An 86,342-nucleotide genomic window follows, 5' to 3' on the forward strand; every position below is an offset into this window, starting at 1 on the left:
CGAACTCAGTAGTGAAACGGTTCCTCGCCGATGGTAGTGTGGGGTCTCCCCATGTGAGAGTAGGTCACCGTCAGGCTTTAAATAGAAAACCCCAGTAGGCTTTGCCTCCTGGGGTTTTTGCTATTAAGTTTTTGTTGTTTCTAAAACAGTGTCTAGAATTCATTCCTATCAATAATTTCCTTTCTTTCTGCTTGGCTACCTAGCTCGATTTGCAAGTAAAGCATGAGTGATAACTGTATTTCAAAAAGATCAGGCGTGAGTGCGTGTTCTAATTCCAGAGCAGCCAGTAATACTGAACATGATTTTTGTGTATTACGCTCACAACCGCACCAAAATCTATTTCTGATTTTTTCAAGCTGGGTAACAGGCGTTAATAGTCTTGATCAAGAGCTTGGGTCTGACTTTGAGAAAGAGCTAATCGCTAAACATGGCTACAGTGTAATTAATAAGACACTGACTGAGTTTTCGGAGTTGGATAATAGTTCAAACAACACGGACTCCAGTTTTGATCAGTTTGCAGTTAATAATCTGGAAGTAATCAAGTCAGTGCTGTTCATTTGGTTAACAGGCGAATTTCAGTATTCAACCCCATCAGAAGATATTAGAGCAAAGGCCTTTTGCAGAGGGGGGCAGTGGTCTGTAAGCGGTACCAGTGCGCCAACTCTGCCAGACCCTGACTGGGACAAAATTCCTGATAGTCAGGGGCAGAAGCAATGAAGGTACTGGATACAGAAGTTTTGATCGTTGGTTCCGGGGTAGCGGGAGCGCTAATTGCAAACAAGCTGGCGGCATTCGGAAAAAATGTAATTATCCTTGAAGCGGGAGACTATGTCCGGGATAGAGCTGAGTATCGTCAACGACTCCAGGCTGCAGGCAGGCAAAGGATATCTTCAGCAGTTTATCCGGTTAATCCTCTGATAGCCGGGCCAGACCCTCAGGATGGTTCAGCATATTATATTCAAAAGGGGCCAGTTCCCTTTACCACGTTATATGACAAGCTGGTTGGAGGTACCACCTGGCGTTGGCTTGGCAGTACTCCGCGATTTCTACCTGAGGATTTTCAGCTTTATTCAAGGTACGGTCAGGCTTGTGACTGGCCAATAGGATATCGGGATATTGAATCGTATTATGTTGAAGCAGAAAGGGAGATGCATGTTGCTGGAGCTAGCAATTTTGGCTCACCCCGTTCTCTGCCTTTTCCTCATTTACCTATTAAACAAAGTTATCTCGACAAAGTACTGAGCAAAGCTGTCAACGGTCTGGTATTTGATGGAATGGAGATCATTATAGAGCCCATTCCCCAGTCCAGGCACCACTGGTGTCAGGGAAGTCACAGCTGTATTCCATTCTGTCCTGTCGGTGCCAAATACGAGGCGGCTTCTCATGTAGAGTTGGCAAAGAATAATGGTGCCATCGTGATTGAAAAGGCCGTTGCCCATCATATCGAAACTTCCGGGACAGGAAAGATCGAAGCCATTCGATACCTTGACTGGAGTGGTAAAGATCACAGAGTGACGGCCAAAGCATTTGTCATTGCTGCCAACGGAATAGAAACACCAAAGCTGTTGTTAATGTCCAAGAATCACAAGTATAGAAACGGGATTGCCAACGGAAGTGGTATGGTGGGACGCAACCTGATGGATCATCCGGTTGTGTTGTCATGGGCCCTGTCACCCGAGCCCGTATATCCTTTCAGGGGTCCGCTTTGCACTTCTACTATTGAAACCACACGACGAGGTGAATTCAGAAAAGACAGGGGCGCATTCAGAATTGATGTTGGCAACTATGGCTGGAGCTGGCCCACAGGTGCTCCTTTTTCAACAGTGTCTGATATCCTGGAGAATACCGTAGAGCCTGAAGCTGTGAAGGCAAAATTGGCCGATCAGGTAAACAGACAATTGGCTTTTGCCAGCTTGATCGAGCAGCTACCTCACTGGAAAAACAACATTACTCCTAGCCCGAAAAAATTTGATGCTCTGGGTCTGCCTTTCCCGGAAGTCTATTTTCACTATACCGATTACGAAGAGAGAGGCTTTGAAAAAGCCCGGGAATGCCATCAAAAGATTTTTGATTATATTGGTGCTACTGAAATACAGCACCATAGCCGGATTTTTTCGGCAGGCCATATCATGGGAACCTGCAGGATGGGGGCTGATCATGCCAGTTCTGTTGTTGATGCCAACTGCAGGGCTCATGAGCACTCTAATTTATATATCGCTGGTTCCAGTGTTTTTTCTACGGCTGGAACAGCAAACCCCACACTTACTCTGGCGGCACTATCCCTAAGAGTTGCTGACACAATTCAGGCAGAGCTCTAAGGCCGACTGAAAATCAGTTGTCATTACACCTCAGGCATTCGGCTTGGTTTCTGAAATATACCGCTATTGTTATATACCTATTGTTGAATTAGTTAAATCCATTTAATAGATTTAATTTGCAGAATATTTTGTTAAAAATAGTTGAAAATCAAGTTGTTACCTCTGGTGGGTAGTGTTACCCAAAAGAGTGCACAGGTAACACGATACGGCACAAATAAGTGCAGATGTGAACGGATAAAAACAGGTCTTTTTATTTGACCCCTTGTAGAACAAGGGCTGCAGCGGTTTTTCCAAAAACTGGCACGGCGCTTGTATATAGATAAGCAAGAAGTAAAAACAAACTGCCACAACAAAAATAACAATTAGGCAGAATGTCGACCAACAATAAAAATAATAGTGGTCGGTGTCCGTACAAGCGGATTGGTTTACAGGGTGTTTAGTGCTAAGGCGACCAACAGGGATGCCGGAAAGCTGAGAAGAATTGCAAAAGCAACGCCAGCTGAAGGTTAGTAGGGAAGCATAATAAAGCCAATGATCACCCAGCCTGTAAACCAATCCGCTTTTTCTTTATCTGTCTTCCGGATATGACTTCAGTCAGGGCAGAAATGCCTGCGCTATACCTTCATCTTAACAGTTTCAAAAGTTCTTCAGGCCGCATGATCTGTACCTGCTCGTGGCAAGCCCAGACCATGCAACAAGACCGCTGATTAAGCGCGAGCAGGTTCCAGTTCTGGTTGCTGCTCAATTACAGGACGCTGTTGCTTCGGCGTAGCGTACCAGTAACCCAGACCCATCAGTACTACACCACTGAAGGTGTTACCTAGAGTGACCCACAACAGGTTGTTGCCAATACCTGCCATCGTCAGGTCCGGGCTGTGCTGACCAAACCAGCTCAAGGCGAAGATGGTCATGTTGGCAATGCTGTGCTCGTAACCGGAGGCGATAAAGGCCAGCAGACACCACCAGATAGCGATAAATTTAGCGGCACCTTCAGTACGTACAGCCATCCAGATTGCCAGACAAACCAGCCAGTTACACAGTACACCTTTCATAAACAGAATCAGTGGTGCACCGGATGCCTTGGCCAGAGCTGCCTTGTGAATCAGACTGCCATCCAGACCCAGCAGCTTGCCACCGCCGGCCAGTGCGAAGATACCGGCTACAAAGATAGAGCCAATCAGATTGCCAACCCAGGTCTGGGGCAGTACGGCCAGCATATCACCAGCTTTGATCGTACGGCTTTTGACACCCAGGGTCAGAAACATGGTGTGACCAGTAAACAGTTCGGCACCGGCAATAATAACCAGGGTCAGGGCGATACCGAAGGTAGCACCCATCAGCAGACCGCGCAGCGGGCTCGCGATCATGGCATTACCAAGGGTAAAGATCAGGATAATCCCCAGACCGACATAGGCACCAGCCATTGCTGAGCTCAGCATAAAGCCGCCACGGTCAGAGTTGGAGAAGTCCACAATACGGCGGGCATTGGCCGCACACTTTTTGATGGTATCGGAATACATCAGGTTATTTCCGTCTAAAGGGCAAAAAAAACCTCCTGCGAATGCAGGAGGCCTGAATCAAAAACGGTAATCAGCCCGCGATCTGAACCTGACCGTTCAGTGTGCGGATCTGGTAGCAGGGCAGGGTAACGCTGTCGTCATCCAGACACTGTCCGGTAGCCAGATTAAAGCGCTGTTTCAGCAATGGCGAGGCAACGTAAAACTCACCATCCTTCTCGCCCAGAAGACCGCGGGACATCACACTGGCCTCGGCAAACGGGTCGATATTGGACAGGGCAAACAGCTGCTCATTATTCAGCGGGCGAAAGATGGCTACGTGTGCGTCGTTTACTTTGGCGCAGACACCGGTACCCGGAATAATGTCGTCGATATGACAGATTGTGTTCCAGTTCATAACGCTATCCTCAGGCTTCTACCGGGGTAATGGCGATGCGCTCGGCGACGGTTGCCGGGCGGTGCTGGTCGCGAACATTGACAAACTGGACGTTGTCATCACTGTCGTCGCTGTTGATAAAGTGTCTAAAGCGCTTCAGCTGGGCAGAACGGGAGAGGGTAGTCTTCCATTCGCACTGGTAGCTCTCGATCAGGGATGCCATATCGCGATCCATGGTTTCACACAGGTTCATGCTGTCGTCCATGATCACTTCACGTACGTAATCAACGCCGCCTTCCAGACTTTCCATCCAGACTGAAGTCCGCTGCAGCTTGTCAGCGGTTCTGATATAGAACATCAGGAAGCGGTCAATCGTGCGGATCAGGGTTTCTTTATCCAGATCGCTGGCCAGCAGATCACCGTGACGAGGACGCATACCACCGTTACCGGCTACGTACAGGTTCCAGCCCTTGTCGGTGGCAATAATACCGATGTCCTTGCCCTGGGCTTCGGCACATTCACGGGTACAGCCGGAAACACCAAACTTCATTTTGTGCGGGGTACGGAAACCCTTGTAACGGTTCTCCAGCTCAACACCCAGACCAACACTGTCACCCACGCCAAAACGACACCAGGTAGAACCGACACAGGTCTTGGCCATCCGCAGCGCCTTGGCATAGGCCTGACCGGTTTCGAAACCGGCAGCAATCAGGTGCTCCCAGATTTCCGGCAGGTGTTCCTTGCGGGCACCAAACAGACCAATACGCTGGGCACCGGTCACCTTGGTATACAGGTTGTATTCCTTTGCGACGTGAGCAACGGCAGCCAGACCTTCCGGTGTGACTTCACCGCCTGGCATCCGCGGAATAACGGAATAGGTGCCGTCTTTCTGCATATTGCCGAGGAAGATATCGTTGGTGTCCTGCAGTCCGGTGTGGCTGTCTTCCAGCACGTAGTCGTTCCAGCAGCTGGACAGAATGGAACCGACGGTCGGTTTGCAGACTTCACAGCCGTGACCCTTGCCGTGCTTGGCAATCAGTTCGTCAAAGGAACGGATATTCTCAACACGGATAATATGGAACAGTTCCTGACGGCTGTACTCAAAGTGGTCACACAGGTGATTTTTAACTTCAACACCCAGTGCCAGCAGTTCGGCGTTCAGTACCTGACCAACCAGCTGGACACAACCGCCACAACCGGTACCGGCTTTGGTGGTTGCCTTGATGGAAGCCAGATCGGTATTGCCATCCTGAACTGCTTTGGCAATATCTTCCTTGCTGATATCGAAGCAGGAGCAGATGGTTGCAGTGGCCGGCAGGGCATCGACACCTATAGCTGGCGCACCATCGTTACCGGTATTGGGCAGAATCAGCGCTTCCGGATTTTCCGGCAGGGCGATGTCGTTCAGTTTGAGTTGCAACAGGTTGTCATAGTCGCTGGTATCGCCAACCAGAACGGCACCCAGCAGGGTTTTGCCATCGGCAGAAACGACCAGTTTCTTGTAAACTTCTTCCGGCTGATTCTGATAAACGTAGGACTGGGCGCCTTCAGTACGACCATGAGCGTCACCAATACTGCCGACATCGACACCCAACAGTTTCAGCTTGGCACTCATATCGGAACCGGCGAAAAGGCTGGTTTCAGCGCTCTGGCCTTCGGTAAAGATGTGGTCAGCCACTACACGGGCCATTTTGTAGCCTGGTGCAACCAGACCAAATACCTGTTTCTGCCACAGGGCACATTCACCGACAGCATAGATATCCGGGTGAGAAGTCTGGCACAGGTCGTCAACCAGAATACCGCCACGTTCACCGATATCGATACCACTCAGGCGAGCCAGGCGATCGCGGGGACGAATACCGGTGGAGAATACAATAAAGTCCACTTCCAGTACTTCACCGTCATCGAATACCAGCTTCTTGCGGGCATTGTCGCCTTCAGTGATTTCCAGCGTATTCTTGCCGGCGTGAACATGAACACCCAGATTTTCAATCTTGCGGGACAGCATGGCACCGCCATCCTGATCCAGCTGCTCGGCCATCAGCATCGGTGCACGTTCCAGAACGTGGGTATCGACACCCAGAGCCTTCAGGGCACCCGCTGCTTCCAGACCCAGCAGACCACCACCGATAACAATGCCGCTCTTGCTGTTGCGGGCACACTTCTCAATGGCTTCCAGGTCTTCAATAGTGCGGTATACAAAAATATCAGTGCCTTCATAACCCTTGATAGGTGGCACAAAGGGGAAAGAACCGGTAGCAAAAACAAGCTTGTCGTATGGCACCATACGACCATTTTTGGAGGAGACGATCTTTTCAGCCGGGTTTACGATGCTGGCGGCTTCGCCCAGCAGCAGCTTGATATTGCTGGCTTCATAGAAGCCCGGCTTGACCAGTGACAGCTCTTCAGCAGTATGGTGGGAGAAGTAAGAGCTCAGATGGACCCGGTCATAAGCAACACGTGGCTCTTCACAGAATACGGTAATGTCATAATGATCGTTGCCGGCGTGAGCAATAATTTCCTCAAGGAAACGATGCCCTACCATGCCGTTACCAATAACGACAATGCGTTGTTTTTGCATGCAGGAATAAGTCCGGATAATTTGTTTTGAGCGGATACTAGTAATTAAGCTGGTAGGCAACAATGGAGGCTTTTTGGTAATAATGTGCCTATAACGAAAACAAGATTCGGACTATATGCATCTTTATGGGAATAACCTGAGTCGGGTACATTTAAAGTGCGGATCGCCGCTTTTAGCGTCATGTTGGTAGCGGCTAATGCGATATCGTTGCGGATAAATTCGTATGGTGATTTTTTCTTGTTATATTAGATGTTTCTAATTAATATCGGCACTGATCATTAACGGGCATATAGCTGAGTTGATAGCTGGGGCGCTGAGTCATGGAAGAAGTAAAAAATAATCAAATGACAAAAGCAGATGATAACCGTCTGGAACATTTTCCTGTTTCATTCTTTGCCATCGTTATGGGTCTGTCCGGCCTGACACTGGCATGGCGATCTGCGGCTTCGATAGGGGGATTACCTGACATAAGCTGGCTGTTACCGGCAGGTCTGGCATCTCTGGTCATGATTGCTGTGCTGCTGGTTTATGCTAACAAGGCCAGACTTTATCCTGCTGCCATTATGCGGGAGTTGAACCATCCTATAAGGCTGAATTTCTTTCCGGCAATCTCTATCAGTCTGATCCTGCTAGGTACCATCTGGCAGTTGCTGGATCCGATCGCCTATGTATTATGGATTGCAGGTGCAGGGCTGCAGCTTGGCTTTACCCTGTATGTGATCAATAGCTGGATGCATCGGGATACGCTGTTGCCGGTACATGCCAACCCGGGCTGGTTTATTCCGGTCGTGGGTAACATTATTGTTCCGATTGCCGGCGTGCCCTTTGGCCATATTGAGCTGTCATGGTTTTTCTTCAGTCTGGGGATGTTGTTCTGGTTGCCTCTGTTAACCATTATCCTGTACAGGTTGTTCTTTCATGAGCCGCTGCCACAGAAACTGATGCCGACCTGGTTTATTTTGCTGGCGCCGCCTTCTATCGGGTTTATTTCCTATACATCTCTGGTTGGCGATATTGATGGCTTTGCCAGAGTGCTGATATACAGCGCTGTTTTTCTGGGGCTGCTGTTGTTAAGTAATGGTATCCGCTTTGTCAGATTACCGTTTTTTATTTCATCCTGGGCTTTTTCGTTTCCTCTGGCAGCTTTCACCATCGCCTGTTTTAAATATGCCGTGATGGCGGAATTACCGCAGTTTTACTGGCTGGCAACGCTGTTGTTAGGGTTGTTGACCATGGTTATTTTATGGCTGACCTGGCAAACACTGAGAGCCATAGCCAGAAGGCAGATATGCAAACCGGAGTAATCCGGTATGGCATTACTCATGCCTGTTCACCGCACTGATAATAATTAACGGCGGGCGACTGATCAGTATATTCCAGTAGCCGGGGGACATGGCTTTTATGCCTGCCGGAGATGGCCCGAGCGCGTGCATGCAGATATTGCAGAACCCGCAGTTTTCCAGTGTCTCCTGAACAAACTCGGGTGAGTAATAGTTTAACTGCAGGGTGAAGCTAACACTATCGATTTGATATTCAATCACCAGCGGATCTCCCTCGTTTAATTGATGCTGATGCCGGAATGAAAACCCGTAGCGAGAATAATCGCTGTTACCTATTCGATCCGGCATATGCATCAGGGTGACCAGTCGTCCCCGGGGTTTAATATTTTGATGGAGTGAAATACAAAACTGTCTTAATTGCTCCGGCGATAACGCTTCATTAAATAAATAATTACTGATGGCCAGATCATGTAGTGCAGCAGCTTGATAATCTTCAATGGCCTGCTGCATGTAATGCACATTTTTTTCAGATGTTGCCTCACGTGCTTGATCCAGCATTTCCGATGAAAGGTCGATGGCGGTGACATGTGCTGCTCCGGCGTGAACCATCAGTCTACTGATAATGCCTGTGCCACAGGCGATATCCAGAACATGCAGACTTTTCACCGGGCCTGTTGCGTTCAGCAAACTCCATGGCTCGGCCCAGATGCGCCAGTCCATGGTGACACCAGAGGTTTTATAGATATCAACTAGCTTCTGATCGTAAATGCTCATTGCGGTATATCAGTGTTCGTAATCAGAATACGACAAATCTAGTTCAATCAGGGGGTAAGGCAATAATCAGAATTGACTACCATTATTTCTTCCAGGCCAATTAATTCCGGGTATTAACCGCACTGATGATAATAAGGGGAGGGCGGCAAATCATGGTATTCCAGTAACCGGAAGGCATGGCTTTCAAACCTTCCGGTGACGGACCCAGCGGATGCATACACACATCCCGAAAGCCACAGTTTTCCAGTGTTTGTTGCACAAATTCCGGCGAATAGTAATTCAATTGCAAGGTAAAGCAGTCGCTGCCAATGTGATAGTCGATTTCAAACGGATCGCCTTCATTCATCTGCCGGTTCTGGCGAAAACTGAATCCATAGTGGGAGTAATCAACATCAATCACCCGATCCGGCATATCCATTAATGTGACAATACGTCCTCCTGGCTTCAGGTTGCGGTGCAGCGAAAGGCAGAACTGTCTCAATTGTTCGATAGTCAGGGCTTCATTGAACAGGAAACTGCTAACCGCAAGGTCATGTAGCTCGGTTGCCCGGTAATCTTCGATCCCCATTTCAAAGTAATGAATGGAAGGCTCGGATGTATCTTCCTGTGCCTCACTCAGCATTTCCGGAGAAATATCGATCCCCGTGACGCTGGCAGCCCCTGAGCGAGCCATCAGTCGGGTAATGATACCGGTGCCACAAGCTGCATCGAGAACATTTAACCCGGTAACCGGGCCAGTGGCATTAAGCAAACTCCAGGGCTCGGCCCAGACTCGCCAGTCAATAGCACTGCCGGTGGTTTTATAAAGATCAGCAAGGTTGTGGTCATAAAAGCTCATGACAGGATATCTTTATACAAATAACTCAATCGAATACGACTAATCTAGTTCAGCTACAGAGACAGGCAATAATGAATGAAATAATACTAAGCGGTTCACCTCGGCAGATCGGGTTTCGTCACGGGAAACAACTCAAGTCTGAAATACATCGGGCACTTGACTATTATCTAGATCACTTTCATTTCACCTCGGGTGAATTAAAAAGGACTGCATATTATTTTGCCGGTGTTATTCGGGATTTTAATCCTGATTATATTGTTGAAATGGATGCGATTGCTGAGGGAGCGGGTGTTGAACCGTATCTTGTTTATGCTCTTAACAGCCGCAGTGAATTGATGTGCAGTCCCCATGGCAGCTTTGAGCCGGAATGTTCCAGTATTGGTTTTTCCGGAACCGGGCTGGCCGGGCAGAACTGGGACTGGGCCAAAGAGCTTTATCCTCTGATTGCTGTGGCAGATATCAGGCCGGACAAGGGACCCAATTTCATTACGATGCTTGAGCCTGGTATGTTGGCAAAGATTGGTATGAACAGTCAGGGCATCGGTGTCATGCTGAATATTTTGCCGGCAGATAAACCCTTAAAAGGTCTGCCTGTTCATATTTTGCTGCGGGCACTATTGGAATGTCGTGATATCACTCAGGCCAGGCAGCTGCTGACGGATCATGGAGGAGGTAAGGCCAGCCATATTATGGTTGCAAGTGAAGACGAGCTGCTATCCGTTGAATGCTCGCCAGTTCAGCCATTATGGCCGGACATTAATGGCAGTTTCTATGCGCATACCAATCATTATTTATGCCCGGGACAGGCTCACTCGAAAGAAACTTTTACCGGCAGCAGTTACAGAATTGATACCCTGAACAAGTTCCTGAAAGACAAGCCTGTCTCAGCAGATGTGCTTGAGCAGGCGCTGAATATCAATGACGGTGAATATCCGGTTCTGAGAGATTATACACCGCATTCACTTTTCGGGGAGACAGGGACTCTGGTGACCATGTTGCTTGATTGCCGGCAGAGAAAAATTAAAATCAGGCATGGGCATGATTCTTCAGAGCCGTTTAATAAGTACAGAGTTAAAGAATAAAAAAACAACTTCCGGTCATCATTCAACTACAGTTTTATTTCTGGTTGCTGAAGTGAAGATGACCGGATATGAATCAAAAACTACAAAAAAAGTTTTGGCTTTTGATCGTTTTATTTTCTTTGGCGCTTTTAAATGAAGCTTTTGCAAGGGAAATGACGATTGGTAGTTTACGTCATTTAAATCCTGATTTATGGCGAGATTTGGAGCTTGAAGCTCTTGGTGGTGATTCCGCTCGCCTGACAATGGTAACTGGTGATGAGTGGGCGATAAAACTTCGTAATATCATGTCAAACATTCACACTTCTCAAATTGGCTCCGGCAGTGAGGATAGGGAGTCAGGTTCTGTAACAGACCAAAGGGAGCAACCTGCAACAGGGATATTGGCCTCAATGAAAGGAGGGTGGACACTACTAAATAGTAAACTAACCAGCCTTATGATTGATCCTTACGGAACTATCATGGGTAAATCCTCGGTTGATATTGCCAGTTTTCCTGTGATTTGGTTGGCTTTTCCTGATATTTTGTCGGCTTGTCGACTGTTCACACAGACACCAGAATTTGAATCGAAACTGCGTAATTTCAGTAATGTTGTGTTTCCCCGTTCAGCTAACTGGATTTGGGGAGATATGGAATTTAAGAATATTAATTTGTCAGGGTGTGAGCTGAATCAACATATTTTTACACGCTGTAATCTGAGAAAAGTTAATTTTTCCGGTGCTGTGCTGAAGTCCTGTCAGTTCGTGAGCTGTTCCTTACCTGAAGAGATGCCAGCAGTTATTGCAACAATAGAGTCTACGACCATTACGGATTGTCCTGATGCTGTTTCTCTGGCGTGCGCAAAGAGCTTTTTTCATCAACAGTTAAGGCATATGCCGCCGGGGGATGATAGGAACAGGCTCGAGCTAGCCTATGCCAGATGTCTGGCGACATCAGGTGATCAACGGATGGCTCATAACAAATTATCAGAACTTCCGATTACAAGAGAACTATTTGCTGAGTATGTGCAGGCTCTGCTTGAAAGTGGCTTCACCGCAGGTCTTGACCAGTTGGCTGATGATCCGGCCGTACTGCAACTGATTCAACCTGAAACATACTGGGAATATCCATCCTTGACTTTGCTTAATGCTGAAACGCTTTACATCATTTTGCTACGAGAGAGTTTGTTTGATTCTCATCAAGAGTTGAGACGAGCGTTATGGAATATGCAAATGACATGTTCTGTTGGTTATACGCCTTATCAAGGTGAAAAAATGCTTGATGATGATACCGTGCATTCGAGCATACGATTGTTGGGTTTGAACACCAGGGAACAAGTTCCAACAAAGTCAGAAAGGCAATATCAAGTTCATCTTTTGAGGTTCATGAATGAAAAATCCATGAAAGCCGTGTGGGTTGACCAGAATGAAAACTGCTTTTACAGCGCTATTTCCTATCATTTTATGCCACCAACATCCCGACTTAATGTTGAATGGCTCTGGATGAAACAGCTGCTGGCATATCTGTTTTATGATTTTCTACAACAAAACTGTATGGAAAAAACTTTTAAGCCCAGCCGTTTTCCCTGCACAAAACATTCTGCTATCAATTCTGAAATATTAACGCTCAAACCTCTTACTTCTGAGCAGTGTCAGTGGGTTCAAGAGCAGTTGTTACGAGAGGTAACTTCAGCTGAAGATATATATGAGGATTTGCTTGGTAATAATATCTGGGGAGCTACTGATTTCGTTCCTCTGGCAGCGATTATGCTTCGTCGACCAATTTATCTGTATCACCCCTATTTTTCCAGTGAGGACTTGAAGGCGAAAACCCTCGCAACATCTGTTGTAGGAATACAGGGGAAGGGAGATGAAATGCAGCTACATTCTTCAGGGGCAGGGCAACCTCACCCGCTTTTATTGATTTACAGTGGGCACGGTCACTGGCTGACTGCGTTTTTACCCGAGAACTGATTTGCACATTCACCCGCGTCCCAAAACAGCATAGAATGAATCTTTTAGACTAAGACACTTTTGAGCGCGCGTGACAACAACCAGTCCGAAGAAAAAGGGGAGTGACCCCCTGACGCTGGGAGACCAGCTCGCCATCCGTCTGCGGGAAGCAGTGACCATTGTTGTTCTCGCGGTTGCCGCCTACCTGCTGCTGGCACTTGTGACCTACCACCCGGCTGACCCGGGCTGGTCATATGCCGCCGGCTCCCCCCAGACATTACATAACAGTTCGGGACGAATGGGCGCCTGGATTGCTGATGTACTGCTGTCCCTGTTTGGTTGGCTCAGTTATCTGTTGCCCTTGCTGATGGCCCAGTTTGGCATCCAGTTGTTTCAGCAGCGGCTGGGCGGTATCGGCTTTCATCCCTTAATGACCATGTTACGGATTGCCGGGCTGCTGTCGGTGCTGATGAGTGGTACCACCCTGCTGGCTATTCATTTACCCCAGCAGGAGTTACTGCCATTCGGTAATGGTGGTCTGCTTGGACAAGCGGTCAGTGAAGAAGCGGTGCCGGTGCTGGGAGTCCCCGGCTGTACCTTATTGCTGTTGGCAATATTTCTTGTTGCTTTCACTCTGATCAGCAATCTGTCGTGGTTTCATCTGGCCATGCAGTCCTTCAAACTGGTACGCGATTTTGGTGTATTTGTTGCCTATGGCTGCAGTGTACTGGCCAGTAAACTGCGTGCCCGTTATGTCACCTGGAAACTGTCCCGGCCTGTTGCCGATTACAAGCAAACTGAAGTCAAAGTGATCGAAAGGCCCAAACCGCAGCCCAAGGCTCGACAGCGAAAAGAACCCGTTGTCGCTGATACTGCTCCGGTTATTGCACCGCCACCGCCGCCATCACCGGTAAGCAAAAGGGCGCTGGAGGAGAATCAGGGCCAACTGTTTGATGGTGAGGTGATTGATCCATTGCCTGCAGTCAATTTGCTGGACGATGCCAAACATGGCGAGGCACCGGGTTTCAGCAAGGAATCACTCGAAGGCATGTCGCGGATTCTGGAAGCCAAGCTGAAAGACTTTGGTGTCGATGCCGAAGTTGTAGCGGTGCTGCCGGGGCCGGTGATTACCCGGTTTGAAATTCAGCCGGCGGCCGGGGTGAAAGTCAGCAAAATCTCCAACCTGGCCAAAGACCTTGCTCGCTCGCTGGCGGTGATCAGCGTCCGGGTAGTGGAAGTTATTCCCGGCAAGTCTGTTGTGGGTATCGAAATTCCCAATGAAAACCGGCAAACCGTATTTTTCAGCGAAGTTGTTTCCTCTGCCCGGTTTGATGAATCAAAATCGCCGCTAAGTTTGGCGTTGGGCCATGATATCAGCGGGCTGCCGATGGTGGTTGATCTGGCTAAAATGCCGCACTTGCTGGTGGCAGGTACCACCGGCTCTGGTAAGTCAGTCGGTGTGAATAGCATGTTGCTAAGTATGCTGTTCAAGTCCAGTCCTGAAGAAGTTCGATTGATTATGATCGATCCGAAAATGCTGGAGCTTTCGGTTTATGAAGGTATTCCCCACCTGCTGGCACCGGTTGTAACCGATATGAAAGAAGCGGCCAATGCCCTGCGTTGGTGTGTGGCTGAAATGGAACGTCGTTACAAGCTGATGGCCGCGCTGGGTGTCCGTAATATCGGTGGCTTTAACAAGAAAGTTCGGGATGCCCAGAAAGCCGGCCAGCCGATCACCGACCCGTTGTTTAAAGTGGGTGAAGATGGTGCAGAACCACCATTACTCGAACCGCTTCCGTTTATCGTAGTGGTCATCGATGAATTTGCCGACATGATGATGATTGTGGGCAAAAAGGTGGAAGAGCTGATTGCACGTATTGCCCAGAAGGCGCGGGCAGCGGGTATTCATCTGATTCTGGCAACTCAGCGCCCCTCGGTGGATGTGATTACTGGTCTGATCAAGGCCAATATTCCGACCCGGATCGGCTTCCAGGTTTCTTCCAAGATTGACTCCCGGACTATTCTCGACCAGGGCGGTGCCGAACAGCTGCTGGGTCTGGGTGATATGCTCTATCTGCCTCCGGGAACCAGTGTGCCGATTCGAGTGCATGGTGCATTTGTCAGTGATGATGAAGTCCACCGGGTTGTAGCAGACTGGAAAAAACGCGGTGCTCCGGCTTATGATGATGCCATTCTCAATGGCATAGAGGCTGACGCTGAACCCAGTGCCTTCAGTGCCGGGCTGGATGATAACGAGCAGGATGCGCTTTACGATGAAGGCGTGGCCTTTGTCACTGAAAGCCGGCGGGCGTCCATCTCTGCAGTGCAGCGCAAGCTGAAGATTGGTTATAACCGCGCCGCCAATATGATTGAGGCGATGGAGCAGGCCGGAGTTATCAGTCCGCCAGGACATAATGGCAACCGGGAAGTGCTGGCGCCACCGCCGCCAAAAGCGTGAAGCCAAAAGTTTAGAACGAGTGAATTCAGGGAAATCTATGAAGTTAATCAAGGCCCGACTGCTGAAACCGTTAAGCTTGTGTTTAATGCTGGGGTTGAATGCGGGCTTGTCGTTGTCTGTCTCTGCCGGTGAAACAACCGCTCCGGTCAGTGAGGCAGCAAAGCAACAGCAGGAGGCTACGGCACAATTGTCTCAGCGCCTGCAGAGTATTCAGTCCATGGCTGCAGACTTTATTCAGGAAACAGTACAAACTCCTGGCAAAGCACCGCAGGTAACCCGTGGTCATATGACTGTAGAGCGCCCGGACCGTTTCCGCTGGGATGTAAAGGAGCCTTATCCGCAGCTGGTTATTGCCGGGCAGGGCAAGGTCACTGTGTACGACCCGGATCTGGAACAGGCGGTTATCCGCAAGCTGGATCAGAGTCTGCACGATACCCCCGCATTGCTATTAAGCGGTGATACTTCCGGCCTGAGCCAGAGTTATCAGATCAGCTTGTCAGCCAAAGATGGTATTGAGTCTTATCAGTTGCAGCCACGCAGTGGTGATCGCCTGTTTGAGGCTCTGGTCGTCAATTTTAAAGGCAAGCAGCTTGAGAGTATGGTGCTGAAGGATGGTCTGGGTGCAGAAACCCGGATTCGTTTCAGTGCCCTGCAGGAAAACAATAAACCTGACCCTTCACTGTTTCAGTTTGTGCCGCCAAAAGGTACTGATCTGATTGACGAAACCGCACTCAAATCCAAACTGTGAAAACACCATCCCTGTTTGATACCCCGCCTGTGGCTCAGCCACTGGCGGCGGCCATGCGTCCCAGAAATCTTGACGAATACTGTGGTCAGGAACATTTGCTGGGTCCATCCCGACCTCTGCGTCAGGCGATTGAAGCCGGGCAGTTGCACTCCATGGTGTTCTGGGGACCTCCCGGTGTAGGAAAAACAACACTGGCCCGGTTGCTGGCGGATGCCTCGGATGCCCAGTTTCTGTCTATTTCTGCAGTATTATCCGGGGTAAAGGATATTCGTGCCGCTGTTGAGCAGGCCAAAGAAGCACGACTGCAGTTTGGCAAGCGAACCATTCTGTTTATTGATGAAATTCATCGCTTTAACAAAAGCCAGCAGGATGCATTTCTGCCTTATGTTGAAGATGGCACGGTGACGCTGGTGGGTGCGACAACAGAAAACCCTTCGTTCTCATTGAATAATGCTTTGCTGTCGCGGGTCAGGGTCTATGTTCTGCGCTCTCTCGGTGTTGAAGCTTTACAAAATCTGCTGCAGCAGGCATTGGCTGATAAAGAGCGAGGTCTGGGTGACCGGCAGATTATTATCGACAGTGAGCAATTACTTGTACTGTCCAAGGCTGCAGACGGGGATGCCCGGCGTGCACTGAACCTGTTACAGATTGCTGCGGATCTGGCTGTTCCCGGTGAACAGGGTGCGGTTATTGATGACGATATTCTGGATGAAGTACTTCAAGGGCAGTTAAAGCGCTTCGACCAGCAGGGTGATATTTTCTACGACCAGATTTCCGCGTTTCATAAGTCGGTACGGGGCTCGGATCCCAATGCCGCCATGTACTGGTTTGCCAGAATGGTTGATGGTGGTGCTGACCCGCTTTACGTTGTTCGTCGTTTATTGGCGATCGCCAGCGAAGATATCGGCAATGCGGATCCGCGCGCGCTGGAGCTGGCATTGAATGCCTGGCAGACCTTTGAGAGGCTCGGTTCTCCCGAAGGTTTGTTGGCGATTGCTCATGCGGTTACCTACTGTGCCAGTGCACCCAAAAGTAATGCGGTGTATATGGCAATGAAAGCGGCCTTTGACGATGTAAGAAATACCCCGTCGTATGATGTGCCGATGCATATTCGCAATGCCCCGACCAAACTGATGAAAGAATTGGGTTATAACGAAGGCTATCGCTATGCCCATGATGAACCCAATGCCTATGCTGCCGGGGAATGTTATTTCCCGGAAGAGATGGAACCCAGAGAGTACTATCAACCCTCTGATCGAGGTCTCGAAATCAAAATTCGGGAAAAACTGGAACGGCTGCGACAGCTGGATCAGCAGTCAGAGCGTAAGCGCAGAAAATAAAAGGCGTACATAAGTATGGCTCAGTGCATACACTGAATCGTGCGAGTGTAAACGAGTCATGTGAGTATTTACTCCGGGCTTGAATTTGTCACAGTTTGCCCCCATCAAACTGTGACGTTGTAAATGAATAATCTCCCCGAAAGTGGGAGAAGGGCGAATTGATGAAAAAGTGGTTAGTTCTGTTCACCGTATTTCTGTCACTGATCTCGACGGTTCAGTTGGCAGAAGCCAAGAAGCTTGGCGGTGGCAAATCGTTTGGTAAAAGCTACAGCACGGCTCCGGCCAAGCCTGCAGCAGCACCGGCGACACCTTCACAGGCGGGCAAGAGTAACAGTGCAGCTCAGCAGCAACCCAAGAAAAAGAGCGGGTTCCTTGGTGGTATGCTGGGTGGTCTGTTAGCCGGTGGTCTGCTGGCCTCACTGTTCGGTGGTTTTGGTGGTGGTATCGGTGGACTGTTCAGTCTGCTGATTATGGTGGTGCTGGCAGTGGTTGCCTTCAAGTTCTTCAAGTCAATGAAGCGCATGAAAGACAATGGTGCGTCGGGTAACTCGAGACCGCATTATGCGGCGGGTCAGGGGCACGGAAATAGCCAAAGCAATAACTTTGAACCGGCAAGAACTTCCTCTGACAATGCTTTCGGTGCAACCGAACAGCTGCGTGACATGCCTCGTGGTGACTCACTGCAGCGCAACAGCGATATGCTGCCGGGTGATGGTCCACTGCCGGGCAATTCACCTTTGCCAGGCAATGCACCCCTGTCAGGAAATGAGCCGCTATCCGGTGGCATGAATCAGACAGCTGGAGGATTCTCCCAGCCGGCTCAAGTACCGTTTAATCTGCCAGAAGGTTTTGATATGAACGGCTTCCTGCAGGTTGCGCGGGATCACTACCGCACCTTGCAACAGGCATGGAACCTGAACCAGCTTGAGACAATTCAGGACTATGTGAGCCCGGAACTATTCAATATGCTGCGTCAGGAGCGTGCTTCACTGCAGGGCGATCAGCATACTGAAGTCATGTATGTTGATGCCGAGCTGATACGTGCTGACTACGACAGTCGTCAGGCTCAGGTGAGCATCCGCTTCAACGGTCGTTACTGCGATCGGGTTGAGGGTGTAGAAGAAGATATCAATGATATCTGGCACCTGGAGCGTGACCTGACGGCTGCCAATGCACCCTGGTATATTGTGGGTATTGAAGGCTGATAATATCAGCCTGCTAACCGGCCTGATATTTGTACCAGGCTGGTTAGTGCGCTTGGTGAAGCTCTGCAGGTTGATATTGCTGAGAGTGTAAAATACCGGGTGAATGAAAAGGCGGAAGGAATATCCCTGTGTCAAATAGACTGCCTGAGAATGGATATTCAGATGTAGAGGAAGGAATGTTAAATATATAGCCGTTGGTTGTAGCTTCAGAACAGGCAGCGGTTGACGAATGAGGCGCTACAGTTGTAATTGGCTGCTCGGTTACATGGTGAAGCTCTTCTAACTCTTCTGCTGAGACTGTATTTTCTGACACACTAGCTTCTGCACTTGCATAAAAGCTATCCAGCCAGAGCCATATATCATTTGCAAGTCTGAATTGATCTTCTTGTCCAGGGTAGAGTGCTAAAACGTAGCCGACTATTTCACTGGTGATTTGCTGTCTATTTGATGCTATATCCCAAGAACTTTTCGGAGGTGCCATTTCTTGTACATACTCTTTGATAGTTTCCGGAATCATTTTCTCGGGGAATGGCCATAGCTGTTGAAAGAAGTCGTAATCAATAGACTCCCGATGTATCGCATTAAGTACCTGACTGATCAAGCTCTGGTGGGTGGATGAATCAACTCCGGGATACAGCTCAGTTAGACCTTGCTTTAATACTTCTGTTTTATCTTCCTCCGTTCTACAAGCCGCTGCCATGAATCTGATGTAATCTTGCGGGCAATCTGGAATATTCCCTCCAAAGCGCCATAGGTAATTGCCTTCTGGTAAAGGTGCAATTTGTTGTTTGACGGGTTGTTTGTGGGGTCGCTTTTTAGCAGCGGCTGCAAATGTGTTGGGCTTTATGGTTGATTCTGTACTTGTAGGTGGCGGCCTGAATGGCGCAGTGCGCAGATTGGTTGAGGCCTGCGAAACAGTTTGCTGAATATTAGTAGATGCAGGGAGTGGACTGTTATCCTCATCAATGGCAATGGACTGACCAGCAAGCAACGGCATGTTGCTGGTATCTTGCGGCAACAACATAAGCATGGATGTCAGGCTGATGATGGAATGCAAAGCATCAGGATGACAATCTTCAACCCGGGTTACTGATTTAGACACTCGTAAAAGAACGTGTTTTCGGTCTGCAATTTTATAGAGACTGCAGATCGAGGGCTGAGGGGCTCTATCATAAGTAGCAACAAATATTGTTTTCCTTTGCCATAGGTCTCGTGCTTTGGTGCCCTGTACGCGTGCAGCACCTGGCCTTAACTTGACTCTAGAGCATGCATTCAGCACAGTGCCTGGTTCATAGAGAGTAATTTTCAGGCAGCCTGATAATTGATCTTCTTGGGCCCAGGTTGCCAGTTGGCTTCTGACTGTATAAATCCCAAGTTCTTTTGATTTAAATCTAAAACCAGATTCAGAGCAGCCCTGAAAAAAGACGCGCTGGCCTGAAACCGAAGTATTCAAGGTGCAGTGACCTTGAATATACATACGGTGAAAAAGGTGTTCCGGCGAGGAAGGGCCTGTAACAGGTGATTGGTGTGTTGCAGGAGGACCGTTAAATGTGAGGCTGAAACTTTCATTACCAACCGAGCCTGTTTGTGTACTTTGGCCCTCAAATGTATAAAGCATTATCAGGGAGGGCTCTGCCGTGCTTTTCCCCAGATAGATTTCTGCGCGTATATCTGTTTTTCTGGCTATGAGTGTCAGTGCCCCCTGAGTCTTGAAGCCTTTACCTGTTCCAAGCTTTTTCTGAATTAAATATTTTGCACTTTGTGCCTTGGCTTCAGAGGTATTAGTCACAGGTAAACATATTAGAGTCAAAGCAAGGAGGTATCTGAGTGCTGACAAGCTGGAATTACACAAAAGCAGTTTTAAATTCAATGTCAGAAATATCCATTTCAGATAAAGAAAAAACAAAACAGAAGGCTTTGATGCTCAGGTCGCACACGCCAGATGATGTGAAATTAAAGTACAGTTTGATCCAGCCTGCAGACTGATGAAGAATATTTTGATCAACATCCCTACCAAGAAAGAAATATGGCAGAGTTTCAGACAGATTGCCGAGAACCTTCGCTGAGTATTCTTATCTGAATAGGTGCAGTGATGGTGGGCTCGGTATCGGACTAGGGGCCAGACTGGGTTGAACAGTCTGCAATATAAGGGACAACATGATATTGCTGTTTCTAACTTTCAGGTATCAGAACGGATCATAGTTCTGCTGTTTCAGATTGATTACTGGTAAAAACAACGGATCCGGTAACGCATTCCAGTCATGCCATAACCATTCGAGACATTTCTCCGGCTCTTTTATTTCCGGCTCGCCTGTCACCGAGTCTGCCACCATAAACAGCGTAATATAGTGTTTGTGCTCGACTTCAAAAATATCGTTGGTATAAGGACCGGGCTGAAGATTCTCCAGAGTGAGACCTGTTTCTTCCATAACTTCCCGGTGAGCACATTGCTCAGGGGTTTCACCAAATTCAAGATGTCCGCCTGGAAAAGCCCAGTGTCCTTCGCCATGACTGTTCTTGCGCCGGCCCAGCAGTATCTTTCCATTGCGACGAACAATAATGCCGACACCTATACGGGGATGACTTTTGGGCTGAGAAGTTGGCTGCATGGAAATGTCCGCCAGTTGTTATGACAAATGCAGACTTATATTACCAGAGCCTGTCGGGAATGATGGGAGAGGCAAAATAAAAAAATCCGGGTACAGCATTAGCTGAACCCGGATTATGAAAGAAAAATCGGAATCAGGCTGCGCTAAAACGCTTGCCACGATACTGAGGGTTTTTAAGGTTTTCTACCGAGAAAATCTCATTCAGCTCGGCTTCATCCAGCAAGCCTCGCTCCAGCACGACTTCTCGCACACTGCGGCCGGTTTCGGCACAGATACGACCTACGATATCGCCTTCATGATGGCCGATATGCGGGTTCAGGAAAGTGATGATACCGATAGAGTTCATCACTTGCTGCTCACACACCTCTTTGTTGGCGGTGATACCGGTGACACATTTCTCTTTCAGGGTATCGCAAGCACGTCCCAGCAGATTGATGGATTCAAACAGGCTTTGGGAGATCACCGGCTCCATGACATTCAGCTGCAGCTGACCAGCCTCGGCCGCCATGGTAACAGTCATATCATTACCGACGACCTTGAAGCAGATCTGGTTAACCACTTCAGGAATAACCGGGTTTACCTTGGCCGGCATAATAGAGGAACCCGCCTGCATTTGGGGCAGGTTGATTTCATTCAGGCCAGTACGCGGGCCGGAAGACAGCAGGCGCAGGTCGTTACAAATTTTGGAAACCTTCACCGCCATCCGCTTCAGGGCGCCGGACAGCATCACATAAGCACCACAGTCAGACGTGGCTTCTACCAGATCGGCCGCCTGTACAAACGGTTTGCCAGTCACATCTGCCAGCTTCTGGACAGCAACACTGGAGTAACCGGAAGGGGTATTCAGACCGGTGCCGATAGCGGTGGCCCCCAGGTTGACTTCCAGCAGCAGCTCCTGGCTACGACGAATGCTTTTGACTTCTTCTTTCAGGGTGACAGCCCAGGCCCGGAATTCCTGTCCCAGAGTCATTGGAACCGCATCCTGCAGCTGGGTGCGACCCATCTTCAGGATATCGTCAAACTCTGCAGATTTGTCATCAAAGGCTTCGATCAGATACTCAAGTCGTGCTAGCAGTGAATCAATACTGTTATACAGGGCAACCCGAAAGCCTGTCGGGTAAGCGTCGTTGGTTGACTGACTTTTGTTGACATGGTCGTTAGGGTTGATGATGTGGTAGCCGCCCTTGTCATGTCCCATCAATTCGAGGGCCAGGTTGGCAACCACTTCATTAGTATTCATATTGACCGAGGTGCCGGCTCCGCCTTGAAAGGCATCAATCGGGAACTGGTCCATGCACCGATCCTCTTTCAGAATCAGGTTGCAGGCGCGGATAATATATTCCGCCAGCATAGGCTCCAGAGTGCCCAGTTCACGGTTGGCCATCGCGGCTGCTTTCTTGGTAAATACCATGCCGCGAACAAATTCGGGATTGTCGCCGATCTTTTCTGCACTGATCTTGAAGTTGTTAAGTGCGCGAAGGGTATGAATGCCATAGTAAGCATCGGCCGGGACTTCCATCGTACCCAGAAGGTCTTCTTCCGTGCGATACTGCATGTTCTCTGTCACCTGATAACTTGTTATCTGAATACTGTTTATTCGGCTCGGGACAACTATTTCTGAGTGTTTTTGAGCCATTCAAGCCGGCTTCAGCCCGTTATCGGTGAAAGTAAACTTTCACAGTGTCAAAAACAGCCGGCGATGTAACGATACTCGCCGGTGCCAATGTCTGTCGATGGGATCAGGGTGCTAGTCGCTGAATCCTTGATGCAGGTCGGTTTTTCTGAGCTTTTGTGATTTTTTGATTTTATCAGGCGTATATTTCTTACTATCTCTTGCTAAGTTTCTGCAAGACTGCTTTTTGTTAGATAAAAATCCTGCCAGATGAATAGTGAGTCGCTTTGCCGGAAATTTTGACCCGTTTTTTTTCCATATCACAGTGAAGAATACCTCCCCGAGGTGATGCCTGAAATGCTGTCAGGGTTTGTTTTCCCAGCTTTTCTGACCAAAAGGGTACAAGTCCGGCATGAACTGAACCGGTTGCCGGGTCTTCAATATCATCCAGTCGCAGCCGGAAATAGCGTGATACAAAATCAAAAGACTCAGAGCTGGAAGGCGCAGTAATTACCAGATTGCCAGGCTTCAGACCGATTAGGACTGGCATATTCAGCTGGATATCATGGATATGGGTTTCATCGTTATAAACGGCAAACCAAGCCTGCCGGTTGCGAAGAATAGCAGCCGGGGGAATTGATAAACCCTGCAACACTGCTTCTGGTATATCCGCAACTGCTTCGGGCTGCTGCACCGGAAAACTCATGCTAATGAAGCCGTCGTTTTCTTTAGTGATAAACAGGTCACCGGCAGATACGGTACTGAAAGTAATATGTTCCAGTTCAGGGTTACGTGAGAAAAGAATAAAAGCTGCAGCTAATGTGGCATGACCACACACATCTTTTTCTCCAGTTGGAGCAAACCAGCGAATAGCATATTGATTATCTTTCTGCTCACAGACAAAAGCAGTGGCTGCCAGATTATTCTCTGCCGCGATCGACTGCATCAGATCATCCGCAAGCCATTCGGAAGTAATAACAACGGCTGCAGGATTGCCGCTGAAAAGCTTATCTGTAAAGGCATCGACAATATCAATTTCTAGCGGCATGGTTGATTCCGTGTTGAATAAGAAAGCCGGCACAAAAGCCGGCTATAAGTACCTGGGCCTTTAACTTAGCTGGCGCTGGCAGCCAGAGCCTGATCAATATCGGCAATAATATCGTCAATATGCTCAATACCGATGGAGAGACGAACCATCTCCGATGAAACACCGGCGGATTCCAGTTCCTGCGGGTTTAGCTGACGATGGGTGGTGGACGCCGGATGACAGGCCAGTGATTTTGCGTCGCCAATATTGACCAGTCGCAGGATCATTTGCAGCGCATCAATAAATTTGGCCCCAGCTTCAGCACCACCCTTGATACCAAAACTCAGAATACCGGAAGCCTTGCCGCTGGTGATACGGTGAGCAGTATCATGGTGAGGGCTGTCTTCCAGAGCGGCATAGTTAACCCAGCTAACACGGGGATGATCTTTCAGATAACGGGCGACCTTTTCTGTGTTCTCACAGTGACGTTCCATCCGCAATGCCAGGGTTTCCAGTCCCTGCATCAGCTGGAATGCACTTTGTGCCGGCAAGGCTGCACCGGTATTGCGAAGCGGAACGACCCTGGCACGGCCAATAAAGGCTGCGTCGCCCAGTGCTTCGGTATAAACAACACCGTGATAAGATGGGTCAGGTTCATTCAGCAGTGAAAAGCGTTCCTTGTTGGCTTTCCAGTCAAACTTGCCACTATCGATAATGGCACCACCCAGGGTTGTACCATGACCACCGATATATTTAGTCAGTGAGGTCACTACAATATCGGCACCATGATCAATGGGGCGGCAGATAATCGGCGCAACGGTGTTATCAACAATCAGTGGCACGCCATGACGATGTGCCAGCTCTGCCAGTTTTTCGATATCGACAATATTACCGGCAGGGTTACCAATGGATTCGCAGAATACGGCACGGGTGTTTTCATCAATCAGTGCTTCCAGCCCGTCGAAGTCATTATGGGAAGCAAACCGGACATCAATTCCCTGGCGTGGGAAGGTGTGGGCGAACAGGTTATAGGTACCGCCATATAACTGGCTGGTGGACACAATATTGCAACCCGCCTCGGCAATAGTCTGAATTGCATAGGTGATGGCAACCATCCCGGATGCCAGCGACAGTGCAGCAATGCCGCCTTCAAGTGCAGCGAGCCGCGCTTCAAGTACTGCATTGGTGGGATTCATGATGCGGGAGTAGATGTTGCCTGCAACCTTCAGATCAAACAGATCTGCGCCGTGCTGGGTATCATCAAAGGTGTAGGATACGGTCTGGTAAATCGGTGCAGTGGCGGCACGGGTGGTCGGGTCGCCCTCATATCCGGCATGCAGGGCAATGGTTTCCGGCTTCATGATACGTCTCTTTCTAGTTATTTTTGATCCGAAATCGCATCATACAAGACAGTGTTTATGAACTGAAGGTACAAAAAAATAAAGGATAAAAGGGGCATTCAAAGTTTTTTGATTTTTAAAACTAATCGAACCACTCTTCTCTTAATACGCCCAGTTTTACAGAGTCATAGTACTCGCCGTTGTAATAGCGTACTTTCCTCAACCGGGCTTCCAGTTTCATACCAATAGACTCGGCACAGGCAATCATTCTCGGATTACCTGACCAGGTTGTAAGTCCGACCCGGGCAATTTCCAGCGTATTGAATAAATGTGTGATCCATGGAATCAGTGCCTTGCGACCAAGCCCCTGATTCCAGCGACTGCTGTCATATATGATCACCCCGACTTCCAGCCAGCGGGTGCGTTCGTCTTCCCAGTAGTAGCTGACCGAGCCGACTGACTCACCCTCGACATCGATGATGAGCCCGGTGTCACCCGCTGACAGCCGGGAAAACAATCCGGTTTCAAACTCCTCCAGGGTCGGTGTGGAATACGGAAAATAGGGACCATTAAACTCGGTCCAGGCTTCGTCTGAAGTCAGCAGTTTATAAAGCGGTATTTTGTCAGCCGGGGTGGCCTTTCTCAGAGTGACTTCCCTGTAAGTCAAAGTCATAACTTGATGCTCTTTTCCGGGTTTTTTATTGAGAGGAATTCTGGAGATTTACCGAATAGGGGTAAAGTGACTGCATCAATAAAAAGACAAGAAATGAGGGAGATTTTTACAGGTTACTGTTGTAGTTATTTTAAAGGGTAATAACTGAACCAATGGATATAAATATGTGCCATCTTAACATTTTCAAACTCAACGGTGGCATCAGGCGGTGGACAGATCATTCTGTAAAGTCTGTATGATTGTAGCGCTGGAAAAAGAGGCGGCTCCCCTGATCAACCGGTTTGGCCTGAAGCCTTATGAAATGCCTGATCCAAAACTCCCTTGTCGTGCCTATATCGGACGCTACAAAGGGTTGGAGCTGTCGCTGGTACTGTGTGGAAAAGATCCTGAATACAAGGTCAGTTGTATAGGCACAGTGCCGGCTGCACTGGCCACTCTTGAAGCAATTCGCTGTTTCCAGCCTGAGTTGATTATTAACCCCGGTACCAGTGGAGCCTTTGAGGCTAAAGGTAGCCATATTGGCCAAGTCTATATTTCCCAGAAAATCAGATTCTATGATCGCCGCATTAATGCCGGCACTGCGATTCAGGCCTGGGGAGAAGGTAACTTCAGTTGTAGTCTGACCAGTGTGCTGGCAAGGGAAACCGGGTTGCCTCTGACGGTAGTTTGTACTGGTGACTCCGTTGATATGAGCCCGGTTGATCGAGATATTCTTGAGAGTGAGCCGGTTGTTGCCAAGGAGATGGAAGCTGCTGCTGTTGCTAGAGTTGCCTCTCTTTATGGTATTCCGATGTTTGCGGTAAAAGTTGTCACAGACCTGCTGGATAGCTCTGAAAATATCGGGAGCCAGTTCCGGCGCAATTTTAATCTTGCTGCAGATAACCTGTGTACCGGAATGGAGAAGATCCTGTTTCGGATTGCCAGAAGCTGAGATACAAGCCTGCCATTTTTCATGTTCAAATCAGGGAATCTGGCATTCACCGGATAATATGCTGGATTACCCTGCCTGATAATTGTAAATTGTCTGGGTTCAGTTATTATGGGACGGCTCATGAGTCCCGTGTTCTGCGGAACTCGCTTGTTCTCAAACGGAAGTATTGCAGAAATCCCATGCTAGACCCCAAACTCGTTCGTTCAGATCTGGAAGCGGTAGCCGAAGCACTGCGCAAGAAGCACTTTGAACTGGATGTTGACCGGATTCGCTCGCTGGAGTCCGAACGCCGTGAAGTGCAGATTCGCACGGAACAGTTGCAGGCGGAGCGCAAGTCCGGCTCGAAGCAGTTTGGCATGCTGAAAAAGCAGGGCGAAGACACCACAGCCCTGAAAGCACGCATGGATGAAATCAATGCTGAACTGGCCGATTTCGAGCAGAAGCTGAAGACCATTCAGACCGATCTGGATGCCATTCTGATGGGCGTGCCGAATCTGCCCCATGAATCTGTACCGGAAGGCAAGGACGAAGACGACAACCTCGAAGTCCGCACCTGGGGTGAGCCCAAGTCTTTCGACTTTGAAGTCAAGGATCACGTTGATCTGGGTGAAAAGTACGGTCTCGATTTTGATACCGGTGCCAAACTGTCTGGTTCCCGTTTCACCGTAATGCGTGGCAAGATTGCCCGCCTGCACCGTGCTATCGCCCAGTTTATGCTGGACCTGCAGACCAGTGAACACGGTTATGAAGAGGTTTACACCCCTTATCTGGTACACGGCAATGCCCTGCGCGGTACTGGCCAGTTGCCGAAGTTTGAGGAAGATCTGTTCAAGACCACCTGCGAAGGTAAGGATCAGCCTCATTACCTGATTCCGACCTCTGAAGTGACCCTGACCAATATTGTCGCTGACGAGATTGTTGATGCAGATGCCCTGCCGCTGAAATTTACTGCACACAGCCCCTGCTTCCGCAGTGAAGCTGGTAGCTACGGTCGTGATACCCGTGGTCTGATTCGTCAGCACCAGTTCGACAAGGTTGAAATGGTGCAGATTGTTCATCCGGAGAAATCTTTCGACGCGCTGGAAGAGATGATCGGTAATGCGGAAGCCGTGCTGCAGAAGCTGAACCTGCCGTATCGTGTAGTTTCCCTGTGTGGCGGCGACCTGGGCTTTGGTGCAACCAAGACTTACGATATTGAAGTCTGGCTGCCGGGACAGAACAAGTTCCGTGAAATTTCTTCCTGCTCCAACTGCCTCGACTTCCAGGCACGCCGCATGAAAGCCCGTTTCCGTGATGCCGAAACCGGCAAGCCGGGTCTGGTGCACACTCTGAACGGTTCCGGTTTGGCAGTAGGTCGTACGCTGGTGGCTGTGATTGAAAACTACCAGGATGCTGAAGGCCGTATCCATGTACCGGAAGCGCTGCGTCCCTACATGAACGGACTGGAAGTTATCGATTAAGGCTGATATAAGCTCAGTTATGATCTTCAGGCGCATGATATGGGCCTGAAGCAGGGACGCCGGCATTGGAATCCAATGCCGGCGTTTTTGTATCACAAGCCGACAGATTGCTTCACGTAGCTCTGTCTCAGACAAAAATGTGTCTCAGGCAAGGGTGTGTCCAGCAGTATTTTGCGGCAGTCGTTATTGCAGTTAAAAGTCGGGTGTCAGTTATTGCCCGGCAGGAATATGTTGCAGAGTATTCGGGAGTAACAGGCAGAATGGATTATTTTCCGCTGTTTCATGATATCCGTCAGTCGCGCTGCCTGATTGTGGGTGGTGGTTCAGTGGCAACCCGCAAGGCACGACAGTTACATCAGGCCGGTGCGTATCTGACAGTAGTCGCGCCGGAAATTGATGCTGATATGGAAGCTCTCGCTGCAGAATCTCCTCATCATCAACTGGTTAATCGTCGCTGGCAGACGGGTGATATGACAGGTAAAACACTGGTCATTGCAGCAACTGAAAACCGTGAAGTTAACCGCCAGGTTTCTGAAACAGCCCGACAGCAGCTGACTCCGGTGAATGTGGTTGATGATCCCGAGTTAAGCAGTGTTATCTTTCCGGCTATTGTTGATCGCTCACCGTTACAGATTGCGTTTTCTACCGGAGGAGAAGCGCCTGTACTGGCACGTCAACTGCGAACACAATTGGAAACACTGATTCCTGCCAACTATGGTCGACTGACCCGTTTTGCCGGTCGTTTGCGTGAGCGGGTGAAGCAGAGGTTTGATACGCTGGCTCAGCGACGCTATTTCTGGGAGTCCATTTTTGAAGGCCCGGTAGGGGAGCAGGTATTGGCCGGAAATGAGCAAACGGCCGAGCAAATGTTCGATGAACAGCTGAATGCTACCGATAATAAACCGGCGACCGGTGAAGTCTGGCTGGTGGGTGGCGGTCCGGGTGATCCTGACCTGCTTACCTTTAAAGCACTGAGACTGATGCAGAAAGCGGATGTGATTCTGTACGACAGACTGGTGTCGGAAGATGTACTGGCCCTGTGTCGCCGAGATGCGGATTATGTCTATGTAGGCAAAGCCCGCTCCAATCATACCTTGCCACAGGAAGAGATTAACCACCGGCTGGTTCGACTGGCAAAAGAAGGCAAGCGGGTGTTGCGCTTGAAAGGTGGTGATCCGTTTATCTTTGGTCGAGGTGGAGAGGAAATCGATCGGCTGGCAGAAGAGGGGATTCCATTTCAGGTAGTGCCGGGCATTACTGCAGCGTCCGGTTGTGCCAGCTATGCCGGTATACCGCTGACCCATCGCGATCATGCCCAGTCGGTGCGGTTTGTGACAGGGCATCTGAAAGATAACAGTTGTGACCTGCCATGGACCGAACTGGTCAATCCAGCACAGACTGTTGTTTTCTACATGGGGCTACATGCTTTACCGGAAATTATTTGCCAGTTGCTGGCTCATGGCCGTGCCGAAGATACGCCCATAGCATTGATTGAGAAAGGCGGCTCACGACAGCAGCGGGTTATCACCGGAACATTTGAAACCATTGTCGATCAATGTCAGCAGGCCGGATTTAAAACACCGACGCTGGTGATTGTAGGTAGCGTGGTGACATTACATAAGTCACTGAAATGGTATCAGGGGGCGGAGTAAGTCTATGAAACAGTTGTTGCTATGGGTAACTGTCATCCTCTGGCTTAGCCCAGCTATTGCCAGTGCGGATAATATTGACCAAAGCCAGCACAACAATATAGTGGTTACCCCTGGCACGCTGCATGACTATTACCACCTTAAGCTGCGACTGCAGGCGGGGGATTACGAACTCAGTATTCCCAACCGCCTGCGGTCACCGAAATACAGTGAAGATAACAGCTACCGGTTTGAAGACGGTGGACAGTTCGAGATCTTTATCAGAAAAGAAATATTTCCAGCATCGCTGGATACTTCGGTCGCTAGCGAATTTATTATTCTGCGTATGCCATGGACCCGGTCTGATATGTCTGAATCTGAACGTTCGGTACAGCAGAAAAGAAAGCTTTTTGATCGACTGAAGCAGTTGAAGCAGGAGCCTGAAGCATCCGAAGATATTGTGGTAGAGTTTAATCCTTATATTGCGGTACTGTCAGGCGATCCTCTGAAGTTGAAACTGACAGCGCCCAATATCTTTTTCCGTCAGGCCTGGGGGCAATATATTAACTATATCGGCCCCTTAAAGCAGGAAGACCATCGGCGCTGAGGTTGAAGTCAGCTGCCAGCGCCAGAACGGATAAGTCTTCAAAATACCAGATGGCCAACCAGTACAATAATTGGCAGGGTAACCAGAGTTCTCAGCAAAAAGATGGCCAGCAGTTCCAGCAGGTTCAGAGGAATCTTGCTGCCCAGAATGACTGCTCCGGTTTCGGACATGAATATCAGCTGGGTTACAGACAGTGCCGCAATAACAAACCGGGTGATTTCGCTGTTGATTGATGCAGCAAGAATTGACGGTACAAACATATCGGTAAATCCGACCAGCACCGCTTCAGACGCAGCCTTGGCTTCCGGCAGCTGAAGCAGTTTAAGCAGAGGTATAAAAGGAGCACCAAGAAGGCTGAACAAGGACGTATATTCAGCAACAATAAGGCCCACAGTACCAATAGCCATTACAACCGGCAGTACACCGAAAACCATTCCCAGACCACTTTTGACTCCCTGTGCAGCAACAGATTTGAGGCTGTCGACTTTGGCTGCACGTTCAAGTGCAAGTTCATAACCATAACTTAAAGCTGAACGTCCTTCAGGAATAAGTTCGTCGTCGTGCTCTCGGGCAGTCCCATCAATGAACAAATCTTTTTTATTGCTAAGCGGTGGAATCCGTTGCAGCAAAATTGCGGCAATGACACCGGAAAGACAGATAGCAAAGTAGAACGGTAAAAAATGATCCTGCAGGCCAACCTGAGTCAGTACCACCAGAGAAAAAGAAATACCGACGATAGAAAACATGGTGGCGACAACAGCTGCTTCCCGTGTCGTATATTTCTTGTTCTCGTACTGGGAGCTGGTCAGCATAATACCTACGGTGCCATCACCCAGCCAAGAAGAAATACAGTCAATGGCCGCCCGTCCGGGAAGACGGAATACGGGACGCATTACCTTGCTCATCAATGTGCCCAGTAGCTCCAGCAGACCAAAATCAAGCAGCAGGGGTAGTAACAATCCGGCAAGGAAAAAAGTAACCAGCAGCGAAGGCAGCAAGTCGAAAAATACCAGTCCACCGGTATTGCTGCTCCAGACCATTTCCGAGCCCAACTTGTATTGCGCCATTACCGCAAATCCGGCACCGGCTATTCGAACCATCAGCCAGACAGGTGTTGTCTGAAACAGAGCGCTCAGCAGGGAAGATCCTGTGATCCAGTCTGGGCGGAACAGGGTTGTCAGCAGGGAAAATACCGCAGAAATGCACATCACACCGGTAGCCAGTGAAAAGATATGGTCACCGAGCAGGCTTTTGGCAGTTTTTGCCATTAATGCCAGAGGAAAGGTCATGCCTGATTCTGTTATCACCGGCATCATAAAAAACATGATGCCCAGTAATGATGGAATGGCAAATAGCATCGTTGTTCTGGAAAGGGAGGGTTTTATAGTCAAAGTCTGCATTTGTATATTTATGCTTTAAAAATTAATAATAATTCATTTTGATTGATTTTATGAGCTTATATGTATGGCTTGAATCGGTATATATACTGATTAGATGAATTTATATTCGAAGGTGTTCGGGCGAAGAGCTCGAAAAAAGTGAGGCATTAGAGCAGGTTCACCAGACATGCTACGAGGAAATCTGGTGGCAGGGGAAGAAAACTCCAGGTTTATTTTGTCAGGCTGTCATAGGCCTCCTGAATTTTCCTGAATGCTTCTGCTCGGGACCCATCAGGATCCGGGCCCTTATCGGGATGGTGCTTTAGGGCTCCTTGTCGGTAGGCCCTTGATATATCTGATAATGATGCAGATGGAGGGAGGCCCAGAGTCTCTAGAGCTGCTTCACGGACTTTATCCGATATTTGAGATCCGGGTGCCTGTGCTCCCCTCAGGTCTCTTATACCGGAGAACATCATATGCAGGTCGCCACGTTCAGGGCCGCCTGAGTTGGCTATCAGTGTTCGGGTAGTACTGATAACTTCTTCCGGAGGGTAACCCAAGCCTCTAAAGGCATCTTCCATCCATGGGGTAACGGTCGTTGTTACAAACTGTTTTTGCAGATCGGGGCGAGGCTTTATGCTGTCAGGTGCTGCTACCGGTGCTTTTTTTAAGCGTTTATGAATACTGCTGAAATCTCCCTTGCATTCATGCATTGCCTGAAGCACAGCGTATTTGGCATCGTTGGGGGTATAACCTTTTTTGCTCAGTAAACTCATGAATTTCTTGAATTGATGGATCTGGTCATCAAACTGCAAAACCCTTTCAGGCAGTTGGCTGATATAAGTACGTATATCTCCGCCGGTCTGCTTTGCCCAGGCTAAAACCATGTGGCCGGTTTCCCTGGCGGCGGCCGGTGAGTAGCCTTTGGTTCTCAAATTGGAAATAGCCCACTGGAAATCTTCTTGTCGGCCGTCCTTGTATGCTTCATCGTTTATATATTGGTGAAATTTGGATAAAGAACCATCGGAGCGTTCGGCTATATGATTGGCCATTTTCTCCGCTGCCTGGCTTGAATACCCTCGTGCCATCAGAGTTTCGGCACCCCATTGCAGACGGGCATCAGTTGGTTGGGATATATCACTTGATTGCAATTTAACTGAGGCTGATGGGGTGATCGGGACCGGGTTTTGTCGATCGGACAAGCGCTTGGATTCAGGTCTGACGAGATTTTTCAAAAAGGACAGAATGGACTTCAGGCCTTTGACCAGAGTCTGCCGCACACTGCGACCTCTGGCTGTACGGCCTGTAGCACTCTCTTTTGAGTGCGTGCGATTGTTATTCGGGTCTTGTTCCGGGGGCGGTACCCGAGGACTGAGAGAGTTAACTTCGCCCATGCCATCTATCCGTTATGAGGCTATGAAGCAAATATCGGCCGCAAGGTAGCGATTGTTGAGTGTTTTAATGGGGTTATTTGTTGATTTGAGTCAATATTTTTCAGTGAGATATTTGTAAGTATTAACCGCAGGCAGCTTAACCGGTTGCAATCGCCGTACCATTTCATGCCATCACCCCGGTATTGAAATGACTTTAGATACCCCGGATCAGGGATTACGGCATCAGGCACATTCTGTTTTTCTCGCGTTTTTTGCATCTGGAGTATTTATGCAACGGGAACAATGGGCCTCACGCACCGGGTTTATTCTCGCCGCTGTGGGCTCTGCTATCGGTCTTGGTAATATCTGGCGTTTCCCCTATATGGCCTATGAAAATGGCGGGGGCGCTTTCTTGATTCCTTATTTCTTCGCCATGCTGACCGCCGGTATTCCATTTATGATTATGGAGTTCGGACTGGGACAGAAACTGCGCAGTGCGGCTCCCAGAGCATTCTCTCTGCTCAGTTCAAAGGCTGAATCTCTGGGCTGGTTTCAGGTCTCGATCGCGGCTGTGATTGCCTGCTACTACGTAGCTGTTATCGGTTGGGCAATTTCCTATTTTGGTTTCTCGTTCACCCAAAGCTGGGGTGCTGATGCCAACGGATTCTTCTTTAATAATTACTTGCAGCTGGGTAGCGATAACGGGCCTTCGGCGCTGGGGTCATTGCAATGGCATATTGTCGGCCCGGTATTGCTGGCCTGGGCAGTAAGCTTCTATGCCACCTATACCGGCGTACGAACCGGTATCGAGCGGCTTGGCAAGATCCTGATGCCGGTATTGTTCCTGATGGTACTGGTGCTGACATTGCGCGTGCTGATGCTGCCAGGTGCTGTGGATGGTGTGAACTGGTTGTTCAAGCCTGACTTTGGAGCGCTGACCAATCCTGATGTATGGTCTGCGGCGTATGGTCAGATCTTCTTCACCCTGAGTGTGGGCTTCGCAATTATGATTGCCTACTCCAGCTATCTGCCGAAGAAATCGGACATTAACAACAACGCCATGATGACCGTGTTTATCAACTGTGGTTTTTCATTGCTGGCTGGTGTGATGATCTTTGCCGTACTGGGCTATATGGCGGCAGAGCAGGGTGTAGCGATTACTGAAGTAGTGAGTGCCGGGGTTGGTCTGGCATTTGTCACTATTCCAACAGCAATCAACCTGCTGCCACTGCCCTGGTTGTTAGGGCCTATGTTCTTCCTGGCGCTGGTTGTGGCTGGATTCAGCTCCCATGTATCGATTATGGAAGCGATTGTTTCCTCGGCGATGGACAAGACTGGTTGGAGCCGTCGCAAGGCTGCGAGTGTAATTTGTGGTGGCGGTGCAATCGTATCGCTGGCATTTGCAACCAACGGTGGTCTGCTGTTACTCGATTTGGTGGATTACTACATTAACAATGTTGCGCTGCTGACCAGCTGCCTGATTGAACTGCTGGTTGTGGGCTGGGTGTTGTTCAAAATGCCGGAACTCCGCAGCCACGTAAACAGCGTTTCTGAAATTACGGTAGGTCGCTGGTGGGAGTTCACCCTGCGCTACCTGTGTGTTGCCATGCTGTTGGTGATTATTGGCAATAACCTGCTGACAGCTATCAGTGAAAACTATGGCGGTTATGCCACAGCTGACCAGCTGGTGTTTGGCTGGGGCTTGCTGGCCGCAATGGTCGTGGGCAGTGTACTGCTGTCCAGACAAACTTCTTACCCTGTCGCCGCGGAGGCATGAAATATGACAACAGCAGCTATTGGTATGATGTTTATGGGTTTTGCTATCACCTGGGGTGGAGCTGCGCTCTGTATCCGTAAAGCAATGAAAAGCTGAGATCTGTTTTGACCAATATAAAAAGCCGGGATATTTCCCGGCTTTTTATATAAGAGTCACAGCGACATAGGATCTGTTTTTGTTGGTTTTCACTTAGTGTGTATATTTACCTTGGCCTGACCAGAGTTGAATGGTGTTCCATTGAGGTGATGTGCGTTTTTATCTACTGCTACCTGGATGTTTTTCAGCCGATTCCTGACTGTGTGAGCACAGGGCCTGTCTGCTGGGTGGCAGCTTAATAATTCAGTACACAGATATAAGAACTGTATTCCTATAGGTGAAGATAAGAACGGAGAGGGATCAAACCCTCCGCCTTCCAGTATTTTGAGCGGGATCTCCTCGGCATTGGCAAACAGGCCATAAAGAGCCAGGCCAAGCAGCCACATATCAATCGATGTACCCTCAGAACAGCCGCCCAGTAGAAGCTCCGGGGCGAACATATGCGGCAGATCGTCATAGGGCATGCAGGTAATCGGAGCAAAGGCTGCAGGGAATCCAAAACCGGGGTTTGTCAGGTAGATACGTGATAAATCATGATTGTAAAATATATGCGAAAGCTGCAGGTTCAGGTGTGTCAGGTTTTTGCTGTGAAAATAATCTATTGCCTGTATTAATAATAATCCGATTAGAATCTTTTTAGTCAGCGCCATATTTGTTGGGTCAGTCATAGGTTGTAATAGTGGCTGACCTTTATGATTCAACGAAAACGCAATACACCACTCAGTTGTACTACAGCTCGACCATGAAAGTGGCAGTAAACAGTTTTCAACTCCTTTTCTAAAAAGGTGATATCCGGTCATGTGTAGCTTTTTGGCGCAATAGGGCTCAATCGCGTCGAAACAATCCGCGCACTGAAAATATGCCGGACTTTGTTTATGCTCGGTGCAATCTACTCCAAGCATACTCTTCCCAAAAAAATAACGAGACTTGCACTCAGTACAATCAATCACTTTAAACTGAAAACCACAGTTTTCGGGGACAGTAATATTATTTTGACAGGAGTTTAGAGCACTTCTGCAGCACTGCTTTATATCTTCAAGAGTGAAATTAAGGCTTTCATAATCAGTATCTTCTTCCATGAACTGAAGAAATGGCTGAGGCTTGAGAGTAAATGAAGGCAAAGAGATTGTTGCAGTGTCATCAAATTGTGACTGACGTTTAATGACGACTCCGGAGGGTGGGAGAGAGCTGATACAAAATTTGCCGTTGGAACGGTGACAGTCGAGCAACCATGAAGTCTCATCTTTGGAGCTCAGGGTCACACATGACAGCTGATAAAGAGGAGGGATTAAGTCATCATGCTGTAGCCAGTCGATCAACCTTGAGCGTAAAATCTTGATGGGGGCATACCAAGGCTCTCTGGCTTTATACCATATGGGAATTGCAGCCTTTAGACCGGGTTGTTGTAGTTGAGGTGAGCCATCATACAGGTCTGGAAAAATAATTAGATTCTGTTCTTCGGTTTGAATACCGATATTTAAGCCTGGGCGAGGTGTAACAATTATCAGCTGGTTGTGTAAGCCCGGAGTCTCCAGTACATATTGTTCCCGGCTATTAGGGCTTAGACAAAAAGAAGATTGGGAGTAAAAGCTTTTAGGCGCTTTTCGGGAAGAAGCCCGAATCATATTTCTGATGTGTTTTAGTCCATGATCACTCAGCTTGACCGGCTCGACTCTGATTTCATTGAGGTATTCGTGATTTTTGGCAAGTTCTGCCAATTCAATCTCTACAATTCCTCTGTGAGTGTAGGTGCAATAGACTTCCTTGATTTCAATTGAAGTCCATTCAAGAGACTGGATTGTTCTTGCCAAAACAGAGGTTATGAGAGGGACTGTACAGGTCTCGCGCTCAGGAAATATGAGACTGGAATTCGAGGAAAAACTGATAATAAAGGCGGTAGCTGTGTACGAGCCTTCGGTAGGGAAGCCTGCCTTTCCAAACCGGGCAGATATCAATAATAAAACTAACAGGAAAATTTTTTTTTAGGAGGCATATCCAACTTGCACAACTTCTTATATCAAACCAATAACACATTAGTATTGATTGATTATTTTACAAGCTGGAATAGCAGCCCCCTGTGCAATGACTACTTTAGTTTATCTGGCGCAGGGGGAGAGAGGTCAGGCAGCTACTGAATGGTTCTTGTTTTCTGCACGGATAATTTCCTGAATTTGTGCAGCTACTGCCCGCTCACAACCAAAGTTGTCCCAGCTGGTGGTCAGCAGTGGCGTGCCCATCATTTCACAAATCTGTGGCAGCATCGCTTCGTGATAGTTATGGATATCACGAATATAGGAAAGCGGCGTTCCATCTTCTGCCTGGCGTGCACGCTGTTGCAGTCGCTTGTGAGCGATTTCAGGCGTAGTACGCAGGTAAACCACAGCACTGATGCGCGGATAGTCCTTCAGCCGACGCTGTATTTCACAGTAATGCAGCATCAGGTTTTCGTCCGGCTGAGGCATGGACAGAAAGTTGGCCTGGGTGAAAATCAGATCTGAGTAGAGTGAACGCTCAATCAGATAGTTTTTATCTGTTGGCAGGCTCTCAACCAGTGCAGCGCGACGCTCGGTAATGTACTGCTGGAAACGAATCCTGCAGCCGGAGTCAGCTGGATGACGGGTAAAGTCTTCCAGCAAAGCAGTAAATTTCGGATCGTCGACCGGCTCCTTTAGGTGTTCCCAGCCCAGTTCAGCCGCCAGCTTTGGCAGCAGTGTTGTTTTTCCGGCAGCAATATTGGCTTCAACAGCAACAAAGTGATTCTTTTGCATCATATATCCGTCAGGTCAGTCTTTGTTGCTCAGGCAGGTTCCAGAAAACAGCGGGTGCAAACCGGGAAGTAACTCTGGTCGTGTCCGACAATGATTGTGCGTCCCTGGGTATCGCCGGTAAATTTGGTAAACTGTGCCGGTTCACCGCACTCGCAGTCGGCAAACAGGGGCTCCAGTTTCTGGGCAAAGCGGGTAATGGTTTCCGCTGCGCTGAAGGTATTGCCCTTGTAGTCTGTCATCAGGCCATAAAAGCGAATCTGGCAGCCGGTATCCAGTGACAGCCGAACCAGATCAAGCACAGTCTGGGACGCCAGGAACTGAGCTTCATCAATCAGCAATACATCACACTGACTTTTGTCGATGTGAGCCATCAGCTCGGCATTGTTGCGGAATACGTAGCAGTTCAGTTCGCTACCGTTACGGCTCTTGACCCGTCCATCCGGAGAGCGGGTGTCCAGTGCCGGACGGACGACGGCGACTGTATGGTTGTCAGACAGGGCATAGTAGTCACCGATAAGACGAGCGGTCTTGCCGGATTTCATCGGGCCGTAAATGAAAGTAACTGCTGTCATTGTCTCTCCACCGGTCAGGTTCTCTGTAATAATCCCTGAAAACAGGTCATTTGGCTGACCGGGTACTCATGCTGGGTTGGATGCGGAACTATAGGGAGAGGCTACCAGCCTCGCAATAGGTATATCAACGTTTTGACTAAATGAGAAAACAGCGTCATATAGCACGAGACGCTGTCCAGTCTCTGTCGTCCGCTACTTTAGCGATTATTTTTACCTGCTTTTTAACTGGCTAGAAGCAGTTATCCGGTCTTGGCAGACCGGCAATACGTGCCGCTACCCGTGCCGGACTTTCAGGAAAAAGCTGCATCAGATAGATACCGCTGCTTTTCTCTTTGCCCAGTTTGGATGCGATGTATTTGGCAAAGGGGCGCATGGAGGGCGCGTGCTCAAAAGTCTGGTAGAAATCCTGTAGTACCTGAATGATTTCCCAATGTGCTGCTGACAGGGTAATACTGTCCATAGCGGCCAGCTGCTCGGCAACTTCCGGGCTCCAGTCAGTGATATCCAGCAGATAACCGTCTTTATCCAGGTTCAGTGTGTCAGTCATTCAATACCAGCTCAGCGTTTTGTGGTGAGTTTCTGTCAGGGTGACGAACTCGGCATAGGAAACCAGGGTGACATGCCCGGGAACACGAGCCTGCAAGCCTCTGGCTTCAATATCCGGTGCCAGAGCATACAGTTTGAAGTCCGACAGGTCATTTTCGGTTTTCAGCAGTGAATACACGCCATCTTCAATAAACAGCAGTGCCTGGCCCTTCTGAGCGACCCGCAGGCAGTTTTTCAGGCCGAGGTGGCTGTTATCCGGGTGAGGAATAAGGTGCAATACACTCATCAAAAGGTCACCACGCTGGTATGACTGTCGATCAGGTCGGACAAGGCGCCTGCTTTCAGGACTTCAACTTCTGAAACAAGATCTTCCGCTGTCAGGTTGTGTTGTTTTAATGCCTGGGCATCGACTACCAGTCGCTCAATACCGTAAAGAGGCAATGAGGCATGCAGGGCGTTGAGGTTTTTCTGCTGGATTTCAGCCGGGTTTTGATTGCCGAGTAGCTGCAGTACACCGTCACCCAGGAACAACAGGGTCACATTCAGATCATAGGTGGCTGCAACCAATGCTGAATCGAGCGCTTCCCGTGCTGTCAGGCTGCCATAAGGAGGTTTGGTCATAATGACGCAGAGAGAGTGATCCATGATATGCCTCCTAGCTGCCAAAGCTGATAAAACGGTCAGATTCGACCATGGCGTCAATAAGCTGACCAAGCCCACTCAGCTCATGGCCGTCGGCCATATTAGCGGCACTGCGTTGGTAGCGTTCGGCTTCTTCACTGTTGATGACGCCACGCTTGAGCGCAGCAGCAATACACACAACAGAATCGATGCTGTGATCCGTGCAGAACTGCTGCCAGTTCTGAGGCAATGCCAGCTCATCCTGGCCTGCTACCGCAAGCGATGATCCACTATGAACGCCATCCTGATAGAAAAATATTCGATGGATTGAATGCCCGGCTTCAATCAGTGCCTGAGCGAATGACAGGGCTGTCTGATTGGCCTGGGAAGAGTAGGGCGCTGCACGTACCGCCAGACTATATTTCATGATCGGTTAACTACTTTTGACCGGTTAATGACTTTGTTTAATTGCAGCAGAAATAAAACAGGCCCGGATATCCGGGCCTGTTTTACTGTTTTTTAGCGATGCCAGTCGCTAAACAGTGTACTGGAAAAAGTGCTTTTGCACTCCTTGCCAGTATCAGTCGTCACTCATACCCAGCAGGTGCAGCAGGGCGGTGAACAGGTTCAGTACGTCCAGGTACAGCGCAACAGTGGCACGGATATAGTTGGTTTCACCACCGTGCAGGATGCGGCTGGTATCAAACAGAATCAGGCCGGACATCAGCAGTACGATACCTGCGGACAGGGCCATATGACCAGTCTGGGACGGGAAGAAAATCAGTACGATGCTGGCAATCAGCATGACGATCAGACCCACAAACAGGAAGCCTCCCATAAAGGAGAAATCTTTCTTGGTGGTCAGAACGTATGCAGACAGCGAGAAGAATACCAGAGCTGTACCGGCCAGAGCCTGCATGATGATGCTGGCGCCGTTAGCCATACCCAGATAGTGGTTCAGCATGGGGCCAAGCGAAGCACCCATGACGCCGGTAAAGGCAAATACTGCTACCAGACCTTTGCCGGAATCAGCAGTTTTATGAACAACGAACAGCAGGCCTAGGCCTACCAGAGTCAGAACAAAGGCAGTACCACGACCAATGTCGGCAGCCATTGCAACACCGGCTGTTACGGCGCTGAACAGCAGAGTCATTGCCAGCAGCATGTAAGTATTGCGCAGAACCTTGTGCATCGGCTCTACGGCGGTACTGTGGGCCGAGGCCGGCATACCGAATCGTGACATATTGTGGTCCCTCTTATAACAGGAAGTAATACCAGAACTGCGTGTCCGGGCTGATCCGCGAAAAGCGCGAATATTTCCTTAATATTTGACTTAATTCAATTATATACCGTGAATACTACCGGCGAGAGAGCTTAAATCAAGAGTACCCTAGCAAAATGCTCGGTTTTGAACGCTCTCTTGCTTATTACATACCAGCCTGACTCAGGTTATCGACTGCCAGTCTACATCCTGTGGATGCAGGCGGTGAGCTGACATCAGATAAACAATATCGCCTGCGGCAACCAGATGATCCAGGCCCGGGTTGAGCTGAAGCTCGGCCCCGGAGTGATCTTTTGCCAGCGCAATAATCAGGGCATCATGCCTCTGCTTGAAGTGCATCAGCAGACTTTCGACCTTGCAGCCACCAAAATGTTCGGGAACGACCAGACTGAACTGGGTTTGACCTTCCAGAGTACTCAGCATCTGTTGCTGAACCCGAGATGAGCCCGGATCTTGAGCTGCCCGCACAATCATATCTGTGCTCATGCTGATATAGGTTTCTACCTGGGGCTCATGCGCTTTGAGGAGTTCCGCCCGGGAGTTGTCATGAAAATGGCAGACAATATGCGCGGTCTTGTTAATGGCGGTAACAGCCAGAGCGGCAGCCAAGGTGTTATCATCATTGTCACCCTGAATAATGATCCGTTCTGCACTGGCAACAGCACCACGATGTAGCACATCCTGAGAGGTCAGACTGTCACCCTGAACAAACTCGATGCGTTTCGGGTCAGGGTTTTCCATTGGCCGGGCGGAGCACAACAATACCTTGCGTGGGGTACGTTTGCGATCGCCAAAAATAAGATCAATCATCCGGGGGGTCCGATCCGGATGCCAGCCCATAATAACCAGATGATCCTTCAGGAATTCACTCATATCTGCTTCACCTCTCAGGGTACGCCTCCACTCCTGGGTAATGCCGGTTGCCAACTTGCCAAGAAACGCTGCGAATAACATCAGACTGCCGGGAATCAGCCAGAAACTGGTAACCAGTCGTCCAGGCAGACTCTCCGGGCTGAAATCACCGTAACCGACAGTTGAGGCGGTTACGATATAGAAATGAGGAAAAATATGTGCTGATGCCAGCTCTTCACCAGCCAGTGCCAGCGAAATCCAGCTCAACAGAAAATGAAATGCCAGCAGCAGAGCTAATGAAGCCCATTCCAGCTTGACCAGATGATAATTAAGAAATCGCAGGTATCTATACAACATGGTTAAGGATGGCATGTAACCAATACGAGCGTACTAACCTATCAAGTATTGGCGTTAAAGGCGAGTGTCGTTCACTTGCGCCAGAAGCCGGGAGTAAAAAGCACCAGTACAGTGATAACTTCGAGCCGGCCCATTAACATTCCCAGACTGAGTAACCATTTCGCCGTATCAGGTAATGGCTCGAAATTACCTGCCGGCCCGATAATCTCACCTAACCCCGGGCCTACATTGGCAACCGCTGTTGCGGCGCCGGTCATACTGGTCATCATATCGACTCCCGTCAGTGTCAGCGCCAGTGTCAGCATGGCAATCAAAAGCGCAAAGAAAAAGCAGAAGGCGATAAGTGAGCGAAGAATCTCATGGTTGATTTCCTGCCTGTTATACATTTGTACAAAGCAAGCCCGGGGGTGTGTCAGTTTTCGCAGGTGAAGTGACAATAATCCTGCGCCGATCTCGAATCTGAAAATCTTGATGCCTCCAGCAGTCGATCCGGAGCAACCACCAACAAACAGCAAATGGAAGAATACGGCACTGGCAAAGGGACCCCAGAGAGAATAATCCGTCAGGGCAAAGCCGGTGGTAGAAACAACCGATGTTGTATTGAATGCGACCAGTGTCAGCGCTTCAAACCAGCCATATTCAGAATGCATCCAGAGCCAGAAACCAAGAATCATCCATACAATAAACATAAAGAGCAGAAAATGACGCACCTGGGAGTCTTGAAAGAGTGCTCCACAATGGTAGTTGTCCCGCATCACCCGGACAAAAAGCACAAAAGGAAGGCTGCCCAATAACATGAAGATAGTGCCATTCCAGTGAATTAATGGGTTGGTAAAATGCCCCATGGAGCTGTCGGACGTTGAAAAGCCGCCGGTAGATAAGGTGGTCATGGCATGATTAACGGCTTCAAAGAGTGACATGCCAGCCAGCCAGTAAATAAGCATGCAGATTACAGACATTCCGAAGTAAACCGCAGTAACACGGCGAGCAATGCAGCCGGAGCGGGGCAGGGCTTTGTCAGACCAGTCGGATGACTCGCTCTGGAACAGACGCATACCGCCAACTTTAAGGAAGGGGAGGATGCCTACGGCAAGCACAATAAAGCCGATACCTCCGGCCCATTGCAAAATAGAGCGCCACAGCAAAATACTGGCTGGTTTGTCACTCAGGTTTGAGTAAATGGTCGAACCGGTAGTTGTGATACCAGACATAGCTTCAAAGAAGGCATCGGTATAACTCAGGCCATGGAAGAAAAAAGGAAGAGCCCCAAAAGCAGCAGCGATGAGCCAGCAGAGGTTGGTCATTAAAAATATCTGCCGGGGTAAAAGCTCGAACTTATCGGGGCGGCATGTGAATATAACAAGAAGACTTAAAGAAAAAGTTACTATCAAGGAGTAACTGAAGTACCCGGCGCTGCCGTCGTCTAAATATAGAGCCGTAAAGTATGGAAAACATAGTACGACTGAATCCTGAAGTAAGAATAAGCCAAGGACGTATAAAACGGGTTTGTAACTCATTGTTTGCAAGGCTTTGGTATTTACATAGTGTAAAGACAGCGTAGGTTGCCCGCTAAAATATGCGAATCGAGACATAAATGAATTTTATTGAACTTTTATATTTTGTTTATGTACAGGTGTTCTATTTTTTTATTTTTGTGGCTTGAGTGGGGTATATGAAATTAAAACATAATCAAAATATTCCTATATGAAAAAATAAATTACAGATGTTTTAAATTTGTTTGACTGTATAAGCTGTTGAGCTATTTTCAAACTCTCTATACATGTTTTGAATAATTAAAATTATGTTGAGCGGTTGCTGCGGAGTTTTTTCTCTGAGTGGCCTCACTCTATATCAAATAAATAGCTTTATATTGTCGGACATTACGTGGGTTTTTTATGTTTGGTTTCATTGATAAACTAAAGTTCTGTTTTTTGTTGATGCTCTCTGTTTTCGTTTTTGAGGCAAAAAGTGGCAACGTATTTGAAGACTCTGATCTTTCTGATTTGAAAAAAGATATGGCGAGGTGGGTCAGTGAAAATGAGTCTGATCTTGAGGAAGTTTTGCAAGGGTTCCCTAATTTAGAAAGATTAAGAACCAATAGTGGACTCCTGAAAAAGTGTTATGAGGAGTGTCTCTCTGCAGAGCTTTTATCTGAAGGTGTGTCGAAGCCTGATTATCATGCCGGTCAAAAGAAAAGGGCTCTTTCATTAAAAGCTGATCAGTTTTTGGAGGAAATGAACAAGCCAAATATATCGAAAGATGTGACAGATTTTGAGCAAGAGTTTTTTGATATCGGTGCCAAATCGTTTGAAAGTGAACGATTTTTAATGGTGATTGAAAATATTGTGGTGTTAATTGAGAGTGAATGTTCTGAAGCTGATTGCTATGCCTGTGATCAGTGGCAGCCATTGCTGTGTAAATTACGTTCTCTTGTAGAGTCGGGTGAGAAGATTTCATATTTTCAGGTTCATGCTCTATGCACGCAATATTTATGTGTGAGGGACAGTTATGAGGCAGGGTTTGCTTCTTTTGAAAAGAGAGTCTATGCCCAAAAAGCAATGGAATGTTTGATATCAAAAGATTTTAACAGGATGCGTACTGAACCGGGAGCTTTTCGAGCCGAAGTCAGGCAGGAATTAGCTGTAGAGAATAGGCAAGATGTTTTATTTCTGCCTATTCAAACCGATGCAGAAAATGGAGGGAGTGACTACTGCCTGCTTTGGCCTACATGCGAAGAGGTTGGATTTCCTCTACTGACGAGAATCCTGCGATACAACATTATGCCTATGTGTATCATGCCTCAGCGAAAAAGATTCCAGTGTTGTGGGTTATTATCCGCAAGTAAAAGGTTTTGGCATGATGGCTTACATGCCAGACAGTCATACACAAATTATCAGAATTACGGGTTAACCACCGATAAGAAACAAGCAGTAATTGGAACACTGGAACAAGGAATAAGAGAGGCAATAGTTGATCAGGATGTTGTAGAGTCTGTATGGCTGTTGCTTTTTCATCACTATTATAAAGCGGGGCGATCTCTGCTTGAAAAAGATCAGGTATATGAAGCTTCACTATTTGGTGCAGGCGCAAGAGCAGTATCTATATTGAAACATTTTGATATCTTTGGTGATGTTAGCGAAACTCTTAGTGTAAGACACTTAAGGGCTGCTTGTGTTTTTCTACAGGCGGTTGAATCTCGTCTGCCTAAATAGTATTCAGTAGCATTTATTAATACTTTTAATTTGAGGTGTTGTTTCGGTTTTAGTCAGGACTCAGGAAATGAATAATTTGTTTTTAATTAGTTCAATAAGAGTTTTAGTTTGTTTTTTGGCTTTTGTTTATTCTTCTTTGATTCTTTCGATGACATTGGAAGAGAAGCTTGAAAGCTCAGGGTTTTTCTCATCGGAGGAAATATCAGGTGTGGCTTCTTCGATTTATACAGGTGGCCATAAGAGAGGAGCATTTAATCATCTCTCGGAAGATCAGCTGATGGCACTTTTTGAAACACTAAAAGAGGCTATGAAAAGGGATGGTTCTGTTCAAATTACTGCACCATCGAGTGGTGATAGGCTAGGCCTAAGGGATTATTTGCAAAAAACTAACTGCTTGAGAGGAGCTTTTAATAATGTCGCTGAATTAAGAAGGAAGTTGTTAAAAAAACAAAAAGAAGAAGGTGAACGTTTAGAAAGAGAGACTTTGGTTACTAAATTTCAGAAGAGAATGAATTCTCGGTGTGATAAAGAGGATGAGTTTGATCTATATCTCTATTCTGCTGAGAATGTAGACTTTCTTTCAATGCTGCCTTCAGGTAATCAATTTAGACAGCCTGTTAAGGCTACATACGTTACTGTAGAAGAAACGCTCAGATTGCACCCCGTTCAAAGAGCTGCTATCAACAGGAATATCAATTATGAAAAATGCTCATGCAAAATAAGATTTATCTTTGAACCTCCTGCTGATTTAAGAGTCAGGAGGTTTAGTGCCCATCATCCAGACTGCCACCTTGCCAGAGAAAGTTGCCCTATTACGCTTTGGGAGGAAAGCTCTGAACCCTGCTTCCGTAGTAGTTGGGACAAGAAGAGAACATATCGTGAAAGCCAAAGAGTTTTAAACTTTGATGGTCTGGAAGGATTCTACAGTTTTGGACCAATGTATATATGGTATCCCCGAATGGTGCAGTCAAAACAAACAGCACAAGCAAATAAGTGCTGTATTTTGTTAGGTGTTTATACTGAATGGATTCGGGGTTTGGATTTTTGCCAGAGGCAAATGGACTCGGAACTGTATAACGATACTATGATGCAGGTCGTATCTGCATTTGGTTTGAGCGAATACTTCCCTTTAGTTCCTCGAACGCATATCAATGATCAAGTGCTTCGTGATCTGATGAGTCGTTTTTGCTTTTGGGAACATTCGTCAGAAAGCAGTTCAGGTCGATTCAGCAGAGAAAATTACTTTACTATCGTGCAGAGAAACAAGCTCTTATCATGCCACGGCGGAAGAAAAGATGACTATATACAGGATTTTCCTACCCACATGGATCAGGGTTTGATTTCATTTCATGGATTGATGCGGCTTAATAGAAAAGTTGCCATGAAGGGCTTCGATTATGATGTGGATCAATTAAAAGATGCAGGAAAGTTTTCTCGGGATGAAAGTTATATTCTAGAGAATTGTGATTATTCTGTAGTACATTTGCTTTTGGATGCTGCCAGGTTGGTAGCAGATGAAAGCTATGGTGAAATAAAAGTCCATAAAGGCAGGTATTTCTTTCTCGGTTACTTGAAGTTCAGAAATGTTACGGGTGATTTTTGTGATGTAACTCTATTGACGGATCAGTATGATCATATGCTAGCTGCTGAAGTTAGAATGACGCCTGCAAATGAATGGGATAAAACACAATATATTTATATTCGGTTGTCTGGAAAGAATCCTTGCCCTGAGCTTGTAGATTCAATATTTCAGCTTCAACAAATGTATTGAGTTTTTAAGAGGTCATTCGACCAAAATAATAATAAATTAATAAGGGTTTTTATTTTTCATTGAAATTGAAATGTTTTGATGATTTTGCTATTTGTGTTTTTAAAAGTTATTTTTTAAATTTCAGAGAAGGCTTAGCTCAACCAGCTAATGGAAAAGCATTAAATGATCAGGATTGTCAGTTTACAACTAATGCTAGTGGTGCTTTCTGCATGCTCATCTCAACCACTTAACAAAATAGATACCAGAGATGTTAAAGAAGATGTTAGACCGTTGGTATTCTCCAGTGGTGAGCAGGCCTATGAAGAACTGATCCAGGTACTGAGCGGGCAGGCAAAGCAGAGATGGAAAGATGGGCGGGTTACAGGCACAAAACGACTGGTCAAATACAGCGATGACTTTGACAGCCGCATCGAGATAGATTTCGAACAGGGACAGGTTCATGTTGAGACCCTGTCCCGCTCCCTTCTACGTGAAGCTCTTGTCATGACCCTGCTGGCACCCGATAACCCGGACAGTGTCGATGTATTCAGTGCAGACAATATGATCCTGGGCGAAGAGCCCATGCTGTTCAGGCAGGTGCTGGATCATGAAGGTCAGCCTATCCGCTGGCGCTGGCGAGCGTCCCGTTATGCGGACTGGTTGATTCAACATAAATCAGGTACCCGCGAGGGAAAAAACGGCACCGTTTATGCTGTGAGCTTTCGACTGGAGAATGATTACCTGGAACAGCGCCAATACCGTTATGCTGCTCTGGTAAGAAAATACTCCCGCCTTTATAACGTCGACGAAAGCCTGATTTATGCCGTAATGAAGGTTGAAAGCAGCTTCAACCCTTATGCCGTCAGCTGGGCCAATGCCTATGGTCTGATGCAGGTGGTGCCTGCTACTGCAGGCAGGGATGTATTCAAACTGGTACATAACCGTTCTGGCCAGCCCGGACGAAGATATCTGTTTGATCCGGAGAATAATATTCGCACCGGTACTGCCTATCTGCATTTGTTACAAACACGGTATCTGAAAGATATTCAGGACCCGCTTTCACGTCGTCATGCCGTTATATCCGCCTATAACGGTGGTGCCGGTAATGTGTTGGAAACATTCAGTCGTGATCGCAAACAGGCGATGGTAAGAATCAACCAATTAAAACCGGAGCAGGTTTATTGGGCGCTAACCAAACGTCATGTCAGTAGTGAGTCTCGCAGGTATCTTGAAAAAGTTACACGGGCTCATACTGAATTTTTGAGTAATATCTGACGATTACTTATTTCTGGGGCTGAAAATAATCCTGATTCAGCCCCTTTTTTTATGGTTTTTTTGCGCAAAAACAGGTGCATACAGTTGATCTACCTCAAATTATCTTTTTGAAAACTCCCGGATGATATAAGGCTACGGGTGACGTCCCCCCTGTCTTGTGGAACCCGAGGATCTAATAATGACAACAGTTCAACTGGACCGTAACCAGGCGGCCCGGTTTCTTTATCAGGCAACATTTGGCCCCCGTCCCGGAGATGTTGACCAGTTAATGACACTGGGTGCAGAACAATGGCTGGAACAACAGTTCGTAACCAAACCTCAACTTCATTTACCACTGGGAAAAAAGTTTGCCGCCGCCAGTGGTCAGAAATTCAATCGGGCGGTACGGATGAGCGCCTGGTGGCAACGTACTATCGAGGCTGATGACCAGCTGCGACAGCGGATGGCCTTTGCACTGAGTCAGGTTTTTGTCGCGGCGGAGCCTGATGGTGGCTCCACAGAAGATCTCGCTGGTTATTATGACCTGCTGATGGAGCATGCTTTTGGCAATTATCGTGATTTGTTGCGCAGTATCACGCTAAGCCCGGTAATGGCCAAATATCTGACCCTGAATAAAAGCAGTGCTGCCAACCCTCGAAAGAATACTTACCCGGATGAAAACTATGCCCGCGAGGTGATGCAGTTATTCAGTATCGGTGTCTGGAAGCTGGAAAAGAACGGCAATCCGGTATTGGGTGCTGACGGAAACAAGGTACCCGCTTATACCCAGAAAGATGTCGAGGAGCTGGCCCGGGCATTAACCGGCTGGCGAAAGGGTACTTCTGGTAAAATGTATAACAAGTCCCGGCGGCATGATAATGGTGAAAAAGTCGTACTGGACAGCGTGTTTGCTGCCGGGCAGGGTGCAGAGCAGGATCTGGAGCAGGCAGTTGACCTGCTGTTTAACCACCGTAATACCCCCGTTTTTATTTCAACCCTTCTGATTAAACGCCTTACCCTGAGTAACCCCAGAAAACAGTATGTCCGTCGAGTGGCCCAGGCCTTTGAAAACAACGGCAAAGGTGTGCGGGGTGATTTCAAAGCAGTGTTGAAAGCCATTCTGCTGGATAAAGATGTGCTGGCAGGCAAAGCCGAATCTGGCAATAGCTCTGCGGGTTCTGCAGCAGGTCATTTTGGCAAGCTGAAAGAGCCGATTATTGCCATGGTCAATCTGGCCAGGGCATTGGAAGTTAAAAGTAATGATAAAAAGCGCTGGTGGGATCACCTTCCGGGCGGGTTGTCCAATAGCTTCGGCCAGGCACCCTTGTGGTCACCGTCTGTTTTCAATTTCTATCAGTCGGATTATGCACCTAAAGGCGAAATTTCTGACAGAGGACTGACCTCACCTGAGTTTCATATTCTCACCATGGGTGTGATGCGTTCAATCAATGACAGTATGTGGAAGGTTATAGAAAGACATACTACACATGGCCGCAATGGCTGGCATTGGGATCGAACCCCCTTCGAAGCCAAAGTGGATGATCCTGATCAGTACGTCGAACTGTTGAATGAACGTTTTTTTGGCGGGCTGATGTCATCAAAGCTTGCCCGATACCTGCAACAGATGCTGGAAGAGCATAAGCAGAATGGCTATTCGGCAGATCGCAAAATAAGAGACACGTTATTTGCCGTTCAGTGCTCACCTGAATTCCGCTGCCAGGGGTAACCAGCATGAAAATATCACGCAGAAGATTTATGAAAGGCAGCGCCTGTGCGGCGACTGCACTGATGGCTTCCCCGCTGACCGGACTGAAATCGGCCCATGCCGCTGAGTCTGATGACTATAAAGCACTGGTCTGCATCTTCCTGAAAGGCGGTAATGATGCCTACAACATGGTGGTGCCTGCCGGAGGTGCAGCTTATGAACAGTACAGTCAGTTGCGACCCGGGCTGGCGATTGCTGCTGATAAGCTGATACCGACAGGGCGGCAAACGGAGAATGGTGTGGCGCTGGGATTGCATCCGGCTATGGCAGCATTGCAGCCGGTATTCAGTCAGGGTAATGCAACGATTGTCGTGAACTCCGGGCAGCTGCTGGAACCGATTATTGGCAAGAAAGAATATCAGCTACCGGAGTTTCTGATGGCCCACAACCATCAGCAGGATATGTGGGCCACAGGTGCGACAGGGCTGAACGACACCCTGGGATGGGCCGGTCGTATGGTTGACCGAATCAGTATGGGTCAGAGCACTGTTTCGCCGGTTATTTCATTCGGAGGCGAACAGCGATGGCTACGGGCAGAATCACAGCAACAGCTGATCATGACACCGGGCAAAGTGGAAAGTTATGACGGGCTGGATAATGTCACCAGGCTGAATGCGATTGAGCGTCACTTCAATGAAGAGTACCGGGGACTGTTTACCTCCAGTTATGCCACTCATATGAAAGACCGCTTCTTTGAACAGGAAACATTAAAGCAGCACCTGGAGAATGTTGAGCTTTCAGCCAGTTACCCCGATACCAGGCTGGGTGAAACACTGGCCGCGGCAGCTAGAATGATCAGTATCCGGGGTGATCTTGGCCACCGGCGTCAGGTGTATTATATGGAGCTGGGCGGGTTTGATACCCATGGTAATCAGCAGGAGCGACACCAGATACTGTTGCAACAACTGGCAGATGCGATGGCAGCCTTTCATGCCAATCTGAAACAGATGGGGCTGCTGGATAATGTTACAACCTTTACCATGTCGGATTTCGGACGCCGGATTATCCCGAATGAATCCGGCACTGATCATGGCTGGGCAGGGCATCAGTTGATAATGGGAGGTGCTGTTAACGGAGAGAAGGCTTGTGGTCGCTGGCCGGATCTGTCCCCGAATGGACCTTATGACAGTAACCGGGGTCGGATTATTCCCGAAATTGCTGCTGACCAGGTGAATGCAACACTGGCACAGTGGTTTGGCTACCCGGATGCGCCGGAAACCCTGTTCCCTGCATTAAAGAATGGTTTTGATAGCGGAACACTGGATTTTCTGATTTAAACCAGGACTGCTTAAAAACTAAATAAAAACGGGGCATGATATTTCATGCCCCGTTTCGGGTTTTACACCTGATCTTTAATTGAAACCGGATTACATGGTTTCAGTAAAGGTACGGGTGATAACATCCAGCTGCTGTTCGCGAGTCAGGGAGTTGAAGCGTACAGCGTAACCGGAAACGCGGATGGTCAGACTCGGGTATTTCTCCGGGCATTCCATAGCGTCCTGCAGCATTTCACGGTTCATCACGTTAACGTTCAGGTGCTGACCGCCTTCACGACCTTCGTCATTCAGGAAGTAACCGTCCATCAGGTTGGACAGGTTGCGCTGCTGAGTGCTGTCGTCCTTGCCCAGAGCCTTCGGCACGATGGAGAAGGTGTAGGAGATACCGTCCTGAGCGTATTCAAACGGCAGCTTGGCTACGGAACTCAGGGAAGCAATCGCACCGCTGGTGTCACGACCGTGCATCGGGTTGGCACCCGGAGCAAAAGGAGCACCGGCTTCACGACCGTCTGGAGTGTTACCGGTCTTCTTGCCGTATACCACGTTGGAGGTGATGGTCAGTACAGACTGGGTCGGACGGGAGTTGCGGTAGGTGTTCAGCGCAGCCATTTTCTTCATGAAGCGCTCAACCAGGTCGCAGGCGATGCTGTCAACACGGTCGTCGTTGTTACCGTATTTCGGGAAGTCACCGTCGATTTCGAAGTCCAGAGCAATACCGTCTTCGTTGCGAACCGGCTTGACCTTGGCGTGCTTGATAGCAGACAGGGCGTCAGCAGTGATGGACAGACCGGCGATACCACAAGCCATGGTACGTACTACGTCACGGTCGTGCAGTGCCAGCAGGGCGGCTTCGTAGCTGTACTTGTCGTGCATGTAGTGGATGCAGTTCAGGGCAGTCATGTACTGCTTGGCCAGCCAGTCCATGAAGGTGTCCAGACGCGCCATAACATCGTCGAATTCCAGTACGTCGGAAGTGATCGGATCAGTCTTCGGACCAACCTGAGTCAGCAGCTTCTCGTCAACACCGCCGTTGATGGCGTACAGCAGACCCTTGGCCAGGTTGGCACGGGCGCCGAAGAACTGCATCTGCTTACCAACAACCATTGGGGATACGCAGCAAGCGATAGCGTAGTCATCGCTGTTCAGGTCCTTGCGCATCAGGTCATCGTTTTCGTACTGGATAGAGCTGGTGTCGATGGAAACCTTGGAGCAGAAATCCTTGAAGTTCTGCGGCAGGTTTTCAGACCACAGTACAGTGATGTTCGGCTCCGGTGACGGACCCATGTTGTACAGGGTGTGCAGGAAGCGGAAGCTGTTCTTGGTAACCAGAGTACGGCCGTCCAGACCCATACCACCGATGGATTCGGTCGCCCAGATCGGGTCGCCGGAGAACAGTTCATCATACTCAGGAGTACGCAGGAAGCGAACCATACGCAGCTTCATAACGAAGTGGTCGATGAATTCCTGGGCTTCAGTTTCAGTGATGATGCCCTTGTCCAGATCACGCTGGATGTAGATGTCCAGGAAGGACGCTACACGACCCAGAGACATGGCGGCACCGTTCTGGCTCTTGACCGCAGCCAGGTAACCGAAGTAAGTCCACTGAACAGCTTCTTTAGCGTTGGTAGCCGGCTTGCTGATATCGCAGCCGTACTTCTGAGCCATGGTCTTCATCTGGTCCAGGGCGCGCCACTGGTCGAAGATCTCTTCACGCTGACGGATGGTTGCTTCCAGATCTTCGCCGTTGGTCAGCTTGTCTTCCAGAGAAGCGTGCTGGGCAGCCTTGTCCTTCATCAGGAAGTCGATACCGTACAGGGCAACACGACGGTAGTCACCAATGATACGACCACGGCCGTAAGCATCCGGCAGACCGGTCAGAACGCCGGACTTGCGGCAGTTACGGATGTCTTTGGTGTAAACGTCGAATACACCCTGGTTGTGGGTCTTGCGGTATTCGCTAAAGATTTTGGAAACCTGAGGATCCAGCTCACGGTCGTAAGCCTTGCAGGAACCTTCGATCATGCGTACACCGCCGTTCGGCATGATGGCACGCTTCAGCGGCTTCTCGGTCTGCAGACCAACGATGGTCTCCAGATCCTTGTTGATGTAACCGGCATCGTGGCTGGTGATGGTGGAGATTACGCTGGTATCGAAGTCCAGAGGTGCCAGGGTCTTGTTCTCGACCTTGATGCCTTCCATCACGTCGATCCACAGCTTGTCGGTGGCTTCGGTCGCACCGGCCAGGAAGCTGTCGTCGCCTTCGTACGGAGTGTAGTTCTTCTGGATGAAGTCACGTACGTTAACGGACTCGGACCATTCACCGGTAGTGAAGCCTTCCCAGGCTTGGGTTTCAGTAGTCATAACGATTAAACCTCGAGTTTATCGGGTAACGTTGAAGAAAATATGTGGATATGTCGTCGTTTCAAACTGCCTGGCGAAGAAGGGGATTCTCCGCCAGGTTAAAAAATATGGCTTGTCCAGCCTGATGTTAGCCCTGTTCGGCCTGAATCGCTGTCAGGGCAACAGTAAATACAATGTCGTCAACCAGCGCGCCGCGGGACAGGTCGTTAACCGGCTTGCGCAGACCCTGTAGCATCGGGCCGACGCTGACTACGTTGGCACTACGCTGTACTGCCTTGTAGGTGGTGTTACCGGTGTTCAGGTCCGGGAATACAAATACAGTGGCACGGCCGGCAACGTCACTACCCGGCGCCTTGCTCTTGGCAACGGATTCAACAGAAGCGGCGTCGTACTGCAGCGGGCCGTCGATCATCAGATCCGGGCGCTGTTCACGGGCGATGCGAGTAGCTTCGATAACCTTCTCGACATCGCTGCCCTGGCCGGAGCTGCCGGTGCTGTAGCTCAGCATCGCAACGCGAGGCTCGATACCGAATGCAGCGGCAGAATCAGCACTCTGGATAGCAATAGCAGCCAGCTGTTCTGCAGTCGGATCCGGGTTAACTGCACAGTCACCGTATACCAGTACCTGTTCCGGCATCAGCATAAAGAAGACAGAAGATACCATGCCGGAACCCGGCTTCGGTTTGATCAGCTGGAATGCCGGACGGATGGTGTTGGCGGTAGTGTGAACTGCACCGGATACCAGACCATCGACGTGATCTTCAGCCAGCATCATGGTACCCAGTACCACGGTATCTTCCAGCTGGGCTTCAGCCATCGGCTCGTTCAGGCCCTTGTGCTTGCGCAGCTCAACCATCGGATCAACGTAATCTTTACGAATGGTTTCCGGATCGATGATTTCCAGTCCTTCCGGCAGGGTAATGCCCTGACTGGCAGCAACGGCTTCAACCTCTTCACGCTTGGCCAGCAGCACACAGTTGGCAATGCCACGCTCCTGGCAGATAGCCGCCGCTTTGATGGTGCGCGGCTCATCGCCTTCCGGCAGTACAATACGCTTCTGTGCTTGCTGGGCTTTGCGCACCAGCTGGTAACGGAAGGCCGGAGGAGACAGGCGCTCTTCAGCTGTGGTGGCAATCAGACTGTGGAGCCAGTCGCTGTTGATATGATCAGCAACAGTTTCCATAACCCGGTCAATGCGCTCTCTGTCGTCAGCCGGCATATGGCCCGGCAGGCGGTCCAGCATGGTGGCGGTCTTGTAAGAAGAGGTATTGCAACAAATAACCGGCAGGCCACTGCTCTGAATCGCCGGACGGCACAGGTCCAGAATGGAGTCGGCCGGAGCTTCACCACCGGTCAACAGCAGGCCGGCCAGCGGTACACCGTTCTGGGCTGCCATGGAGCTGGCCAGGATAATATCGTCACGGTCTCCCGGGGTGATAATCAGCGCGCCCGGCTTCAGCATTTCAGCCATGTTGGCTGCAGTACGGGCAGTCAAAACCCGGCTGGTTACACGACGCTGATCGATATCACCTTCAAACATGATGGAGGCCTTGATGCTGGCCGCCAGGTCACTGGTGCGAGGCGCAGACAGTTCGTTTTTCCACGGAATATAGCCAATCGGCATGGCCTTGCGCTTGGACAGGTCCGGCAGGCGGGCAAAGCGCTCATCGCTGTGGAGCTGTTCCAGTGATGCATCATCCAGCTTGTTGATGATGTAACCCAGGATGCGGCGGCTGTTGAGTCCGCCCTTGCCGTAATGTTCGGCAGTAATTTCCAGTCGGTCAGCCAGTTCGGACAGAGTTTCGTCTTCTTCAGGGCAGCTGACCAGCACTACACGGGAGTCGAGCGCACGTGCCATTTCGCTGTTCAGGCTGGCGATGTAAGGTGCACCGCGTGTCGGCTGCATACCTTCCACGACAACAACATCAGCACCTCTGGAAGCCTGATCGAAGCGGGCAACGATATCTTCCAGCAGTACGTCCAGCTTGTTATCACCCAGCAGGTCTTCCACGGTTTCCATGGAAATAGGGTCTGGCATCTGCTGGCTGGTCAGGTCCTGTACCACTTCATTGGAAGAACCCGGACGGATTACGTCGAAACCCGGTACAGAAATGGGCTTGAAGTAATGAACCCGGACACCGAGGCGGTCCAGCGCACGAACTAGGCCCAGCGAGGCGGAAGTCAGGCCGGTGCCGAAGTGTGTAGGGGCGATGTATAGTGTATGCATTGGTTTAACGCTGACAGCTCATATATAAACGAAAGTGCTCGAGAGCATGCCCTGGGAGGTGCTTGCCGGCCGGCGTGGCTTTACTTTTTTCGGAACAGGCTGTTGTAGCAACTAGCCTGTAGCGAAGAGTAGACAGTCGACGTCGTTGGTCTGCAAGGATTCTTCAGGGCCTTAGCGGCCCTCAGTATGAGGCGAGGGCCTTGCCTTTAAATCCGGACTTAGATTACTAGCTCGGCAGAGCTGATAATCTCTGTAGCTTTATAACTCGCTATATCTGTAGCTATGACCTATAGCTGCGGATCCTGAATTCAGGTATCTGCTGACTTTTTCTGTCGTATGTACAGATAAACTGTATGTCGGGTCACACCCAGTTTAGATGCGACCAGCGGGACTGTATCTTTTATTTCAAAGATACCCTTGTCGAACAGCGTCATGATGATGTGACGGTTCTTGGCCTTGTTGGAGATTTCCCGGTTACTGTTGACTTCAGCAATGGTCTGCTCGATGTTGTGCTCGACCAGGTCATCGATAGTGTCCGGGAAGGCCTCACGCTCCGGTGCGGTAGTCGGATACTCACCCAGCAGGCTCTGCATAAAGTCAAAGGCCGGTGCGCTCATGTTGATGTTGACGCACAACATGGCAATCGGACGTTGTTCGTCGTTGCGGATTACCATGCTGGTGGAACGCAGCAGCTGACCGTCAGGGGAGTGCTTGAATGAGGTGCTGGTATCGGTTGTAGCCTGCTTGGAGATGTCATGCAGCTGGCGCAGTCCGAGCGGAGTAATCGGACTGCCGATACGGCGGCCACTGAGGCTGCTGTTGGCAATCTTGATAGTAGAGCAGGTCAGGTCTTCCAGTGAGTGAAGAGCAACCTCGCAGCTGTTACCAAAAGCTGCAGCAATACCGTCGACAACAACCTTCAAAGATTCCAGGATCTGGCGGTCAGTGTCACTGAACGGTATCGCTGTCACGTCTTCTGCCAGACGATCAAGCGTCTGTTGATCAGGTGCGGAAACAGAGTTGAAGACGGACATCGTGACCTCAGGATGATGTGTTACAAATTACAGCAAGCCAAGACTAACAATTCAGAATACTGATAACCAAATTCAACCGGATTCTGCAATGGCTCAACTGTCGCTCAACTATAGTTGAGACTGGTAGTTTAATATTGATGCGAGTCAATAAACAGCTCGCTTTATAAAATCCAGTTGAATTTAGTTGCGGATTGTTGAGTTCAGGTAAGAATTCCTAACCAGACCATGACGGACAAGGCACTACAAATCAGCAAAATACCGAGCGGGCTGATGATTCTGGCGGTGCGAATAAAGTCTCTGGTTTGCACCATTCCTGAAGCATGAGCGAGCGCATTGGGTGGTGTGCTGATCGGCAGCCCCATCCCCAGTGATGATGACAGTGCAACAAGGGATGCAATAGCGACCAGTCCGCCCCAGTCGCCGATTCCGGCGATGGAAACTGACATGGTCGCAGCAATAGGCATCAGCAGGTTAGCGGTTGCAGTATTGGACAGGAACGTGGCCATCAATACACAGACAACCGACATGCCAAGGAATATCAGTACCACCGGCAGGCTGTCAAAACTCATCATACTGACCAGCTTCAGTGCCAGTCCGGAAGTGCTCAGTGCAGCCCCAATGGCAATACCTCCGGCCAGCAACCACAGCACATCCCAGCTGATATCTTTCAGATCATGCTTGCCGACAATACCGGTAATACTGAATATGGCGACCGGCAGGATGGCTACGGCGTAAGCATTCATGCCATGTAAGCCGGAAAACACCCACAGTAGTACGGTCAGCAATACCGTAGCATAGACAATATAGGGCTTGAGTCCTCTTTCAAAAGTAGAGTCAATTTTGATTTTAATTTCGTGGCTTCGGGTCGGATAAAGCCGCAGTAACAATTGCCAGCTGAAAGCGATCATGATGATGGCCAGCGGAACTGCAAATGCCATCCAGCTGCCGAAGGTAATGGCGTGCTCCCCGGTGAAATAACGGAAAGCAATGGCATTGGGTGGTGTACCAATCGGTGTGCCCATTCCACCCAGGTTGGCTGCCACAGGTATCGCCAGCACCATCGCCCGAACTCCCGGATCGTCCCGGTCCATATCAGCCAATAGTGGTGTCATGATCGTGAGCATCATCAAGGTGGTTGTGGTGTTGCTCATAAACATCGAGAAGACGCCGGTAATCATCATGATGCCCAGCATCACCGTTTCATAGCGACGTCCAAAAGGCTTTAGCAGCACCCGGGCCAGGTTCAGGTCCAGCTTGTATTTGGCACTGGCCAGCGCAATAAAAAAACCACCCAGGAACAGAATAATAATCGGAGACGCAAAGCTGCTGAAAATTTCACTGTAGTTCAGTGCATGCTGGCCCAGTTCTCCACGCAGGAAAAACGGAGCGTTATCTGAAGCGGTGAAAACCAGCAGGGTAATAATCAGCAACGAAGTGGCAAAGGCCGGAATCAGCTCGGTTACCCAAAGAAAGGTTGCCAGCAAGAAAATAGAAAGAATGCGTTGCTGCACAACATTCAGCACCCCTTCGGCAAAAACAATATCAGGCAAGGCAAAAGCAGCTATCAGTGCCAGCAGGCACGGAATACATTTTTGAAATGGCATAGGACAGGTCTTCAGGCTGACAACGTAACTAACCCGGGCGTGAAGGTGAATCAGGTTAACGTGAACACCCATCACAATGGTCTGCTTCTGACAGCATCAGATAAATGCTGCGGGGCAGGCTGTTTGTCAGCAAAGTGTAAGTTTTTTGCCTGATCGATGAAAGACCGGATTGTTAATTTAAATTGAGTTGAAAAAGTTAACAAAATTATCCTGAAACCCTTGCAGCGCAAAGGCTCCAGCAAAATCAGCGATATTTAACAAAGACATGTAATGATCCGGTGGTTTCGGCTGATTTTGTACGTTGGGTTACCTGATATTTACGGGAAATTGCAAAATAAATAGGTGTGCTTTCGGAGTGTGTAAATCTCCGTTTACTCATAAAGTGCCCACCGATTTTTCATGAGCAGTACTTCCTCCCCCATCCCCTCCCGGAAGTACTTCTTCAGACGTTTACATACCGCCTTTGGAGGCACCGTGGATCAGACTCAAGAGATGATGCAAGGTACTGTCAGTGCAAGCAATGCTGCCGCCAGCGCTGGCAAAAAGCGTGACATGGAGTGGATGCTGGCTCTGTTCGGCACCGCAGTTGGCGCAGGTGTTTTGTTTCTGCCGATTAATGCCGGTCTGGGCGGTATCTGGCCGTTGATCGCCATGACCGTACTGGTCGGTCCGATGACTTTTCTGGCGCACCGTGGCCTGACCCGGTTCTGCCTGTCTTCTTCCAACCCGGACGGTAATATCACTGACGCAGTGGTTGAACACTTCGGCCCGAAAGCCGGTTCTGTGATCACCGTTGGTTACTTTGCATCTATCTTCCCGATTCTGATGATTTACGGCATTGGTATCACCAATACTGTAAACAGCTTGATTATCAACCAGCTGGGCATGACGCCTCCGCCGCGTCTGCTGCTGAGCTTCGTACTGGTTGTTGCGCTGGTAGGTGTTATGGTTGCCGGCCAGAAGCTGGTACTGAAAGTGACCCAGGCCATTGTTTATCCGCTGATCGCGGTACTGCTGGGTGTTTCCCTGTACCTGGTTCCCGAGTGGAACGGTGCCCAGTTTGATGCGCCGTTCAATATGGCTGACTTCTTCAAGACCATGTTCGTCACCATTCCGGTACTGGTTTTTGCCTTTAACCACTCTCCGGCCGTATCTTCCTTTGCTTCTGCTTACCGCAAGGATCTGGGTGACAACGCCGAACCGGCTGCCAGCCGCACCCTGCTGCGTACTTCCATGCTGCTGACCGGCTTTGTAATGTTCTTTGTATTCTCCTGTGTCCTGACCCTGTCTCCGGCAGAACTGGCCCAGGTCAAGAACGACAACATTGCCATTCTGTCTTACTTTGCCCAGCGCACTGATAACAACCTGTTTGGCTGGCTGGCCCAGATCGTTGCCCTGGTAGCTATCAGCTCTTCTTTCTTCGGTCACTACATGGGTAGCCGTGAAGGTCTGAACAGCATTGTGGTCAACGTGCTGAAGAAGCGTAACCCGAAGGCTGAAATCAGCGAAGCTCGTGTGAACCGTTTCAGCATGATGTTTATTACCCTGGCTGTATGGGCTATCGCTTATGCCAACGTCAGTGTCATGGGCATGATTGAAGCGCTGGTAGCACCGATCCTGGCGATGATCCTGTTTGTTATGCCGGTACTGGCTGTTAAGAAGATCCCGGCTCTGCGCAAGTACGAGTCCGGTGCTAACACCTTTACCCTGATTATGGGTATCATCACCATCACAGGCTTTATCGCTTCCAACTTCTTTATGTAAGATAGCGGGCAGCAATTTGCTACTGTGATTGATCAATGCCCGCACCCTGAAGGTTGCGGGCATTTTTTTAGACGGATCAACTCTATTTCCTCGAAGACTGTCTTGAGTGCTGTTATAGCAATGTCGTCTGGTTGGTTTATTTTCTGATTTTAGACAACAGTCTGGTCGCGGTTTTTACCATGATCGGAACGACAAAATATCGTCTTTTACGGGAAGACAGGTTCGAGAACAGGTTGGTATGATCCGCGCCAATTTTCATGCTGTTAGATGATGCGCCACAAGGTGCTTCTGCCCTGACCGCCATCAAATGTGAATTACAGCAGTGACCCGGAAGTAGTATTCCGGCAGGCTGGAGAAAGTCATGACCCTGAGCGTTTTCGATATCTTTAAAATCGGCATTGGTCCTTCCAGTTCCCATACTATGGGGCCGATGTGGGCGGGACAGCGCTTCGTCAATGAGCTCAAACAAAAAGGTGTGTTTGAGTCGACCGCAAGTATTCGTGTTGGTCTGTATGGATCACTGGCCCATACCGGTGTCGGTCACGCGACTGACAAGGCAACGCTGCTGGGTCTGGCCGGCTTCCGTCCGGATACTGTTGACCCGGATGAGGCAGACAAGGCATACGACTACATTCGTAACAGCAGCTCCATGAAGCTGGGCGGTACTCACTCCATTCCGTTTGATTACGAAAGCCAGATGATTTTCCACTTTGGTGAGGAGTTGCCGGAACACCCGAACGGCATGCGGATTTTTGCTTCCGACGCTAACGGCATTGTCATCTACTACAAATCCTACCTCTCCATTGGCGGTGGCTTTATTGTTTGCGCTGATGAATTCAATGCAACCAAAGATGGCCTGCAACCAGCAGACAGTGGTCAGCCGGAACTGCCTTACCCATTCAAAAGCGGTGCAGATCTGCTGGAAATGTGTGAGCGAGATGGCATCACCATTGCTGAACTGATGATGGCCAATGAAAAGGTGCGTACCAACGGTGACGAGGAAGCGGTTAACCAGGGTATCGACCAGATCTGGGATGTGATGCGCAACTGTATCGATCGTGGCCTGAAAATGCAGGGCACTCTGCCGGTCAGTGGTATGAAGCGTCGTGCATCCGATATGCATCGCACTCTGATGGCTAACCCTGAATCCATGCTGACAGATCACTTTGCCATTATGGACTGGGTTACCCTGTTCGCCATGGCGGTTAATGAAGAGAATGCCTGTGGTGGTCGTGTCGTAACGGCTCCGACAAATGGTGCGGCTGGTGTCATTCCGGCAGTACTGGCTTATTACACCCGCTTTATCAAGGGTTCCGATCAGCAGGGTATTCGCAACTTCCTGCTGACAGCTGCGGCTATCGGCGCGCTGTATAAGATGAATGCATCCATTTCCGGTGCTGAAGCGGGTTGTCAGGCTGAAGTCGGCAGTGCCTGTTCCATGGCGTCCGGTGCTCTGGCTGCTGTGATGGGCGGTAATGTTCATCAGGTTGAGAATGCGGCTGAAATCGGCATGGAACACAACCTGGGTATGACCTGTGACCCGATTGCCGGCCTGGTTCAGGTACCGTGTATCGAGCGTAACGGTATGGCAGCTATCAAGGCGATTACCGCCTGTCGTCTGGCCATGCGTGGCGATGGTAACCACGAGGTTTCTCTCGACAGTGTTATCGAGACCATGTATCAAACCGGTCTGGACCTGCAGAGCAAATATCGCGAGACTTCCCGTGGTGGTCTGGCGGTGTTTGCCAAGAAGCAGAGTGTGGCCTGATAAGACGGGTTGCATGGCAAGTCAGAATAGCAGCTTCTGGCTTGCCGGATATCATCGAGCCGACCGTATTAGCTTTATTCCCGCAACTTTGGTAATACGGCTGGCGGAACATTTTTTTATTAAGAATTAAAGTATATTATTGACTGCTTTCACCAAATCTTCTGAAGTAAAAGGTTTGACTACGTAGTCGTCGGCACCTAGTTTTTTACATTTATTGACGACAGTTTGCTGCCCGACAGCACTGACTAGCAAAAATTTTGATTCCAAACCTTCTTCTTTCAGGATCTTCAGTATTTCGAAGCCCATCATGTCAGGAAGAATGTTATCCAATGTGATGAGGTCTGGCTGGAGTTCCAAGGCCAAGTTTATCGCTGTTTCACCGTCTGGGGCTTCTCCTATTATATCAAAGCCATTTTCTTCAAGTGATATCTTAATCTGCGACCTCATGTAAAACGAGTCATCTACAATTAATACTTTCTTAGCCATGCTTAACTCCTTATGTTCGAGAATCTTCTCTTTTTTGTTCTTTGTTTTTTTATTGATTATTAGTTCTAAGTTAAACGCGAAATCCGATTCTAAGCGGCTGTTTTTATTTTGGCAATAAGCTCATTTTGGAAATCCAGATAACGTCTGAGGAGGTATTCAATTCAGTACCACGGAAAATCGCTTTAAAATGGATCACTGAGTCGGATTTAGTAGTTTCTCTTAGGATAGACATTAAGCTCCACCCAAAAAGCATAAACCCAGTCTCATACAGTCAAAGCCAGTGATGATGGCGATGACGGCAGGCAGGCTCTTTCTGAACGGGTATCCTCCGTCAGCTGAACCCGCACGAGATTGTCATTGAGAAGATCCATCGTTGTATGAATCTCAACAGCTGCCGGGCTTATCCTGGAGAAACGGCCAGGGAACACATCCTCCAAAGCCTTATACACGGCTTGGGAAGAGCCGTCATGGATATAAATGTGCTCAAAATCTGAGAAGGGACTATTTTCATCAAATGCCAGAACCTTACGGGAGAACAGCTCCAGACAGCAGAACCAGAGCCAGAGTATCAGCGTAGGCAGAGTGTCTTTCTTGGGCTGATTGATCCATGAGCGATAAGTGACGTTACAGCCAGTCAACTCGTTAAATTTTCGATGAAGGTCAGCCAGTGTCGTGGCGTTGCCATCCCCGCCCAAGGCCGTTATCAGAGACAGGATGAAATCAAGGGGCATGATGTTCCGTAACCGGATAGTGAAACCTACTTGTTCAGCGATTTGAGTCAGCTCGGCTTGAGAGAAGCAGGTCAGCAGTTTTTTCAACTGTTCTAATATCAATGCAGTTCATCTTGTTCAGCCTCAGAATGGTTTTACCGTAGACTATATCAAGATGAACTCTGTCCTATGCTTTGTGGGTGCTTGAGACTTAATGTCTACCCTAAGAATCGGTCATAGGCCCAGTTAAAAACCAGTGAATAAACCAGAAAGAAAACCACGCCACCAATATCAAGCAGCAGCACCTGCAAGAATGGCATGTCCAGTGCCCACATCAAAAAAGGCACAGAGACAAAGATGAGTCCACACTCAAAGCCAAGACTATGCAGAATGCGGAATTTTAATCCGCGCTGGTCACGTTCTATCTGCAGATAGTGATCAATTCCCCAATTGTAAATGTAGTTCCATACCATGGCGCAGACGGACAGGATGACAACAATCCCACCCATACTGACGGTGTCTTTGCCTGTTATGTATGAGCCAAGAACAATGGCAAGTAGCAGTGCGATCACTTCAAACAATACAGCGTGAAAAATTCGTTCTTTGTAAGACATGGATAAGTTCGTTGAATCCGTATGTTGATATTTCTCCATTCTATTTTTATTTTGGGTGGAACAAAGTTAGCTTCTATCGGTTTTAACGATATGTATACGCTGGAACAATTGCGAATGTTTGTGGCTGCAGCTGAAACAGGTTCGTTTTCGGCGGCCGCAAGAAAGCTGGGCAAGTCTCAATCCGTGGTAAGTCAGGGCATTATCAATATGGAAATTGATTTTGATATTGCTCTGTTTGAACGCAGTGGCCGCTCTCCGGTTCTGACCGAGCAGGGACGGGCACTGTTCATGCATGCCCGCAGCCTGCTGCAACATCATTATCGAATGGAGCAGGCGGTTTCCAGTTTTGCCGGTGATCATGAGACCCGGCTGGTATTGGCACTGGATGAGGCCTTGTTGCTGCCAGGAGCCAGTAACATGCTAAAGCAATTTGCTGAGCTGTTTCCGGCAACCCAGCTGACATTTATTAGTGTTGCCAGTCCGGATGCACCGGGACTGGTGGAGTCCGGGGCTGCTGATCTTGGGTTAATGTTTGCAGCTCCGGGTTTGAATCCGAAACTGGATTCCGTTTTTATCGGACTGCTGCCGTTTGTGGCAGTAGCTGCATTTGATCACCCGTTGTCTGCAATGAAGTCCGTAGAGTTGAGTGATCTGGCGCAGTATCGGCAGTTGCTGGTAAAGGGCGTGGAAGGACAGGTATTACGTGACTTTGATGAGCTAGGGCCTGATATCTGGTGGTGCAATAACCTGTATATGTTGCGGGAGCTGGCACTGCAGGGATTTGGCTGGAGTTATATTCCTCGTCATCTGCTGGAAGAAGAGCATTACAGCAATCAGTTAAAGGCATTACCCGTAGAGATAGACTACAAAGCCTGGAGCCTGCCGGTTGAACGTATTTCAGCCCCCGGTCATAGCCGGGGGCCGGCATTTACCTGGCTGGCAGATAATATACTGGATTTATTAGATCAGAAGTGAGCGAAATTACTGGATAGCGAGCATCTGTCTTGCAATCGGGCGATGCATATCCTTGCCACACAGCGCATCAATCAGGGCAAAGCTGAAACTCATGGCACTGGCAGGTCCTTGTGCCGTAATCACCCGGTTTTTGGGATCAACGACAACTGGTGTATCCGGGCTGGGCAGGGCGGTTTCCAGCTGGTCCAGATAGTCCGGATAACAGGTTGCACAGACATTATCCAATAGCGCATGGTGGGCCAAAACCACAGCCGGAGCGGCACAGATTGCGGCATACCATCGCCCCGCCTGTTGCTGCCTTTGTAGTAATGAAATTAATGGCTCACAGTCCCGAAGATGACGGGCGCCAGGCATACCTCCCGGCAAGGCAATCAGGTCAAAACTCTGGCTGGCACAGAAGTTGATATGGCAGTCGGCAATAAGCCGGACACCTCTGGAAGCCTCGATCGATAAACGGTTTTCTTCCGTACAGGCTGCAACAGTCACATTACAGTTGGCACGGCGCAGGGTATCAATAACAGTGACAGCTTCAATTTCTTCAGAGCCGTCAGCGATGGGAACAAGTACCTCGGCTGGCATTGACCTTCTCTCATACGACCAGGAAAACGGGCAGGTGAAATCGCACGAGTCTCATAGCTAACTGAGAACGCTCTCTAAGTATTATTCAAATTGAATGATGTGGACAGGTTGCGTAACCTGTTGCTCCCGATGAATGGACTCAGCACTCTTCCAATGCAGTAATCCCTGCCTGAACGTTTTCTGGTCCAGAACAATAATGTATGGACAGTAGTACTCATGTCTCAGGCCACCACTTCACAGCTTTCCGCCCGCACTGCGTCCGGGCACGGAAGAGCAGAGCTTATTGCGCTTACCGCTTTTATGATGTCTCTGGCAGCACTTTCAATCGATATGATGCTGCCGGCACTGCCCCAGATTGGTCAGGAGCTGGCAGTACCCAATGCCAATGACCGACAGCAGGTAATCGTCTTCTTTTTATTGGGCAATACTTTGGCCCAGATTATTTACGGGCCACTGTCTGACCGCTTTGGACGCAAGCCCGTCGTCGCGTTGGGTATTCTGATTTTTCTGGGTGGTAGTCTGGTTTCTGCACTTGCAGGCAGCTTTTCTGTAATGCTGGCTGGTCGCATATTGCAGGGTGTGGGTGTGGCTGCGGTCCGGGTATTGGCAGTCGCTATTGTGCGTGACCAGTATGCCGGAGTGGATATGGCCCGGATTATGTCGATGGCTATGTCGGTGTTTATTCTGGTGCCCTGTGTCGCCCCGTTGGGAGGGCAGCTTGTGCTGGCTGTTGCCGAGTGGCGTTATATCTTTATTGTCTTCAGTCTGATGGCCGCATTGCTGTTGTGTTGGTTCTGGCTGCGACAGCAGGAAACCCTGACAGCCGAGAATCGTCGGGCATTCAATCTGCAGACATTTATTGCGGGCGTGAAGGAAATCTGCACCAATAGCACAACCATCGGATATACCCTGGCGCTGGGTATGATTTCCGGTGTTTTCAGTAGTTACCTGATGTCTTCCCAGCAGATCTTTCACGAGATCTATCAGGCTGGTGATCTGTTTGCACTGTACTTTGCAATCCTGGCTTTGGCTGTTGGAGCTGCCGGGTTACTGAACTCGCGTATCGTGGTTCGCTTTGGTATGAAGGCGCTGTGTCAGACGGCAACGATCGGTATAGCACTGCTTTGCGGCATACTGTGTGCTTACTCCCTCATAACCGGTGTGGTTGTCTCCCTGAATATTTTTCTGGCGGTAATGATTGCGGTCTTTTTCTGTATCGGTTTTGTGTTTGGCAATATGAACTCGGTTGCAATGCAACCGATGGGACATATTGCAGGTGTGGCAACATCGGTTATCAGTCTGATCAGTGGCATGGTTGCACTGGTTATCGGTGCCAGTCTTGGCGCTGCTTTTAACCAGACTATTATTCCGCTGACCGGTGGTTTTACCGTAGCGAGTATTTTGGCCTTGCTGGTGATGCGCTGGGCAGATAGCCAACCCTACCGTTCAGAAGGTGCGGGCGTTTCATCCGTTAATGCCTGATTTTTCCGCCAGAAAGTCTTTCGCCTGTGCAGTAATTGCCGGCCAGTCTTTTGCTTCTATCAGTTGCCGGGGTGTCAGCCACGACACTCCGGCACAGGGAACATTTGGAAGGGCCAGATAGCTGGCAAGATCTGCAACTGAAATCCCTCCGGTTGGGCAAAACTTTGTCTGCGGGAACGGACCAGCCAGTGCTTTAAGGGTGGCAGGCCCACCAAGGATTCGGGCAGGGAACAGTTTCAGCGTATCAAACCCCATACTTATAGCCTGCATGATTTCTCCCGGGGTGGCTACTCCGGGTAGTATCGGGATTGATGTTTGCCTGGCCTGCTGTAATAACCCCGGATAAAACCCGGGTGTAACAATAAAATCTGCACCACTGTCTTTTATATTGTTAAGTTGGTTGCTATGGATCACTGTGCCGGCTCCGACACAACATTCCGGGAAGACACGCTTTATTCTGGATATAGCATCAAGAGCACCATCCGTTCTTAAAGTGATTTCCAGCACACTTAATCCGCCTGCCATCAGGGACTCAGCGAGAGGCACAGCCTGTTCCGGCTGGTGGAGTGTAATAACGGGCAGAACAGGTGATGCCTGCTGCAGAATATCTGAAACACTCACTCCATCTGCTCCGCGGGTATAATGGCTCCTTTGTGGCGGATAACTTTTGCAGCCAGCCGGTTTCCGTTGCGGGCTGCCTGTAGTGGGGACTGGTTCATCATACGAGCAGCAAGGTAAGCGCTGTTAAAGGCATCACCTGCTGCGGTTGTATCAATAACTTCTTTGATCTGCTTGGCTGGTACCGTGCTGTTTTTGGTAAGAGTGCCTCCTAGATGACAACCGTTTTCTCCCTGTTTCACCACAACTTCTTTAGTCGTTTTAAGCCGGGAAAGCATTTGCTCGGTTTTTTTATCACCGAATAGTTTTTTCTCATCATCAAATGAGACCAGTGCGATATCGACAAATTGCAGGACCTCATTTATCCAGTGACGTGCAGTTACTTCTGATTCCCAAATCATAGGGCGGTAGTTACTATCAAAAGCAATGGTGGCTCCTCTCTGGTGAGCCTGCGCCATCAGGTAGACCAGTAATTTCCGACTGGCAGGGTCAAGAATTGCCAGAGAGATACCAGAAATAAAGTACAGATCAAATGATGTCTGCAGGGTGAGGAGTTGTTTAAGGCTAAGGCCCTGGGAAAACAAACTTCTGGCAGCTGAGTCATTGCGCCAGTAACAGAAGCTGCGTTCGCCCTCAGGTGTCAATTGAATACTGTAAAGGCCCGGTTGCTTGTCAGCAATTTGGGTAACCAGGTCACAATTTAACCCTTCATCCTGCCATTGCTGCAGCATACGGTTACTCAGACCATCAGCCCCAAGAGCTGAAATAAAGCTCACATCAGCCCGAGAACCCATGCAGCGTTTAAGGTAGACAGCGGTGTTGTAAGTGTCACCTCCCATACTTAACGTGCAGCGATCTCCTTCTGTCTCAGACAGCTCTGCCATGCACTCTCCAATACAGGCAACTTTTATGGTCATGCTGTTTGTTCCTGCTGCCGAAGCAGAGAGCGCTCGATCCCCATCATCAGCCCCCGTAATTCCGCCAGACCACGCATTCTGCCAATACAAGAGTAGCCGGGGTTGGTTGTTTTATGCAGATCGTCCAGCATCTGGTGTCCATGGTCAGGACGCATTGGAATACGGTAGTCCTGACGTTGTTGTTGGATGCGTTTGTACTGCTCCTGCATCAAACTTCTGACAATGGCATACATATCATGATCACCCTGCAGATGATCAGCTTCGTAGAAGCTCCGGTTATCCGATTCCAGATGAGTGTTGCGTAAGTGGGCAAAGTTGATACGGTGACCCAGTCGGGAGGCAATACCTGCAAGATCGATATCGGATTGAGCCCCGAGTGAACCGCAGCATAATGTCAAACCGTTGGCTGGTGAGTCTATCAACTGGAGAACACGCTGCAGATCCTGTTCACTACTGGCAATGCGGGGCAGACCCAGAAGGTGTCCAGGCGGGTCATCGGGATGCAGGGCCATTCTTATACCCAGCTGCTCTGCCAGCGGGATTATTTCCTGCAGAAATACCGAGAGGTTATTTCTCAGATCGCTGGTATCGATATATGAATAATCAGCCAGAGTCTGCTCCAGCTGTTGAAGGTCATAGTCCTCTTCTGCACCGGGTAATCCTGCAATGATATTGGATGTCAAACCCTGAATATCGTCCGCAGACATGGCTCGATAATACTGCTCGGCTTGTTTCTGTTCGGTGCGGGTATAGTCCTGCACAGCGCTCTTGCGTTGCAGGATATAAAGATCAAAGGCTGCAAAAGCCGTGGCATCAAACCGTAATGCTTTTGATCCGTCAGGTAACTGAAATGCAAGGTCTGTCCGGGTCCAGTCCAGTACTGGCATAAAGTTGTAGCAAACAGTATGGATGCCGCAGGCAGCGAGATTACTCAGAGTCTGTTTATAGTTTTCAATATGGGCTTGCCAGTTTCCCCGCTGTTGCTTGATTTCTTCTGTAACAGGAACACTCTCTACTACTGACCAGTTCAACCCGGTTTCCGTGTTTTGAGAATCATCCCATTCTATTTCATGGCAACGTTGTTGAATGGCCTCGACACTCCAGCTTTCTCCGTTGGGTATATGATGCAGGGCGGTCACAATGCCGGTTGCACCGGTTTGGCGGATATCACTGATAGTGACCGGATCATCAGGGCCAAACCAGCGCCAGGTTTGTTCCATCAGGAATTCTCCTGTCTGGCTGAAAGGGCAGCGACTGCTTTTGCCGCACCCTGTTTCAGCAGTCTGTTATAAGCCTCCTGGATTGTTGCTATAAAGTGAGGGTGTTGGCCAAGATCTGTGCCGAAGACTGTTTCTTGTTTTATTACTGCTGCAACATAATCCGTTGGACTGTTACTGTAGCGTTTGAACAGGCCCTGCAGATCTGCTTGCATCGGATCGGATAACTCAATGGATTGACCCTGTTCGTCGTTACCCGTGATATAACGCATCCATCCGGCAACGCCTGATGCCAGACAATCAAAATTGCTGTTGCGCTGAAGATGCCAGCGTATGGTATCAAGCCATCGCTGCGGGATTTTCTGGCTGCCATCCATCGCAATCTGTGCATTTTTGTGTTTTAAGCCAGGGTTACGGTAGCGTTTCAATAATTGATCCGCGTAATCTTCAAGGTTTACTGCGTCAGGCATTTCCAGAGATATGGCGGCTTCGGAACACATGAGCCGCCGGGTTGCTGTATAGAAGACCGGATCTGATATTGTGTCGGCAATGGTGCGATATCCGGCCAGGTAACCAAGGTAGGCCAGAAAGGAGTGGCTGCCATTGAGCATCCTTAATTTCATTTGTTCATACGGTCGTACGTCGCTGACAAATCTGGCCCCATCAACCAAGTCCCAATCGGGTCGATCGAGAGGGAAGTTATCTTCGATAATCCATTGACGAAAGTACTCGGTAATCACCGCGGCACCATCACGAAAACCAAGCCTGTCTTCCAACTGCTTCAAATCTTCGGGTGTTGTTGCCGGTACAATCCGATCGACCGTCGTGGATGGAAATGCGACGTTTTCCCTGATCCAAAGGGCAAGATCCGGATCTGTTGTATCTGCCAGTTGTACCACGGCCTGCCGGGTTAAAGTGCCATTCTCCGGAATATTGTCGCAGCTCATTATTGTGAATGGCGGAATTCCTGACTTTCGTCGTTTGTTAAGAGCGTTTACGATCATTCCTGCTGCAGTGTAAGGCTGATCAGGACTGGTGATATCGTGCTGAATATCCGGGTGATCCAACTGTAACTCTCTCGAGGCAGGCTTCAGGTAATAGCCTTTTTCGGTGATCGTCAGGGAAACAATTCGTGTATTCGGGTCTGCCATTTTTTGTAGTAGATGATATGGCTCGGGACGAGAAAACAGAGTATCGACAATTGCACCACAAACCCGTGTTTCGGGTGTGCCATCGGCTTGGTATTCGGTAACGGTGTAGAGATTGTCCTGCTGCTTCAAGGTATTTACGAGCTGATGATTACTGCGGATATTGGCCGCACAGATACCCCAGTCCAGCTTTCCTGTTAGGTTTATAACATCGTTTGTGTACAGTGCCTGATGGGCCCGGTGAAAAGCCCCCAGTCCAAGATGAACAATACCGGTTTGCAGCCGGTTACGGTCATAGCGGAAGCTGTCGACACTGGTAGGCAGTTGAAGTTGCTGATTCAGTTGCGGCATCGTTAACTCGGCGTAGTTTATCTGCTGTCCTGAGTATCAGAGTTTGTAAGCTGCTTTGGGTAACCGGTAGGTCAGGTCATGTGCTGTTTCATGGGCCTCTTCCAGTGTTAGCCGGTGTTCACAGACCAGCGTGGCCAGAAACCGGCTGTCCATACGCCGGGCAACATCATGCCGGGCAGGAATTGAAAGAAAAGCCCGGGTATCGTCGTTAAAACCCACGGTATTATAGAAGCCTGCGGTTTCGGTAATTTGCTGCCGGTAGCGCAACATACCTTCCGGGCTGTCATGAAACCACCAGGGGGGGCCCAGCTTCAGTGCCGGGTAGTGACCGGCCAGTGGTGCCAGTTCCCGGCTGTAGGTAGATTCGTCGAGAGTAAAAACAATCAGGGTTAAATCCGGGCTGTTACCAACCTGATTTAACAGGGGCTTCAACCCCTCAACAAAATTGACTCCGGTTGGAATATCGCAACCCTTGTCCAGTCCGAAGCGACTGAAAACCAGAGCGTTATGATCCCGGTGACTGCCTGTATGCAGTTGCATTACCAGACCATCTTCAACACTCATCTGCGCCATTTCAGTCAGCATATGACCACGAAACAGTTCTGCTTCTTCTGAAGATATCTTTCCAGTAAGAGCTTTGGTCAGTAACTCCTGACAAAAATCAGGCTGTAATACAGTGGTAAAAGGTGTTGGAAAACCATGATCTGTGGCTGTTGCACCCATATCACTAAAAATCTGCCGACGTATCCGTAAGGCCGCAATATATTCACGCCAGTCATGGGTATCCTTGCGAGTTATTTCACCCAGCCAGCGCATATCATGGACAAAGGCCGGATGCTGGGGGTTTGTTACGCTGTCCGGGCGCCAGGTGGTAATGATTCGACCATCCCAGTCAGAATTGTTGAGAGTTCGATGGTGTTTTAGCTCGTCGATGGCAGACTCTGTTGTTGCCAAAACTTCGATATTGAACTGTTCAAACAGGTTACGGGGTAGAAACTCCGGACTATGGAGGCTGATGTTGATCTGGTCGTAAATCTCATCAGCATTATCAGCAGTGAGTGGCTGTTGAATACCAAAAACTTCAGACAAGGCATGATCAATCCACAGGCGCGACGGCGTTCCCCGGAACAGACGTCGATACTGGCTGGCAAATCTGCGCCAGACTTCGCGGGGGTCGTGCTCAATACTGACTTCGAGGCTGGCAGGAGGAACCCCGAGAGATTCCATCGATGTCCCCTGGCTATACAGCATTCGGAACACATAGTGATCGGGTGAAATAAACAGAGCGGAAGGATTTTCAAACGGCTGGTTCTCGGCAAACCAGCGAGCCTCGATATGTCCGTGCGGGCTGATAATGGGCAGTTCTCTTATGTCCTCGTAAATTTCCCTGGCTACATGGCGTATTACCGGGTCGGCAGGAAATAAACGATCGGGATGCAACAGCTCACTGGACATGGTTTACCTCATGTTCGGGTCGCAGTTGTGACCGGTCACAGGCCAAATAATCCTGGAAGGAACAGGGAAAGTTCCGGGATATAGGCCACAGCCATCAAAATCACAAACAGCACAGCATAAAATGGCAACATGGGTTTTATAACCCGGTGAATATCCACTTCACCGACACTGCAGCCTATAAACAACGCATTACCAACCGGCGGGGTGACCAGACCAATACACAGGTTGAAGATCATCATGATGCCAAAGTGCAATGGATCCATACCCAGTTCAGTCGCCACCGGAAGAAATATAGGCGTAAAAATAAGTACTGCTGGTGTCATATCTATAAATGCGCCTGCTGCCAGCAGTAACAAGTTAATCACCAAAATAATCAGCACCGGGTTATCCGTCAGCTGCAGCAAATTTTCACTGATAATCCACGGCAAATCGGCGTTGGTCATGGCCCAGGACATACAGATGGAGACTGCGATCAGTAACAGCACGATGGATGTTGTAGTGACTGATTCCAATAAAATAGCAGGTAACTGTCTGATATCGACCTCGCGGTAGATGCAGACAGACAGGATAAAACTGTAGGCCACAGCAAAAGCAGAAGCTTCTGTTGCCGTACAAAAGCCACTGAGGATGCCTCCCATCACAACCAAAATCAGCATCATGCTGGGAATAGCATCGATGAATGCCATCCATACCTGTCGGACAGAAGGGCGCTGGGGTTTGGGGTAATTCTTTCCTGTTGCAATAATCGCAGTGACCAGCATCAGGCCAATTCCCATTAATATCCCCGGCAGGTACCCGGCCATAAAAAGTGCCGCTACCGAAACCGAGCCACTGGTCAGGGCATAGATAATCATTACATTGCTGGGAGGTATCAGCAGGCCCACCGGGCAAGAGGCTGCATTAACAGCGGCAGCAAATTCCGGCTCATAGCCGGCCTTACGCTGTACCGGGCTTAATACACTGCCGACAGCGGCTGCTGAAGCAGCGCCGGATCCTGAAATAGAGCCAAACAGCATATTGGCCAGAATATTTACATGTGCCAGAGAGCCGGGTAACCGGCCGACAATCATCTGTGAAAAACAGATAAGCCGTCGGGCAATACCGCCCTGATTCATCAGAATGCCGGCCAGAATAAAGAAGGGAATGGCCAGCAGAGCAAAGCTGTTTAGACCTGTTGCCATCCGCTGGGCCAGTAAAACAATGGCTGCATCGGGCGTTAGCATGGTCAGACTGGCGGCCAGCGTGGCCATACCAATGGCAAAGGAGACTGGAATTCCGGCTGTGATCAGTATCAGAAAACTGATCAGCAAAATGGTAATGGTCACAACTTCCATTCGTTTCCTCCGCCGTTTCCGTCACATTGTTCCCGGCTATGTCGGATCAGCATGATCTTGCCGGTTTTTTCTCTGTCGGCACTGTTACGGTTGTATTCGAATGCTCGGCATAATGGGTTGACCATAAACATTCAAAGAGAAACAGCAGGCTATAGAACACAATAAAGGCCCCAGCCAAAGGAATGATGCAGTAAACCAGCCCGACGGGAATACCCAGAGCCGGAGACAGCTGGCCGAGGGTCAGGGTAGTTGTTGCAAACCGGATGCCACCAATCACCATGACCAGTAGAGCGAACAAGGCAATAACCAAATGGTAGAGCAGGTCTGCAATACGGCGGTTTCTGCCCTTGAGGCGGGAGCTGACAAGGTCGATAGCAAGATGTTTTTTCTGTCCCGTGGTATAGGCTGCCCCCAGCATGGCGACTGTCAGCATTAAAAAACGGGCCAGTTCTTCGGTAACAGTGCTGGGTGTAACCGGAAGAAAGCGGCTCAGCACCTGCCAGATAACGGCGAATACAAGTAATGCCATTGCAGAAACAACCAGCACGGCGATCAAACGATCAATGATATTTTTGGCGGCCTGAATATTCATATCTTGCTCCAGCCACGTTCAATTGATCTATGCCCCTGCAGCTGCTTCTGCCGGATGGGCTGGTGGAATTTGAGATTCTTGTTCGAGCGCGGGGGTTCCGGTCGTTCTGATCCTCTGCAATAGCTTCGCCTGTTCGGGGTCTCTGGAAAACTTTTGATACAACGGCGCGATAGCATCCCGAAACGGCTTTTTGTTGACCTCGATAAAACTGACACCGGCTTTCCGGGCGGTATTTCGGGCTTGCTGTACAGCGTCATTCCATAACTGGCGCTGATAGGCTTCAGATCTTTCTGCTGCGGTTTGCAGCATGGTTCGCTGCTGGTCGGAGAGTTTCTCCTTCCAGCTACTGACGGAAATGATCAGGTAATCGGGTATGGATGTGTGTTCATCTTCCGAGAAGTACCTGGCTACTTCGTAATGACGGGTGTCGACATAGGAAGGCGCGTTATTCTCGGCCATATCGACAACACCCTGTTGCAGGGCGGTATAGGTTTCTCCGAAAGGAACAGGAACGGGAGCACCACCCATCAGGCGAATCATCTCGATTGTTGTCGGACTGGGCTGTACCCGTATTTTCATCCCTTTCAGATCATCAGGGGTTCGAATCGGCTTGCGGGCATAAAAACTACGGGTGCCTGCTTCGTAGGCTGCTATGGCAATAAAACCTTTTTTGGCCGGTGCCTGCATGATTTCCCGTCCAAGCGGGCCATAAACGACGTTGTTGAAGTGTTCCCGGTTTTCAAACAGATATGGCAGATTGAACACTGCAAAGGTCCGGTCAAATGACTCAAGATCGCTGGCCGTGCATTTGGTCATATCCAGTACGCCCTGCTGAACCATTTGCAGGGTGTCGGTTGCATCACCCATTTGGCTTCCGGGATAGATACGGAGGCGCAGCATACCTTCAGACATCTGGTTAAGTTGCTCGTCCATAAACACTGCGGCTCTGTGTACTGTATGGTGCTGGTTCAGGTTGTGCGCCATTTTCAGCGTCAGGCGCTTGGCCGCCAGCGCATCTGCAACAAACAGCAGGCAGGCAATCAGCAGCATAACCTGTTGGTTTCGAATAAGGCTTGCAGTTGTCAGTTGTTGTTGCATGAGCCATTCCTGACCGGTTTATACGCTTGGCAGGCGGGTTATTACCTGGCCGACTTTTACTTTATGCCCACCCATCAATGAGCAGAACGCGGGTCACAATCAAACGATTGCAGGCAGTGTTTTTTCAGCCGGCATTTCTAAAAGTAGTAAGATTGCTGTTGTTATCTACTGGAAATTTCCTAATCAGACGATTTGTCTGAAAGATAGCTGTCGGAGCATCATGCCGGTGAAAACGATCAGTGATCGCCCTGTAGAGCTGCAGGGTAGCTGTTACGTAACACATCCAAAGGATAACGTTGCCATTGCGCTGAAGCCTCTTGCTCAGGGGTTGGCAATGAATGTGTCTGGAAAAAACATTCCACTGCGGGAAAAAATACCACAGGGACACAAGCTCGCTCTGGAGTTGGTAAGGCAGGGTGAGCAGGTTATTCGTTATGGAATGCCTGTAGGTTATGCCAGTTGCCACATAGAAACCGGGAGCTGGGTTCATAGTCATAACCTTGTGACCGGGCTTGAAGCTCAACAGGATTACCACTGGCAACCCGGAATTGCGGACAGGCTGCATAGCATCCAATCAGATCGTTATGTGAAGGCTTACAGGCGTAGAAGTGGTCTTGTTGGTATTCGAAATGAACTCTGGATTATTCCTACCGTCAACTGTGTAAACGGCTGTGGACGAATGATGGCGGAGCTGTTCCTGAGTCGTCACAAGCCTGATGACATTGATGGTGTTCACGTGCTGTCTCATGCCTATGGCTGCTCTCAGTTGGGAGATGATCTGCAGCATACCCGTACCATCCTGCAGGATATGGTTCATCATCCCAATGCCGGTGGTGTGTTGGTGCTGGGTCTTGGGTGTGAAAACAATCAGCTGGATGTATTTCGAAAGTCATTGGACGATCATGATGAACGTCGGGTGCGTTTTTTAAAGGTACAGGATGCCTCGGATGAGATAGAAGAGGGCGTTGCGTTACTGGAGCAGCTTTATCGACAGATGCAGGATGATCAGCGCCAACCGGTTCCGGTTAGCGAACTGAAAGTCGGACTGGAATGCGGTGGTTCTGATGGGCTTTCAGGCATTACTGCCAATCCACTGGTAGGGCGTTTTTCGGATTGGCTGGTTGCCAGAGGGGGCTCTACGGTGCTGACTGAAGTACCGGAGATGTTTGGCGCTGAACAGTTGTTGATGGCGCGTGCGGCAAGTCAACAGGTTTTTGAAGATATTGTAGGAATGATCAATGGCTTCAAGGGTTATTTTATTCAACATAACCAGCCGATCTACGAAAACCCGTCGCCGGGTAACAGGGAAGGTGGCATAACCACGCTTGAAGAAAAATCCCTCGGGTGCACCCAGAAATCCGGTGATGCCAGGATTATGGATGTTCTCGATTATGGTGAACGGTTGCGATGCTCCGGGCTTAGCCTGTTAAGTGCACCGGGTAATGATTCGGTTGCAACATCAGCTCTGATGGCGGCAGGCTGTCATATGGTGCTGTTTACGACCGGGAGAGGAACGCCTTACGGTGGCTTTATTCCCACATTGAAGATATCAACCAATACCGGTCTGGCGGCAAGAAAACCGCACTGGATTGATTATGATGCCGGTGGGCTGGTGGATGGAACCATCGATATGGACAAGCTAGTGGCAGGACTTGTCGATAAGGTGATAGCTGTTGCCAATGGTGAGCAGGTGAATAACGAGCGGAATGGTTACCGGGATCTGGCGATCTTTAAAACCGGCGTGACGCTTTAGAGCGGATCAGGGTTCAGAGTGATGGGAAGGATTTTTGTAAAAGTCACCGGTAAGCCATAAGGCTTACCGGTGAATATAAGCGTGCAACAACAGAAGATTAAGCAGTCAGAATCTTCAGAGTGTTGGTGCTGCTGTCGCTGAAGCCGCGAGTCAGGATAACCTTGTCGCCTGCAGCCAGGTGGCCGGCTTCTTTCAGAGCTGCCAGCGCCTGTTCTTCAACGTCAGGGCTGTCGCTCTTCACGTCGAACGGCAGGCTGTGTACACCGCGGTACAGGGCCATGCGACGACGGGATTCTTCGTGACGGCTCAGGGCAAAGATCGGCAGCGCAGAGTTGATGCTAGCCATCCACAGAGCAGTACGGCCGGACTTGGTCAGGCAAACGATCGCCTTGATGTCCTTCAGGTGGTTAGCCGCGTACATGCTGGCCAGTGCGATGGTTTCGTCACTGCTTTCGAAGTCGAATTCCATGCGGTGCTTGGAAACAGTCGCGCTCGGGTGCTTCTCGGCGCCCAGGGCAATACGCTCCATTGCTTCAACAACAACGTGCGGGTTCTTGCCGGTTGCAGTTTCAGCAGACAGCATGACAGCATCGGTGCCATCCAGTACAGCGTTCGCTACGTCGAAAACTTCTGCACGGGTCGGCAGACTGTTTTCGATCATGGATTCCATCATCTGGGTTGCAGTGATAACCGGACGGTTCAGACGACGAGCCATCTCGATCATTTCTTTCTGGGCGCCAACCAGTTCAGCGTCACCCACTTCTACACCCAGGTCACCACGAGCAACCATGATAGCGTCGGAAGCTTCGATAACTTCCTGCAGACGGCCCGGCTGGTGGATAACTTCAGCACGCTCGATCTTGGACAGGATAGCTGCGCTGCCACCGGCTTCCGCCAGCAGTTTGCGTGCTTCTTCCAGATCTTCCTTGCAGCGAACGAAGGAAACCGCCAGGTAATCAACATCAATCTTGGCAGCCAGCTTGATGTCGTTCTTGTCTTTGTCGGTCAGTGCCGGCGCAGACAGACCACCACCGGCCAGGTTGATGCCCTTGTTGTTGGACAGCTTGCCGCCGTTCAGAACCTCACAGTGAATGCGGGCGCCGGAAATATCGACAACCTTCATGGTGATGCGGCCGTCGTCCAGCAGCAGCACGTCGCCAGGCTTGCAGTCGTTCGGCAGGGTCTTGTAAGCGATACCAACGGCCTTTTCGTCACCGTCGTGATTGCCCAGTTCTGCGTCCAGAATGAACGGAGCACCGTCCGGCAGCTCGATAGCACCGTCCTTGAAACGGGCGATACGGATTTTAGGACCTTGCAGGTCACCCAGAATGGCAACGTTACGGCCTTCCTGAGCAGAAATCTCACGTACCAGGTCAGCGCGCTGCTGGTGTTCTTCGGGTTCGCCGTGAGAGAAGTTCATGCGAACGACGTTAACGCCGGCACGAATCAGCTTGGTCAGGGCTTCACGGGATTCACTGGCAGGGCCAAGAGTGGCAACAATTTTTGTACGACGGAGCATAGGAGTATTGGAAGCAGTCATCGGGGGGAATCCTGTAAACACAATCCGGGTTGCACATAATGTGCAACCCGGAGCGGGTTCGCTGAATTAAATATCAGACGAGAGGCGCTTACGCCTGCATGAGGGCCTTGGAGGTGTCCAGCATGCGGTTGGAGAAGCCCCACTCGTTGTCGTACCAGGACATAACCTTGACCAGACGACCCTGTACGCGGGTCTGGGTCGCATCAAAGTTGGAAGAGAACGGGCTGTGGTTGAAGTCGATGGAAACCAGCGGCTCGGTGTTGTAGTGCAGTACAGTGCTCATCGGCTCCTGACGTGCAGCCATACCAATGATTTCGTTAACTTCTTCAACAGTAGTGTCACGCTCGGCAACGAAGCTCAGGTCAACCAGAGAAACGTTAACGGTCGGTACACGAACAGCCATGCCGTCGAACTTGCCCTTCAGCTCAGGAACAACCAAGCCTACAGCGGCAGCAGCACCGGTAGCGGTCGGGATCATGTTCTGTGCAGCAGCACGGGCACGGTACAGGTCAGAGTGGTATACATCGCTCAGACGCTGGTCGTTGGTGTAAGCGTGGATGGTGGTCATCACACCGCTTTCAATGCCCAGGCTGTCGTTCAGCGGCTTGGCAATCGGTGCCAGGCAGTTGGTGGTGCAGGAAGCATTGGAGATAACGGTCATATCGGAAGTCAGGATGTCGTGGTTGACACCGTAAACGATAGTCGCGTCAACGTCCTTGCCCGGAGCAGAAACGATTACTTTCTTGGCGCCGGCATCCAGGTGAGGCTGGCAGGTTTCGCGGGAACGGAACAGACCGGTGCATTCCAGGACAACGTCTACGTCCAGTTCTTTCCACGGCAGGTTAGCCGGGTTGCGCTCGCTCAGAGTGCGGATTTCGTCACCGTTGATGAACAGGGCACCGTCACCGGCTTCAACTTCAGCGTTGAAACGGCCGTGAACAGTGTCGTAACGGGTCAGGTGAGCATTGGTCTTGGCGTCGCCCAGGTCGTTGATAGCAACGATCTGGAATTCGCTGCGACGATCAGACTCGTACAGAGCGCGAAGGACGTTGCGGCCAATGCGGCCATAACCATTGATGGCGAGACGAATCATGGGGGTATCTCTCTGCTGTTAAATGGACGCGAAGCCTGAAAAGGGGGGTCCTCAGCCTGTGCATCCAGTGAATATGCTTTAATGGTATTCCATTGGTATGGTGTTTTGCAATAATTATAGACCTGTAAAATACCAATAAGTTTCAACGACTGTTTTTCAGGCGCCAAAAACCGTGTTGTTTCCAGTGGCTGAAAAAGGCATGCTCAAAGCCGTACAGCCTTGGGAAATCAGTCGGTTATAACGGTTACAACCAGACGGCATACTCATTAAGATAGCCGCTGTATGCCGTTTTCACACATTGAAGTGTGGCATATTTTGATGCTTTCACCAGAACCCGGGCGGATCCCGCTACAGTGGCCGGACAGGGGTTGTTTGGAGGGTTTCGAATATGTTCGAGATTGTGTCTATAATGGTCTAGATTGGTATTTTATTGGTATTGTTGTGTTTAAATGGCGCTGTCTGAGTTGTGCTGATGTTTGATATTGTTGCTTGTGCTGAAGTTTGGGGCAGGTTTAACCCCGGCGGGCAATTACGGTTTTGTCGAGGGAAGAGGGACTTTAGGTATGAGTGATGTGAAGTTGCAGCCCAGTTTGTTACAGCAGGTTTTCGGTGATCCGAACATTCTGCGGGATAATCATACCCCTCTGTATCTCCAGTTGCAGAACCTGATTCAACAGGCCATCGAAGAAGGAATACTGCAGCGGGGGCAGGTGTTGCCGGCAGAGAGAGAAATTGCCAATTACATGAAAGTATCCCGGGTCACGGTTAAACGGGCAATCGATGAGTTGGCCAATATCGGTCTGCTGATGCAGAAACAGGGAGTGGGCACCTTTGTTACTGAGCGGATGGTTCACTCGCTGGATCGGCTCCGCAGCTTTTCAGAAGTCATTGAGTCGGTAGAAAAACAGCCGGATTCCCGCTGGATTGATCGCGGGGTAGGGCTGGCAACAGTAGAAGAGCAGGAAAAGCTCGGGCTGGAAGCCAATGATGAAGTGGTGCGGATGTTCAGAGTTCGAATGGCTGATGACAAGCCGGTTGCGCTGGAGTATGACGTTGTGCCGCGTAAATTTCTGAACTCACCTTTTGATGTTTCCGGCTCTCTGTATGAAGCGCTGGCTGCTGTCGGGGTACGTCCGGTGAAAGCTGTTCAGCGCCTGCGGGCGGTAGCGCTGGAAGCATCCTATGCCGATTACCTGGGGATTGAGCCGGGTAGCCCGGTGATCTATATGGAGCGTAACGGTGTGCTGGCGGACGGGACACCGGTTGAATTCAGTCAGTCTCACTTGTTGGGAGACACTTTCGAGTTCGTAACAGAAGTATAGAACCGCGTGTAGTTACTGATGTTCTGTACCTGATTAATTCGGCAACATGGTCTCATGTCGTTTTGGCATAACCGGCTGTCTTTTCGGGTACATGAATGATGAACAAAAATAATGATCTTGAATGGTTCTGTCTTCCTTTTGCTCAACTGACGACAGGGCAATTGTATGACCTGCTCAAGCTACGAGTCGATGTATTTGTGGTAGAGCAGGAATGCCCTTACCCTGAACTGGATAACCATGATCGTCAGGCAGATGTTCATCACTTGCTGGGATATCACGAGGGTCAGCTGGTGGCGTGTGCCCGCCTGTTACCTGCAGGCGTTACCTATCCTTCTGTCAGTCTGGGTCGAATTGCTATTGATCGTACATTCAGGGGCAATGGCTCGGGACATTTGTTGGTTGCAGAGGCCTTGGAACAGGCTGACCGACTGTGGCCAAATGAGAATATCAAGATCGGTGCACAGAGCTACCTGACCCGCTTTTACCGCCAGTTCGGGTTTGTTCAGGTCTCCGAGGAATATCTGGAAGATAATATTCCTCATATCGATATGGTGCTGGATAAGTCAGAGCAAGTGGTAATGAGCTGATTTATCAGTTTCGCAGCCGGTCAAGTTTAAACAGCCGCCCCAGTATGCGCTCCAGCAGGCTAACAGGAAGCCAGCGTTTAAGCGCTGGGAGCGCCCGGCTGCCATTACCAATTCTGACGATATTCAACGACTTGCCCGATTCAATTTTACTGACAAGGATGTCGGCAAATTCTTCCGCCGTCGTCGGGTTCTTCTGGGAGGCCATCGCCCGCTCCTTGATGGCCGATTCTATTGCTGTATAGGCAGACCCGGGTTTGAGTCGGCTCAGACTTTCGGTTGCTGTTGAGCCGAAGTTTGACTGAATGGCGCCGGGCTGGACTGTAACAACATTAACGCCCAATTGTTTTAGCTCCATTCTCAATACATCTGAAAGTGTGTTGATGGCCGCTTTGGAGGCGCAATATGCACCTGAAAACGGGGTGGCCAGCACACCGGAGATACTGCCAATGTTAATCACTGTTCCTTGATTCTTCAGAAGTAACGGCAGAAAAGTCTGTACTACTTTCATTGGAGCAAACACGTTGGTTTGAAACTGTTGCTTCAGCTCCTCTTCGGTCACCTCAATTAAAGGCCCCATGGCACCATAGCCTGCATTGTTGACCAGGATGTCGAGCTGTCCGTCGTGTTGTTGTATTGTGCCTGCAGCCGTCTCGATTGCAGCAGGATCATTTACATCCAGCTCAAGTACATGAATCCCCTTTCTGGTTAAGGCATCCAGTTTTTTCAGACTCCTGGCAGTAGCCCAAACTTTGTAGCCTTTATCATGAAAGGCGAGAACCAGTGCCTGTCCAATGCCGGTAGAGCAGCCAGTGATCAGTACGTTTTTTTTATTCATTGCAGTCGGATCAATAACTTTAATCGGAAATGAGCATAAAACCCCTGTCGTATTGGTGCAATGACCTGAAGCCGGATGGTAACTGCTGTTTGGCTATAATCCGTAACCTGTTTTTTATTTTTTCCGGTGTGTCGCATTGCCTGCATTACCGAAAAATATTCACTGGATCTGGCTTGGTAAAAAGATTCCCGGCCAGTTTGCCTGGAATATCAAGTACTGCCTGAAACTAAACCCGGATTACACCGGTTTTTGCTGGACCAATAATATCAGCTGCTTTTCAGAGCACCCGGAATTGCTGAAGTGTCATCATGACCTCTCCGAGTTATATGGAAAGGCTCAAGCCCTGGCTGAAATTGACGTGACGCAATATGCTGCGGCAGTTTCACGTGAGAGTCATGGGTGTTATTCCAATTTTGCCAATGCATCAGATCTTATTCGCTGGTTGGGAATATACCTCTATGGTGGAATTTATCTGGATGTCGACTTACGGGTTAAGTGTGCTTTTGGCAAGATGTTTTCGGCCAGCGGGTTACGGCTGAATCTGCTGACTTATGAAAATGGATACTTTGGTGCTGTTGCACGCCATCCGATGTTTTTGAAAATCATAAATACCTGTGTCAGTCGTTATCGTCATGGTTCAACTGAAGGTATTGCTGAGCCGGCATTTTTATCATCGGGTGAAGACTTGAGCTGGGTCGTTAAAAGAGCCCGCAAGCTGGAATGTGCACCCAGGGTGTGTGACTGGGCTGCCGGATTTACGGCCTATCACAGTTTTATTCAGGGGGAGTATGCAGTGGATTTTCTGGATTACTTTTCCAAATATCAATATTTTGAAAAACCACCGGAGAATCGGCTGTTTACAGAGTATCAGTGGTGCTTACCTCCTAAAACAACCTTTAATAGTGAGTATCCGTGAAGTTTCGGGTCACGACTTGGCAGCTTGTATTTGGAAACAGGTGCTGATGACCAGAATGTAATCTCAATCTATCTGCATACTCTTTTCAGGCTCACTGTCATACGCAATTGAAGAGGTTAAAGGCTCGGACGTAAAGATAAATGGAGTAGGGCTGTTGAGCTTTTTAACTGACTTGACCGTAGGCTGCTCAGGGGGAAATTCAAGGACTTTGCGCTTGCGGCTGCAAAGGCAGCAAAAATCAATCATGCCATAATTGGGAAGATCCCGGGTAGTACAGGTCAATCGATGATGAGGCTGATTTAGCCATTCAGGAATAACCGGGTTATTGGCAATATCACGGCCCAAAATGATTGTTGGCAAAGGGTAAGTTGGCTCAATAGCTGCTGGGATAGAAATTATCTGGCAACATTGTGGGCTGATATAACCTGTACTAACCATAAAATTACCCCTGCATTAGCACTGATAGCTGCAGAGCACTCATCAGGTGTATTTGCTCTGGAGGGGTAGCTAAAAATATTTATTGCAAGAAACAGCAGTGCTCTCTTTTTCATAAAGCAAAGCATAGCTTGATTCCTGCTCTGACAGGGAGAGTACTCATTCCGGGAGAAATATTACTGATTATATAGAGGTTGGTTTGTGTACCGGCTTACATGCCTCATTGCTTCCTCCTATAATACGCACCTTTCAAATCACTCAGTGTGACTCTCGCTATGACAGTACGTACCCGGGTTGCTCCGTCACCCACGGGTGACCCTCATGTGGGCACCGCGTATATCGCTCTTTTCAACCTGGCTTTTGCCCGTCAGCACGGCGGCCAGTTTATTCTGCGGATCGAGGATACCGATCAGGCACGCAGTACGCCTGAATCCGAGAAGCAGATTATGGATTCTCTGCGCTGGTTGGGTCTGGATTGGGATGAAGGTCCTGATGCCGGTGGTGAGCACGGCCCCTACCGCCAGAGTGAGCGCCGTGAAATCTATGATGAGCACGCCCAGATCCTGCTGGATAAAGGTCATGCCTTTCGTTGCTTCTGTACTTCCGAGCGTCTGGACGGGTTGCGCCAGCGTCAGGCTGAAAACAAGGAAGCCCAGGGTTATGACGGCCACTGCCTGCACCTGAGCCAGGATGAGGTGGAAAGCCGGGTTGCTGCCGGTGAGGCTCATGTGGTTCGGATGAAAGTACCGGCCGAGGGTACTTGCACCGTAGATGATATGCTGCGTGGCAACATCGAAATCGACTGGAATCAGGTTGATATGCAGGTGCTGGTCAAGGCTGATGGCATGCCGACCTATCACCTGGCCAATGTGGTCGATGACCATCTGATGGGTATTACCCATGTTCTGCGTGGTGAAGAGTGGATCAACTCTGCGCCCAAGCACAAGCTGCTGTATGAATACTTTGGCTGGGAGATGCCTCAGCTGTGTCATATGCCGTTGCTGCGTAACCCGGACAAGAGCAAGCTGTCCAAGCGCAAGAACCCGACCAGCATTACCTACTACCGTGATATGGGCTTCCTGCCGGAAGCGCTGCTGAACTATCTGGGCCGTATGGGCTGGTCCATGCCGGACGAGCGTGAGAAGTTTACCTTTGCCGAAATGGTAGAGAACTTTGATATCAAACGGGTTTCCCTGGGTGGCCCGATCTTCGATCAGGAAAAGCTCGGCTGGCTGAATGGCAGCTGGATTCGTGAAAACCTGTCCGAGGAAGACTTTGCGGATCGTCTGCACCAGTGGCTGCTGAACAAGGACTACATCATGCAGTTCCTGCCCTTTGCCAAGGAAAGGGTAGAGAAGATGAGTGACTTTGTTCCGATGGCATCCTTTATGTTCTCCGGTAAGCTGCCGTTGACTGAAGCGGACTTTGCTCACAAGAAACTGGAACCGACTGAAGTGAAGAAAGTGCTGCAGTTTGTACTGTGGCGTCTGGAGCAACAGCGGGTCTGGACCAAAGACAATATCTTCGCCGATATCAAAGCCATGACCAAAGCGCTGGGTCTGAAAATGGGCGATTTGATGCAGCCGATTTTTGTATCCGTTGCCGGAACCCCGAACTCCTGGTCTGTCATGGACTCCATGGCGATTATCGGCCCGGATATGTCCCGTGCCCGCCTGCGTCATGCGATTGAAGTGCTGGGTGGCGTATCCAAAAAAGAAACCAAGCGACTGGAAAAAGAGTTCAAGGCGCTGGAATTTGCCTGATTAATTCAGGGTTTAGATAGAAAGGGGCAGACGTCGTCTGCCTTTTTCATCTAAGTGTCACCGGGTCTTATACCCGAAAGTTTGGATTCAATTTTTTTTGAGTGCTTGACAGCATGTTGGTCGCTCCATAGAATGCGCCTCGTTCTTCGGGCACTGCCACGGAGACAGGCGGCACCAGTCGCCAGCAAATAAAAGTTTTCGGGGCCTTAGCTCAGCTGGGAGAGCGCAACACTGGCAGTGTTGAGGTCAGCGGTTCGATCCCGCTAGGCTCCACCAAGTTTTGAATGATGGAAGTATGTAGTCGTCATTCGAAAGAATAGCGTCCCGTTCGTCTAGTGGCCTAGGACACTGCCCTTTCACGGCAGTAACAGGGGTTCGAGTCCCCTACGGGATGCCACTTTCTTCTCGAAAGCGTTGTAGTGGAAATTACGGGCTTTTGAGTGACCTGAAGAAGTCATTAAACTGTTTCACGAAATTTAGCGGGAATAGCTCAGTTGGTAGAGCACAACCTTGCCAAGGTTGGGGTCGCGAGTTCGAGTCTCGTTTCCCGC

At 49.4% G+C, this 86,342-nt stretch carries 72 protein-coding genes, 3 tRNA genes and 1 rRNA gene; 33 read left to right on the forward strand and 43 right to left on the reverse strand.

The annotated features are described in order from the left end of the window. The 3 genes from rrf to ACYZZ0_RS21725 form a co-directional block, all read left to right on the forward strand. Positions 1–76: ribosomal RNA gene (gene rrf, locus ACYZZ0_RS21715) — 5S ribosomal RNA — on the forward strand; the annotation flags it as partial. 146 nt (positions 77–222) lie between these two features. After that, positions 223–717, forward strand: a complete 495-nt coding sequence (locus tag ACYZZ0_RS21720; protein ID WP_461538767.1) for a hypothetical protein — start codon at positions 223–225, stop codon at positions 715–717. Continuing rightward, entirely contained in the window at positions 714–2,318 is a 1,605-nt protein-coding gene (locus ACYZZ0_RS21725; protein WP_461538768.1) for a GMC family oxidoreductase, read from the forward strand. The genes ACYZZ0_RS21720 and ACYZZ0_RS21725 overlap by 4 nt, the downstream gene beginning before the upstream one ends. A 707-nt stretch (positions 2,319–3,025) precedes the next feature. Here ACYZZ0_RS21725 and nirC read toward each other — a convergent pair. The 3 genes from nirC to nirB form a co-directional block, all read right to left on the reverse strand. Next, complete coding sequence (nirC, locus tag ACYZZ0_RS21730) at positions 3,026–3,838, reverse strand: nitrite transporter NirC (RefSeq protein WP_461538769.1); 813 nt, start codon at positions 3,836–3,838, stop codon at positions 3,026–3,028. 70 nt (positions 3,839–3,908) lie between these two features. Further along, positions 3,909–4,232, reverse strand: a complete 324-nt coding sequence (gene nirD, locus ACYZZ0_RS21735; RefSeq protein ID WP_461538770.1) for a nitrite reductase small subunit NirD — start codon at positions 4,230–4,232, stop codon at positions 3,909–3,911. Between the two features lie 10 nt (positions 4,233–4,242). Then, a complete protein-coding gene (gene nirB / locus ACYZZ0_RS21740; RefSeq protein ID WP_461538771.1) occupies positions 4,243–6,792 on the reverse strand; it encodes a nitrite reductase large subunit NirB in 2,550 nt (849 codons plus the stop codon). A 320-nt stretch (positions 6,793–7,112) separates the two neighbouring features. Between nirB and ACYZZ0_RS21745 the strand changes: the two genes are divergently transcribed. Continuing rightward, positions 7,113–8,096, forward strand: a complete 984-nt coding sequence (locus ACYZZ0_RS21745; protein WP_461538772.1) for an SLAC1 anion channel family protein — start codon at positions 7,113–7,115, stop codon at positions 8,094–8,096. 12 nt (positions 8,097–8,108) lie between these two features. Here the strand turns inward: ACYZZ0_RS21745 and ACYZZ0_RS21750 are convergent, their stop codons facing one another. Both ACYZZ0_RS21750 and ACYZZ0_RS21755 read right to left on the reverse strand, forming a co-directional pair. Beyond that, the gene (locus ACYZZ0_RS21750; protein WP_461538773.1) at positions 8,109–8,846 is read right to left on the reverse strand and encodes a class I SAM-dependent methyltransferase; all 738 of its coding nucleotides are present in this window, start codon (positions 8,844–8,846) and stop codon (positions 8,109–8,111) included. A gap of 100 nt (positions 8,847–8,946) precedes the next feature. After that, a complete protein-coding gene (locus ACYZZ0_RS21755) occupies positions 8,947–9,684 on the reverse strand; it encodes a class I SAM-dependent methyltransferase (protein ID WP_461538774.1) in 738 nt (245 codons plus the stop codon). Positions 9,685–9,755: 71 nt separating this feature from the next. Here ACYZZ0_RS21755 and ACYZZ0_RS21760 point away from each other — a divergent pair, with 71 nt between their 5' ends. From ACYZZ0_RS21760 to ACYZZ0_RS21785, 6 genes are all read left to right on the forward strand, one after another. After that, entirely contained in the window at positions 9,756–10,766 is a 1,011-nt protein-coding gene (locus tag ACYZZ0_RS21760; RefSeq protein WP_461538775.1) for a C45 family autoproteolytic acyltransferase/hydolase, read from the forward strand. Positions 10,767–10,834: 68 nt separating this feature from the next. After that, complete coding sequence (locus tag ACYZZ0_RS21765; protein WP_461538776.1) at positions 10,835–12,715, forward strand: pentapeptide repeat-containing protein; 1,881 nt, start codon at positions 10,835–10,837, stop codon at positions 12,713–12,715. Positions 12,716–12,824: 109 nt separating this feature from the next. Then, positions 12,825–15,152, forward strand: a complete 2,328-nt coding sequence (locus tag ACYZZ0_RS21770; RefSeq protein ID WP_461538837.1) for a DNA translocase FtsK — start codon at positions 12,825–12,827, stop codon at positions 15,150–15,152. A 37-nt stretch (positions 15,153–15,189) separates the two neighbouring features. Continuing rightward, positions 15,190–15,900, forward strand: a complete 711-nt coding sequence (gene lolA / locus ACYZZ0_RS21775) for an outer membrane lipoprotein chaperone LolA (RefSeq protein WP_461538777.1) — start codon at positions 15,190–15,192, stop codon at positions 15,898–15,900. A gap of 53 nt (positions 15,901–15,953) precedes the next feature. Continuing rightward, on the forward strand, positions 15,954–17,240 hold the full coding sequence (locus ACYZZ0_RS21780; RefSeq protein ID WP_461538838.1) for a replication-associated recombination protein A: 1,287 nt from the start codon (positions 15,954–15,956) through the stop codon (positions 17,238–17,240). A gap of 161 nt (positions 17,241–17,401) precedes the next feature. Further along, positions 17,402–18,445, forward strand: coding sequence for a Tim44 domain-containing protein (locus ACYZZ0_RS21785; RefSeq protein WP_461538778.1), 1,044 nt, complete (start codon positions 17,402–17,404; stop codon positions 18,443–18,445). Between the two features lie 43 nt (positions 18,446–18,488). Here the strand turns inward: ACYZZ0_RS21785 and ACYZZ0_RS21790 are convergent, their stop codons facing one another. From ACYZZ0_RS21790 to ACYZZ0_RS21815, 6 genes are all read right to left on the reverse strand, one after another. Next, the gene (locus tag ACYZZ0_RS21790) at positions 18,489–20,234 is read right to left on the reverse strand and encodes a hypothetical protein (protein WP_461538779.1); all 1,746 of its coding nucleotides are present in this window, start codon (positions 20,232–20,234) and stop codon (positions 18,489–18,491) included. A 397-nt stretch (positions 20,235–20,631) separates the two neighbouring features. Then, positions 20,632–21,054 carry a nucleotide triphosphate diphosphatase NUDT15 gene (locus ACYZZ0_RS21795; protein ID WP_461538780.1) on the reverse strand — a complete coding sequence of 141 codons (423 nt, stop codon included), beginning with the start codon at positions 21,052–21,054 and terminating at the stop codon, positions 20,632–20,634. A gap of 133 nt (positions 21,055–21,187) precedes the next feature. Beyond that, positions 21,188–22,609: an aspartate ammonia-lyase gene (gene aspA, locus ACYZZ0_RS21800; RefSeq protein WP_461538781.1), complete on the reverse strand. Its 1,422-nt coding sequence runs from the start codon at positions 22,607–22,609 to the stop codon at positions 21,188–21,190. A gap of 307 nt (positions 22,610–22,916) precedes the next feature. Beyond that, positions 22,917–23,714 (reverse strand): PhzF family phenazine biosynthesis protein, encoded by a 798-nt coding sequence (locus ACYZZ0_RS21805; RefSeq protein ID WP_461538782.1) that lies wholly within the window; start codon positions 23,712–23,714, stop codon positions 22,917–22,919. A 65-nt stretch (positions 23,715–23,779) separates the two neighbouring features. After that, a complete protein-coding gene (locus ACYZZ0_RS21810) occupies positions 23,780–25,054 on the reverse strand; it encodes an O-acetylhomoserine aminocarboxypropyltransferase/cysteine synthase family protein (protein ID WP_461538783.1) in 1,275 nt (424 codons plus the stop codon). A 121-nt stretch (positions 25,055–25,175) separates the two neighbouring features. After that, positions 25,176–25,706, reverse strand: a complete 531-nt coding sequence (locus tag ACYZZ0_RS21815; RefSeq protein ID WP_461538784.1) for a GNAT family N-acetyltransferase — start codon at positions 25,704–25,706, stop codon at positions 25,176–25,178. 208 nt (positions 25,707–25,914) lie between these two features. Here ACYZZ0_RS21815 and ACYZZ0_RS21820 point away from each other — a divergent pair, with 208 nt between their 5' ends. The 4 genes from ACYZZ0_RS21820 to ACYZZ0_RS21835 all read left to right on the forward strand — a co-directional run bounded on the left by ACYZZ0_RS21820 (position 25,915) and on the right by ACYZZ0_RS21835 (position 30,332). Then, positions 25,915–26,637, forward strand: coding sequence for a phosphorylase family protein (locus tag ACYZZ0_RS21820; protein WP_461538785.1), 723 nt, complete (start codon positions 25,915–25,917; stop codon positions 26,635–26,637). 179 nt (positions 26,638–26,816) lie between these two features. Then, the gene (gene serS, locus ACYZZ0_RS21825; protein ID WP_461538786.1) at positions 26,817–28,097 is read left to right on the forward strand and encodes a serine--tRNA ligase; all 1,281 of its coding nucleotides are present in this window, start codon (positions 26,817–26,819) and stop codon (positions 28,095–28,097) included. 260 nt (positions 28,098–28,357) lie between these two features. After that, positions 28,358–29,749, forward strand: a complete 1,392-nt coding sequence (gene cysG, locus ACYZZ0_RS21830) for a siroheme synthase CysG (protein ID WP_461538787.1) — start codon at positions 28,358–28,360, stop codon at positions 29,747–29,749. 4 nt (positions 29,750–29,753) lie between these two features. Then, positions 29,754–30,332, forward strand: a complete 579-nt coding sequence (locus ACYZZ0_RS21835; protein ID WP_461538788.1) for a hypothetical protein — start codon at positions 29,754–29,756, stop codon at positions 30,330–30,332. Between the two features lie 38 nt (positions 30,333–30,370). On the opposite strand, the gene ACYZZ0_RS21840 is transcribed toward ACYZZ0_RS21835, so the two are convergent. Together ACYZZ0_RS21840 and ACYZZ0_RS21845 are read right to left on the reverse strand one after the other, a co-directional pair. Then, positions 30,371–31,690: a YjiH family protein gene (locus tag ACYZZ0_RS21840; RefSeq protein ID WP_461538789.1), complete on the reverse strand. Its 1,320-nt coding sequence runs from the start codon at positions 31,688–31,690 to the stop codon at positions 30,371–30,373. A gap of 251 nt (positions 31,691–31,941) precedes the next feature. Next, the gene (locus ACYZZ0_RS21845; protein ID WP_461538790.1) at positions 31,942–32,946 is read right to left on the reverse strand and encodes a J domain-containing protein; all 1,005 of its coding nucleotides are present in this window, start codon (positions 32,944–32,946) and stop codon (positions 31,942–31,944) included. Between the two features lie 346 nt (positions 32,947–33,292). Here ACYZZ0_RS21845 and ACYZZ0_RS21850 point away from each other — a divergent pair, with 346 nt between their 5' ends. Further along, positions 33,293–34,861, forward strand: coding sequence for a sodium-dependent transporter (locus ACYZZ0_RS21850; protein WP_461538791.1), 1,569 nt, complete (start codon positions 33,293–33,295; stop codon positions 34,859–34,861). Positions 34,862–34,864: 3 nt separating this feature from the next. After that, positions 34,865–34,957, forward strand: a complete 93-nt coding sequence (locus ACYZZ0_RS21855) for a MetS family NSS transporter small subunit (RefSeq protein ID WP_461538792.1) — start codon at positions 34,865–34,867, stop codon at positions 34,955–34,957. 89 nt (positions 34,958–35,046) lie between these two features. Here the strand turns inward: ACYZZ0_RS21855 and ACYZZ0_RS21860 are convergent, their stop codons facing one another. From ACYZZ0_RS21860 to ACYZZ0_RS21905, 10 genes are all read right to left on the reverse strand, one after another. Further along, entirely contained in the window at positions 35,047–36,768 is a 1,722-nt protein-coding gene (locus ACYZZ0_RS21860; RefSeq protein WP_461538793.1) for a protein kinase family protein, read from the reverse strand. Between the two features lie 309 nt (positions 36,769–37,077). Beyond that, a complete protein-coding gene (locus ACYZZ0_RS21865) occupies positions 37,078–37,728 on the reverse strand; it encodes a deoxynucleoside kinase (protein WP_461538794.1) in 651 nt (216 codons plus the stop codon). 26 nt (positions 37,729–37,754) lie between these two features. Continuing rightward, positions 37,755–38,297: a hypothetical protein gene (locus ACYZZ0_RS21870; protein ID WP_461538795.1), complete on the reverse strand. Its 543-nt coding sequence runs from the start codon at positions 38,295–38,297 to the stop codon at positions 37,755–37,757. A gap of 229 nt (positions 38,298–38,526) precedes the next feature. Next, positions 38,527–38,844 (reverse strand): TusE/DsrC/DsvC family sulfur relay protein, encoded by a 318-nt coding sequence (locus tag ACYZZ0_RS21875; RefSeq protein ID WP_461538796.1) that lies wholly within the window; start codon positions 38,842–38,844, stop codon positions 38,527–38,529. After that, on the reverse strand, positions 38,845–39,129 hold the full coding sequence (gene tusB, locus ACYZZ0_RS21880; RefSeq protein WP_461538797.1) for a sulfurtransferase complex subunit TusB: 285 nt from the start codon (positions 39,127–39,129) through the stop codon (positions 38,845–38,847). Next, a complete protein-coding gene (gene tusC / locus ACYZZ0_RS21885; RefSeq protein WP_461538798.1) occupies positions 39,129–39,488 on the reverse strand; it encodes a sulfurtransferase complex subunit TusC in 360 nt (119 codons plus the stop codon). Before tusC ends, tusB begins: the two co-directional genes overlap by 1 nt. Positions 39,489–39,498: 10 nt before the next feature. Further along, a complete protein-coding gene (tusD, locus tag ACYZZ0_RS21890; protein WP_461538799.1) occupies positions 39,499–39,891 on the reverse strand; it encodes a sulfurtransferase complex subunit TusD in 393 nt (130 codons plus the stop codon). Between the two features lie 153 nt (positions 39,892–40,044). Next, entirely contained in the window at positions 40,045–40,707 is a 663-nt protein-coding gene (locus tag ACYZZ0_RS21895) for a Bax inhibitor-1/YccA family protein (RefSeq protein WP_461538800.1), read from the reverse strand. 201 nt (positions 40,708–40,908) lie between these two features. Next, positions 40,909–41,955: a potassium channel family protein gene (locus tag ACYZZ0_RS21900; protein WP_461538801.1), complete on the reverse strand. Its 1,047-nt coding sequence runs from the start codon at positions 41,953–41,955 to the stop codon at positions 40,909–40,911. A 71-nt stretch (positions 41,956–42,026) separates the two neighbouring features. Next, complete coding sequence (locus tag ACYZZ0_RS21905; RefSeq protein ID WP_461538802.1) at positions 42,027–43,547, reverse strand: TrkH family potassium uptake protein; 1,521 nt, start codon at positions 43,545–43,547, stop codon at positions 42,027–42,029. Between the two features lie 303 nt (positions 43,548–43,850). Between ACYZZ0_RS21905 and ACYZZ0_RS21910 the strand changes: the two genes are divergently transcribed. From ACYZZ0_RS21910 to ACYZZ0_RS21930, 5 genes are all read left to right on the forward strand, one after another. Beyond that, on the forward strand, positions 43,851–45,167 hold the full coding sequence (locus ACYZZ0_RS21910) for a hypothetical protein (protein ID WP_461538803.1): 1,317 nt from the start codon (positions 43,851–43,853) through the stop codon (positions 45,165–45,167). A 67-nt stretch (positions 45,168–45,234) separates the two neighbouring features. After that, positions 45,235–46,938, forward strand: coding sequence for a hypothetical protein (locus ACYZZ0_RS21915; RefSeq protein WP_461538804.1), 1,704 nt, complete (start codon positions 45,235–45,237; stop codon positions 46,936–46,938). Positions 46,939–47,100: 162 nt separating this feature from the next. Continuing rightward, positions 47,101–48,192, forward strand: a complete 1,092-nt coding sequence (locus ACYZZ0_RS21920) for a murein transglycosylase domain-containing protein (protein ID WP_461538805.1) — start codon at positions 47,101–47,103, stop codon at positions 48,190–48,192. Between the two features lie 178 nt (positions 48,193–48,370). Continuing rightward, the gene (locus ACYZZ0_RS21925; protein ID WP_461538806.1) at positions 48,371–49,897 is read left to right on the forward strand and encodes a DUF1800 domain-containing protein; all 1,527 of its coding nucleotides are present in this window, start codon (positions 48,371–48,373) and stop codon (positions 49,895–49,897) included. 5 nt (positions 49,898–49,902) lie between these two features. After that, positions 49,903–51,213 carry a DUF1501 domain-containing protein gene (locus ACYZZ0_RS21930; RefSeq protein ID WP_461538807.1) on the forward strand — a complete coding sequence of 437 codons (1,311 nt, stop codon included), beginning with the start codon at positions 49,903–49,905 and terminating at the stop codon, positions 51,211–51,213. Positions 51,214–51,303: 90 nt separating this feature from the next. Here ACYZZ0_RS21930 and pflB read toward each other — a convergent pair whose 3' ends face one another. The 4 genes from pflB to ACYZZ0_RS21950 all read right to left on the reverse strand — a co-directional run bounded on the left by pflB (position 51,304) and on the right by ACYZZ0_RS21950 (position 58,511). Further along, positions 51,304–53,574 carry a formate C-acetyltransferase gene (gene pflB / locus ACYZZ0_RS21935; protein ID WP_461538808.1) on the reverse strand — a complete coding sequence of 757 codons (2,271 nt, stop codon included), beginning with the start codon at positions 53,572–53,574 and terminating at the stop codon, positions 51,304–51,306. Between the two features lie 127 nt (positions 53,575–53,701). Beyond that, complete coding sequence (gene pta, locus ACYZZ0_RS21940; RefSeq protein WP_461538809.1) at positions 53,702–55,801, reverse strand: phosphate acetyltransferase; 2,100 nt, start codon at positions 55,799–55,801, stop codon at positions 53,702–53,704. Between the two features lie 308 nt (positions 55,802–56,109). Further along, positions 56,110–56,835, reverse strand: a complete 726-nt coding sequence (locus ACYZZ0_RS21945; RefSeq protein WP_461538810.1) for a helix-turn-helix transcriptional regulator — start codon at positions 56,833–56,835, stop codon at positions 56,110–56,112. 200 nt (positions 56,836–57,035) lie between these two features. Continuing rightward, the gene (locus tag ACYZZ0_RS21950; protein WP_461538811.1) at positions 57,036–58,511 is read right to left on the reverse strand and encodes an SLC13 family permease; all 1,476 of its coding nucleotides are present in this window, start codon (positions 58,509–58,511) and stop codon (positions 57,036–57,038) included. 402 nt (positions 58,512–58,913) lie between these two features. Here ACYZZ0_RS21950 and ACYZZ0_RS21955 point away from each other — a divergent pair, with 402 nt between their 5' ends. Continuing rightward, positions 58,914–60,203 carry an SLC5/6 family protein gene (locus ACYZZ0_RS21955; protein ID WP_461538812.1) on the forward strand — a complete coding sequence of 430 codons (1,290 nt, stop codon included), beginning with the start codon at positions 58,914–58,916 and terminating at the stop codon, positions 60,201–60,203. A 361-nt stretch (positions 60,204–60,564) separates the two neighbouring features. After that, positions 60,565–61,971 (forward strand): L-serine ammonia-lyase, encoded by a 1,407-nt coding sequence (locus ACYZZ0_RS21960; RefSeq protein WP_461538813.1) that lies wholly within the window; start codon positions 60,565–60,567, stop codon positions 61,969–61,971. A gap of 126 nt (positions 61,972–62,097) precedes the next feature. Here ACYZZ0_RS21960 and ACYZZ0_RS21965 read toward each other — a convergent pair whose 3' ends face one another. The 3 genes from ACYZZ0_RS21965 to ACYZZ0_RS21975 all read right to left on the reverse strand — a co-directional run bounded on the left by ACYZZ0_RS21965 (position 62,098) and on the right by ACYZZ0_RS21975 (position 63,781). Next, a complete protein-coding gene (locus ACYZZ0_RS21965) occupies positions 62,098–62,457 on the reverse strand; it encodes a response regulator (RefSeq protein ID WP_461538814.1) in 360 nt (119 codons plus the stop codon). A 263-nt stretch (positions 62,458–62,720) separates the two neighbouring features. Further along, positions 62,721–63,290, reverse strand: a complete 570-nt coding sequence (locus ACYZZ0_RS21970; protein ID WP_461538815.1) for a transposase — start codon at positions 63,288–63,290, stop codon at positions 62,721–62,723. 95 nt (positions 63,291–63,385) lie between these two features. Beyond that, a complete protein-coding gene (locus ACYZZ0_RS21975) occupies positions 63,386–63,781 on the reverse strand; it encodes a PACE efflux transporter (RefSeq protein WP_461538816.1) in 396 nt (131 codons plus the stop codon). A gap of 90 nt (positions 63,782–63,871) precedes the next feature. On the opposite strand from ACYZZ0_RS21975, the gene ACYZZ0_RS21980 reads away from it, so the two are divergent. Then, positions 63,872–64,756, forward strand: coding sequence for a LysR family transcriptional regulator (locus ACYZZ0_RS21980; protein WP_461538817.1), 885 nt, complete (start codon positions 63,872–63,874; stop codon positions 64,754–64,756). A 6-nt stretch (positions 64,757–64,762) separates the two neighbouring features. Here the strand turns inward: ACYZZ0_RS21980 and ACYZZ0_RS21985 are convergent, their stop codons facing one another. Further along, on the reverse strand, positions 64,763–65,335 hold the full coding sequence (locus ACYZZ0_RS21985; RefSeq protein ID WP_461538818.1) for a DJ-1 family glyoxalase III: 573 nt from the start codon (positions 65,333–65,335) through the stop codon (positions 64,763–64,765). Between the two features lie 216 nt (positions 65,336–65,551). Between ACYZZ0_RS21985 and ACYZZ0_RS21990 the strand changes: the two genes are divergently transcribed. Next, the gene (locus ACYZZ0_RS21990; protein ID WP_461538819.1) at positions 65,552–66,817 is read left to right on the forward strand and encodes a multidrug effflux MFS transporter; all 1,266 of its coding nucleotides are present in this window, start codon (positions 65,552–65,554) and stop codon (positions 66,815–66,817) included. Here ACYZZ0_RS21990 and eda read toward each other — a convergent pair. From eda to ACYZZ0_RS22030, 8 genes are read right to left on the reverse strand one after another with little or no spacing between them, the layout of a single operon-like run. Continuing rightward, the gene (gene eda / locus ACYZZ0_RS21995; protein ID WP_461538820.1) at positions 66,800–67,438 is read right to left on the reverse strand and encodes a bifunctional 4-hydroxy-2-oxoglutarate aldolase/2-dehydro-3-deoxy-phosphogluconate aldolase; all 639 of its coding nucleotides are present in this window, start codon (positions 67,436–67,438) and stop codon (positions 66,800–66,802) included. The two genes, ACYZZ0_RS21990 and eda, sit on opposite strands and share 18 nt — an antisense overlap. Further along, positions 67,435–68,352 (reverse strand): sugar kinase, encoded by a 918-nt coding sequence (locus tag ACYZZ0_RS22000; RefSeq protein ID WP_461538821.1) that lies wholly within the window; start codon positions 68,350–68,352, stop codon positions 67,435–67,437. Before ACYZZ0_RS22000 ends, eda begins: the two co-directional genes overlap by 4 nt. Further along, a complete protein-coding gene (gene uxuA, locus ACYZZ0_RS22005) occupies positions 68,349–69,572 on the reverse strand; it encodes a mannonate dehydratase (protein ID WP_461538822.1) in 1,224 nt (407 codons plus the stop codon). Before uxuA ends, ACYZZ0_RS22000 begins: the two co-directional genes overlap by 4 nt. After that, positions 69,572–71,068: a mannitol dehydrogenase family protein gene (locus ACYZZ0_RS22010; RefSeq protein ID WP_461538823.1), complete on the reverse strand. Its 1,497-nt coding sequence runs from the start codon at positions 71,066–71,068 to the stop codon at positions 69,572–69,574. The genes uxuA and ACYZZ0_RS22010 overlap by 1 nt, the downstream gene beginning before the upstream one ends. A gap of 36 nt (positions 71,069–71,104) precedes the next feature. After that, positions 71,105–72,523, reverse strand: coding sequence for a glucuronate isomerase (gene uxaC / locus ACYZZ0_RS22015; protein ID WP_461538824.1), 1,419 nt, complete (start codon positions 72,521–72,523; stop codon positions 71,105–71,107). Positions 72,524–72,558: 35 nt separating this feature from the next. After that, positions 72,559–73,857 carry a TRAP transporter large permease gene (locus ACYZZ0_RS22020; RefSeq protein ID WP_461538825.1) on the reverse strand — a complete coding sequence of 433 codons (1,299 nt, stop codon included), beginning with the start codon at positions 73,855–73,857 and terminating at the stop codon, positions 72,559–72,561. Positions 73,858–73,903: 46 nt separating this feature from the next. Next, the gene (locus ACYZZ0_RS22025) at positions 73,904–74,449 is read right to left on the reverse strand and encodes a TRAP transporter small permease (RefSeq protein ID WP_461538826.1); all 546 of its coding nucleotides are present in this window, start codon (positions 74,447–74,449) and stop codon (positions 73,904–73,906) included. Positions 74,450–74,476: 27 nt separating this feature from the next. Next, entirely contained in the window at positions 74,477–75,547 is a 1,071-nt protein-coding gene (locus tag ACYZZ0_RS22030) for a TRAP transporter substrate-binding protein (protein WP_461538827.1), read from the reverse strand. 220 nt (positions 75,548–75,767) lie between these two features. On the opposite strand from ACYZZ0_RS22030, the gene ACYZZ0_RS22035 reads away from it, so the two are divergent. Beyond that, complete coding sequence (locus ACYZZ0_RS22035; RefSeq protein WP_461538828.1) at positions 75,768–77,300, forward strand: UxaA family hydrolase; 1,533 nt, start codon at positions 75,768–75,770, stop codon at positions 77,298–77,300. 97 nt (positions 77,301–77,397) lie between these two features. Here ACYZZ0_RS22035 and pyk read toward each other — a convergent pair whose 3' ends face one another. Beyond that, positions 77,398–78,840 (reverse strand): pyruvate kinase, encoded by a 1,443-nt coding sequence (gene pyk, locus ACYZZ0_RS22040; RefSeq protein ID WP_461538829.1) that lies wholly within the window; start codon positions 78,838–78,840, stop codon positions 77,398–77,400. An 88-nt stretch (positions 78,841–78,928) separates the two neighbouring features. Continuing rightward, positions 78,929–79,933: a type I glyceraldehyde-3-phosphate dehydrogenase gene (gene gap / locus ACYZZ0_RS22045; protein WP_461538830.1), complete on the reverse strand. Its 1,005-nt coding sequence runs from the start codon at positions 79,931–79,933 to the stop codon at positions 78,929–78,931. Positions 79,934–80,496: 563 nt separating this feature from the next. Between gap and ACYZZ0_RS22050 the strand changes: the two genes are divergently transcribed. Both ACYZZ0_RS22050 and ACYZZ0_RS22055 read left to right on the forward strand, forming a co-directional pair. Further along, entirely contained in the window at positions 80,497–81,255 is a 759-nt protein-coding gene (locus ACYZZ0_RS22050) for a GntR family transcriptional regulator (protein ID WP_461538831.1), read from the forward strand. Positions 81,256–81,350: 95 nt separating this feature from the next. Continuing rightward, a complete protein-coding gene (locus ACYZZ0_RS22055) occupies positions 81,351–81,842 on the forward strand; it encodes a GNAT family N-acetyltransferase (RefSeq protein WP_461538832.1) in 492 nt (163 codons plus the stop codon). Positions 81,843–81,846: 4 nt separating this feature from the next. Here the strand turns inward: ACYZZ0_RS22055 and ACYZZ0_RS22060 are convergent, their stop codons facing one another. Next, a complete protein-coding gene (locus ACYZZ0_RS22060) occupies positions 81,847–82,677 on the reverse strand; it encodes an SDR family oxidoreductase (RefSeq protein ID WP_461538833.1) in 831 nt (276 codons plus the stop codon). Positions 82,678–82,813: 136 nt separating this feature from the next. Between ACYZZ0_RS22060 and ACYZZ0_RS22065 the strand changes: the two genes are divergently transcribed. Beyond that, on the forward strand, positions 82,814–83,593 hold the full coding sequence (locus ACYZZ0_RS22065) for a glycosyltransferase (protein ID WP_461538834.1): 780 nt from the start codon (positions 82,814–82,816) through the stop codon (positions 83,591–83,593). 63 nt (positions 83,594–83,656) lie between these two features. Here the strand turns inward: ACYZZ0_RS22065 and ACYZZ0_RS22070 are convergent, their stop codons facing one another. Then, positions 83,657–83,953, reverse strand: a complete 297-nt coding sequence (locus ACYZZ0_RS22070) for a hypothetical protein (protein WP_461538835.1) — start codon at positions 83,951–83,953, stop codon at positions 83,657–83,659. 350 nt (positions 83,954–84,303) lie between these two features. On the opposite strand from ACYZZ0_RS22070, the gene gltX reads away from it, so the two are divergent. The 4 genes from gltX to ACYZZ0_RS22090 all read left to right on the forward strand — a co-directional run bounded on the left by gltX (position 84,304) and on the right by ACYZZ0_RS22090 (position 86,342). After that, on the forward strand, positions 84,304–85,791 hold the full coding sequence (gene gltX / locus ACYZZ0_RS22075; RefSeq protein ID WP_461538836.1) for a glutamate--tRNA ligase: 1,488 nt from the start codon (positions 84,304–84,306) through the stop codon (positions 85,789–85,791). A gap of 200 nt (positions 85,792–85,991) precedes the next feature. Continuing rightward, positions 85,992–86,067: transfer RNA gene (locus ACYZZ0_RS22080), tRNA-Ala, on the forward strand. A 45-nt stretch (positions 86,068–86,112) separates the two neighbouring features. Continuing rightward, positions 86,113–86,188, forward strand: a tRNA-Glu gene (locus ACYZZ0_RS22085). A gap of 82 nt (positions 86,189–86,270) precedes the next feature. Next, positions 86,271–86,342, forward strand: a tRNA-Gly gene (locus ACYZZ0_RS22090).

It is taken from the genome of Spongorhabdus nitratireducens (assembly GCA_947387575.1).
GTDB lineage: Bacteria > Pseudomonadota > Gammaproteobacteria > Pseudomonadales > Endozoicomonadaceae > CANDOC01.

Coding starts and splice junctions, on each gene's coding strand:
- ACYZZ0_RS21720 (WP_461538767.1), top strand. CDS start 223: ATGAGTGATAACTGTATTTCAAAAAGATCAGGCGTGAGTGCGTGTTCT.
- ACYZZ0_RS21725 (WP_461538768.1), top strand. CDS start 714: ATGAAGGTACTGGATACAGAAGTTTTGATCGTTGGTTCCGGGGTAGCG.
- nirC (WP_461538769.1), bottom strand. CDS start 3,838: ATGTATTCCGATACCATCAAAAAGTGTGCGGCCAATGCCCGCCGTATT.
- nirD (WP_461538770.1), bottom strand. CDS start 4,232: ATGAACTGGAACACAATCTGTCATATCGACGACATTATTCCGGGTACC.
- nirB (WP_461538771.1), bottom strand. CDS start 6,792: ATGCAAAAACAACGCATTGTCGTTATTGGTAACGGCATGGTAGGGCAT.
- ACYZZ0_RS21745 (WP_461538772.1), top strand. CDS start 7,113: ATGGAAGAAGTAAAAAATAATCAAATGACAAAAGCAGATGATAACCGT.
- ACYZZ0_RS21750 (WP_461538773.1), bottom strand. CDS start 8,846: ATGAGCATTTACGATCAGAAGCTAGTTGATATCTATAAAACCTCTGGT.
- ACYZZ0_RS21755 (WP_461538774.1), bottom strand. CDS start 9,684: ATGAGCTTTTATGACCACAACCTTGCTGATCTTTATAAAACCACCGGC.
- ACYZZ0_RS21760 (WP_461538775.1), top strand. CDS start 9,756: ATGAATGAAATAATACTAAGCGGTTCACCTCGGCAGATCGGGTTTCGT.
- ACYZZ0_RS21765 (WP_461538776.1), top strand. CDS start 10,835: ATGAATCAAAAACTACAAAAAAAGTTTTGGCTTTTGATCGTTTTATTT.
- lolA (WP_461538777.1), top strand. CDS start 15,190: ATGAAGTTAATCAAGGCCCGACTGCTGAAACCGTTAAGCTTGTGTTTA.
- ACYZZ0_RS21780 (WP_461538838.1), top strand. CDS start 15,954: ATGCGTCCCAGAAATCTTGACGAATACTGTGGTCAGGAACATTTGCTG.
- ACYZZ0_RS21785 (WP_461538778.1), top strand. CDS start 17,402: ATGAAAAAGTGGTTAGTTCTGTTCACCGTATTTCTGTCACTGATCTCG.
- ACYZZ0_RS21795 (WP_461538780.1), bottom strand. CDS start 21,054: ATGCAGCCAACTTCTCAGCCCAAAAGTCATCCCCGTATAGGTGTCGGC.
- aspA (WP_461538781.1), bottom strand. CDS start 22,609: ATGCAGTATCGCACGGAAGAAGACCTTCTGGGTACGATGGAAGTCCCG.
- ACYZZ0_RS21805 (WP_461538782.1), bottom strand. CDS start 23,714: ATGCCGCTAGAAATTGATATTGTCGATGCCTTTACAGATAAGCTTTTC.
- ACYZZ0_RS21810 (WP_461538783.1), bottom strand. CDS start 25,054: ATGAAGCCGGAAACCATTGCCCTGCATGCCGGATATGAGGGCGACCCG.
- ACYZZ0_RS21815 (WP_461538784.1), bottom strand. CDS start 25,706: ATGACTTTGACTTACAGGGAAGTCACTCTGAGAAAGGCCACCCCGGCT.
- serS (WP_461538786.1), top strand. CDS start 26,817: ATGCTAGACCCCAAACTCGTTCGTTCAGATCTGGAAGCGGTAGCCGAA.
- cysG (WP_461538787.1), top strand. CDS start 28,358: ATGGATTATTTTCCGCTGTTTCATGATATCCGTCAGTCGCGCTGCCTG.
- ACYZZ0_RS21835 (WP_461538788.1), top strand. CDS start 29,754: ATGAAACAGTTGTTGCTATGGGTAACTGTCATCCTCTGGCTTAGCCCA.
- ACYZZ0_RS21840 (WP_461538789.1), bottom strand. CDS start 31,690: ATGCTATTTGCCATTCCATCATTACTGGGCATCATGTTTTTTATGATG.
- ACYZZ0_RS21850 (WP_461538791.1), top strand. CDS start 33,293: ATGACTTTAGATACCCCGGATCAGGGATTACGGCATCAGGCACATTCT.
- ACYZZ0_RS21855 (WP_461538792.1), top strand. CDS start 34,865: ATGACAACAGCAGCTATTGGTATGATGTTTATGGGTTTTGCTATCACC.
- ACYZZ0_RS21865 (WP_461538794.1), bottom strand. CDS start 37,728: ATGATGCAAAAGAATCACTTTGTTGCTGTTGAAGCCAATATTGCTGCC.
- ACYZZ0_RS21870 (WP_461538795.1), bottom strand. CDS start 38,297: ATGACAGCAGTTACTTTCATTTACGGCCCGATGAAATCCGGCAAGACC.
- ACYZZ0_RS21875 (WP_461538796.1), bottom strand. CDS start 38,844: ATGACTGACACACTGAACCTGGATAAAGACGGTTATCTGCTGGATATC.
- tusB (WP_461538797.1), bottom strand. CDS start 39,129: ATGAGTGTATTGCACCTTATTCCTCACCCGGATAACAGCCACCTCGGC.
- tusC (WP_461538798.1), bottom strand. CDS start 39,488: ATGGATCACTCTCTCTGCGTCATTATGACCAAACCTCCTTATGGCAGC.
- tusD (WP_461538799.1), bottom strand. CDS start 39,891: ATGAAATATAGTCTGGCGGTACGTGCAGCGCCCTACTCTTCCCAGGCC.
- ACYZZ0_RS21895 (WP_461538800.1), bottom strand. CDS start 40,707: ATGTCACGATTCGGTATGCCGGCCTCGGCCCACAGTACCGCCGTAGAG.
- ACYZZ0_RS21900 (WP_461538801.1), bottom strand. CDS start 41,955: ATGTTGTATAGATACCTGCGATTTCTTAATTATCATCTGGTCAAGCTG.
- ACYZZ0_RS21905 (WP_461538802.1), bottom strand. CDS start 43,547: ATGTCTCGATTCGCATATTTTAGCGGGCAACCTACGCTGTCTTTACAC.
- ACYZZ0_RS21910 (WP_461538803.1), top strand. CDS start 43,851: ATGTTTGGTTTCATTGATAAACTAAAGTTCTGTTTTTTGTTGATGCTC.
- ACYZZ0_RS21915 (WP_461538804.1), top strand. CDS start 45,235: ATGAATAATTTGTTTTTAATTAGTTCAATAAGAGTTTTAGTTTGTTTT.
- ACYZZ0_RS21920 (WP_461538805.1), top strand. CDS start 47,101: ATGATCAGGATTGTCAGTTTACAACTAATGCTAGTGGTGCTTTCTGCA.
- ACYZZ0_RS21925 (WP_461538806.1), top strand. CDS start 48,371: ATGACAACAGTTCAACTGGACCGTAACCAGGCGGCCCGGTTTCTTTAT.
- ACYZZ0_RS21930 (WP_461538807.1), top strand. CDS start 49,903: ATGAAAATATCACGCAGAAGATTTATGAAAGGCAGCGCCTGTGCGGCG.
- pflB (WP_461538808.1), bottom strand. CDS start 53,574: ATGACTACTGAAACCCAAGCCTGGGAAGGCTTCACTACCGGTGAATGG.
- pta (WP_461538809.1), bottom strand. CDS start 55,801: ATGCATACACTATACATCGCCCCTACACACTTCGGCACCGGCCTGACT.
- ACYZZ0_RS21945 (WP_461538810.1), bottom strand. CDS start 56,835: ATGTCCGTCTTCAACTCTGTTTCCGCACCTGATCAACAGACGCTTGAT.
- ACYZZ0_RS21950 (WP_461538811.1), bottom strand. CDS start 58,511: ATGGGTGTTCACGTTAACCTGATTCACCTTCACGCCCGGGTTAGTTAC.
- ACYZZ0_RS21960 (WP_461538813.1), top strand. CDS start 60,565: ATGACCCTGAGCGTTTTCGATATCTTTAAAATCGGCATTGGTCCTTCC.
- ACYZZ0_RS21965 (WP_461538814.1), bottom strand. CDS start 62,457: ATGGCTAAGAAAGTATTAATTGTAGATGACTCGTTTTACATGAGGTCG.
- ACYZZ0_RS21975 (WP_461538816.1), bottom strand. CDS start 63,781: ATGTCTTACAAAGAACGAATTTTTCACGCTGTATTGTTTGAAGTGATC.
- ACYZZ0_RS21980 (WP_461538817.1), top strand. CDS start 63,872: ATGTATACGCTGGAACAATTGCGAATGTTTGTGGCTGCAGCTGAAACA.
- ACYZZ0_RS21985 (WP_461538818.1), bottom strand. CDS start 65,335: ATGCCAGCCGAGGTACTTGTTCCCATCGCTGACGGCTCTGAAGAAATT.
- ACYZZ0_RS21990 (WP_461538819.1), top strand. CDS start 65,552: ATGTCTCAGGCCACCACTTCACAGCTTTCCGCCCGCACTGCGTCCGGG.
- ACYZZ0_RS22000 (WP_461538821.1), bottom strand. CDS start 68,352: ATGACCATAAAAGTTGCCTGTATTGGAGAGTGCATGGCAGAGCTGTCT.
- uxuA (WP_461538822.1), bottom strand. CDS start 69,572: ATGGAACAAACCTGGCGCTGGTTTGGCCCTGATGATCCGGTCACTATC.
- ACYZZ0_RS22010 (WP_461538823.1), bottom strand. CDS start 71,068: ATGCCGCAACTGAATCAGCAACTTCAACTGCCTACCAGTGTCGACAGC.
- uxaC (WP_461538824.1), bottom strand. CDS start 72,523: ATGTCCAGTGAGCTGTTGCATCCCGATCGTTTATTTCCTGCCGACCCG.
- ACYZZ0_RS22020 (WP_461538825.1), bottom strand. CDS start 73,857: ATGGAAGTTGTGACCATTACCATTTTGCTGATCAGTTTTCTGATACTG.
- ACYZZ0_RS22025 (WP_461538826.1), bottom strand. CDS start 74,449: ATGAATATTCAGGCCGCCAAAAATATCATTGATCGTTTGATCGCCGTG.
- ACYZZ0_RS22030 (WP_461538827.1), bottom strand. CDS start 75,547: ATGCAACAACAACTGACAACTGCAAGCCTTATTCGAAACCAACAGGTT.
- ACYZZ0_RS22035 (WP_461538828.1), top strand. CDS start 75,768: ATGCCGGTGAAAACGATCAGTGATCGCCCTGTAGAGCTGCAGGGTAGC.
- pyk (WP_461538829.1), bottom strand. CDS start 78,840: ATGACTGCTTCCAATACTCCTATGCTCCGTCGTACAAAAATTGTTGCC.
- gap (WP_461538830.1), bottom strand. CDS start 79,933: ATGATTCGTCTCGCCATCAATGGTTATGGCCGCATTGGCCGCAACGTC.
- ACYZZ0_RS22050 (WP_461538831.1), top strand. CDS start 80,497: ATGAGTGATGTGAAGTTGCAGCCCAGTTTGTTACAGCAGGTTTTCGGT.
- ACYZZ0_RS22055 (WP_461538832.1), top strand. CDS start 81,351: ATGATGAACAAAAATAATGATCTTGAATGGTTCTGTCTTCCTTTTGCT.
- ACYZZ0_RS22060 (WP_461538833.1), bottom strand. CDS start 82,677: ATGAATAAAAAAAACGTACTGATCACTGGCTGCTCTACCGGCATTGGA.
- gltX (WP_461538836.1), top strand. CDS start 84,304: ATGACAGTACGTACCCGGGTTGCTCCGTCACCCACGGGTGACCCTCAT.